Source organism: Helicovermis profundi, from assembly GCF_033097505.1.
GTDB lineage: Bacteria > Bacillota > Clostridia > Peptostreptococcales > Acidaminobacteraceae > Helicovermis > Helicovermis profundi.
Genome location: NZ_AP028654.1, coordinates 1,326,442 through 1,441,784 on the forward strand (window position 1 = coordinate 1,326,442; position 115,343 = coordinate 1,441,784).

At 27.6% G+C, this 115,343-nt stretch carries 109 protein-coding genes and 1 riboswitch (2 of these 110 only partly in view); of the genes, 96 read left to right on the forward strand and 13 right to left on the reverse strand.

The features are described from left to right. The 37 genes from AACH12_RS05810 to AACH12_RS05990 all read left to right on the forward strand — a co-directional run. On the forward strand, positions 1–17 hold the final stretch of the coding sequence (locus AACH12_RS05810) for a phage tail sheath C-terminal domain-containing protein (protein WP_338537119.1). It extends 1,036 nt beyond the left edge of the window; the window shows 17 of its 1,053 coding nt (coding positions 1,037–1,053); its start codon lies beyond the left edge, outside the window; it ends in the stop codon at positions 15–17. Between the two features lie 10 nt (positions 18–27). After that, positions 28–447, forward strand: coding sequence for a phage tail tube protein (locus AACH12_RS05815; protein ID WP_338537120.1), 420 nt, complete (start codon positions 28–30; stop codon positions 445–447). 46 nt (positions 448–493) lie between these two features. Further along, positions 494–895, forward strand: coding sequence for a hypothetical protein (locus AACH12_RS05820; protein ID WP_338537121.1), 402 nt, complete (start codon positions 494–496; stop codon positions 893–895). A 163-nt stretch (positions 896–1,058) separates the two neighbouring features. Next, positions 1,059–3,263, forward strand: a complete 2,205-nt coding sequence (locus tag AACH12_RS05825) for a phage tail tape measure protein (RefSeq protein ID WP_338537122.1) — start codon at positions 1,059–1,061, stop codon at positions 3,261–3,263. Between the two features lie 42 nt (positions 3,264–3,305). Continuing rightward, on the forward strand, positions 3,306–3,722 hold the full coding sequence (locus AACH12_RS05830; protein ID WP_338537123.1) for a hypothetical protein: 417 nt from the start codon (positions 3,306–3,308) through the stop codon (positions 3,720–3,722). After that, on the forward strand, positions 3,719–4,696 hold the full coding sequence (locus AACH12_RS05835; RefSeq protein WP_338537124.1) for an XkdQ/YqbQ family protein: 978 nt from the start codon (positions 3,719–3,721) through the stop codon (positions 4,694–4,696). The genes AACH12_RS05830 and AACH12_RS05835 overlap by 4 nt, the downstream gene beginning before the upstream one ends. 1 nt (position 4,697) lies before the next feature. Further along, a complete protein-coding gene (locus AACH12_RS05840) occupies positions 4,698–5,051 on the forward strand; it encodes a DUF2577 family protein (protein ID WP_338537125.1) in 354 nt (117 codons plus the stop codon). Between the two features lie 5 nt (positions 5,052–5,056). Further along, positions 5,057–5,491 carry a DUF2634 domain-containing protein gene (locus AACH12_RS05845; RefSeq protein WP_338537126.1) on the forward strand — a complete coding sequence of 145 codons (435 nt, stop codon included), beginning with the start codon at positions 5,057–5,059 and terminating at the stop codon, positions 5,489–5,491. Next, positions 5,484–6,560: a baseplate J/gp47 family protein gene (locus AACH12_RS05850; protein ID WP_338537127.1), complete on the forward strand. Its 1,077-nt coding sequence runs from the start codon at positions 5,484–5,486 to the stop codon at positions 6,558–6,560. Before AACH12_RS05845 ends, AACH12_RS05850 begins: the two co-directional genes overlap by 8 nt. Then, entirely contained in the window at positions 6,553–7,173 is a 621-nt protein-coding gene (locus tag AACH12_RS05855; RefSeq protein ID WP_338537128.1) for a putative phage tail protein, read from the forward strand. The genes AACH12_RS05850 and AACH12_RS05855 overlap by 8 nt, the downstream gene beginning before the upstream one ends. 32 nt (positions 7,174–7,205) lie before the next feature. Further along, positions 7,206–9,284 (forward strand): phage tail-collar fiber domain-containing protein, encoded by a 2,079-nt coding sequence (locus AACH12_RS05860; protein WP_338537129.1) that lies wholly within the window; start codon positions 7,206–7,208, stop codon positions 9,282–9,284. Position 9,285: 1 nt separating this feature from the next. Further along, a complete protein-coding gene (locus AACH12_RS05865) occupies positions 9,286–9,699 on the forward strand; it encodes a hypothetical protein (protein ID WP_338537130.1) in 414 nt (137 codons plus the stop codon). Between the two features lie 2 nt (positions 9,700–9,701). Further along, entirely contained in the window at positions 9,702–9,818 is a 117-nt protein-coding gene (locus tag AACH12_RS05870) for an XkdX family protein (protein WP_338537131.1), read from the forward strand. Positions 9,819–9,897: 79 nt separating this feature from the next. Continuing rightward, entirely contained in the window at positions 9,898–10,284 is a 387-nt protein-coding gene (locus AACH12_RS05875) for a hypothetical protein (protein ID WP_338537132.1), read from the forward strand. Then, positions 10,284–11,003 carry a peptidoglycan recognition protein family protein gene (locus AACH12_RS05880; protein WP_338537133.1) on the forward strand — a complete coding sequence of 240 codons (720 nt, stop codon included), beginning with the start codon at positions 10,284–10,286 and terminating at the stop codon, positions 11,001–11,003. The genes AACH12_RS05875 and AACH12_RS05880 overlap by 1 nt, the downstream gene beginning before the upstream one ends. A gap of 2 nt (positions 11,004–11,005) precedes the next feature. Further along, complete coding sequence (locus AACH12_RS05885) at positions 11,006–11,350, forward strand: hypothetical protein (protein WP_338537134.1); 345 nt, start codon at positions 11,006–11,008, stop codon at positions 11,348–11,350. Positions 11,351–11,562: 212 nt separating this feature from the next. Next, on the forward strand, positions 11,563–12,165 hold the full coding sequence (locus tag AACH12_RS05890; RefSeq protein WP_338537135.1) for a DarT ssDNA thymidine ADP-ribosyltransferase family protein: 603 nt from the start codon (positions 11,563–11,565) through the stop codon (positions 12,163–12,165). Positions 12,166–12,180: 15 nt separating this feature from the next. Beyond that, positions 12,181–13,209 (forward strand): type II toxin-antitoxin system antitoxin DNA ADP-ribosyl glycohydrolase DarG, encoded by a 1,029-nt coding sequence (gene darG / locus AACH12_RS05895; RefSeq protein ID WP_338537136.1) that lies wholly within the window; start codon positions 12,181–12,183, stop codon positions 13,207–13,209. Between the two features lie 375 nt (positions 13,210–13,584). Then, positions 13,585–14,526, forward strand: a complete 942-nt coding sequence (locus AACH12_RS05900) for a TIM barrel protein (protein WP_338537137.1) — start codon at positions 13,585–13,587, stop codon at positions 14,524–14,526. A gap of 27 nt (positions 14,527–14,553) precedes the next feature. Further along, positions 14,554–15,339, forward strand: coding sequence for a sirohydrochlorin cobaltochelatase (locus AACH12_RS05905; protein ID WP_338537138.1), 786 nt, complete (start codon positions 14,554–14,556; stop codon positions 15,337–15,339). 66 nt (positions 15,340–15,405) lie between these two features. Continuing rightward, positions 15,406–15,861, forward strand: a complete 456-nt coding sequence (locus AACH12_RS05910) for an MOSC domain-containing protein (RefSeq protein WP_338537139.1) — start codon at positions 15,406–15,408, stop codon at positions 15,859–15,861. A 125-nt stretch (positions 15,862–15,986) separates the two neighbouring features. After that, a complete protein-coding gene (locus AACH12_RS05915) occupies positions 15,987–17,027 on the forward strand; it encodes a transcriptional regulator (RefSeq protein ID WP_338537140.1) in 1,041 nt (346 codons plus the stop codon). 10 nt (positions 17,028–17,037) lie between these two features. Beyond that, positions 17,038–18,180: an MFS transporter gene (locus tag AACH12_RS05920; RefSeq protein WP_338537141.1), complete on the forward strand. Its 1,143-nt coding sequence runs from the start codon at positions 17,038–17,040 to the stop codon at positions 18,178–18,180. 163 nt (positions 18,181–18,343) lie between these two features. Continuing rightward, positions 18,344–19,174, forward strand: a complete 831-nt coding sequence (locus AACH12_RS05925) for an FAD binding domain-containing protein (protein WP_338537142.1) — start codon at positions 18,344–18,346, stop codon at positions 19,172–19,174. 12 nt (positions 19,175–19,186) lie between these two features. Further along, a complete protein-coding gene (locus AACH12_RS05930) occupies positions 19,187–19,660 on the forward strand; it encodes a (2Fe-2S)-binding protein (RefSeq protein ID WP_338537143.1) in 474 nt (157 codons plus the stop codon). Between the two features lie 11 nt (positions 19,661–19,671). After that, on the forward strand, positions 19,672–21,993 hold the full coding sequence (locus tag AACH12_RS05935; protein WP_338537144.1) for a xanthine dehydrogenase family protein molybdopterin-binding subunit: 2,322 nt from the start codon (positions 19,672–19,674) through the stop codon (positions 21,991–21,993). Positions 21,994–22,182: 189 nt separating this feature from the next. Then, entirely contained in the window at positions 22,183–23,421 is a 1,239-nt protein-coding gene (locus AACH12_RS05940; protein WP_338537145.1) for a uracil-xanthine permease family protein, read from the forward strand. A 254-nt stretch (positions 23,422–23,675) separates the two neighbouring features. Next, a complete protein-coding gene (locus AACH12_RS05945) occupies positions 23,676–25,340 on the forward strand; it encodes a PucR family transcriptional regulator (RefSeq protein WP_338537146.1) in 1,665 nt (554 codons plus the stop codon). A 165-nt stretch (positions 25,341–25,505) separates the two neighbouring features. Continuing rightward, on the forward strand, positions 25,506–26,459 hold the full coding sequence (locus AACH12_RS05950; protein WP_338537147.1) for an oxamate carbamoyltransferase subunit AllH family protein: 954 nt from the start codon (positions 25,506–25,508) through the stop codon (positions 26,457–26,459). Further along, complete coding sequence (fdrA, locus tag AACH12_RS05955; protein WP_338537148.1) at positions 26,452–28,002, forward strand: acyl-CoA synthetase FdrA; 1,551 nt, start codon at positions 26,452–26,454, stop codon at positions 28,000–28,002. The genes AACH12_RS05950 and fdrA overlap by 8 nt, the downstream gene beginning before the upstream one ends. 13 nt (positions 28,003–28,015) lie before the next feature. Further along, positions 28,016–28,195 carry a fdrA domain protein gene (locus AACH12_RS05960; protein WP_338537149.1) on the forward strand — a complete coding sequence of 60 codons (180 nt, stop codon included), beginning with the start codon at positions 28,016–28,018 and terminating at the stop codon, positions 28,193–28,195. A 57-nt stretch (positions 28,196–28,252) separates the two neighbouring features. Continuing rightward, positions 28,253–29,515, forward strand: coding sequence for a YlbE family protein (locus AACH12_RS05965; protein WP_463671003.1), 1,263 nt, complete (start codon positions 28,253–28,255; stop codon positions 29,513–29,515). Between the two features lie 74 nt (positions 29,516–29,589). After that, positions 29,590–30,390 (forward strand): cyclase family protein, encoded by an 801-nt coding sequence (locus AACH12_RS05970; protein ID WP_338537151.1) that lies wholly within the window; start codon positions 29,590–29,592, stop codon positions 30,388–30,390. Positions 30,391–30,490: 100 nt separating this feature from the next. Continuing rightward, positions 30,491–31,663: a CaiB/BaiF CoA transferase family protein gene (locus tag AACH12_RS05975; protein WP_338537152.1), complete on the forward strand. Its 1,173-nt coding sequence runs from the start codon at positions 30,491–30,493 to the stop codon at positions 31,661–31,663. 130 nt (positions 31,664–31,793) lie between these two features. Then, complete coding sequence (locus tag AACH12_RS05980; protein ID WP_338537153.1) at positions 31,794–32,219, forward strand: MarR family winged helix-turn-helix transcriptional regulator; 426 nt, start codon at positions 31,794–31,796, stop codon at positions 32,217–32,219. A gap of 1 nt (position 32,220) precedes the next feature. Then, a complete protein-coding gene (locus tag AACH12_RS05985) occupies positions 32,221–32,790 on the forward strand; it encodes a carboxymuconolactone decarboxylase family protein (RefSeq protein WP_338537154.1) in 570 nt (189 codons plus the stop codon). A 57-nt stretch (positions 32,791–32,847) separates the two neighbouring features. After that, positions 32,848–33,840: a PocR ligand-binding domain-containing protein gene (locus AACH12_RS05990; protein ID WP_338537155.1), complete on the forward strand. Its 993-nt coding sequence runs from the start codon at positions 32,848–32,850 to the stop codon at positions 33,838–33,840. A gap of 389 nt (positions 33,841–34,229) precedes the next feature. On the opposite strand, the gene AACH12_RS05995 is transcribed toward AACH12_RS05990, so the two are convergent. After that, positions 34,230–35,408 carry an IS110 family RNA-guided transposase gene (locus tag AACH12_RS05995; protein ID WP_338536595.1) on the reverse strand — a complete coding sequence of 393 codons (1,179 nt, stop codon included), beginning with the start codon at positions 35,406–35,408 and terminating at the stop codon, positions 34,230–34,232. A gap of 266 nt (positions 35,409–35,674) precedes the next feature. On the opposite strand from AACH12_RS05995, the gene AACH12_RS06000 reads away from it, so the two are divergent. The 15 genes from AACH12_RS06000 to trpA all read left to right on the forward strand — a co-directional run bounded on the left by AACH12_RS06000 (position 35,675) and on the right by trpA (position 50,733). Continuing rightward, the gene (locus tag AACH12_RS06000; RefSeq protein WP_338537156.1) at positions 35,675–36,778 is read left to right on the forward strand and encodes a glycerol dehydrogenase; all 1,104 of its coding nucleotides are present in this window, start codon (positions 35,675–35,677) and stop codon (positions 36,776–36,778) included. After that, positions 36,759–37,757 (forward strand): dihydroxyacetone kinase subunit DhaK, encoded by a 999-nt coding sequence (dhaK, locus tag AACH12_RS14260; protein ID WP_422388906.1) that lies wholly within the window; start codon positions 36,759–36,761, stop codon positions 37,755–37,757. Before AACH12_RS06000 ends, dhaK begins: the two co-directional genes overlap by 20 nt. 117 nt (positions 37,758–37,874) lie before the next feature. Continuing rightward, on the forward strand, positions 37,875–38,504 hold the full coding sequence (gene dhaL, locus AACH12_RS14265) for a dihydroxyacetone kinase subunit DhaL (protein ID WP_422388907.1): 630 nt from the start codon (positions 37,875–37,877) through the stop codon (positions 38,502–38,504). Between the two features lie 26 nt (positions 38,505–38,530). Then, positions 38,531–39,589 carry an endonuclease/exonuclease/phosphatase family protein gene (locus AACH12_RS06010; protein WP_338537157.1) on the forward strand — a complete coding sequence of 353 codons (1,059 nt, stop codon included), beginning with the start codon at positions 38,531–38,533 and terminating at the stop codon, positions 39,587–39,589. Between the two features lie 11 nt (positions 39,590–39,600). After that, complete coding sequence (locus AACH12_RS06015) at positions 39,601–40,536, forward strand: alpha/beta fold hydrolase (RefSeq protein WP_338537158.1); 936 nt, start codon at positions 39,601–39,603, stop codon at positions 40,534–40,536. Positions 40,537–40,774: 238 nt separating this feature from the next. Next, complete coding sequence (locus AACH12_RS06020) at positions 40,775–41,965, forward strand: class I SAM-dependent rRNA methyltransferase (protein ID WP_338537159.1); 1,191 nt, start codon at positions 40,775–40,777, stop codon at positions 41,963–41,965. A gap of 88 nt (positions 41,966–42,053) precedes the next feature. Then, positions 42,054–43,220, forward strand: a complete 1,167-nt coding sequence (locus AACH12_RS06025) for an alanyl-tRNA editing protein (RefSeq protein WP_338537160.1) — start codon at positions 42,054–42,056, stop codon at positions 43,218–43,220. A 106-nt stretch (positions 43,221–43,326) separates the two neighbouring features. Next, entirely contained in the window at positions 43,327–43,857 is a 531-nt protein-coding gene (locus AACH12_RS06030) for a hypothetical protein (RefSeq protein ID WP_338537161.1), read from the forward strand. A 433-nt stretch (positions 43,858–44,290) separates the two neighbouring features. Then, positions 44,291–45,760 carry an anthranilate synthase component I family protein gene (locus AACH12_RS06035; protein WP_338537162.1) on the forward strand — a complete coding sequence of 490 codons (1,470 nt, stop codon included), beginning with the start codon at positions 44,291–44,293 and terminating at the stop codon, positions 45,758–45,760. 12 nt (positions 45,761–45,772) lie between these two features. After that, positions 45,773–46,351, forward strand: a complete 579-nt coding sequence (locus AACH12_RS06040; protein ID WP_338537163.1) for an anthranilate synthase component II — start codon at positions 45,773–45,775, stop codon at positions 46,349–46,351. After that, a complete protein-coding gene (gene trpD, locus AACH12_RS06045; protein ID WP_338537164.1) occupies positions 46,348–47,361 on the forward strand; it encodes an anthranilate phosphoribosyltransferase in 1,014 nt (337 codons plus the stop codon). Before AACH12_RS06040 ends, trpD begins: the two co-directional genes overlap by 4 nt. Before the next feature lie 9 nt (positions 47,362–47,370). Next, a complete protein-coding gene (trpC, locus tag AACH12_RS06050) occupies positions 47,371–48,132 on the forward strand; it encodes an indole-3-glycerol phosphate synthase TrpC (protein ID WP_338537165.1) in 762 nt (253 codons plus the stop codon). A 37-nt stretch (positions 48,133–48,169) separates the two neighbouring features. Then, positions 48,170–48,760, forward strand: a complete 591-nt coding sequence (locus AACH12_RS06055) for a phosphoribosylanthranilate isomerase (protein WP_463671012.1) — start codon at positions 48,170–48,172, stop codon at positions 48,758–48,760. Continuing rightward, the gene (trpB, locus tag AACH12_RS06060) at positions 48,753–49,952 is read left to right on the forward strand and encodes a tryptophan synthase subunit beta (RefSeq protein WP_338537166.1); all 1,200 of its coding nucleotides are present in this window, start codon (positions 48,753–48,755) and stop codon (positions 49,950–49,952) included. The genes AACH12_RS06055 and trpB overlap by 8 nt, the downstream gene beginning before the upstream one ends. Further along, a complete protein-coding gene (gene trpA / locus AACH12_RS06065; protein WP_338537167.1) occupies positions 49,942–50,733 on the forward strand; it encodes a tryptophan synthase subunit alpha in 792 nt (263 codons plus the stop codon). Before trpB ends, trpA begins: the two co-directional genes overlap by 11 nt. A 69-nt stretch (positions 50,734–50,802) precedes the next feature. Here trpA and AACH12_RS06070 read toward each other — a convergent pair whose 3' ends face one another. Further along, positions 50,803–51,942, reverse strand: coding sequence for a PucR family transcriptional regulator (locus AACH12_RS06070; RefSeq protein ID WP_338537168.1), 1,140 nt, complete (start codon positions 51,940–51,942; stop codon positions 50,803–50,805). 135 nt (positions 51,943–52,077) lie between these two features. Here AACH12_RS06070 and AACH12_RS06075 point away from each other — a divergent pair, with 135 nt between their 5' ends. The 15 genes from AACH12_RS06075 to AACH12_RS06145 all read left to right on the forward strand — a co-directional run bounded on the left by AACH12_RS06075 (position 52,078) and on the right by AACH12_RS06145 (position 67,499). Next, a complete protein-coding gene (locus AACH12_RS06075; RefSeq protein WP_338537169.1) occupies positions 52,078–53,091 on the forward strand; it encodes an ornithine cyclodeaminase family protein in 1,014 nt (337 codons plus the stop codon). Positions 53,092–53,100: 9 nt separating this feature from the next. Then, entirely contained in the window at positions 53,101–54,219 is a 1,119-nt protein-coding gene (locus AACH12_RS06080) for an aminotransferase (protein WP_338537170.1), read from the forward strand. Between the two features lie 493 nt (positions 54,220–54,712). After that, positions 54,713–56,650, forward strand: a complete 1,938-nt coding sequence (locus tag AACH12_RS06085) for a phospholipase D-like domain-containing protein (protein ID WP_338537171.1) — start codon at positions 54,713–54,715, stop codon at positions 56,648–56,650. Between the two features lie 205 nt (positions 56,651–56,855). Further along, positions 56,856–57,170 (forward strand): cupin domain-containing protein, encoded by a 315-nt coding sequence (locus AACH12_RS06090; RefSeq protein WP_338537172.1) that lies wholly within the window; start codon positions 56,856–56,858, stop codon positions 57,168–57,170. A 101-nt stretch (positions 57,171–57,271) separates the two neighbouring features. After that, positions 57,272–59,050, forward strand: a complete 1,779-nt coding sequence (locus AACH12_RS06095) for a glycerophosphodiester phosphodiesterase (RefSeq protein ID WP_338537173.1) — start codon at positions 57,272–57,274, stop codon at positions 59,048–59,050. Positions 59,051–59,065: 15 nt separating this feature from the next. Continuing rightward, positions 59,066–60,673, forward strand: coding sequence for an amidohydrolase (locus tag AACH12_RS06100; RefSeq protein ID WP_338537174.1), 1,608 nt, complete (start codon positions 59,066–59,068; stop codon positions 60,671–60,673). 309 nt (positions 60,674–60,982) lie between these two features. Then, positions 60,983–61,972, forward strand: a complete 990-nt coding sequence (locus AACH12_RS06105; RefSeq protein ID WP_338537175.1) for a 2-hydroxyacyl-CoA dehydratase family protein — start codon at positions 60,983–60,985, stop codon at positions 61,970–61,972. 56 nt (positions 61,973–62,028) lie between these two features. Continuing rightward, positions 62,029–62,796, forward strand: coding sequence for an acyl-CoA dehydratase activase (locus tag AACH12_RS06110; protein WP_338537176.1), 768 nt, complete (start codon positions 62,029–62,031; stop codon positions 62,794–62,796). Beyond that, positions 62,797–63,216 carry a 6-carboxytetrahydropterin synthase QueD gene (gene queD, locus AACH12_RS06115; RefSeq protein ID WP_338537177.1) on the forward strand — a complete coding sequence of 140 codons (420 nt, stop codon included), beginning with the start codon at positions 62,797–62,799 and terminating at the stop codon, positions 63,214–63,216. A gap of 9 nt (positions 63,217–63,225) precedes the next feature. Beyond that, positions 63,226–63,897, forward strand: coding sequence for a putative 7-carboxy-7-deazaguanine synthase QueE (gene queE / locus AACH12_RS06120; protein WP_463671004.1), 672 nt, complete (start codon positions 63,226–63,228; stop codon positions 63,895–63,897). A 78-nt stretch (positions 63,898–63,975) separates the two neighbouring features. Beyond that, the gene (gene queC / locus AACH12_RS06125) at positions 63,976–64,632 is read left to right on the forward strand and encodes a 7-cyano-7-deazaguanine synthase QueC (protein WP_338537179.1); all 657 of its coding nucleotides are present in this window, start codon (positions 63,976–63,978) and stop codon (positions 64,630–64,632) included. A gap of 98 nt (positions 64,633–64,730) precedes the next feature. Next, positions 64,731–64,952 (forward strand): hypothetical protein, encoded by a 222-nt coding sequence (locus AACH12_RS06130; protein WP_338537180.1) that lies wholly within the window; start codon positions 64,731–64,733, stop codon positions 64,950–64,952. 110 nt (positions 64,953–65,062) lie between these two features. Continuing rightward, positions 65,063–65,725 (forward strand): DUF975 family protein, encoded by a 663-nt coding sequence (locus tag AACH12_RS06135; protein ID WP_338537181.1) that lies wholly within the window; start codon positions 65,063–65,065, stop codon positions 65,723–65,725. A gap of 130 nt (positions 65,726–65,855) precedes the next feature. After that, complete coding sequence (locus AACH12_RS06140) at positions 65,856–65,984, forward strand: hypothetical protein (RefSeq protein WP_338537182.1); 129 nt, start codon at positions 65,856–65,858, stop codon at positions 65,982–65,984. Between the two features lie 252 nt (positions 65,985–66,236). Further along, positions 66,237–67,499: an MFS transporter gene (locus AACH12_RS06145; RefSeq protein WP_338537183.1), complete on the forward strand. Its 1,263-nt coding sequence runs from the start codon at positions 66,237–66,239 to the stop codon at positions 67,497–67,499. 33 nt (positions 67,500–67,532) lie between these two features. Here AACH12_RS06145 and AACH12_RS06150 read toward each other — a convergent pair whose 3' ends face one another. Beyond that, positions 67,533–68,732: an MFS transporter gene (locus AACH12_RS06150; protein WP_338537184.1), complete on the reverse strand. Its 1,200-nt coding sequence runs from the start codon at positions 68,730–68,732 to the stop codon at positions 67,533–67,535. A 197-nt stretch (positions 68,733–68,929) separates the two neighbouring features. On the opposite strand from AACH12_RS06150, the gene AACH12_RS06155 reads away from it, so the two are divergent. The 6 genes from AACH12_RS06155 (at position 68,930) to AACH12_RS06180 (ending at position 75,438) form a co-directional block, all read left to right on the forward strand. Beyond that, a complete protein-coding gene (locus AACH12_RS06155; protein ID WP_338537346.1) occupies positions 68,930–69,493 on the forward strand; it encodes a nucleoside-triphosphatase in 564 nt (187 codons plus the stop codon). A 1-nt stretch (position 69,494) separates the two neighbouring features. Continuing rightward, positions 69,495–70,553 carry an ABC transporter substrate-binding protein gene (locus AACH12_RS06160; RefSeq protein ID WP_338537185.1) on the forward strand — a complete coding sequence of 353 codons (1,059 nt, stop codon included), beginning with the start codon at positions 69,495–69,497 and terminating at the stop codon, positions 70,551–70,553. Further along, positions 70,554–71,600: a FecCD family ABC transporter permease gene (locus AACH12_RS06165; RefSeq protein ID WP_338537186.1), complete on the forward strand. Its 1,047-nt coding sequence runs from the start codon at positions 70,554–70,556 to the stop codon at positions 71,598–71,600. Between the two features lie 28 nt (positions 71,601–71,628). Next, on the forward strand, positions 71,629–72,393 hold the full coding sequence (locus tag AACH12_RS06170; RefSeq protein ID WP_338537187.1) for an ABC transporter ATP-binding protein: 765 nt from the start codon (positions 71,629–71,631) through the stop codon (positions 72,391–72,393). Between the two features lie 16 nt (positions 72,394–72,409). Beyond that, positions 72,410–73,213 (forward strand): XdhC family protein, encoded by an 804-nt coding sequence (locus AACH12_RS06175; RefSeq protein WP_338537188.1) that lies wholly within the window; start codon positions 72,410–72,412, stop codon positions 73,211–73,213. A gap of 75 nt (positions 73,214–73,288) precedes the next feature. Continuing rightward, a riboswitch (cobalamin riboswitch) is annotated at positions 73,289–73,469 on the forward strand. Between the two features lie 928 nt (positions 73,470–74,397). Beyond that, a complete protein-coding gene (locus AACH12_RS06180; RefSeq protein ID WP_338537189.1) occupies positions 74,398–75,438 on the forward strand; it encodes an NADase-type glycan-binding domain-containing protein in 1,041 nt (346 codons plus the stop codon). Positions 75,439–75,513: 75 nt separating this feature from the next. Here the strand turns inward: AACH12_RS06180 and AACH12_RS06185 are convergent, their stop codons facing one another. Both AACH12_RS06185 and AACH12_RS06190 read right to left on the reverse strand, forming a co-directional pair. Beyond that, positions 75,514–76,599 (reverse strand): toxic anion resistance protein, encoded by a 1,086-nt coding sequence (locus AACH12_RS06185; protein WP_338537190.1) that lies wholly within the window; start codon positions 76,597–76,599, stop codon positions 75,514–75,516. A 67-nt stretch (positions 76,600–76,666) separates the two neighbouring features. Further along, positions 76,667–79,195: a YceG family protein gene (locus AACH12_RS06190; protein ID WP_338537191.1), complete on the reverse strand. Its 2,529-nt coding sequence runs from the start codon at positions 79,193–79,195 to the stop codon at positions 76,667–76,669. A 255-nt stretch (positions 79,196–79,450) separates the two neighbouring features. Here AACH12_RS06190 and AACH12_RS06195 point away from each other — a divergent pair, with 255 nt between their 5' ends. The 10 genes from AACH12_RS06195 (at position 79,451) to AACH12_RS06240 (ending at position 88,378) form a co-directional block, all read left to right on the forward strand. Next, on the forward strand, positions 79,451–80,110 hold the full coding sequence (locus AACH12_RS06195; RefSeq protein WP_338537192.1) for an AIM24 family protein: 660 nt from the start codon (positions 79,451–79,453) through the stop codon (positions 80,108–80,110). Positions 80,111–80,122: 12 nt separating this feature from the next. Next, positions 80,123–80,938: a TerD family protein gene (locus tag AACH12_RS06200; protein ID WP_338537193.1), complete on the forward strand. Its 816-nt coding sequence runs from the start codon at positions 80,123–80,125 to the stop codon at positions 80,936–80,938. A 14-nt stretch (positions 80,939–80,952) separates the two neighbouring features. After that, positions 80,953–81,966, forward strand: a complete 1,014-nt coding sequence (locus AACH12_RS06205; RefSeq protein WP_338537194.1) for a sodium:calcium antiporter — start codon at positions 80,953–80,955, stop codon at positions 81,964–81,966. A gap of 74 nt (positions 81,967–82,040) precedes the next feature. After that, positions 82,041–82,619 carry a TerD family protein gene (locus tag AACH12_RS06210; protein WP_338537347.1) on the forward strand — a complete coding sequence of 193 codons (579 nt, stop codon included), beginning with the start codon at positions 82,041–82,043 and terminating at the stop codon, positions 82,617–82,619. Between the two features lie 13 nt (positions 82,620–82,632). Further along, the gene (locus AACH12_RS06215) at positions 82,633–83,208 is read left to right on the forward strand and encodes a TerD family protein (RefSeq protein WP_338537195.1); all 576 of its coding nucleotides are present in this window, start codon (positions 82,633–82,635) and stop codon (positions 83,206–83,208) included. A 26-nt stretch (positions 83,209–83,234) separates the two neighbouring features. After that, positions 83,235–83,846 carry a TerD family protein gene (locus tag AACH12_RS06220; protein ID WP_338537196.1) on the forward strand — a complete coding sequence of 204 codons (612 nt, stop codon included), beginning with the start codon at positions 83,235–83,237 and terminating at the stop codon, positions 83,844–83,846. 86 nt (positions 83,847–83,932) lie between these two features. Then, positions 83,933–85,117 (forward strand): HpcH/HpaI aldolase/citrate lyase family protein, encoded by a 1,185-nt coding sequence (locus tag AACH12_RS06225; protein WP_338537197.1) that lies wholly within the window; start codon positions 83,933–83,935, stop codon positions 85,115–85,117. Further along, on the forward strand, positions 85,114–86,487 hold the full coding sequence (locus AACH12_RS06230) for a phosphoribosyltransferase family protein (RefSeq protein WP_338537198.1): 1,374 nt from the start codon (positions 85,114–85,116) through the stop codon (positions 86,485–86,487). Before AACH12_RS06225 ends, AACH12_RS06230 begins: the two co-directional genes overlap by 4 nt. Then, entirely contained in the window at positions 86,471–87,592 is a 1,122-nt protein-coding gene (locus AACH12_RS06235) for a cysteine protease StiP family protein (protein ID WP_338537199.1), read from the forward strand. The genes AACH12_RS06230 and AACH12_RS06235 overlap by 17 nt, the downstream gene beginning before the upstream one ends. Continuing rightward, positions 87,593–88,378, forward strand: coding sequence for an HAD family hydrolase (locus AACH12_RS06240; RefSeq protein ID WP_338537200.1), 786 nt, complete (start codon positions 87,593–87,595; stop codon positions 88,376–88,378). It begins immediately after the preceding gene. Between the two features lie 39 nt (positions 88,379–88,417). On the opposite strand, the gene AACH12_RS06245 is transcribed toward AACH12_RS06240, so the two are convergent. The 5 genes from AACH12_RS06245 to AACH12_RS06265 all read right to left on the reverse strand — a co-directional run bounded on the left by AACH12_RS06245 (position 88,418) and on the right by AACH12_RS06265 (position 95,417). Further along, complete coding sequence (locus tag AACH12_RS06245) at positions 88,418–88,972, reverse strand: AmiS/UreI family transporter (protein ID WP_338537201.1); 555 nt, start codon at positions 88,970–88,972, stop codon at positions 88,418–88,420. A gap of 156 nt (positions 88,973–89,128) precedes the next feature. Beyond that, positions 89,129–90,142, reverse strand: coding sequence for an asparaginase (locus AACH12_RS06250; protein ID WP_338537202.1), 1,014 nt, complete (start codon positions 90,140–90,142; stop codon positions 89,129–89,131). 102 nt (positions 90,143–90,244) lie between these two features. After that, positions 90,245–91,717: an alanine/glycine:cation symporter family protein gene (locus AACH12_RS06255; RefSeq protein WP_338537203.1), complete on the reverse strand. Its 1,473-nt coding sequence runs from the start codon at positions 91,715–91,717 to the stop codon at positions 90,245–90,247. 341 nt (positions 91,718–92,058) lie between these two features. Further along, entirely contained in the window at positions 92,059–93,417 is a 1,359-nt protein-coding gene (locus AACH12_RS06260) for a sigma-54-dependent transcriptional regulator (RefSeq protein WP_338537204.1), read from the reverse strand. After that, positions 93,417–95,417, reverse strand: coding sequence for a transporter substrate-binding domain-containing protein (locus tag AACH12_RS06265; RefSeq protein WP_338537205.1), 2,001 nt, complete (start codon positions 95,415–95,417; stop codon positions 93,417–93,419). Before AACH12_RS06265 ends, AACH12_RS06260 begins: the two co-directional genes overlap by 1 nt. A 142-nt stretch (positions 95,418–95,559) precedes the next feature. Here AACH12_RS06265 and AACH12_RS06270 point away from each other — a divergent pair, with 142 nt between their 5' ends. From AACH12_RS06270 to AACH12_RS06315, 10 genes are all read left to right on the forward strand, one after another. Further along, the gene (locus AACH12_RS06270; RefSeq protein ID WP_338537206.1) at positions 95,560–97,275 is read left to right on the forward strand and encodes a methyl-accepting chemotaxis protein; all 1,716 of its coding nucleotides are present in this window, start codon (positions 95,560–95,562) and stop codon (positions 97,273–97,275) included. Between the two features lie 233 nt (positions 97,276–97,508). Then, positions 97,509–98,768 (forward strand): ArsB/NhaD family transporter, encoded by a 1,260-nt coding sequence (locus AACH12_RS06275; RefSeq protein ID WP_338537348.1) that lies wholly within the window; start codon positions 97,509–97,511, stop codon positions 98,766–98,768. A gap of 48 nt (positions 98,769–98,816) precedes the next feature. Next, the gene (locus AACH12_RS06280) at positions 98,817–99,299 is read left to right on the forward strand and encodes a hypothetical protein (protein WP_338537207.1); all 483 of its coding nucleotides are present in this window, start codon (positions 98,817–98,819) and stop codon (positions 99,297–99,299) included. A gap of 126 nt (positions 99,300–99,425) precedes the next feature. After that, on the forward strand, positions 99,426–100,469 hold the full coding sequence (locus AACH12_RS06285) for a sugar ABC transporter substrate-binding protein (RefSeq protein ID WP_338537208.1): 1,044 nt from the start codon (positions 99,426–99,428) through the stop codon (positions 100,467–100,469). A 156-nt stretch (positions 100,470–100,625) separates the two neighbouring features. Then, complete coding sequence (locus AACH12_RS06290) at positions 100,626–102,146, forward strand: xylose ABC transporter ATP-binding protein (RefSeq protein WP_338537209.1); 1,521 nt, start codon at positions 100,626–100,628, stop codon at positions 102,144–102,146. A 1-nt stretch (position 102,147) separates the two neighbouring features. Next, entirely contained in the window at positions 102,148–103,284 is a 1,137-nt protein-coding gene (locus AACH12_RS06295) for a sugar ABC transporter permease (RefSeq protein ID WP_338537210.1), read from the forward strand. Positions 103,285–103,427: 143 nt separating this feature from the next. Then, positions 103,428–104,402 (forward strand): sugar ABC transporter substrate-binding protein, encoded by a 975-nt coding sequence (locus tag AACH12_RS06300; RefSeq protein ID WP_338537211.1) that lies wholly within the window; start codon positions 103,428–103,430, stop codon positions 104,400–104,402. Then, on the forward strand, positions 104,392–105,864 hold the full coding sequence (locus tag AACH12_RS06305; protein ID WP_338537212.1) for a sensor histidine kinase: 1,473 nt from the start codon (positions 104,392–104,394) through the stop codon (positions 105,862–105,864). The genes AACH12_RS06300 and AACH12_RS06305 overlap by 11 nt, the downstream gene beginning before the upstream one ends. Positions 105,865–105,887: 23 nt before the next feature. After that, positions 105,888–107,495, forward strand: coding sequence for a response regulator transcription factor (locus AACH12_RS06310; protein ID WP_338537213.1), 1,608 nt, complete (start codon positions 105,888–105,890; stop codon positions 107,493–107,495). Between the two features lie 267 nt (positions 107,496–107,762). Continuing rightward, complete coding sequence (locus AACH12_RS06315) at positions 107,763–108,809, forward strand: M42 family metallopeptidase (protein WP_338537214.1); 1,047 nt, start codon at positions 107,763–107,765, stop codon at positions 108,807–108,809. Between the two features lie 36 nt (positions 108,810–108,845). On the opposite strand, the gene AACH12_RS06320 is transcribed toward AACH12_RS06315, so the two are convergent. The 3 genes from AACH12_RS06320 to AACH12_RS06330 all read right to left on the reverse strand — a co-directional run bounded on the left by AACH12_RS06320 (position 108,846) and on the right by AACH12_RS06330 (position 113,051). After that, on the reverse strand, positions 108,846–110,612 hold the full coding sequence (locus tag AACH12_RS06320) for a sensor domain-containing diguanylate cyclase (protein ID WP_338537215.1): 1,767 nt from the start codon (positions 110,610–110,612) through the stop codon (positions 108,846–108,848). Positions 110,613–110,698: 86 nt separating this feature from the next. Next, the gene (locus AACH12_RS06325) at positions 110,699–110,947 is read right to left on the reverse strand and encodes a DUF5320 domain-containing protein (RefSeq protein ID WP_338537216.1); all 249 of its coding nucleotides are present in this window, start codon (positions 110,945–110,947) and stop codon (positions 110,699–110,701) included. Between the two features lie 133 nt (positions 110,948–111,080). Then, positions 111,081–113,051: a transporter substrate-binding domain-containing protein gene (locus tag AACH12_RS06330; RefSeq protein WP_338537217.1), complete on the reverse strand. Its 1,971-nt coding sequence runs from the start codon at positions 113,049–113,051 to the stop codon at positions 111,081–111,083. A gap of 147 nt (positions 113,052–113,198) precedes the next feature. Between AACH12_RS06330 and AACH12_RS06335 the strand changes: the two genes are divergently transcribed. The 3 genes from AACH12_RS06335 to AACH12_RS06345 form a co-directional block, all read left to right on the forward strand. Next, positions 113,199–113,681 carry a DUF4342 domain-containing protein gene (locus tag AACH12_RS06335; protein ID WP_338537218.1) on the forward strand — a complete coding sequence of 161 codons (483 nt, stop codon included), beginning with the start codon at positions 113,199–113,201 and terminating at the stop codon, positions 113,679–113,681. A gap of 130 nt (positions 113,682–113,811) precedes the next feature. After that, entirely contained in the window at positions 113,812–114,507 is a 696-nt protein-coding gene (locus AACH12_RS06340; protein WP_422388908.1) for a response regulator transcription factor, read from the forward strand. A 34-nt stretch (positions 114,508–114,541) separates the two neighbouring features. Continuing rightward, a protein-coding gene (locus AACH12_RS06345) for a sensor histidine kinase (RefSeq protein WP_338537219.1) crosses the window boundary here: on the forward strand, positions 114,542–115,343 show its 5' portion. Its footprint extends 707 nt past the window's final position; 802 of the gene's 1,509 nt are visible here — the first part of the coding sequence; the start codon lies at positions 114,542–114,544; its stop codon lies beyond the right edge, outside the window.

Sequence of the window (115,343 nt, forward strand, 5' to 3'; positions counted from 1 at the left end):
ATTTGTATTTAGTGTAGAGGTGAGATAATGAATCCAAATAAAATTATAAATGGTACATTTGGTACGATATGGGTTAATAATGAAAAATGGATAGAAACAAAATCTTTTGAGGCAAAAGTAACTGGTCAATATGAAGATGTTGATATTGCAGGAAAACTTGGTAAATCAAGAAAGTATATAGGTTATGAGGGCAGTGGATCTATTAATACTAATAAAGTTTATTCAAGAGGAGCTAAGCTTTTAGCAGAGGCTTTTAAAACAGGTAATATGCCAGAGATTAAAATAATTAGTAAATTATCTGATCCATCATCATATGGAGCAGAAAGAGTAATTATAAAAGATGTTACTTTTGATGAATTTACTCTTGCTAAGTTTGAACTTAAATCACCACTTGAAGAGGAACTTCCTTTTCAATTTGGTGATTATGAATTAATAGATACAATATAAATTTTAAGGCTTACTTCGGTAAGCCCTTTTTATGAAAGGAAAATAAATGGCGAATAAAAAATCAAATTTGAAATTAACTTTAAATAGATTAATAGCAAAAAAGAAACAAAAAGAAAATAGTAAAATTGAATTTAGAAATTATTTTGTAAAATCTTTAGAAGGTGAAATCGTAATTAAGAAACCAGATAGAGAGTTAATACTTGAAGCTATGGACGCTATTAATGAAGATGAATCTGTTACTAAAATTTATGAAATAAATAAAAATCTTATTTATTCATGTGTAAAAATATTACATGAAGATGAACTTCAAACTACTTATGAATGTAAATCACCAGATGATATTGTAGATGAACTTTTTGAAGTAGAAGAAGTTCTTGAAATTGGTTCATTTATTATGGATTGGAATGGATCTTTTGAGACAGTGGATAAAGAAATAAAAAACTCATAGCCTCCGATATAGAAGTAGGAATGATTAGCTTTTTTCTTCTTAGGGGGCATGACTTGAAAAACTTACTTAATCTTAAATATACAGAGAAGTTGTTTTATATAGAAACAATGAATATGTATATTAAAGAAAATAAAATAAATGATTAAAATGAGAGGATGAGTAAATGGCTAAAAAAACTATTCATACTATTCTCCAATTAAAGGATAAATTTTCACAACCAATTTCAAATTCTACAAAAAATACTAAAAAGTTTAAAAGAGAAGTAAAGAAAACTAAAAATAGCATAAAAAGATTTAAGAATGGTGCAGTTAGTGATTTTAAATCTGTGGCAAAAGGTGCAATTGGGCTTGCTGGTGCTTATTTGGGTTTTAAAGCTTTAAAAGATGGAATGACTGATTGCGTAGAGAAAGCAAAAGAACAAATTGAAGTTGAAACAAAACTAGCTGCAGTTTTTAAAGCTACTGGTAAAGCAAGTAAAAAACAAATTAAGCAGCTTATAAATCAAGCTGATACTTTAGAAGGTGTTGGAGTTGTAGGAGCTGATGTATCAATTGCTTTTCAGCAGCAGTTAGCAACATATAATCTTACAGCTGATAGTGTATCATCATTATCTGCTGGCGCAGGTGATCTTATAGCCCAAATGAAAGGATTGAATTCTGCTCAAGGCGATGGTGTAAATGTAGGTAATATGTTTGGTAAGGTTTTGAATGGCCAACTAGGGGCTTTATCAAGAGCTGGTATTACATTTAGTGAAGCTCAAGGTAAAATGCTTAAATATGGAACTGAACAAGAAAAGGTTGCAACACTAGTAAAAGTACTTGAGCAAAATGTTGGTGGTGTTAATAAAGAACTTGCTAATACTGATGATGGCAAGATACTTGCAATGAAAAATAATTGGGATGGATATAAAGAAACTTTGGGACGTATTATATTACCTATGCAAGCAAAATTTGCTCAGTGGTTTAATGTACAAATTCCTTATATAGAAGCTCATATGGTGAATTTAGTAAACAGTATTAAGTCTAATATAAGGAAGTTAGTTCCAATATTACAAAACGTTTTTAAGTGGATTAAGAATGCTTTTAAATCAAAACAGATGGAACTTTTTAAAATATTTATTAAAATTGTTTTAAAAGAGATGAAAAAACTATTAAAAAAAATAATTGAAATAGTAAAATTTATCTATAAGAATTGGAGTAAATTCGAACCGTTGGTTTATGGAATTGTAGGAGCTATTGCAGCATATAATGCAGTAATGTTAGTTACGAAAGCAAGAACATTGGCTCTTAAAGGTGCACAATTAGCGTTAAATTTTGCTATGAATGCTAATCCTTGGGGATTAATATATGTAGCTATTGCAGCTATTATTGCAATTGGAGTAGTTCTTTATAAAAATTGGGATAAAATAAAACTTAAAACCTATGAACTATGGAAAAGTTTTAAAATATTTATTGATAAAGTTAGAAAAAGATTTCCTTTACTTGGTGTTGTTATTGAAATTGTTGTAAAAAAAATGAAAAGCGTTTTTGATGGCTTAAAGATTATTTTACGAGGAATAACAGAATTTATATCTGGTGTATTTGCAGGTGATTGGAAGAGAGCATGGGAAGGTTTAAAGACAATATTTAGTGGTGTATTTAATATATTTAAAGTAATTATAAAAACTCTAAATGATGGTGTGATTAGATTAATGAATCTAATGATAAGAAAAATTAATGGAGTTAAGTTTAAAATATTTGAACTATGGGAAAGCTTTAAAATATTTATTGAAAAAATTAAAAAAAGATTTCCTTTACTTGGCATTATTATTGAAACTAATATTGAAAAGTGGAAAGGTATTTTTGATGGCGCTAGAATTATTTTTAGTGGAATAACAGAATTTATATCTGGAGTGTTTACTGGTGATTGGAAGAGAGCATGGGAAGGTGTAAAAACAATATTTAGCGGTGTGTTTAACACACTTGAATCTATTGCGAAAGCTCCAATTAATGGTGTTATTGGATTAATGAATATAATGATAGAAAAAGTTAATGGAGTTAAGTTTAAATTGCCTGAGTGGTTAGGTGATAAACTAGGTGGAAAATCAATTGGTTTTACAGTTCCTAAAATTCCTAAGCTAGCAACTGGATCATCATATACAACAAAAGGAAAATATGAAATAAATGATGGCGCTTATGGCGGTGAAATTGTAGATTTACCTAATGGATCTAAAGTAATACCTGCGGATAAAACAGATAAAATGTTATCAAATCAAAGTATAAATGTGTACGTAAATATTGAAGGTAATGTTATTGGAAATGATGAATATGCTGATGAAATGGGAAATAGAATTGTAAAAAAAGTAAAATTAGCACTTGTAAATATGTAAAAGAGACTTTTAAAAAAGTCTCTTTTTTAAGGGATGTGAGAAATGATAATATTCTCTGTAAATAATAATGAAGAAGTAATTACTTTTCCAATAGAACCAAATGATATACCTATTGAAAAACAATATGCACATACTAAATTTTCAACATTTCAAGATGGTGATTTAACTTTAATTAATAAAAATAGTGGACTTAAAGTTGTAACGATAAATAGTTTTTTTCCAGAGTATCCTAATAAATATTCTTTTCAAGAAAGAAACTCTTTAGAGCCAAAAGAATATATAGATTTTTTTAATAAATGGAGTGAAGTACCACTGCGAATCTATATTACTGATAAGTTTGGTAAAGAAAAATTGAATATGCCATGTGTTATAACATCGTTTACTTATAGTGAAGATAAAGCAAAAGATACTATTTATAATCTTAGCGTTCAAGAATTTAAATTTGTAGGTGAATTATGAATTTTAAATTAGAGTACTTAAGAAATAAAATAAGAACTGATATAACTAAGCAAAGTGGAAATGTAGGTTGGACCTCAGATGAAAATTTATTAAGCATTTCATTTGAATTTGAATTTGCAAAAATTAATGATAATAAAATAGTTTGTGGAGATATTATTTATTTTGATGATTTAACTTTAAATACTAATGTGTTTACTGGAATAGTTACTTCAATTAGTAAAGGTGAATATAAAGATACTGTAAGGTGTAACGACTTTGCTTTCTATCTTAACTCTTCAAAAACTATAATTCAATTTAATGAAGTACCAGGAACTAAAGCTTTAAAATCGTTATTTTTAAAATCTAAAATTGAATTTAATAATATAGCTGAAATGAATACTATTATTTCTATGATTTACAAAGATAAATATATAAGCGAAATAATAAGCGATATTTTAAATCAAGTTTATTTAGAAACTGGTAAAAAGTATTTGATAGAAATGGAAGGTAATAAAATTAATATAATTGAACAAAGTTTAATCTATATTGATGAAGTATGTAGATTAGCTTCAAATCTACCAGTATTTAAAATACAAAATGCAATTGAAAAAACTGCTACTGTTAATGTATCAATAGAAAATCTTAGAAACTCGGTTATAGTAACTAGTAAAGATTCTAATGATATGGAGATAATTGAATCTATAAAAGATGAGATCTCTATTAAAAACTATGGATTACTTCAAGAAATAATTGAAGTTGATAGTAAAGATGAATCACAAGCTAGAAATATTGCTAAAACTGTTTTAAATGATTTGAATAAAATATCTGAAATATCAAGTTTAACATTTATAGGAAATAGTAATGTGAAGGCTGGTAGATTAATAAAGTTAAATATTGAAAATATAAATCTTGTAGGTGATTTTATAGTTAAGTCAGTTAATCATAAGATTGCAAGCGGTGCATATACTATGATGTTAAATGTAGAAGGTGTTTAATATGGATTATGATGTAGAACTAGCAAGATTATTAAAAGAACGTAATAACGCAAAACATGAAAGTGCGTTGATAGGAAGTGTAGTAAGTGATTTTCCTGAAATAAAAATTGTTATTTATAATGGCGAAGTACTGCTTACTAAAAAGAATTTATATTTTACTAATACGGTTTTATCACATATTAGAGAAGTAGAATTAACAGGTAGTATTAAAATAAAAGAAATAACAGAAAATTTTACTAGTACTTCTGAATTAACTATTACAGATACTATTAAAAAAGGTGATCAAGTAATGTTAATTCCAACTAGCAATTTACAAGAATTCTTTGTTATTGATATTGTGAAAAAACTGGGGTGATAAATTTGTTTCCAGAAATAATAGAAACGGATAAATTAACTAAAGAAATAGTTCTAAATGATGGAATTGTTTATAAATATAATTTTGATAATCAAAGCTATGAAACGTTAGATGGAAATTTAATTGAGATTGTAAATAAAAGTGAAAAAATAAAGCAATGGTTAGAATTTTTAATTAGAACAGAATTTGAAAGTATAGATATTTATAAATCGACAGAATTTGGTTTATCATTAAAAAAATATATTGGTAAAAAAAACATTCCACTTGGATTAATTTCTTCTGAAATAAAAGAGCAACTTAATAAAAAAATATTTTTAAATAGCGATATAAAAGAAATATCAAAAGTTATAGTTAGCAAATCATCAAGTAAAGAATTAGTAATTAATATTTTTGTTATGTCAGCGGTCGAAGGTGAATTAGAGGTGAGTATTAATGTCTAAATCAAAAGAAGAGATACTAGAAGAATTATTATCATATATTGATAATAAATATGATAAGCGTGTAGGAACTTTGTTTTATGATTTTTTAGCTGCAGTTAGTATTGAAAAAGAGGCTCTATATAAAAAAATAGAAATACTTGAATCAAAATTAGATATTACTAATTTGTCTGGTGAAGAAGTTGATAGATATATTGAGCAAAATTCTGATCAATTAAGACGTGCCGCATCTTTTGCAACTTGTGAGCTTTTTGTAAATGGGAATGGAGTAATTAATATTGGTGATCTATTTGAAACTAAGGCAGGTATTCAATTTGAAGCAATTAAATTAAAAAATATTGTTGAATCAGGATTGATTGAAGTTCAATCAGTTTTACAAGGAGAAGTAGGCAATATTATTGCGAATACCATTACTCAAATACCAGTAACTATACCAGGTATTATTTCAGTTACAAATATAGTTGGAGCAAGTGGAGGATACGAAGCTGAAACAGATGGAGAATTTATTGATAGATTTTTAGATATGCAACAAGACGAAGTAACTCAAGGAAATATTGCTGCATATAAAAAATGGTGCTTAGAAGTAGTAGGCGTAGGTGGATGCAAAGTATTTCCATTAGAAAATTTAAATGGAGAGATAGCTGAAAATAGTTTGCTTATTATAATTGTGGATACTAATAAATTGCCTGCAGATGCAACTCTTGTTTCAGCTACTCAATTATTTATAAATCCATTGGATAAAAATGGACATGGTGAAGGAGTTGCTCCAATTGGTGCATATGTATATGTTAAGTCAGCTACACCTTTAAATTTAAATATAAATTTTACTGCAAATTATAAGGTAGGATATACAAAAAAAATAGTAGAACCACTACTTAGAACTAATTTGGAGACTTATCTGAAATCAATCGCATTTATTGAAAATAATATTTCGTATGCAAAAATTGGGAATGTTGTTTTAAATACTGAAGGTATTGAAGACTATACAAATTTATTTATAAATGATCAGGCAAACAATGTACCTATTTTAGAAAAAGAAGTTACTGTCTTAGGAGTGATTACAATTGACTAATTACAAAGAAAAATTAATCAATCATCTTTCTAAAATTTTAAGAGAAGATGAAATCGCAAATTCATTATTTGACTCAATTAGTAAAGAACTCATGAATATAGATAAAAAAATAAATCTATCATTTTGTGAGTTCTTTGTTGATACAGCAATAGGAAGTGGCTTAACATCATTTGAGAAAAGACTTGGAATAGAAACCAATATATTAAGTTCGGTAGATCAAAGAAGAAATTTAATTAAAGCAAGATTAAGAGGAAGAAAAAAAATAAGTTTATCAATAATTAATAGTATTTGTGAAGTTTGGATTAATGGAGAAGCGAGTAGTGATATTTCTGAAAATATAATTAGCATTAATCTTCGATCTTTTGGTGGTGTTTCTGATGATTTTGAGAACCTAGAGAAAACAATTTTAAAATTAATTCCATGTAGTTTAGCTGTAAAAATTTTAAACGAAATAACTGTTAATAGCGATAAAGAAAAAACATTTCTTGGAAGTATAGTAACACAAGGATATCACTATACATTAACTCCAAATATTAACATAACTTATTCTAGCAATGAAACTATAATTAATGGATCAGTTTCTATTATAGGTTCAAAAATTGAAATATCTTAAATTAAAACATTAAAAAGGAAGGTGATTCAAAAGTGGCAAGTTTTAATTCTACAGTCATTACAAGTGCAGGCCATTCATTGATGGCTAAGATTATGGCAGGAATAGCCACACCTACGTTTACGCAGGTGAAAGTTTCAGATACAGATTATTCGGAACATACTTCAGAAGAACTTGAAGCGTTAACAAGTATTAGTGATATCAAGCAATCTATATTAGTTTCAAATGTTTCAAAAGTAAATGATGCTTCAGTAAAAGTTAGTGCAGTACTTGACAATATAAATCTTTTAGTTGGATATCATCTAAAAACTATTGGACTTTATGCAACGGATCTTGATGTGGGTGAAATTCTATATTCAGTTACAACAGCAGTAATACCAGATTGGATTCCGCCGAATACTGGGATTAATAGTACCAATATAATGATTGATTTAATTACGGTAGTTTCAAATGCCTCAAATATATCTATTGAAGTAGATCCTAATGCTATGGCTACGGTGGCACAAATAAATACGTTAAAAGAAGAATTTAGCAGGGTAATCAACAATAACTGGTATGCAGATAGACCTGCTTATTATGGGAATACGAAATTGGTTCAAAGTACAAAAAATATTTCAGCATGGACTTCGGGGATTGGAACATTGTCTGTCGACAAAGCTAATTTTAAGATTGAAGACAGATGTATCAAATTAGACCAACCAAATAATACATCTGATGATTTGTATACTACATCACATAGTGCTATTGCAAAAGACTTTACAAAATTAAACAATGGAAATGTATCAAGTGATGATGATTTTATTAACTTTATATTCTTTTTAAGTAATAAAAATATGTTCACTAGAGTAAGAATTGTTCTTGGACCAAATTTAGGAACAGATTTTTTTGATTATAGTATAACATCTGGACTAAAAGATGGCTGGAATTATTTTCATATAAAAAAATCCGATTTTACATTTACAGGAAGTCCAAGCTGGGAGAATATAACTGATACTTTATATTCTGCTTTAACAACAATTAATGCAAGTGGACATTCGGTTAGCTTTGAAGATGCTATATTAGTCAAAGCCGACCCAAGTGGATTATATCCTAACCCATTTCAAAAAAATGGTGCTGCTGAAATAAATCCCTTAAATTCTGAATTGTTTATAGGCAAAGAATTTGGCAATATTATATTAAGGAATTTAGATGATGATACTAGTAATTTTTTCAGTTACAGAAGTATTAAATCATATTCATTTAACGGTAAAAAACATATATTTTCGGGAAGAAGAAAATTAATTAGTGTTAATCATGATTATATGCATCTAATAACTCTAAGAGATATTTCTAATGGTGAAAATATAACATTTAGTATTGAAAGTACACGTTTAACAGCTTGGTATGCAACTTTCACAAAAAAAGATGATCTAATTGATTCTATCAATTTGGTTAATGGTGATTATATTGATTATTCATTAGAATTCGATGGAAATGTAGCTGAAATAATAATCAATAAAAATGGAGATTTTGGAAACCCTTATATTTTAAAAGTTAACTATAGCTCATTAGTTAATATAAATGAAGCATATATTTACTTTGGTAATATAATGGGACGAACTAATAATTTAGAAAGTATAAGTGCAGCAGAAATAGCACATGCACATCATTCAGATATCGCAGAAGTTGCTAAGGGGTTAGATATTCAACCGTATTTTAATTGTAATTTATTGAATACACAATTAATACCGGATTCAAGCCCAACTAAAATATTATTCTACGGAAATAATAATGGTGAAGAAAGTAATGGTATAATTCTTAACGAAGATTCATATTTTGTGATTGGTGAAAGTGGTAGATATAATATATATATGCAAAGTATATGGGCGCAAAATTCTACTGGTGTTAGAGATAATAAAATAGTAATTAACGATTCAACATATGAATATGATTCAAAAACAACAGAAAATATTTCGCATTTTAAAAATCCTACTTTATTAAATAATGTGCATCTTAAAAAAGGTGATAACATATCATTTGAAGTATATCAGACTTCTACCACATCAATTAGTATAACAGGGGCAGCTGCTGCTAATCCTGCAACTAAAATATCAATATATAAGGTAGGTGCGTAATATGATTAAATTATATGAAAATGTAAATCCAAATAAACTTGTTGATGAAATTCAAAAAGAAGGTTTATTGAAACAAGAAGAAATGTCATTCTTTCCAAAAGAAGATAGCTTAGAAATTAAATTTAGCAACATCAAAGAAATTTCAACTGATGTTTTAGATGATAATGAACAAGTTATTAATATGATAGTTACCTATCAAAAACTAGAAAAACAAAAATTGATTGAAGTTGTTGACGGAGTTGAACTACCTAAAACTATTGAAGTTTGGAATGGTTTTGATCCTACACAACTATTTGCAAATATTCAAAATGTAATAGATAATCATGATCCAACACCAATACCGCAAGGTAAATCACAATTAGAAATTCTTCAAGATGTTGTTGATAAATTATTGATTGATAGTTTGGGGGTGTAAGTATGTATGAGATGCTGAAAAATTTATATAGTAAAGGAAAAGTTAATGAAGAACACCTTAATAATGCTGTTTTAAAAGGATGGATTACTGAAGCAGAGAAAAAAGAAATTATGGTGTAGAAACTAAGTGTTGAATTTTTGATACTTGGTTTTATTTTTTCTACTACATGTTAAAAATAAATAAAAGAGGTGATTAATAGTGGATGATGGTAACCGAATTTACGAGATGGCATTAAAAAGTTTTGAACAATTTCAAGAAAATCAAATGGAAATAGTAAAGAGCATATCGGAAATAAAAGAAAGGATAATAATTACAGAAGAATCTACTAAATCAGCTCATCGTAAGCTTAATAGTCAAGAAGAGCAAACGAAAACAATTATAAAAATGTCTACCAGTATTGAATATATAGCGAAGCAAATTGAAGATGCGCTAGGTGCTATAAAAGTACACGACGGAAAATTTGTTACTCTTGAAAAGGCGCCAGGTGATAATATCCTTGGATATTGGAAGTTGTTTATTGGGGGGCTGATTGCTGGAGGGACAGGCTTACTAATTGGGTTAATTATGAAAGGTGGAATGCAATAATGAAGATAAAAAAAATAAATATTGTGGATGGAATAATTCAAGATAAATTTGTCGGCGATGTTCCTATTATGATTAAAATAATAAAGCCTAAAGGTAAGACAAACGTAAGAACGCTGATCAAAATAAATGAATGTATAGGTATTACTAATCATAATACAGGAAACATAACTCCAACTGCTAGTGATGAAATGCATGCAAAGTGGCTCCAAAGTGTAGAAAATGTTGATAAAGAATATGTATCAGTACATTTTTTTGTAGATGAAGATTCTATAATTCAAACAGTTCCAATAGATGAGGTAACAAATAATGCTGGTGATGGAAGAGGACCAGGTAATTTTAAAACAATTTCAATAGAAATATGCGAAAATGGAAATGAGCAAAAAGCAGAAGAAAATGCAAAAAAACTTAATGCAGCACTAATACTAACTTATCCAAAATTAAAAATATTTAAACATCAAGATTGGAACGGAAAATATTGTCCAAGAAGAATTTTGAATAGAGAAAATGGATGGAAGAGATTTGTTGGTGATATAAATCAACTTGTAAAAAAATCAAAAGTTGATGAAATAAAAGATAACAGTGTTTCAAATTGGGCTAAAGAAGCTCAAAGTTTTGTTAAAGAAAATAAAATATCAGATGGATCTAGGCCAAAAGATAATGTTACTAGAGAAGAAGTGTGGGTTATGCTTAATAGAATGCAAAACTTAGGAGGTAAATAATAATGTTAAATTTAATATTGAATTTAGTAAAGAACAATTTGCTTAGCATAGTAGTTGTTCTTATTTTTATTCTTGTACTTATTTATTTGTGGAAAAAAGGAAAGAAAAAGAGTATAAAAGATACAATTTTTTATTTTGTTTGCAAAGCAGAGCAAGAATTTGGGAGTAAAACTGGTGAAATTAAATATGTTGCAGTTTCAACATGGGTATATGTAAATATGCCTAAAATATTTAGATTGATTTTTACTAAAGAAGAAATAGGTGGTTATATTGAAGAGGCGGTTGAAAAATTGAAAGAAATATTAGTGTCTGATGAAGAGGTTGATTTGTTACCTTATATTAAATAAATATTAATAAATGCTCATATCAAGCAATTGGTGTGAGCATTTATTATATTTTGTGTTTCACGAATTAATTTTAGAATTGAAACATAAAATATTAGTATTGTTGTATAGATAGTTCATAGAATTATATTTTTGGAATAATTGCGCATTTTTTAAAATATATATAATTTTATATTTAGATATGATAAAATACAAAATAAAGGGTTGGTGTTTTTATGGCTATGAGAGATATAAAAAATGGTAAATTGCTTTATCATTTAACAAAGCTAGAAAATTTAGAATCAATCATTAAAGATGGTTTACTGCCAAGAAATGAATTGTTGAGAAGAAAATCATTATTTAAAGATGTTGCAGATTCTGAAATAATTGATAAACGTAATATTTTAGGTTTAGATAAGTTTACACCATTTCATTTTCATCCATATTCTTCTTTTGATGTTGCGGTTAAATCTAAGTATGAAAATGATGAATTTGTATATATTTGCATAACTCGTAAAGATGCAAAACATAATGATTTCAAAATTATTCCGATACATCCACTTTCAATTGATAAATTAATTTTGTATGATTATGATGAAGGTATGAGAGCGATTGATTGGGAAATAATGCATAGTTACGGAACTGAAAATGAAAATATAAAGCATGTAAAAATGGCTGAATGTTTAACAGATAAGGTAATACCAGCTAAATATTTTCTTAGTATAAATGTTAGGAACGAAAATATTAAGAATTATGTACAAAAGTTATTAAAAAAGTATAATATTGTTCATAAACCACCGCATGTTAATATACAGTGTTGGCTTGATAAAAAAATGTAAGTAGGAGGTGATACCTTGATTTATTATACAACAGGCAATTTGTTAAAGTCGGATGCGTACGCTTTAGTCAATACTGTTAATTGCGAAGGCTATATGGGGAAAGGTATTGCATACCAATTTAAATTAGAATATCCTCAAAATAATATTGCGTATATAAAGGCATGCAAATCAAGAAATTTAAGTGTTGGTAAATTACATCATTTCAAAGAAAAAGAAAAATTTATTATTAATTTCCCAACTAAAGATAAATGGCGTGAAAAATCAAAAATGATATATATAAAAGAAGGTCTTGAAGAATTAGCTAAGTTGATTATAGAAGAGAAAATTAAATCTATTGCTATTCCACCGTTAGGAAGTGGAAATGGTGGTTTAATATGGAGTGAAGTTAGAATTTTAATTGAAGAAAAGTTATCTGCCGTTGCTGATAGTGTAAAAATTATAATTTATGAGCCGTCACAAAATTATACTTCAAAGGTATCTAGAGAACCCAATTTGAGTTTGTCTTCTTTAGTATTAATGCAAATAAAACTTAATTTAGAAAAATTTGATAAAATAAGACTCCAAAAAACAGTATATTTTATGAATTTATTTTCTGGTGAAAATTATTTCAAATTTTCTAAATATAAATATGGTCCATATGATAATTCGATAGCTATTATTAGTAAAAAAATCAAAGAGTTTCAATCATATCATAATGTAAAAGACACTAGCGAAGCATACAGTATACTATACAAGAAATTAATAAGTAATAAAGTTGAAACAAAACTTGAAGTATTAGAACCAGCTATTAATCAGGCAACTATGTATGTTAATTCAATAGATAATGATCATGAACTTGAATGTTTATCTACAGTGGCTTATTTATTAGAAACGAATATTGAATTAACAGAATCTGAAATAGTTGAACAATTTAATAATTGGTCTAAAACTAAATCTGAAAATTTTTCGAATAATGAAATCAAATCATGCTTAATTAAACTTTATAATGATAATATTGTAGACAAAACATTGACAGGTTATCAACTTCATAAATACAATACTTAAAATAAACTTTTGATTGTTAGAATAAGAATAGATTTCAAGCTTAACTTGTCGCCATTTTGTCGCCACAAGTTAAGTTTATATAAATAATATTTAATTAATGTATGTTAATAAAATATATGTGATACAATTATAAACGTTGAAATTAATGTGTTTAGATTATAGTGTATTAATTGAAATAATTATGTGATAAACAATATTTCTAATACAGAACCCGGCTTATAGACCTACTCACATATTGAAAACATTATTTATAAAGAAGTCCTAGTATAGGGACTTCTTTTTTATTTACTATAAAACAAGCTGAAAAATTGATATACTAATATTATTAAGAACAACGCTAATTAAGAATTAAAAATAAAGTAGAAAGAGGCAAAAATGTATTTAATGAATTTATCTAATAGTAATTATAGTTTAAATAAATTTGACTGCAATTGGAAAAATGTTGAAGAATTTTTAAAGAAACATAGATTGGATGGTATTGAAATAATACTTCATGAGGAAGAAAATCTAAATAATATGCCTAGAAATATAGTAAAAGGAATGCATCTTAAATATTTTCCAACTTGGCTTGATAGATATTACTATGAAGAAAAAAACGAAAAAAAAATTGAAGATGATAAATCAAATAATACTCTAGTAAGTATTTTTAAAAATGAATTTAATAATGCTAAAAAACTTGGTGCAAAGTATATGGTCTACCATGTAAGCCATGTAACGGAAGAACACGCTTTTACTTTTGAGTTTGATTATAGTGATGATGAAGTTCTTAGTGCTACTACAAATCTTGTAAATAAAGTTTTTGATGATGACAGTGAAATGCTTCTTTTATTTGAAAATTTATGGTGGCCTGGCTTAACATTACTAGATTCAAAAAAGGCAAAAAGATTTATGGATAGTATAAAATATAAGAACAAAGGAATAATGCTTGATTTGTCACATATGATGATTACGAGTCCAAGTATTAAAACACCTAGAGAAGCATCAGATTATATTGTAAATAAAATTCAAGATCTCGGAGAAATTAAAGACTATATTAAAGGAATACATGTGAATTTATCTCTTCCAAGCACATATATGTCACAAAACCATAAAGAAAAGTATAAATTAATTTCTGAAATTATTGATGTTAAACAAAAATATATAAAAACAATTGAACATATAAAAAAAATTGATTGGCACATCCCTTTTGATGACGAGAGCATAAGAAATATTATTCAATTAATAAAACCAGAGTACGTTGTTTATGAAGTACTTGCGGATGAGTATAAGCAACTTGATGAATATATGAGGATTCAAAATATTGCAATTGGTAGATAAAAATAATAACTTTTAATAGGAGTAACTATGAGAAAAGGTATTTTAATTGTAAGTTATGGAACTACAAATAAAGTAGCAAGAGAAAAATCTATTAATTTAATAGAAAATAAGATTGAGAAATTATACCCTAATTATACTTTAAGAAGTGCTTTTACTTCAGAATATATCATAAAAAAAATAAAGAAAAATGAAAATATTAAAATTGACACTGTTATTAGTGCTCTAAAAAAGATGATTGAATATGATTGTAAAGAAATATTCGTTTTACCCTTATTTATAACACCAGGAAATGAATATGAGAAAATTGAAAAAGCCACTACATTAATTAAAAATAAATTTAAAGTAAAAATAATTCTAGGCTTACCACTATTACATGAAAAATGCGATTATAAAAAATTAATTAGTGCAGCTCTTAATAAAATTCCGATTAGAAAAAAAAATCAGTCAATTCTATTTATGGGGCATGGTACAAGTCATAATTCTAATAAGTACTATAGCGTGCTTCAAGAAAATATGTCTAGCGTTAGAAAAAATGTTTTCATAGCAAATATTGATGGTGAACCTTATTTAGAAGATATTTTAAAAAAAATTGTGACTGAATACAAATCAATAATTATCGTGCCTTTTTTATTAGTTGCTGGAAATCACGTTTTAAAGGATATGATAGGCAAAGAAAATTCTTTTAAATCCATTCTAGAAAAAAATGGTCTCGAAGTTGAGGTCCTTTTAGAAGGCTTAGGGGAAAATAACTTGGTACAAGATATTTTTATAGAATTGCTAGAGAAAATGTTAAATACAGAACATTATATATAATTACTATTGCTAATATTTATATTATAAAATAAAATAATATAAAACTTTATTAAAAAGGAGTAGCTGATGATAATTAATGGAAAGGTTCTTTCGATAAATATAAGTGAAACCAAAGGAGTAATTAAAAATCCAATGAATGCAGGAGAATTTATTGAAAATTTTGGATTAAAAGATGATGCTCATTCAGGCAAATGGCATAGACAAGTTAGTCTACTTGGGGTAGAAAGCATTAATAAAATGATTGAAATGGGTGTAAAAAATTTATCTTTTGGAAAATTTGCTGAAAATATTACTACAGAGGGAATAAGGCTTTATGAAATTCCTGTAGGAACAAAAATTAAAATAGGAGAAACTATTCATGAAATAACTCAAATTGGTAAAGAATGCCATACGGGTTGTGCTATTAAAAATCAAGTTGGAAAATGTGTAATGCCAAAAGAAGGTGTGTTTTCAAGAGTGCTTAAAGGTGGAATTATTAAAATTGGAGATATTATAGAAGAATACTGTGATAAAGCGGTATAAATCTATTACAAAATAGTTAAATAATTATTTATTTTATAATAAATAATTATTTCTATAGTATACTAAATTAGTATAAAATTTAAATTATAAATAGAAGACTAATTGATATTATAGAGGAGTTTGAAATGAAATATACTAAATATGTTGCAATAATTTTATCTGTTACACTTATATTAACAGCTTGCGGTTCTAATACAATTGCTAGTAATAAAGAAATTGATAAAACTGAAACTACGGTTGATAAGGTGAATTCTAGTGATTCAGAAACTGCTAATAATGAATTGAAAATTAAAGATAGCCAAACTATAAAAAAGGAATTTGATGAACTACTAAATAAAAATGGTAATATAAAAGAAATCAATTTGTATATAAGAGAAAATATAGAATTTGCAGATAAGGTATTAGCTGATTATTTAGTTGAAAATATGATTAAAAAACTTGAGGAAAATCAATCTAATGAAATTGACAACTTTTTTAGTGATGATACAGTAGAAATTCAAAACATACTAAGTAAAATTATCGATAGTAATTTCAAAGATTTAGAAAAAAAATATATACTTTCTGGGAACAAAAAATCGGAAATATTAAAATATATTGATAAAGCTAATTTGAATACATTAGTTAAAAATACTTTCCAAAAAGGATATGCACTGTATAGTAGTGAAGGATCATATTATCCAGTGGTAGATTATCAAATTTTAAATGAAGACTATTCAAAATACACTAGTAAAACTATGAAAGAATATTTAAACATAATGAGTGATTTAATGCTTAATACTACAACGGTTGAAGAGTATTTGGCAATAGATATTAATACGCTTGCAAGACGAGCTTTATCTTATGAAAATTTTATCATCAAAAATCCAAATTTTGTATTTATAGATGTAATGAAATCTAATTATATGGTTTGTTTATGGAAGCTTGTTAGTCCAAATATTTTTGATGGAACTTTAGATAATGATTTTAAAATGACTGATGCGACAAGAAAAGCATATGAAGAGATTTTAAGTGGAAATGATAGTATTACAAAAGAATCGGTTCAAAAAATTTTAGAATTTGAAAAAGCAAATAACGGAGTTTTTGGATCATATAAAGATATGGATAAATTTATGAATTTTAGTAATTCGGTAGAAGAAGATGCAAAGCTTAAGTTAAATGTAAAATAGAAAGGAAAATATGAAAAAATCAGCTAAGCAAATGATAGCCATGAGGACCATATATTCTATTTTTAAAACGTTTGTGCTAATTTTTGTAAATATATATTTATGGAAATCAGGCAAGGACATTAAATCAGTAGCAATTTTTAATATATTTAATTATATTGGTGCTACTATTTCTTTTTATGCAGCAAATAGAGTAGCCGTAAAAAACAATAAATATAATTATATATTTTCATCTATGTCCTTTATTGGATTATTTTTACTTGCCGTTATTTTAGGAACTGATTTATCAAAATATGCAATTATAATTGGATTTTTAGGTGGATTTGGAGATGGTTTTTTCTTTTTCAACCTAAATACATTTCAGGCTTTAGAACTCGATAAAGATGAAATTGATCAATTTATGAGTATGATGGGTGTTTTTTCAAAATTCACAAATATTGCTGCTCCAATCATAACTGGTGTTATAATTGAATTATATGGTTTTAAATTTATGGTTATTATTCTAATAATTTTAGTAATGATTCAGTTTGTACTATCTCTTATGATGCCAAGTAATAGGATTAAAACTGTTGGTAAAATAAATTTTAATAAACTAAAAACAAGAAAAAACTTTAGAAAAATATTATTGACTCATTCAATCAGAGCGCCATATAGTCAATTTACAATTCTGGCAAATAGTGTATTTATTTTCACCTTTGTTGGTAGCGAGTCAATTATGGGGATGTTAAACTCTATTTTTTCAGTGGCTTCAATAATATTATTTGTTACATATAGATATATGCAACGTTTTTATTCAAAACGGAAACTTATGTTTATAGGTGCTATAGGACATTCTCTAGCCATGCTTGTATTATTTAAAGCAAGCTTTATTACTTTTGTTATTTATAGTGTTGCCATTTCATTTGGAACTGCTTTTTTTAGCACACCACTTACAGGTATTCAAGTCCATACAGCAAAAAAATATTCTGAAACACAAGAAGAAATGCTTGGAAATTTAATGTCTAGAGTTATTATGTTAACTTTGGGAAGAAGTAGTTTTTATTTACTAATATTACTATTTTACAAAGACTTAAATTCTAATATTTTTATTGTATTTGTTCTGTACAATATGATTTCACCATTAATTTCATATTTTTTAGTAAAAGACGAAATATAACAAAAGCTCATTTTAATAATGAGCTTTTGTTATATAGTAACTAAGCTTTATTAAAAGTTTACTGAAAATTTGGAGTTTTTAGACAAAGGCTATAATTTAAATGAATTGAATATATATTAAGTAAGAGTAATATATATGTATATGATTAGTGGAGGTGTAATTTTTGAAAGATTTTGAATATTTTAAAGTTGAAAGTTTAAAAGAAGCAAGTGAACTATTATTAAAGTATGACGGTGAGGGGCATATTATAAACGGTGGAACTGACTTATTAATAAGATTAAGGGAAGGAATTACAAAACCAAATGCGGTTATCGATATTAAAGGAATTGAAGAATTAAACAAAATTCTTATAAATGAAGATAGCTTATTTATAGGAGCTTGTGTGAATTTAAATGAAATTGCAAGAAATAGAAAAATTAAAGAATTGTATCCCTTCTTTGCAGATTCTGCTATTTCAGTTGCTTCTAATCAAGTTAGAAATAGAGCGACTTGCATTGGGAATGTTTGTAATGCGTCTCCATTAGCTGATACGGCAACACCGTTAATGGCACTTGATGCAGAAGTTATTATTTATGGTCCAGAAGGCGAAAAAATAGTTCCAATTACAGAGTTTTTTGTATTTGTTAGAAAAACTGTTTTAAAAACTGGAGAAATTGTAAAAGGTATTAGAATTAATCATAGAGAAAATGTTAAAGGTAGTTTTTCAAAACTTGCTAGAAGAAAAGAAGTAGATTTATCTTTAGTATGTTCTAGCGTTGTTAAAGTTGGGTCTGAATTCAAAGTTAGTTTTGGAGCAGTTGCTCCAACTCCTGTTAGATTAAGTAAAACAGAAGAGTTTTTAAATAATAAAGAACTTACAGATGAAGTAATTAATGAAGCGTGTAATATAGCAACAAGTGAAGTTGCACCTATAAGTGATATAAGGGCATCAAAAGAATATAGAACTGAAATGGTTGAAGTACTTCTTAGAAGAGGTCTTAATAAAATAAAGTAAGGAGGCATTAAATTGAAATATAAAGTAAAATTTACTTTGAATAATGAAGAAGTTGAACACTATGTGGATACAAATATGACATTACTTAAAATGTTAAGGGAAGATTTTGATATGACAGGAGCAAAAGAAGGTTGTGGTGCTGGTGAATGTGGCGCATGTACAGTTATTATGGACGGAGAAGCTATTAATTCTTGTTTGGTACTTGCACCAGAAGTAGATGGAAGAGAAATTCTTACAATTGAGGGGCTAGGCAAAGATGATAAATTAGATCCTATGCAAGAAACATTTATTGAACATGCTGCACTTCAATGTGGTTATTGTACACCAGGTATGATACTTAGTGCAAAAGACTTACTTAAAAACAATCCTAATCCAACTAGAGATGAGATTAAAGAAGGCATGAGCGGAAACTTATGTAGATGCACGGGCTATAAAAAAATTGTTGATGCAATTGAAGATGTTGCGTCAAAAAATACAGAGAAGTAGGAGGGATAAAATTGAAATATGTAGGAAAGAGTGTTGAAAGAGTTGATGGACTAAAAAAAGTTACAGGATCGCTTAAATATGTTGATGATATGAAATTTTCAAAAACACTTTATGCAGCAGTGAAAAGAAGTCCTCATGCTCATGCAAAAATAGTAAATATAGATTATAGCAAAGCTTTAGAATTAAGAGGCGTTAAAGATATTATTACAGGAGAACATTATGCTAAACGTGGTGGACTCTATTTAGAAGATAAAAACTTTTTAGCAGTTGGTAAAGCAAGGTATAGAGGTGAAGCTGTTGTTGCGGTTGCAGCAATTAGTGAAAATATCGCAAAAGAAGCTGTTGAACTAATTGAAGTTGAATATGAAATTCTTCCAGCTGTTACAAATCCAATTGATGGTATGAAAGAAAATTCTCCTTTAGTTCATCCAGATTTAGGAGATTATAAATGGGCACCTGTGTTTTTCCCAAAACCAGGAACTAATATTAGTAACCACTATAAATTAAGAAAAGGTGATATTGATAAAGCTTTTGAAGTAGCAGATTTAGTTGTAGAAAACGAATTTCATATCCCTCATATACAACATGTTCCGATTGAAAACCATAGTGCAGTAGCAAAAATGGATATGGGTGGATTTCTAACAGTATGGGCAAGCTGTCAATCACCTTATGCAGTAAGGGAAGCTCTTGGAACAGCATTTGATGTACCGCTTAATAAAATAAGAATAATTTCTCCAGCGGTCGGAGGTGGATTTGGTTCAAAAGCGGGAACAACTCTTGAAGGAATTATAATACCACTTGCAATGAGAAATAAAGAGTGGGCAATAAAATTAACTTATTCAAGAGAAGATGAATTTCAAAATGCTTATGTAAGGCAAGGTCTTTATGAAACTATTAAAACCGCGGTTAGAAAAGATGGTAAAATTTTAGGCGTTAAGAATGAATTTGTTTGGGACGCTGGTGCCTATAATGAATATGGTGTGAATGTCACAAAAGCAACAGGATATGCATCTCCTGGACCTTATGATATAGAAAATATCTGGACTGATTCTTACTGTGTATATACAAACCATCCTGTAGGAGGACCTTATAGAGGGTTTGGTATGAGTGAAATTCATTATGGTATTGAGCAAAACCTTGATATAATAGCACATAAATTAGGTATTTCTCCAATTGAAATAAGAAGAATTAATGGTATGAAACCAGGTGGAACTACTGGTACAGGAGAAGTGGTTGATGTTTCAGGTCTTATGGAATGTATTGATCAGACTGAAAAGGATATAGAACTCGGAATTAAAACATATTCGAGTGAAGCTCATAAAGTTAGAGGAAAAGGTATTGCGTGTGGTTGGAAAGCACCATCAATGCCAAATAATGCAGCATCTTCAGCAGTGATAAAATTAAATGAAGATGGATCAGCGCATTTACTTGTAAGTGCACAAGATATTGGACAGGGTTCAGATACTGTAATGACACAATTTGCATCTGAAATATTATCTATTCCACCAGAAAAAATAACTATAAAAACTGGTGATACAGATCATACGCCATATGAGTGGCAAACAGTAGCTAGTAGAATAACGTATTCGGCTGGAAATGCTGTTTTAAAAGCAGCTAAAGATGTTAAAGAACAACTTATTGAACTTGCACAAATTAAGCTCGGAATATATAAAAGAGATTTAGAACTTAAAGACGGTTATGTTGTTTCTAAAATATATCCAGATAGAAAAGTACCATTTTCTGATCTTGCAACAGGACTCACTATGCCAGATGGTTCAGGAATTCATGGGCCAATTATTGGTAGAGGAGCTTTTATACCACCAAATATTAGAGATGCAGATAAAAAAACTGGTCTTGGGGATCATCCAGTTGTCTTTTGGACTTATGGAGCTCAGGGTGCTGAAATAGAAGTAGATACAGAAACTGGACATATTAAAGTCCTTAAAGTGTCATCTTGCTTTGACGTTGGAAAAGTAGTTAATCCAAAATTAATTGAAGGACAAATAGAAGGTGCAATTATGCAAGGCTTAGGTTCAGTTCTATTTGAAGAATTAATATTAAAAGATGGAAAATTATTAAATCCATCATTTGTTGATTACAAAATTCCAACATTTGATGATATGCCTGAGATGATAGTGAAATTTGTTGAAAATCCTGAAGAAACAGGTCCTTTTGGTGCTAGGGCAATTGCAGAACCAGCTATGGTTCCTTCAGCTCCAGTTATTGCTAATGCACTTTATGATGCGCTTGGTATTCGTATAAAAAGTATGCCTTTAACTTCAGAAAAAGTATTAAATGCATTAAAAGAAAAAAGAAAAAACGAAAAATTATAATATTAAATAATAAACAACAGTAAAACTATATTTGTAGAATTAATTTTATTGGTTCTACAAATATAGCAATTATGCTATAATTTTAAAGGTTTATATTTTGCAAATTTGTTTAATGAATTTATTTTTTTTATTATTTGCAAAAATAATATAACGAGAGATGGGGGTAAATAATTTTAAAAGGGGTGTAATATGGGTATTGAAAAAGAAAAAGAATTACATGTAAATCATGATGCGATTCGTGACGTAAGACAATTAGGTGTACCAAAAATGATTACTCTCGGTATGCAACATGCGTTTACTATGTTTGGAGCAACTGTACTTGTACCAATCATTACTGGTCTTGATGTTTCTGTTTCATTATTTATGGCTGGTATTGGAACATTACTTTTTCATCTTATTACTAAAGGAAAAGTTCCGGTATTTTTAGGTTCATCGTTTGCTTTTATTGCTCCAATGCTTGCGGTTGCAGATACTTTTGGACTTGACTATGCTAGGGGTGGTATAGTTGTTGCTGGTTTTATTTATCTAATACTTGCGGGTCTTATTACGGTATTTGGAACAGAAAAAGTAATTAGGTTTTTCCCACCAGTAGTTACAGGACCAATAATTCTTGTGATTGGTCTTAAGCTTGCACCAGTTGCTATTAATATGGCATCCAGCGATTGGCTTATTGCAGTAATTGCATTTTCAATTGTAACCATTGTTAGTGTTTTTGGAAAAGGATTTGCAAAAATTATTCCAGTAATAATAGCACTATTAGGTACATATATTATTGCTCTTATTTTTGGAAAAGTAGATTTATCACCGATTACTCAAGCAAGTTGGTTTGGAATTCCTCATTTTACAATTGCAAAATTTAACTTAAGTGCAATTATTACTGTAGCTCCGCTAGCTCTTGCTACTATGGTTGAACATGTTGGAGATATTTTAGCAATAGGTGCGACAGTTGAAAAAGACTTTATAGAAGATCCAGGTCTTAATTATACATTAACAGGAGATGGAATTGCGACTGCACTTTCTGCTTTTGTTGGTGGACCAGCTAATACAACTTATTCTGAAAATACTGGAGTTCTTGCTTTAACAAGAGCATGGGATCCTGTTATTATGAGAATTGCTGCTTTATTTGCAATATGTTTAGGATTAATTCCAAAACTTAGTTCTTTTATTAGCACAATTCCATCATCAGTAATTGGTGGTATTTCAATTATATTATTTGGAATGATTGCGTCGATTGGGGCGAGAACTTTAGTTGAACATCAAGTTGATTTTACAAAATCAAGAAACTTAATTGTTGCTGCAGTAATACTAGTTCTTGGACTAGGCGGAGCGTCTTTACCAATTACTATTGGTGCAGTTTCAATTTCGATAGAAGGAATGGCGTTAGCTGCTATAGTTGGTATAATTTTAAATATAGTTTTACCAGAATAATTTTATTAAATCCTCTCGTTAGAAAAGACCCCTTTTGGGGTCTTTTTTTTAATAAAAAATGCATTAATAATAAACAAAATTTAAGAATATTTATTATAAATTTTAATAAATTGTTAATAGTTAACAAAGCGAAATATATATTATTTTCGAAAAGGTTGAATTTTCAGAAAAAATTATATATTATTAATATATACATAATATAGTTTAGTATATATAACTAAACTAAGAAATATATTATAATTTGGAGTGAAATTATGAATAAAGAGCTAGGTATATCTGTAGAGGAACTTTTAAAATTACCTGTATTAAAAAATGCAAAAATCATTTCTGGTGTAAATGGTAGAAATCGTACAATAACAAAAATTAACGTGATGGAAGTACCTGATATAATTAATTGGGTCAAAAAGGGTGAATTTCTTTTAACGACAGCTTTTTCGATAAAAGATGATTTGAATATTTTAAAAGAATTAATTGTCAAAATGAATAGGATAGGCCTTTCTGGTATTGGTATTAAAACAAAAAGATATATTGAAAAAATACCAAAAAACATTTTAGATATTGCAAATGAACTTGATTTTCCAATTATAGAAATACCTTATGATGTGTCATTTGGAGATATTATTACGCCTGCTCTTTCTAAAATTGTAAATAAACAGGCGACCGTTTTAAAGCAAATTGATCTACTTAATCAAAGTCTTACTTCTATTATGTTAAAGGGAGGGGGATTAAAAGAAATTTCGGATTCGATAAGTAATAATCTTAAACTTCCAGTAGCGATTATTGATGATGTATTTAAAGAAAGTGTTATTAGCTTTGAAGATGGAAATTATGAAGGCTACAAAGAAATAATAAACTTAATTTCTAAGAATTCAAATTTAGATATTTTAATAAAAGAAAAAGATTTGATTGATGGTAAAAAAACTGAAAGAATTCAAATTCCAATTCTTTCGGAGGAAAAGTGTTTTGGATCAGTTGTTCTTTGGCAAACTAAAAGAATTTTAACGAGCATGGAGCAGTCAGTTATTGAATCCTCGGTTTCGTTGATTGCACTAAATATTATGAAAAGATTATCAATTTTTGAAAATGAAAATAGACACAAAATTGAGTTTATTGATGATTTGCTTTCAGATAATTTGGAGGTACAAAGTTCAATTCTAGAAAAAGCTGATTATTTTAATTTTAATATCAATTACTCTTATACAGTTATTGAACTTGCAATAAATAAACTAAGTGAAAAAGTAAAATTAACTCCAAATAATGCAGATTATTTGGAAACTGTAAAAAATACTTTAATGAATATTGTAGACAGAGTTTCAAGAATATCTTATAAAAATGTTATTTATGCAAAGAAAAGCAATAGAGTATATATTCTATTTGGATCAAAAAAAGATATGCCGATAAATAAGGTCAAAAGTAAAATTTTAGAATATTCGAATTATATATTAAAATATGCTGAGGAAGCAGGAATTAAAGAAAATTTATCAATTGGTATTGGCAGGAATTATTCTGATTTAAAAAAATTATACAATAGTAAGCGTGAAGCCAAAAGGTCTGTAGAAAACTTAATTCTTAAAAATTCATCAGAATCATTAATTCATTACGATGAGCTTGGCATATATAAGTTGCTATCTTATGAAGAATTAAAACCTGAATTATATCAATTTTATTTAGATACTTTAGAGCCTCTTGTGAAATATGATAGAGAAAAAGAAACAGAACTCGTAGATACACTCGCTATGTATTATAAATGTGGGGGTAATTTAAAAAGAGTATCAGAAAAATTATATACTCACTATAATACAATTATTTATAGAATTCAAAGAATAAAAGAAATAATAAATATTGATTTAGATAATTCAGACGATAGTTTGAATTTGCAAATTGCATTAAAAATTGTTGATATTATTGACCCTAATTAAAAAAAGATTCTTAATCAAAGCGAATATTCACCTTTGGTTAAGAATCTTTTTTAGCTTTAGTATAATGTACCAAACAAAACTCAGAATTTTGGAATATTAATCTAAAGGAATTGAACATGAATTTGGAGTAATATTATATTAGAGATAAATGTAAAGGATGGTTGTATGAATGCGATTTTAGTAGCTAGCGATTTGAATATGTTATTAACTAATAAATTAAAGTTAGAGGGTAATATTCATTCAGTTTTTGAACATGCTGTTAATATCCTAACAAACGATAATTTTTTTATAACTATTTTAACAATTGAAAGAGATATTTCTCCAATGTCCATTATTATAAAAGAAAATAATTTTTTAGCAATTGATTTCAAAGTTGGTCAAGAAGTGTTAATTACTAAGAAAAAAATCCAAATAATTAATAGTGAATTCGAAATAATATTAACAAATTCAAAAGAATGGAATTTTAATATTTTTTCAAAATCTAAATATATTTCTTTAAAAAATTATAAAAAAAATATTCAATTGTTTGAAAAAACTTTAATTAAATACGGCAATTCAAATGGTATTTTACCAATTGTTTTTGAAGTTGATGCAATTAATATCAAAAGTAAATTAAATAAACCTTTTATAGCTTCAAATCATTACTCCGTTTTTATTAAAGAAAGAGTAAATGAATTCTTGAAACAATTTATTAATTTTGATGAAAATATTTTTCCTTTATTAATAAAAAAAATAATAGGATTTGGTCCAGGATTAACGCCATCTATTGACGATTTTTTATCGGGACTTATGATTATGAGTATTCATTTGGCGCGTTATTTTGAACTCGACACCACTAAAATAAAAAGAATAAATAGGTTGATTTATACTTCTTCACTAGAAAAAACAACTAAAGTCAGTGAAGAAATGCTTAAAAATTCGATGAATGAAAAAAGTTCATTAGGATTTTTAAATGTTATTAAATCAATTTTATATGAGAGTAATTTAGATACAGAAAAAACAATTTTAGAAGCAATTAAATATGGAGATACCTCAGGAAGCGATTTTTTACTGGGAGTTCTAACCGCAATTAATTTATTTGAAAATGAAAATATAAGGAGGAATTTTATTAATGATTAAGTATGAAATAAGAAAGAATACGTATTATGATTCAGTAACTCTTATGCTAATTTCTAAGGAAATAAAAGGCATGGAAGGTGTTAATGAAGTTTTAGTTGGTATGGCGACTGAATTAAATAAAGAACTTATAGGAAATTTAAATCTTTCAAGTGATAAAATAACTGAATTGTCAGCCAATGATTTTTTTATTGCAACAGATGTTGAAAAAGGTGAAATAATTAATGATGTTATAAAAAAGGTGGATGAACTTCTAACGGAAAAAAAATCAAAATCCAGTAAAGATTACAAACCTGCATCTATGGATTCAGCTTTAAAATATCAAGCGAATTCTAATATGGTTATTATTTCAGTTCCAGGTAAATATGCAGCTGGTGAAGTTGAAAAAGCATTAAACTTAGATTTAAATGTAATGCTTTTTAGTGATAATGTTTCAATTGAAGATGAAAAAAGATTGAAAGAATTAGCTTGTAAAAAAGAACTTTTAATGATGGGCCCGGACTGCGGAACAGCGATTATTAATAATATACCATTAGCATTTGCAAATGTAGTTAAAAAAGGTGATATTGGAATTGTTGGTGCATCTGGCACTGGTACTCAAGAAGTATCTTCATTAATTGATAAATTTGGTAAAGGAGTATCTCAAGTTATTGGAACTGGTGGACGTGATTTAAAAGCTGAAATTGGTGGACTTATGATGAAACAAGGAATTAAAGCTTTAATTGAGGATGATGATACTAAAGTAATAGTTCTTATTTCTAAGCCACCAAATCCTAAAGTGGCAAAAGAGGTATTAGATTTAGTAAAAGAAACAGATAAGCCATTTGTTGTTGATTTTATAGGTGGTGATTTAGAAACAATTAAAAGTTCAGGTGCATATGGTGCTATAACTCTTGAAGATTGTGCACTAAAAGCAGTAGCACTTTCTAGTGGAAATGAAGTAGTAGATTTTACAGGCTTTACTATGTCAAATGAAGATGTTGAAAAAATAGTAAAATCTGAGTCAAGCAAATTTGATAATGAACAAATGTATTTTAGAGCTTTATATACAGGTGGAACTTTAGCTGATGAAGCAATGAAGATTATGGGTAAGGATATAAAAAACATTTACTCAAATATACCTTTGAGTGAAGAATATGCATTAAAAGATATTAATCATAGTATAGAAAATACTTGTATTGATTTAGGGGAAGATATATTTACTGTTGGAAGACCTCATCCAATGATTGATCCTAGTACAAGAAGTGATAGATTAGTAAAAGAAATTAATGATGATGTTGCTCTTTTATTAATGGATATTGTTTTAGGATATGGCTCACACATTGACCCAGCAGGCGAAATGGTAAAACCTATTCTTGAAGCAAAAGAAAAAATGGCTAAAAAAGGAAAATATTTATCTGTTGTTTGCTCAATATGTGGAACAGATGGTGATCCGCAGAGTCTTAAAAAATCAAAAGAAGTTTTAGAAGAAGCTGGAGTTATTGTAATGCCATCAAATTCTCAGGCAGTTAGATTATCATTAAAAATATTAAACAATATCAAATAATGAGAGGTGTAAGATGAATAAAATTAATAAGCTGTTTAAGTCAGAACTAGAAGTTATAAATATTGGACTTGAATCTTTTTATAATGATCTTAAGGTTCAGGATGTAAAAGTGATTCATGTTGATTGGAAACCATCAGCTGGTGGAAATAAAAAAATGGCATCAATGTTATCAAGATTAAAAGCTAAAAAGTAGTAAATCTTGATGATTATATAAAATAAATATAAGCTAAATTTTAAGGAGATGAGATTTTTGCAAGAAAAAATTCAAAAAGCAAATAAGGAAGCGCTTAGACGTCTTCAAAGTGCAAAACCGACATTAATTGGTATTGGTGTAGCTAAAGATGAAATTCCTGGTATGGATATAAAGACAATTCTACACGCAGGACCACCAATTAAGTGGGAAAATATGAGTGGACCATTAAAAGGGGCAATTATTGGTGGTTTAATTTATGAAGGACTAGCTTCTGACGAGGAATCTGCAATTAAATTAGCTGAGTCAGGCGAAATTAAATTTGATTCTTGTCATCATCATAATGCAGTTGGACCAATGGCTGGAGTAATAACTGCGAGCATGCCAGTATGGATTCTAATTAATAAAGAGTTTGGTAATAATTCATATTGTACTTTAAATGAAGGTCTTGGTAAGGTTTTAAGATACGGTGCATTTAGTGAAGAAGTAATTGATAGACTTAAGTGGATGGAAAAAGTGTTAGCTCCAGTATTAAAAGATGCGCTTAAGTTAAGAGGGGAAATTGATTTAAAAACAATGATTGCACAAGTTGTTCAAATGGGCGATGAAGGCCATAATAGAAATAAAGCTGGAACTTCATTACTAATAAGAGAACTTGCTCCTTATATTGTTCAAACTGAATATTCAAATGATGATAAATCGGATGTACTTAAATTTATGCATAGTAATGATCATTTCTTCTTAAACTTAACAATGCCAGCTTGTAAGTGTTCTTTAGATCCACTTGAAGGAATTGAGTATAGCACGATTGTTTACACAATGGCTAGAAATGGTACTGAGTTTGGAATTAGAGTTTCAGGAATAGGAAATAGATGGTTTAATGCTCCTGCAAATATAGTAAAAGGTTTATTATTCCCAGGATTTACTGAAGAAGATTGTAATCCAGATATTGGAGATAGTGTTATAACTGAAACTACAGGAATTGGTGGTTTTGCAATGGCAACGGCACCTGCTATTGTTCAATTCGTCGGTGGTACTCCTGAGGATGCTCTTAATTATACAACTAAAATGTATGAAATTACTGAAGAAGAAAATTCAACTTATAAGATTCCAAATATGGATTTTAGAGGAACTCCAACTGGTATAGATATTCAAAAGGTTATTGAAACTCAAATATTACCTATAATAAACACTGGAATTGCTCATAAAGATGCTGGAATTGGTCAGGTAGGTGCAGGAATAGTTCATCCACCAATGAAATGTTTTGAGGATGCACTTGAAGCATATATTACAGATTTAGAAGAAAAAGGACTTTTAGAATAATAAGCTTTATAGTTATAATGGAGAAATTTAATAAAATATAAATATTATGATATATAAATTTAGGAGGATATATAATGGAATTTTTAAAACTTTGGGAAAATGTAAAAATGTATGATTTAACACAAAATCTTAGTCACTTAACTCCACCATGGCCAACATATGAGCCACTTCAAATTAAATTTTTTAAGCGTCTTTCACCAAATGGAGCTAATGGACAGCTTATAACTACTTCAAATCACGTTGGAACACATTTAGATGGACCTATGCATTTCGATACTGCTGGACGTGATATTGCATCTTTAGAATTAGAGAAATTGATTGGTCCTGGTTGTGTTGTTGATTTATCTGATATGTCAGAAGACTTTGGTATATATTCACCAAAAGATATTACTGATAGAGTAGAAGTTAAAGAAGGAGATATTTTAATTATCAATACAGGATATCACAAGTATGGTTGGGATCAACCGGAAGCTGATGAAAGAAGATATATGCTTCGTCACCCTGGACCTTCTCATGATTTTGTAGAATGGGCAATTAAAATGAAATTAAAATGGATTGGAGTAGACTGTGGTTCGGCAGATCACCCTATGAATACAAAAATTAGAGACTGGGAACCTAGAGAAGCAGAAGCTGCTGATAAATATTTACAAGAAAAATACGGTAAAACTCTTCAAGAGATGTACCCTTGGCCTCAAGAGTATCAAGCAATGCATGTTCAATTATTTATAAAGCCATTTGAAGTAATTCATGCTGAAAATCTAGGTGGAGATATTGATAAATTATCAAATAGAAGATTAGTGATTGGTTGTTATCCTTGGAAATTTGAAGGTGGAGAATCAAGTATTAGTAGAATTGTTGCATATGATGATAAGTAAATTTTAAAGTATTATAGTTTTACTTTTATTTTAGCTAATATAAGCCTGTCTTTGACAGGCTTATATACTAATGATTATTAACAAATTAAGGGGTATGTTTATGGGACCATTAAAAAACTTAAAAGTATTGGATTTAACTAGAGTACTAGCTGGACCTTATTGTACAATGGTTTTAGGTGATCTAGGTGCAGATATTATTAAAGTAGAAATGCCTATAAAAGGCGATGACTCTAGACATTTTGGACCATATCAAAATGGTGAAAGTGCATATTTTATGAGTCTAAATAGAAATAAAAGAAGTATTGTACTAAATTTAAAAGATGAAAAGCAAAAAGATGTATTAAAAGAGTTGGTAAAAAACGTGGATGTAATAGTTGAGAATTATAGACCTGGCACTATGGAAAAATTAGGACTGGGTTATGATATTTTAAAAGAAATAAATCCAAAAATTATTTATGCAGCAGCATCAGGATTTGGGCATAGTGGACCCTATAGTACAAGACCTGCATATGATGGTGTTGTTCAAGCTATGGGTGGAATTATGAGTATTACTGGAAGTGAAGGAGGAAAACCAACAAGGGTTGGGCCTTCAGTTGGAGATATAACAGCAGGACTTTTTACTGCCATTGGTATACTTGCAGCACTAACAAACTTAAGAGAAACTGGTCAGGGTCAAAAAGTTGATGTTGCAATGTTAGATTGCCAAGTTGCAATTCTTGAAAATGCAATTGCTAGATATGTAGTGTCTGGTGAATCTCCAAAGCCTGCAGGAAATAAACATTCATCAATTGTACCATTTGAACCATTCAATACAAAAGATGGAGAAATAATGATTGCAGTCGGTAATGATGCAATTTGGTCAAGGTTTTGTAAAGTTACTGAGCTTGAAAAATTAATTGAAGACGAAAGATTTAAAATTAATCCTAATAGGAATAAAAATTATAAGGTACTTAAACCACTTATAGACGAACAAATTATTAAAAAGACTACAAAAGAATGGATAGAGATATTTAATGAAGTAGGAGTGCCTAATGGACCAATTAATAATATAGAAATGGTTCTAAATGATGATCAAGTTAAAGCGAGAAATATGATAATTGATGTTGATCATCCTAAAGCTGGAAGTCTTAAAATGCCAGGTGTTCCAATTAAAATGAGTGAAACTCAGGGTGATATAAGAAGACCTGCTCCCCTTCTTGGTGAACATACTGAGGATATACTTAGAGAAGTTCTTAATTACACTGATGAAGATATAAAAAAATTTAATAATTAAAATAATATTTATACTTAATTATCTTAGAGAAGATCTTTTGATAATTAAGTTTTTTTTTTGACATATTTATAAGGGTGTGATAAACTTGCTATAGCAACCAATGCTATAGCAAGTTTGTTTGGAGGTTAGTGTGAATATAGGAAATTTAATTGATGTTATTCCTTTTTATATGAATAGGATATGCATGACATATGCTCCTCATAGAAATAAGGGGAATTTAAATCAAACTCAAATTAAAGTTTTAATTGCTGTTGGGAAAAATGAAGGTGTATCAATTATAAGGCTGAGTGAAATGCTAATGATAGACTCAGGGGCATTAAGTAGAATTATAAAAAAACTTTGTGAAAAAAAAATGATTAAAAGAGTTATAAGTGAGAAAGACCGAAGAGTTTCATATCTTTTTATTGAAAATGAAGGGAAAGCTGTATTTGAAGAAAATATAAATAAAATTCATAAACATATAGAAAAATTATTTTCTGTTTTTAATGATGAAGAAAAAAAAGAAATTTATGGTGCGCTTGAGATTTTAAATAAATACTCAGAAAGGATAAGATAAAATGAGCAATTTTTATAAAAAAAATTATAGTTTAAAAGAGTTTTATCATATAATAGATAAAGCGGTTTTTTCAAAGAAAGATTTTGATAAAGCAATGAAAACAAAACTTATTGACGAAGAATTTAAAACTAGAATAATGCTAGCAGTAACAGAGATTAATGGCTGTGAGATATGCAACAATTACCACACTAAAGAAGCGAGGGAACTTGCAATAAAAAAAGAAAACACACAAATATTTAATAGTGAAGTTTTTACTATGTCATCATCAAAAAAAGAATTAGCAATTGAATTTGCAGAAAATTATGCACTTGAAAATGGCAATTATAGTGAAGAAAAATGGAATGAACTAATAGACTATTATGGAGAGGAAAAGAGTAATGCAATTCTTGGTGCAATTAGACTTATTATGATGGGAAACGCACATGGTATTGCAGCTGGTGCTCTAATCAGAAGAATGAAATTTAAGCCAGTAAAAAATAGTACTTTTCTAAATGAATTAGCCTTAACCCTTAGTGTGATTGTATTTGTTCCAACAGCAATTATTAAAAGGAAAGTTCTTGGAATAATATAGTTTGATATATGTAAATTATGATATAATTACTTAATAAAGAAATCGGAGGAAAATCTTTTGAATAGTAATTTATTAAAACTCGATTACATCATAAATATTGAGAAATTTCAAAAAATTCAAGATGATATTGCCAAAGCAGTGGATATGGCAATTTTGACAGTTGACTATAAAGGTAAGCCCTTTACCCGCCATAGTAGTTGTAGTGAATTTTGCAGAAGAATTAGAGAACATGAAAATTATAGTAAATTATGTGAAAAATGTGATTCTAGAGGCGGACTTGAAGCGGTTAGAAAGCAGAAACCTTATATTTATTTGTGTCATGTTGGATTAGTAGATTTGGCAATACCTATTATAGTTGATGGGCAGTATTTGGGAGCAATAATGGCGGGACAAGTAAGACTTGAGTCTTCAAATGCTAAGCTTGAAAAAATAGTTAATGATCAGTATTATAATATAAATTTAGATGAAGAAACAGAGTTAGAAAAATTATATGAAAATCTTCCTATTATGAAGTTTGAAAAAATAAATGAAGTCGCGAATATGCTATTTCATATTACGAATTATATGGTAGAAGATGCTGTTTTAAAAATAGCATTAAGTGAATATGACGAAGAAAAAATAAATTCAAAAGTTAATAATAAACTTGTAAAAACGCTTCAAAATGTAGATAAAGATGATAAATCTATTCATCTTACTACTGTAAAGACTAAATTCCCAAAATATCTAATTATTATTAATCCTGCACTTGAATATATTAGTGATAATTATAATGAAAAATTATATATAGATGATATGGCTAAACTTTGTAATATAAGTACAAGTTATTTTAGTAAATTATTTAAAAAAAGTATTGGTCAGTCATTTTCCACTTATGTAAATATTGTGAAAATGAATAAAGCAAAAGAAGTATTAAAAGCAAAAGATATACCGATAATAAATTTAGCACTTGAACTTGGATATGAGGACTGCGGATATTTTATAAAAGTATTTAAAAAAATTGTTGGAACAACACCTGCTGCTTATAAAAAAGAAATCAGCAAAAAAAATTAGCTAAAAGCTATTTTTTTTGCTGATTTTTACTATTTAAATAATGTTTTTTTACAAATTGCTCTTTTAAATAGACTTATATTGGCAATTTATGTTTTTAGTATTACAATTCAAAATATAATGAAAAAATTAATTTTCCTTAAAGTATAGAATATTCCTATCGAAAAATACTAAAAGATGATAGTTTGGTCTAATGTAATTAAACGAATTCTCTGATAATATTTAACTACAAAGCAGATTATTACAGAGTATGCAATTAACGATTAAGGAGCTAGCTATACAAAAGTCAAGAAATAAATGATGCTTTTTTTAAATGATAAAATAGAATTTTGAGCATACTTAATAAGAAGACAAGGTCTTCTAAAAGAAAATATAAATTGTATTAGATGAAACTACAATAAATTATTAAATGCAATACCAGTTTTCATAATCGCGTAAATAGTATTTGACATATTTTTTGCAGCATGGCAAATTGCCGAGTTATGATGTTTACCTTCTTTGATCTTTAGTAAATATTTATCTCTAAATTTGTTATCTTTAATTTTAGAATTTATTATAGCTACTTTAGTAGCGGTAAATATTGCAGTACGTAAATATCTTGATCCACGTTTAGATATATGAGAATTTTTAGCTATAAAGTTACCTGACTGATATATTGTAGGATCAAGTCCTGCAAAAGCAAGTAGGCTTTTAGGATGATCAAATCGATGTATATCACCGATTTCACCGACAATTAGGCCGGCAGTAATATGTCCAACACCAGGTATACTAAGTAAGAAAGAAAAATGAGCATCAATAATCTTGTTTATTTCTATCTCAAATCTATCCATTTGTCGTTTGTAATGAAAAATGTCCTCAAGAGTAGAATTAATCAGTATTTCATTTGTAATATTAACATTACCGATTGTGTTTTTAGATAATGTTTTAATTGTTTTAGCTATTTCGAATCTATTACCACGGCATTTTATAATAGATTCAAGAGTTGAAATATGCATATTAGAAATTTTTATAGTTGTAGGATAATCAGAAAAAAGTTTGTAAACCCAGTTTGAATGTTGATTAAATTGATGTCTAAATTCTGGGAAAGTAATATCTAGTAGTCGTGTCCACTCAGTTTTTGCTTTATTGAGTTTTTTTTGAACTTCAATTCTTGCTCTAGATAGTGACTTTAATTCATTTGAAATGTATAATGTAGGTGTATAGGAATTGTGACGTTTATGATTAAATTCTACGTACTTGCATATAGCATAAGCATCAACTTGATCTGTTTTAGTCAGTCTTGGTGAAAGAGCTTTACGACTATTACTTGTTAATACTGGATTAATCATTAAGACATAAAAGCCTTGTAACGCAAGAAAATTAGAAATATTTTGAGAGTATATTCCGGTTTCTTCAATTCCTATACGAATGTCATCAATAGACTCCGTATGGGATAGAATTAGCATACGGAGTTTTTTAAACCCCTCAAAATCATTTTGAATAGTAAAACATTTGGTGAGCACCTCACCATTACTTGAAGTAATTGTGATGTCATGCTTAGAAGAAGCTACATCAATACCGACAAAGATCATAAAAAAACCTCCTTATATATTTTATAAACAAGTGGTAAAACACACAATCTGAAACTTCAAATAATCTTGTAAATAAAACGTCATGCGTTCACTAGCTAATTAATTGTACAAGTAACAGATGTGGTTATAATCTCCTTAAAATAGTCAAGCTATAGAAAAAATGGAATAATCCACAATGTTTATTACTAAAATTATATAAGAAAAAATTAAATTATAAAACGAAAGGAGAGTTATACTAAAATTTATATTTTTAGTATACAAGAATTATGAGAAAAATATTAATATCACCATCAAAGTATTTACAAGGTAAAGGAGAGCTTTCTAATTTAGGAACATATGTTAATGATTACGGTAAAAAAGCACTATTAATTGCATCAAAAGATGATAGAAATAGAGTTATAAAATATATTGAAAGTGCTTTAGAGAAAGAAGCATTTGAAATAATATATGGTGATTTTGGAGGAGAATGTACTAAAAATGAAATAGAAAAACAAAGAAAAATATTTAATGATAATAAATGTGAAGTAGTAATAGGTCTTGGTGGTGGAAAAGCACTTGACACTGCAAAAGCGGTTTCTCACTACGAAAATAAAGATGTAATCATTGTTCCAACAATTGCATCAACAGATGCTCCATGTAGTAGTTTAGCTGTAATATATACAGAAAAAGGTGAATTTGAAGAATATATTTTCTTTAAGAAAAATCCAAATTTGGTTTTAGTGGATACAGAAATAATTGCAAATGCACCTACAAGATTTTTAGTTTCAGGTATTGGTGATGCTTTATCAACATACTTTGAAGCTAGAGCATGTGAAAAATCATTTGCTGATAATATTCCTGGTGGTAAAAGTACCAAAGCTGCTATTGCAATTGCAAAATTATGCTATGAAACTTTACTTGAAGATTCTCTGAAAGCTAAATATGCTAGTGATAACAATGTAGTTACTATGGCACTTGAGAATATTGTTGAGGCAAATATATTACTTAGTGGAATTGGATTTGAAAGTAGTGGACTTGCAGCAGCACATGCAATTCATAATGGTTTAACTGTTATGGAAGAAACTCATAAGTATTTTCATGGAGAAAAAGTGGCTTTTGGTGTGATTGTTCAACTAGTACTTGAAAATGCAAATAAAGATGAATTAAATAAAATTATTAAATTTAATAAATCACTTGGATTACCAATTTGTTTAAAAGATTTAGGTGTAAAAAAAATTGATTCTAAGAAAATTATGGAAGTATCTTCTCTTTCATGTGCAGATGGTGAAACAATTTATAATATGCCATTTGAAGTTACAAAAGAAGATGTATTTGCAGCTATTATTACAGCAAATAAATTAGGAGAAGATTATGAAAAAAATAATAAATAATACTGAAGATATAGTAATCGAAATGTGTCAAGGAATGGTAAAAGCACATCCGGATAAGCTTACATTTAATCAAAAAATAAAGACTATTAATAGAAAAGTCCTAAATAAAAATAAAGTCACATTAATAAGTGGTGGAGGAATTGGACACGAACCTGCTCATGCTGGTTTTGTTGGAGAGGGTATGCTTGATAGCGCAGTATGTGGAGATGTATTTGCTTCACCTTCTATTAATCAAGTATATAAAGCTATACTTGAGACAGAGTCTGAAAAAGGAACTTTATTGATTGTAAAAAATTATTCAGGTGATTGCATGAATTTTGATGCTGCAGCTGAAATGGCGGAAGATGATGATATAAAGGTTGAGAAAGTATATGTAAATGATGATGTAGCAGTTGAGGATAGTGACTACACAATTGGTAGAAGAGGTGTTGCAGGAACAGTATTTGTTCACAAAATTGCAGGTGCATCGGCTGAAAGAGGCGATGATTTACTAAAAGTAAAGGAAGTAGCAAATAAAGTTATAGATAACGTTAGAACAATTGGATTTGCTCTTACATCCTGTACAGTTCCAGCTATGGGCACTCCGACTTTTAAACTTGATGATGAAGAGATAGAATTTGGTGTTGGAATTCATGGAGAAAAAGGAATTGCAAGAGAAAAACTAGTTTCTGCTGATGAATTAGCAAAAAAAATGATTGAAAAAATAACATCTGATATTAGTTTTGAAGAAAATTCTGAAGTGGCTCTTTTAGTTAATTGTTTAGGTGCGTCGCCACTTCAAGAGCTATATTTACTAAATAATTCTACTGAAAAAGCTCTAAGTGATAAAAAAATAAAGATTTATAAAACTTTTGTTGGAAATTATATGACTTCGCTTGATATGAGTGGTGCGTCAATAAGTTTATTGAGATTAGATGAAGAATTAAAAGAACTTTTGGATGGACCATCGGATACAATTGCATTAAAAATAAACAAATAAATTGTTTGATTAATATTAAAAAAGAGTATTTTAATTATTATAAGAAAGTTTAAAATGTTAAAAATAACATTCACTTAGAGAGGAGGATAAGACTGAAAATATTTCAGTTTAAAAACTATGGATAAAATAAAAATTGAAGATATGAAAAAAATAATTAAGAATATGATTAAAGTAATAATAGATAATGAAGTATATTTTTGTGAACTTGATTCCGTAGCAGGCGATGGTGATTTTGGAATGTCAATTTCAAAAGGGTTTAAAGAACTTGAAAAAAATTGGGATGAAATTTGCTTTGATAATATAGGAAGTTTCTTAAAAGATATTAGTTTAATAATAAGCGAATACTGTGGTGGAGCTTCAGGTCCAATATGGGGATCAGCATTCAGAGGTGCAGGAAAGTATGCTAAGGGAAAAGAAGAGTTAAATTTATTTGAATTTTCTGAATTGATGCAGAGTTCAGTTGATGCAATTCAGAAAATTGGAAAAGCAAAACAAGGTGATAAAACTTTGTTAGATGCACTTATTCCAGCAACAGAGTCTTTGAAATTAAGCGCTGAAAAAGGAATTGAAATAACTAAGGCAATGAATATTAGTGCGAAAGAAGCAAGAGAGGGTGCTGAAAAAACTAAAGATATGGTGGCACTTAGGGGAAGAGCAAGCTATCTTGGGGAACGTAGCTTGACTCATCCTGATGCAGGAGCTATGGCAATTGGAATAATTTTTACTGATATAGCAAATAAATTTTAATAAACATTCATACTGGGGGAGAGAATTTGATTAAAATATTAAAAATTATTGGTATTTTTATTGCAACTATAGTAGCTTTAGTAATATTATTATTTGCATTTTTAACAATTACAGATTATTCGCCTAAAGAAATTGAAACTTTAGATGTTAATAATAATACGAATTTAGAATTAGATAGTAGTAAAGATTTATCAGTAATAACATGGAATATAGGATATGCAGCGCTAGGAGAAAAGGAAACATTTTTTTTAGATGATGGGGAAAAGTCTAAACCTGATAATAAAAATGACGTTGAAAAATATCTTGATGGAATAATAGACTCTCTTAAAAAATATAATAAAGATTTTTTGATTTTACAAGAAGTAGATGTTGATTCTAATAGAAGTTATGGAGTAAAAGAATTAAAAAAAATAGTAAATGAATATCCAAATTTTGATTATTCATTTGCACTTAATTATGATGTTAAGTTTATACCAGTTCCATTTCCACCACTTGGAAAGGTAGAAGCAGGACAATTAAGTTTAAGTAAATATAAAGTTAGTGAAGCTAAAAGATATGCATTTCCAGGTAATTATAGTTGGCCTAAAAAAACTATTATGCTAGACCGTTGTTTTAATATATCAAGAATTCCTGTTAAAGATAAAAAAGGTGATTTGCTACTAATAAATGTACATTTTTCAGCTTATGATGATGGAAGTCTTAGGAAAAATCAACTTAAATATATTAAGGAATTTATTATTAAGGAATATGAAAAAGGTAATTATATTGTTTTAGGTGGAGATTGGAATCAAACATTTGATACAATAAATATAAAAAAGTATCCTTTATATAAAAATGGAGAGTTTTATACACCTTATGTTATAAGTAGTGATTGGTTAGAAGATGGATGGAGATTTGCTATAAATGATAATGTTCCAACTTATAGATTATTAAATAAACCGTATGAAAAAGGTGTTACTCAAGTTGGCGTAATAGATGGATTTCTTGTTTCTCCAAATGTGACTATTAACGAAGTAAAAGTGCTTGATTTAGAATTTAAAAATTCAGATCATAACCCAGTGTTAATGAAGTTTTTGCTAAATTAAGGAGGATGGGTATGCTAGAGGAAAAGAAAATAACCAAAGTCTATTTAAAAGGAAAAGAAGGAAGCAATATTTTTGTTTCTTCCTATCAGTCTAAAAGTGAATCTAAAGCTGTTATTCATATATTGCATGGCATGGCGGAATATGGTGATAGATACGAAGATTTTGCAAATTTCTTAACTAATAATAATTATGCAGTTTATGTTCACGATCACAGAAAACACGGAAAGAGTATTACTTTAAATCAAAAGGTTGGTATTTTTGATGAAAAAGATACTTGGGATAATATTCTTGAAGATGTTGAGATAGTAAATAAATATATTCGTTCAAAGGAAGAAAACAAAAAAATAATAATATTTGGACATAGTATGGGATCTTTTATAACAAGATCTTATATACAGAAATATAATAATAGCGTTGATGGAGCGGTGCTTAGTGGAACGGGTTACGCGAATCCTCTTACATGCAGATCAGCAATAGTATTAGGTGAGATAATTAAAATTATAAAGAAAAATAGTAGAAGTAAATTTTTAGATGATTTAACTTTAGGATCATTAAATAAAACAATTGAAAATCCAAGAACGAACTGTGATTGGCTTTCAAGAGATGAAAGAGAGGTTGATAAATATATTAAAGACGAATTATGTGGATATAGGTATTCAAGTAAATTCTATATTGAATTTTATAAAGGAATTGCTTCTTCAATAAAAGATAAAAACATATGTAAAACAAAGCATATGCCAATACTATTTATTTCTGGTGAAAAAGATCCAGTTGGTCAATTAACTTCTGGCGTTAAAAAAGTATTTAACAAATATATTTCTAATGGATATAAAGATGATTTAAGCTTAAAATTTATTGAAGGAGCAAGACATGAAATAATTAACGAAATAAATAATCAAGAAGTATATGAAACATTACTTAATTGGATTAATACAATTGATATTTAATATTTATTTGATGCCTTAAGTTTTATAGAAAAACACATTAAAAAGCCTTTGAACTCACTATTAATAGTTAGTTTCAAAGGCTTCTTTTTTTACATATTTTGTAGTGAAAAAAATATAGAAATACAATTTATAAATAAACTATATAAAAGCCTTGTAATCTCTAGAATAGATACTTATATATGATATAATACAAATGTACTAATTTTAGAGTGCAAATAATATAAAAAAGGAAATATTTATGAAAGTCAAAAATGTTAAAATAAATAAAAAATTTGTTGATAAATATAAAAAAGGATATCCTTTAATTCTAAAAAAAGCTTTGCTTGAAGAAGTCGTATTAGAAGAAGGCAACGTTATTAAACTATTAGATGAACGTAATAAATTTATAGCGCTTGCTTACTATGGTATTCAAAACAAAGGTATTGGATGGATACTTAGCTTAAATGAAAAAGAAATTATTGATTTTAAGTTTTTTGAAAAAAAGATACTTAGTGCAATTAAATTTAGAGAAAATTATTATAATTCTTCCATAACAAATGCCTTTAGAGTATTTAACGGTGAAGGCGATGGAATTGGCGGATTTACAATAGACTATTTTGATGGATATTATCTTATAAATTGGTATAGTAAAGGTGCATATAAGTATAGAGATTATGTTATAAATACACTTAAAAAATTAACTAATATGAAGGGAATTTATCAAAAAAAGAGGTTTGATAACTCTGGAAAATTTATAGATGAAGATGGTTTTGTACTTGGTGAAAAATCTGACTTTCCTCTTATAATAAAAGAAAATAATGTTAATTTCGCTATATACTTAAATGAAGGTGCTATGGTTGGAGTATTTTTAGATCAAAAAGATGTAAGAAATAGAATTAAAAGATCATATTCAAGAGGTAAAACTGTCCTTAATACATTTTCATATACAGGTGCTTTTTCTGTTTATGCATCAATTGGTGGAGCGAGTAAAACGACAAGTGTTGATCTTGCAAATAGAAGTTATGCCAAAACAATTGAACAATTTAGTATAAATGAAATTGATTATGAAAATGAAGATATTGTAGTAATGGATGTATTTGATTATTTTAATTATGCTATAAGAAATAATTTTAAATTTGATACAGTTATACTTGATCCACCAAGCTATGCAAAATCTAAAAAAAGAAAATTTTCTGCAGCAAAAGACTATAAAGATTTGATTAAAGATGTAATTAAAATAACGAAAAAAGGTGGTGTAATAGTTGCATCAACAAATTGTGCTGCCTTTGATATGAAAAAATTTAAAACATTTGTAGATGATGCATTTAAAGAGAGCAAATCAAATTATAAAATATTAGAGGAATACAAACTACCACGAGATTTTAAAACATTAAAATCATTTCCTGAAGGAAATTATTTAAAGGTTTTATTTATTGAAAAAAATTCGTAAAAAATATAATAAAGTTCTATAAGACTTATTAAAAGTAAGTCTTATAGAACTTTTAGTAAATATAATAGATATAGAGAGGATGAAAATAATGACTATAAAACTTTATGAAAATGATATGTATTTAAAAGAAGTAGATGCAAAAATTACTGAAATTATTGAAGAGAAAAATGCTATATTTTTAGTTCTTGATAAATCTATATTCTTTCCACTTGGTGGTGGACAACCATCTGATATAGGATATATTGAAAATTCAAAAGTATTAGAGGTAATAGAAAAAAACGGCAAACTTTATCATAGAGTTGAAAAAAAACCAATTAAAGATAATGTGCACTTAGTACTTGATTGGAATAGGCGTTTAGATAATATGCAGCAACACTGTGGTGAACATATACTTTCAGGTATAATATTAAAAGAAATTAATGGACATAATAAAGGATTTCATATGGGTAAAGATATAGTCACTATAGATATTGACCTTCCATCTATTGGTGGAACTTTGTTAAAAGAAATTGAAAAAAAAGCTAATGAGGCAATTTATAAAAATGCATTAGTTAATATTTATAACGTTAATTCCAAGGATGAAGCAAGTAAATATGGTGTTAGAAAAGAAGTTACAGTTGAAAAAGATATTAGAATTGTTAGTATTGATGGAATCGACACAGTGGCGTGCTGCGGAAGTCACCCAAGAAGAACAGGGGAAGTCGGCCTAATAAAAATTCTAAAAGTTGAAAAAAATAAAAATATGACTAGAATCCACTTTGTGTGCGGAAATAGAGCATTAAAAGACTATAAACTTAAAAGTGATATCATTAGCGAGCTAAGTAAAAAGTATTCAAGTTCAGCTGAAAATCTTCTTAGCAAAATGGCTAAAAAAGAAGAAAAAAATGAGCTTATAAAACAAAAGTATACAGAATTAAAAAATAGATTTAATTCTCTAGAAGTTGAAACACTTTTTAATGAAAATAAAAATAAATATATAAAAATATATAATGATATGGATTTTAATGATATTGAATATATATCAAAAAAAGTACATGAGAAAATAAAATGCCTCACAGTTTTTGCAAGCGCAAATGAAAAACGAATTCTTATGATTGACGGACTGGATTCAAATAATTGTGGTAAATTTTTCAAAGAAAATATTAGAGATTTTAATGGAAAAGGCGGAGGTAGCATTAATATAGCACAAGGCAAATTTGAAAGTGAAGAAGATCTAAGAAGGTTTTGTGAAAAAGCAGACGAAATATTGAACTAATTTTAAAATAATTACAAGTAAATATTGCCATAATTGTTGAAAAAAATAAATTGTTTTGATAGAATGTAGTAGTATTGCATTAAAGCTTATATTTTGGAGGAATAAAATGGGAAATGTTGTTATTATAGCCTTAGCACTTTCTTTGCTTTGTATACTTATTTTTTTTGAAGCAAAAAAAATTTTAAATATAAATAAAGCAAAAATAAAATTTGGAAATTTGATTTATATTGAGAAAAATAAAAATATAATTAATTTATTTGCGATGGTTCTTCTTACGTTTCTATTTTATAGGGATGCTGAAATGGATCATTGGTTAGTAATTGTTATATTTTTGCCTGCATTAGGTATAAATATATATAGATATTTTGTAAGTGCTAATATTATCTATGATAAAGGAATTGTTTCAGATAAAAAATGCATGCTTTGGGATGAAGTAAAAGACTATAAGATTGATAAAATTACTAAAAATAAAGGAAAAAAATTATATTTATTTTTTGATAAAAAAGCTCTTAGTGGCGCTTATGTAGATAATGTTGAAGTAAAATTAAAAGAAGAATATGTAGAAGAAATAAGAAACATTCTAGTAGCTAATAATGTTAGTGAATATATCGAGGATTCTGATAAAAGGATTTATTGATAGTTTTGGAAATAAATATTTTTAAAAATATACTTGCATAAAAATTAAATTAATGTTATCATACATATAATTTAAAAATATTCAAACAATAAATTCATTGATTGGAAAAAGTAGCATTGAAAAGATTCTATAGAGAGCTAAGTGTGGTGGAAACTTGGCGTTGAAATTCTTTGTGAATGGTTCCATAAGAAGCGGCGTGAAAGTTTAGTAGCGTTAGTCGGGTTCTCCCGTTATAGAGACAAAGTATAAATTCTATGATGAGTACTTTTGAAGACATTAATATAAATAGGTGGCATAACGACACTTTATCCTATGGGATAAAGTGTTTTTTTTGTATCTTTTTATAATAAATAGGTGGCATAACGACACTTTATCCTATTGGATAAGGTGTTTTTTTTGTATAAAAATACAATGTTAATTCTAGGAGGGTCAAATGGAGGTAAAAACAAATTATAAAATAATAAATGGAAAAAATTACTCTTTAGTAGAGATTTATGAGAATCTACATGACAATTTATCCTTTATTTTTGAAGGAAACAAGGGAAAGTTTTCTTATTTTGGAAGAAATCCTATTGGAAGAATAGTTTCTGAAAATGATGAACTTAATTACTATAAATACAGTGATAAGTCTCCATTTGAAAGTGAAATAAAGGAAGGAAATGTATTTGAAAATTTAAGAAAGTATTTAGAATTTAATTTCTACGAAGAGAAATTAGATCACGTTGAGTTTAAAGGTGGTTATATTGGTTTTGTTTCATATGACAGTATAAAAAATATAGAAGAAATTAAAATTAATAATAAAAAAGATATTGATATTCCTGAAATTGACTTAATGCTCTATGATGAAGTTATTTGCTATGATAATTTTAAGAACGACATATATATCATTGTAAACTCTTATGTTGAAAATAGTGTTCAATATATTGATGAGAGAATAGATAAAATTGAAGATGAAATTAGAAAAATAAAATGTAAAACTAATTTCAAAATTAAAATTAAGCTAGAAAGTGAAAATAAAGAAAATACTCATATTAGTCTTAATGGAAAAGAGAATGAAAAAATAAATAATATTGATATTTCAAATATTAAATTTTTAACTTCTAAGTCGAAATTTATTGATAATGTGAAACTTGCAAAAGAATATATAAAAAATGGTGATATTTTTCAAGTTGTTCTTTCTAGAAAAGCAGTAATTAAATGTGAGGAAAAAGGCTTTAACATTTATAAGAAGCTTAGAAAAGTAAATTTTTCAGATTATATGTTTTATATAAATTTTGGGACATATGAAGTACTTGGATCATCACCAGAAATATTAGCGAAAAAAATAAAAAACAAAATATATTCTTGTCCAATAGCAGGAACTAGGAAAAGAGGGATAAGTGATTTAGAAGACAAGAATAATGAAAGTGAACTTTTAAATGATTCAAAAGAAAAATCTGAACATAATATGCTTGTAGATTTATCGCGTAATGATATTGGAAGAGTATCAAAGTTTGGAAAAGTATCTCTTAAAAAATATATGAATGTTGAAAAATTTTCTTATGTAATGCATCTTGTTTCCTTGGTGGAAGGAGAACTTAAAGATGGACTGGATTCAATTGATGTATTAACTTCATGTATGCCTGCTGGAACAGTGTCAGGGGCACCTAAAATTAGAGCCATGGAAATAATAGAAGAACTCGAAGAAAATAGAAGAGGTTTTTATGCAGGTGGAGTAGGATTTTTTAGTTTTGATGGAAATATGGATTTGTGTATTGCAATAAGAAGCGCACTTATAAAAGGCGGAGAAATATTCGTGCAAGCAGGAGCTGGAATAGTTGCTGAGTCTACACCAGAAAAAGAATTTATAGAAACTGAGGATAAACTTAAGAGTATTATTACTGCACTAAAAATGGTTAATTAAGGAGGCAAAAACATGGTATTAGTTATTGATAATTATGATTCATTTACATTTAATCTAGTTCAACTTATAAGTAAATTTACAAAAAATATTGAAGTTCGGCGTAATGATAAAATTTCTCTTAAAGAAATAAAAAACAAAAATTATAGTCATATTATTATTTCTCCTGGTCCTAAATATCCAAAAGACGCAGGTATTACTATGGAAGTTATTAAAAATATGAGTGGTAAAATTCCTATCCTTGGAGTATGCCTTGGCCATCAAGCTATAGTAGAAGTATTTGGTGGAAATATAATGAGACTTATTGAACCGTTTCATGGGAAAACGAGTGAAATAAAATATAAGAAAATAGGAATATTTAAAAATGTTAATGGAATATTAATAGGCGCTAGGTATCATTCATTAGTTGCTGATATGAAGTCAATTCCAAACTGTTTAGAAGTTATAGGAAAAAGTGAAGACAATCTTGTTATGGCAATAAGTCATAAAAGCTTTAATACTATTGGTCTTCAGTTTCATCCAGAATCATTTTTAAGTAATAATGCAGAAAATATAATTGGAACATTTTTAAATATAAAAGGAGGATTAAAATGAGAGATAACTTAAATAAACTACTAAAATTAGAGGATTTAACAATGGATCAAATGTATAAGTCAATGAATGATATCTTAAAAAAAAATATATCAGATATTGAAATTTCATCTTTTTTAACAGCTCTTGAAATAAAGGGAGTAAAAAAAGATGAGTTAATTGGAGCTGTAAAGTGTTTAAAAGAAAATGCTAAAAAAGTTGAAATAAAAAGCGATGATGTAATAATTGACACATGTGGTACAGGAGGAGACGGAAAAAACACAATAAATATTTCGACCGGTGCCACGATTATTGCAGCAGGTGCGGGAGTGAAAATATTAAAACATGGCAATAGAGCGGTATCGAGTAAAAGTGGTAGTACGGATGTACTAGAAGAGTTAAAAATTAGAATTCCAACAAATAAAGATGATGTAAAAGAAGAGTTTATAAAACATGGAGTAAGTTTTTTATATGCTCCCTTGTATCATAAAACTTTAAAAAATGTAGCGAATGTTAGAAAAAAGCTAGGGTTTAATACTATTTTTAATATGCTTGGTCCACTTGTTAATCCATCAAATGTAAAATATCAAGTTGTTGGGGTTTCTAATCCATCTTATACTGAGCTTTATTGTGAAGTATTAAAATACTTTGGAGCAAAACGTGCTTTGGTTGTTCATGGTTTAGATGGAATTGATGAAATTACTATAACAGATAAAAGCAAAATAAGTGAATTAAAAGATAATAAAATAAAAACCTACTATATTGATCCAAAAGATTTTGGAATAAATAAAGTAGAATCAAAAGAAATATTAGGACTCAGTGCAAAAGATAATGCAATGAGAATTAAAAAAGTATTTATGGGAGAAGAGGGCGCAGTTAAGGATATTTTAGCACTTAATGCTGGTGCATATATATATATTTATGGAAGTGCTACTAGCATAAAGGAAGGATATAATATGGCTCTTAAGTCACTAGAAAATGGTGATGTCTTCAAAAAATACGTTGAATTAACGAAATTCTATTCTAAATATTAAGGAGGATTTATGAATATACTAAATGAAATTGTAAATAAAAAAAAACAAAGATTATTAAAAGATAAGGCAGAATATTCAATTGAGTATTATAAGAAAATGATAAAACCAAGAAACACATCTATTTCATTTAAAGATGCTCTAAAAAAAGAAAAAATAAGTATAATAGCAGAAATAAAAAGAGCCTCTCCATCACTTGGTATAATTGATAAAAATTTTAATCATATTAAGAAAGCTAAAGAATATCATAATTCAGGAGTTAGTGCAATTTCAGTTTTAACTGAAGAAGACTTTTTTTTAGGGAAAATTGAGTATATTTCTGATATAAGAAAAATTACTAATAAACCTATTTTAAGGAAAGATTTTATAACTTCAAAACAAGAAATATATCAGTCAAGAGTTTATGGAGCTGATGCAATATTACTTATTGCATCTATATTAACTAAAGAAAAATTAAATGAATTTATAGATTTATGCAAAACTTTAAAAATGGATTCTTTAGTTGAAGTTCATACAAAGGAAGAACTGTTATTAGTACTTGAAACAAAGGCAGATATAATTGGAATTAATAATAGAAATCTAAAGACCTTTGAAACTGACATTAATAATACTTTAAATTTAAAGAAATATATTAATTCAAATATTCTTCTTGTTAGCGAGAGTGGAGTTAAAACTTTAGAAGATATTATAAAATTAGAAAAAAATTCAGTAGACGGAGTTTTAATTGGTGAAAGTTTTATGAATGGAAGCATTGATTTAGACCAATATTTTTAATATAAAGGAGCTGAATAAAATTAAAACAAAAATTAAGATTTGCGGTATAAGAAGAGAAGAAGATATTAAGATTGTAAATAAGTATAAACCTGATTATATAGGTTTTATATTTGCTAAAAGTAAAAGGCAAGTTTCAATGAATAAAGCATATAGTTTAGTTAAATTATTAGATAAAAATATAAAAAGAGTTGGGGTATTTGTAAATTCTTCAGCTGATGAAATAAATAAGATATCAAAGACTTGTGAATTAGATATTGTCCAGCTTCATGGAGATGAGGATAATGAATTTATAGAAAAAATTAATTTACCTGTTTGGAAGGCTATAAGAGTTAGTTCAAAAGAAGATTTAGTAAAAGCAAATGACTATAACTGTGAAAGAATTCTTTTTGATTCATTTAGCTTAGAGGAATATGGTGGAACTGGGGAAAGTTTTGATTGGTCTTATTTAAGAGGGAAAAGTAGTGACTATATTATTGCAGGAGGAATTAATGAAGATAATGTTGGCTTACTAATAACTAAATATAGTCCGTATTTAGTTGATGTAAGTAGTTCAATTGAAACAGATGGTTATAAGGATGAAAATAAAATTAGAAAATTAATTGAAAAAGTGAGGGAATGCAATGAATAAAAAAAGTTATTTTGGAAGTTTTGGTGGACAATTTGTACCTGAAACGCTTATGAAAGCACTAATAGACTTGGAAAATGAGTATAATAAAGTAAAAAATAGCGAAGAATTTATAAAGGAACTAGATTATAATTTAAAATATTACTGCGGAAGAGAGACTCCACTATACTATGCTGAAAATCTTACAAAAGAACTAAAAATAGGTAAAATATATTTAAAAAGAGAAGATTTAAATCACACTGGTGCTCATAAAATTAATAATGCGATTGGTCAGGTATTGCTTGCAAAAAGAATGGGTAAAGAAAAAATAATTGCAGAAACAGGAGCAGGACAGCATGGAGTTGCAACAGCAACAGCGTGTGCTAAATTCAATATGAAGTGTCAAGTATTTATGGGAGAAGAAGATATAAAAAGGCAGTATCTTAATGTTAAGAGAATGGAGCTACTTGGTGCTAAGGTTATAGCAGTTAAAAGTGGATCTAAAACATTAAAAGATGCAACTAATGAAGCTATTAGAAATTGGGTTAAGAATGTTGATGATACCTTTTACGTGATAGGTTCAGTTGTTGGACCGCATCCATATCCAACTATCGTTAGAGATTTTCAAAGAATAATTGGTGATGAAGTAAAAAATCAAATTTTAAAAGTTGAAGGAAAACTTCCAAATGTGTTAATTGCATGTGTTGGTGGTGGATCTAATTCAATGGGACTTTTTTATCCCTTTATTGATGATAATGGAGTAGACCTAATAGGGGTTGAAGCTGGAGGACATGGTATTAATACAGAAAAACATGCTGCTACAATAAGTAAAGGTTCAATTGGTATAATTCATGGTATGAAGACCTATATGCTTAAAGATAGTGATGGTCATATTAAAGAAGTCCATTCAATATCAGCAGGATTAGATTATCCTGGTATTGGACCAGAGCATGCATATTTAAATGAAATTAAAAGAGCAAAATACAAGTCAATAACAGATAAAGAAGCGATAGATGGATTTTTAATGCTTTGTAAATCTGAGGGAATAATACCAGCTCTTGAAAGTTCACATGCTTTAGCATACTTAAATAAGATGAAAAAAATTGATAAAATAGAAGACAAAATTATAGTTTTAAATTTATCTGGAAGAGGAGATAAGGATGTATATACAGTACTTGATGTAATTGATAAGGAGGAAGAATCTAATGCAAATTAATAAAATTATTGAGACTATAAATAATAAAAACAGAGCAGCTTTTATGCCCTTTATTACTGCAGGATTTCCAAGTATTGAAAAAAATATTGAGTATATTAAATTAATTATAGAATCGGGAGCGGATATTTTAGAACTAGGAGTTCCTTATTCTGATCCACTTGCTGATGGTGAGGTGATTCAAAATTCATCAAAAATTGCACTCGATAATGGTTTTAAAATCGAAAATTTATTTGAAGTAATTGAAAAAATAAAAGAATTTTCTGATATTCCAATTGTTATAATGACATATTTAAATTCTGTACTTAGCTACGGGGAAGTTAAATTTTCTTTCAAATTAAATTCTCTTGGGGTAAATAACGTAATAATACCCGATCTTCCAATGGAAGAAAAGTCTATATTAGAAGGTAGTTTTTCTAAAAATAAAATAAATTTAATTTCTATATTAGCACCGACTTCAAAGGAGAGGACAAAAAAAATTATAGATAATTCATCAGGTTTTTTATATGTTGTCTCTGCAAATGGAACTACAGGTGAAACAGAGATGAATGTAAATATAGTTAAAGAAACATTAAGTGATATTTGGTTAGAAGCGGATATACCACTAGCACTTGGTTTTGGAATATCGAGTGCAAAACATATTGAAGAATTTAGAAATCATAGTAATGGACTAATAGTTGGAAGTGCTATAATTAAAAAAATAAATGAATGTGAAAGGCTAAAAAGTCAACTACCACTTAGGAAATTTATTAACGAATTATCCTTAGCTTGTTTTAGGAATTAATATAATCATAAATGCAAATAAAAACAGATTATCTATAAAGATAATCTGTTTTTATAAACTATTTATATTTTATATTAATTTTTCACATTTAATTGCAATAGAAAGTTGTTCATAAAATTCATTTTCCGAATCTATACTAAGTAGTTCTTTCATCTTATTAATTCTATATCTAATAGTATTTTTGTGTTGGTACATTTCTAGCGCAGTTAAATTTATATCACCATTGTTTTTAATAAATATTCTTGCTGTATTAATAAATTTTCCATCGTCGTAGCGCTTAATGAGGTCTAGTAAGGAATTTGTAAATGATTGTAGCCATTTATCATTGGCATAAGGAAGTAGCAATTTATATATACCTATATCTTCATAATTTTTAGGGTTTTCATTTAAAAGTTCGCAGGATCTTGATGCAAATATACTTTCCTTTATGCTTTCATCAAGATACATTAATTCAAATGCGTATGTGCTTTTTCCTATATAAAAAGTTTTTTCAGTTATATTTAGGGATTTAAAAATATTTGAAGTGTCTATAGCAATATCTTTATTAGTTATTTTTTTATATGTTAAGATGATTACTAGACCTTCTTTATATTTAATTATACTATGATGAATGCTTTTTGCTCTACTTCTACTATAACGTTCAGTTGTGTTTATTAAACTCTCGTCATTTAAGTATCTTTTTTCTTTGCAAAAAATAACAATATGCTCATTATAAAAATTTCTATTAATTTCATAGGCTAGATCCCGAACTATATTTTTTTTAAGATCATTATTAAAAAGAATATCAATTTTAGAAGCCATTAATTCCATATGGCTTCTTGAAAGCATTCCACTCATTAAATCTTCGATTACATCTTCAAAATAAATGTTTTCTTCAAAAAAAAGAATAGGCAGTTTATGTCTGTTAGCAAAGTCTATAATATTCTTTGATAATTCTTTTACATATATATTTTTAATTGCTAATGCTGAAATTTCACATATTGCAAGATCCTTAATACACTTTTCAATTTTACTTTTATCATCTCTGATAGCTGTAAAAGTAGTTATTACAAAATCACCTTTTGTAAAATTTCCAATAATACCTTCAATCATTTCATGATCTAGTATACCTATTTTTTCTATTATTTTATTAAGACCGTTTTCTCCAGAAACTAATTTAAGATTTTTTAATTGTGGGAGCAAAAGTGCATTGTAAACAGATATTGACATATATCCTCCTTTTGAACTTTATACAACAATACTACTATATTTTAGTGTTTAATACAATGAAATTAAACTTTAAATTATATAGAATAGTATTAAGGAAGCAATTAAAAGAATAATCAGAATATTTGAGGAGGAATTATGTTTAAATTAAAAGTTTTGAATAATGACGTTTTAAAGGAAATACTAAAGATGGAAGATGTTTTAAAAATGATAGAAAAAGTATATGTTTTAAAAGCAGAGGGAAAAACAGAGCTTTTTCCAATGGTATTTCATGAATTCAATCCAGGTGTAGCTGATATGGATATAAAATCAGGTGTTTTAAATGATGTAGATATTTTCGGTTTAAAATTAGTATCATGGTTTGGAGAAAATAAAAATAAAGACTTGCCTTTACTTGTTGGAACAACATTATTATTTGATAGTAATACAGGTGCACCGCTTGCAATTCTTAATGCTGAACATATAACTGGCATGAGAACTGGAGCAGCTGGAGCGATTGGTGCTAAATATTTAGCGAGAAAAAATTCGAGTTCTTTACTTATGGTTGGTACGGGACATATCGCACAGTTTGAAATTGCCGCAACTTTAATTGCTATGGAAAGTATAGACACAGTAAGAATATATGACCCAATGCATAATGAAAAATCGGTAGAATATGTTAAAAGTATTGAGGCAGTTTTAAGAGAAAATTTTGCCATAACTAGAAAAATCACATTTTTACCAGTTACATCTCTTGAAAATGCAGTTTCAAAAAGTGATATTATTATAACTGCTACTCCTTCAAAAGAAGCAATGATCAAAAAAGAATGGGTAAAAAAAGGAACGCATTTTAGCTGTGTTGGTTCAGATATGGAAGGAAAACAAGAAATTGACGAAAATATTTTTAAAGATGCTATTCTTGTTGTAGACGATATAAGTCAAGCTATAAATGTTGGTGAAACGGAAATGCCTATAAAAAAAGGCATTATTAAAAAAGAAGATGTAATGGTGGAAATTGGAGATATTATACTAGGAAGTAAAAAAGGTAGAACTTCTGAAAATGATATTACTATATTTGATACAACAGGAATTGCAATTCAAGATTTAATTACTTCAAAACTTGCACTAGATATTGCAAAGGAAAGAAATCTTGGAATTACAATTGATTTATAGGAGGAATTTATGAAGATAAAGGATTTTGGAGTAGAGATTTGGATGAATTTATACGAAAATAATTGTAAATATAATTTAGCAGAAACTTGTGTAGACTCGCTTAGAGTTGAAGAATTATTAGATATGATAGGAAATAAGTCTGAAATAGTGGAAAATATTTTAAAAATGCAAATGAGTTATGGTGATATTGAAGGTTCTGAAAAATTGATTAAAGGAATTAAATCACTTTATAAAAATAATAATGGAAAACATGTAACAGTAACTCATGGAGCAATAGGAGCGAATTCACTTGCAATGTTTGCATTAGTTGAACCAGGAGATAGGGTGATTTCTGTTTTACCAACATATCAGCAACATTATTCTATTCCTGAAATATACGGTGCAGATGTTAAAATTCTTAAACTGAAAATGGAAAATGACTTTTTACCAGATTTAGAAGAATTAAAATCATATATTAATGATAAGACAAAGCTTATATGTATAAATAATCCTAATAACCCTACTGGGTCATTAATGGATGAAAATTTTTTAAAAGAAATAGTTAAAATTGCTAAAACATGCAATGCGTATGTTCTTTGCGATGAAGTATATAGAGGACTTGACCACAGTGGAAGTGGATTTACTAGTTCAATTGCTGATTTATACGATAAAGGAATAAGTTCTGGAAGTATTTCAAAAACATTTTCTCTAGCGGGCTTAAGAATTGGATGGTTAGTCGGACCTGAGGGATTTATTGAAAAAGTAAACAGAAGGCGTGACTATACAACTATAAGTTGCGGTAGAATTGATGATTATCTTGCGGGCCTTGCACTAGAAAATAAAGAAAAAATTATTAGTAGAAGTCATAAAATAGTAAAAGCAAATATAAAAATACTTGATAATTGGGTTAATAATGAACCCAAAATAACTTATGTGAAACCAAAATCTGGTACTACAGCATTCTTAAAGTATGATTTTGATATTAAATCAGAAGAATTTTGCATACGACTTCTTGAAAAAAAAGGTGTAATGTTAGTTCCAGGTAAAGCACTTGATATGGAAGGATTTTTAAGAATTGGATATGCCTTTAGTCCAGACGAACTTAAAATTGGACTTGAAAAGATATCAGAATTTATTAGTGAATTGTAAGTAAATATATTCATAACTCCAAAAAAATCGAAAGCCTAATAGACTTTTGATTTTTTTGTGATTAACTAACATTTTTTTCTTATTTATCGGCTGTAAAAAATAATAAATTTGTATAAATTATCTAATATGTTACAAAAAAATTATATGGGTAAATACATAGTTAAAAAAATATCAATAATAGTAAAGTATCAATAATAAAAACTTTGTATGACACCTAAAAACTTCTAATTATTTATTAATAATCTATAGATGACTAAAATTGTATTTAATATCCAAATACAAAGTAAATATTTAATTTAGGTATTTTTATATATTAGGAAACATCTATATATGTAAGTCAAATACATAGATTGATAATTTTGGAATTATAATTTTATTTAAAATTTATTCGTAATAATTATTTTATATAGTATCTACATTGTAAAATATGTTTAGAATTGTTAATTTTAATTGTCGGAATATTCTAAAAACATACAGATGATGGGGGAGAAAGATGAAAAAGATTAGATTTTCGAGAGTTATTTTTTTAGCAATTGTTATTGCACTATTTGTTCCAATGGGAAGTTTTGCAATTCAGCCAATGGATGTTGTTATTAATGAAGTTGCATGGATGGGGACAACAGCTTCCTATAGCGATGAATGGATGGAACTTTATAATGGATCTACTAGTGATATTGATTTGAGTGGCTGGACTCTTTCAGCGGTTGATGGCACACCGTCTATTACTCTTAGCGGAATTATACCATCAAAAGATTATTTTTTACTAGAAAAAACCGATGATAATTCAGTGCCAGGAATAACAGCAGATATAATTTATTCTGGATCGCTTGGAAATTCAGGTGAGGAGTTATACTTAAAAGATAATAATAATAATGTTATTGATTCAGTTTCAAATTGGTATTGTGGTGATAATTCAACAAAAGCAACTATGGAGAGAACTGATGCTACACTAGTTGATAGTTCTACTAATTGGAATAATTCAACTACATCTTATGTAGGAGGATTTGGGACACCAAAAGCGCTTAATTCACTTTCGAATTCGTATGTTGATCCTTTAAAAGAGCAGATTAATAATGTTTCTAATGCACCTGGAGCAATAAATGTTTACTTTAATAAAACTGCAGATACAACATATGCTTCGTTTGGAAATAAAGCTAATTATAATGTTAATCTTGAAAATAGACTTGTTTCAAGAATTAATAATGCGACTTCAACAATTGACATCGCGACTTATGAAATAAATTTACCTGGCGTTGTAGATGCTTTAGTTAATAAAGCAAGCGAAGGCGTGAGTGTAAGAATGCTTGCAGATGCAAAAGATGCAAGTGATCCTAGTTATATTGAGAGATATCAACTTATGAGATTAAATTTAGAAAAACTCGCAAGAGGAAAAGATTTAATTCATGGTACTTCGGATGATGTTCTTATCTTTAGCGATTCTCCAATTTTTGCAGTAGAAGATGCTACTTTAAGAAGTGATTTTGGCTTACCAAGTAGTTTAAGTGATTTTAATCAAGTGAATGTTACTGTTGGTTCAACTTCTACTAGTGGATATTTGATTGCAGATGCTGAGGAAAAATCTGTTGGTAAATATTATTCTCCTGGAGAACAAATGCACAATAAATTTTTAGTAATAGATGGAACATGGGTATGGACTGGTAGTTGGAACTTTACTGTAACAGGTTTATACGGGTCTGATGAAAATAGAGCAAATAATATTTTAGGTGGTAATACACAAAACTCAGTTGAAATTAATTCATCTAGTCTTGCGGATATTTATAAAACTGAATTTGAAGAAATGTGGGGAAGTTCAACTATGACTCCAGACAAGGTAACTTCAAATTTTCATGGAAGAAAGACAGACAATACTGTTCATAGCTTGTATATTGGTGGGAAGTTAGTAGAAGTATACTTTTCTCCTGGTGATAACGCTATAGGAAAATTAAAAGATCTTATAGTAAATGAAGCAAATGATAGTGCTTATTTCTCAATTTTCGCATGGTCAGATCAAAGCATACTTGATGAATTAAAAAATAAATATGAGGGATCGTATGTGGATAATCAAGGTTCTCTTACAGGATTTAAAGTAAAAGGTGTATTTGATGCAAGTTACTGGAACCAGTGGTGGTCAGCATCGGTTGATATGACTGGAAGAGTAGCTTCTAAGACTTCAACATTAAATCCTAACACAAGATGGAATAATCCAGCTCCAGTATATAAAGACGTTGAAGTTAGAAAACTTCATAGCAAAACAATGATAATTGATGGAGAATCAACAAGTGATCCAACTGTAGTAATTGGTTCAACGAATTGGAGTAATAATGGTAATGATGTAAATGATGAAAATTTACTAATAATTCATGATACTGTTACTGCAAATCAATTTGTTCAAGAATTCTATGCTCGTTATATTCCGGCATCACTTAATTAGTAAACTGGTATTATCAACTTAAAAAAGAACATGCATATATTTTATATATATAAGCATGTTCTTTTTTCATCATATTTTATGATAGTAAGTATAGAAAAATACGATAAACGTTAAAAAATTAGCAAAACAGTAACTTATGTTACGGCTTAGTGGAAGAAGACATGTTATATTTATATCAAGCAATAGCTTTAGAGGAGGAAATAATATGATTGAAAAAGTTTTTAAACTAACTAAGACAGAAAATAAAATAATTGAAAAAGTAATTCAGGACGAAAATATTCACTATGTTCATATGATACTAAATAAAGATGAAGGCTTACCTGAACATTTTGCAAATTCAACTGTTTATATGACAATAGTAAGTGGTAGTGTTTCAATAAAACTTAATGATGGAGAAGTTAATCTTTATAAGAATGGTACGGTTTTAAAAATACCATTTGAAACTAAAATGAATGTCTTCAATAGGCAAGATGAGATACTTGAATTAATAGTTGTAAAAGCGCCAGCTCCAAAAAAATAATATTAGTATTATATACAAAAAAGACTTTTCTTTCTGGAAAGTCTTTTTTAAAAATTTATAGTATAATACAAGTAAAACATTAATGGAGATATGAAAAAAATATGAAAGAAATTTTGAAAGAGTATCTTAAATGTATAAATATATTAAGAAATAATTACATAAGATTTATAAAATATCAATTAACTACTAAAATACTAATATCAATTATTTTACTTCCAGTTTTTTATTGGATTGTTAATTTTCTGATGCAAAGTAAAGGCTATGGTTATTTAACAAATGGATTAATTAAGAATTTTTTGTTTTCATACCAAGGTATATTTATAATACTATTTGCCGTCGCATTTGGACTAGTTATTATTTTAATTGAATATGGTGGATTAATTTTAATTAGCTATCAGTCAATAAGTGAAAAAAAAGAAACAAGTTATTTAAATGTTTTAAAATACAGTATTTCAAAGATAAAATACTTAATTGGTATAGATGGTTTTTTACTTACCTTCTATTTATTATTGATGGTGCCTTTATTAAATCAATTTTTCGATATCAGTATTTTTAATTCTATTAAAATACCTGGATTTATTATGGATGATATTAATTCTAAATTAATCAATCAAATTTATTTAGGCCTTGTACTAATAATATTTTTAATACTTTCTATTCGCTGGATATTTGTAATGCATATTATTGTTCTTGAAAATGAAAGTATCAAACATCCATTAAAAAAGAGTGGAAAGCTACTTAAAAATAACTTTAAAGAATTTATAAAATTTTTATTTTTTATAACAATTTTTAATATAGTTATATCTTTAATTATTGTTTTACTTGTATTTTTTATTTCTTTTATTATTTTGCAATTAATACCAACAGAATACATGGACATGGCTTCAGCTATTGTTACAAGTGTTATCTCTATGTTTTTTACAATTATTGCTTTTATATATTCACCCTTAAATGTAATTTTACTGACTAAATTTTATTTAAATATAAATAATAATTCTATAAATATTAATTTAACTAATAAATGTAAAATTTCAATTATTGATAAAATATTTAAAAGAAAAAAACTTCTTATTCTTATATTTACAATTGTTATAGTAGCATTTTCCTTTATAAGTTATGAAATGATAGATAATGTAAAATATAATGTTAAAATAACAGCTCATAGAGGAAGCACATTTGAAGCGCCTGAAAATACTATTTCAGCTATTAAAAAGGCAATTGAAAATGGTGCTGACTTTGTTGAATTTGATGTTAGGGAAACAAAAGATCATAAGGTAATTCTTCTTCATGATGGTACTTTTAAAAGAACAACAGGACTAGATAAAGCCCCATATGAATTAACTTTAAAAGAAATACAAAAATTAGATGCAGGTTCTTTTTTTTCTAGGGAATATGCAGGTGAAAAAATTCCAACTCTTGAAGAAGTAATTGACTATGCAAAGGGTAAAATTAAGTTAAATATTGAAATAAAAACAGACCCTAATAGTGTGAATCTTGTAAAAGAGGTTGCTAAAATAATTGAAGACAAAAAAATGATAAATTCATGTGTTGTTACATCTCTTGACTATGATGCTCTTTTAGAAATTAAAGAGATTAATCCTAAAATTAAAACAGGCTATATTATCTTTGTAGCTATAGGAGATTTAAGTAAACTTAATGTTGATTTTTATAGTATTGAAGAAAGCTATGTTACAGATACTATTGTTGAAAATGCTCATAAAAGTGGAAGAGGAGTTTACATTTGGACTATTAATTCTGAGGAAAGCATGAATAATGCTATAAAACTTGGAGTAGATAATATAATTACTGATAATGTAAAAGAACTAAAATCAATATTAAAATTAAATAAAAGTTTAATAAAGTCAAGTAGTGGCAAGTGATAAGGAGAATAGTATATGAGTAATTACGATATTGCATTAATTAATGGACGAATATATGGTAAAAGGGGTATGGAAAATAGTTTCATTGGAATAAAAAATGGACTTATCAAAAAAATATGTGACAATAATATGATATGTGATTATAATGCTGACTCACTTATAGATTTAAAAGGTAAAACAATTTACCCCGGCTTTATAGATTCACATATGCATTTGCTTTCATATAGTCAAAAAAAATTAAATGAAATCTCACTTAATGGCCTTACTTCAGATGATCAATTAATAAGTAAAGTTAAAGTATTTATTAAAGAGAAAAACTTAAAAAAAGGTGAGTGGATAATTGGAGCTGGCTGGAATCAGGATGATTTTAAAAATAGGAAAATGATAGATAAAACTGTCCTTGATAAGATTTCTAAAGATAATCCTATTATACTAACAAGAACTTGCTACCATATTTGTGCAGTTAACACTTATGTTTTAAATTTAGCGAATATTGATAAAAACACAAAAGATATTGACGGTGGTAAAATAGATAGAGATAAATTTGGAAATCCTACAGGAATTTTAAGAGAAAATGCGATAGGTTTAGTTAGTGAATTTTTACCAGTGTTATCTGATAAAAACATAATGAAAAGCCTAATTATTGAAGGTTTAAAGGATCTAAAAAAAGTGGGTATTACTACAGTTTATACAGATGATTTTTCATATGTTTCTAATAAAAAAAAGTTATGGGATGTTTATAGAGAACTTTCTTTAGAAAATAAACTTCCAATAAACGTCGTATTACAACTTAGAGCAGAGGATGAGAGGGATGTAAAAGAGTATAAAAGCTTAGGCTTATATAGCGGAAAAGAAGTAAAAAATTTGATCATAGGTAAAATTAAACTTATAGTGGATGGTTCATTAGGTTCAAGAACGGCCGCTCTAAATAAACCGTATGAAGATGATAAAGAGAATAAAGGAATATTATTAATAGAAAAAAATAATATCGAAAAAATCGTGAGTTCGTGTTTTGCTAATGATTTTGATGTGACTATTCATGCGATTGGTGATAGAGCGATAGAGAATGTTTTAGATATCTATGCAAAACATTATGATATTTACACGAAAAAAAAATATAATCCTGAAATAATACATGCACAAATAACAAGCAAAGAAATTTTAAAAAAATTTAAAAAATATAATGTTTCTGCTAATTTACAACCAATATTTTTAAATACTGATTGGAAAATTGCTGGAAATAGAGTAGGAGAAGCTAGATTAAAATATAGTTATTGTACAAAGCAATTCTTAGATATGGGGATCACTTGTTTTGCAAGTTCAGATAGTCCAATTGAAAATTTCAATCCACTTTATGGAATTTACTCAGCTGTTACTAGAAAAGACTTAGATGGTCATCCAATAAATGGATGGATACCTAGTGAGAAAATAAGTATAAAAGAAGCAATAAATTTATTTACTATAAATTTAGCAAAAAATAATAAATTAAAAAATAATGGCGATTTAATTAAGGTGGGATTAAGTGCAAACTTAGTTGTATTAGCAGAAGATTTAGAAAAAATAGAAGATGACAAAATAAAAGATGTTTTAGTGAATTTAGTAATAGTAAACGGAAAACTATAAATGAATTTCTTGGATTCAGAGGGAGTTTTTACTTCCGCTAAATCTTAGAAAACATAATCCAGGGCCTTTTTAGAGTTCTTTATCCCCCACTTTTTTAAGAAGTGGGGGTATTAGAACTTTAAGGCATCGGATAAAATTTTCGTTTACTTTTTAATCAATTTATGATAAAGTGTTTTAGTGAATTTAATAAGACAGTTCGTAACCATCCTGTCTCAAAATAAAACTAGGATTAGTATTAAAGGGCCAACCTTTAGTTTATTTTGAGATGTTTATTTTTAAGCATCTCTTTATTTTTTTTGGGAGTAAAATATGAAAAAAATTGGTGTAACAACTACAGTACCTTCTGAAATATTAATAGCAGCAGGCTACAAAATAGTTGATTTAAATAATTTATTTATTACAAGTAAAGATTATAAAAAATATATTGATATTGCTGAAAAAGATGGATTTCCTAAAAGTCTATGTGCATGGATAAAGGGAATTTATGGAGCGTGTATATCAAATAATATAAAAGAAATTATAGGAGTAATTGAAGGCGATTGTTCTAATACAAAAGTGTTAACAACAATATTAGAGAAAAAAGGTATTAAAGTATATCCCTTTAAGTATCCTCATGGTAGAAAATTAATAGATATTAAAAAATCACTTGATAACTTAATGTGTCTTTTTGATGTTTCTTATGAGCAAGTAGAAAAAATAAGAAAAGAATTGAATGAAATTAGAGGATTTGCGAGAAACTTAGATTTATTAACCTATAAAGAAATGAAAACTTCAGGTTTTGAAAACCATTTATATCAAGTTTCTTTAAGTGATTTTAATATGGATCATATACAGTTTAAAGAAAATTTAAGGGAAAAAATTAATGAAATTAATTTAAGAGAAAGTAGAAAGTATAAAATTAGATTAGGATATATTGGCGTTCCTCCAATGACAGGAGATATATATGAATTTGTAAATAAATACGATGCTGAAATTATATATAACGAAGTTCAAAGAGAATTTGCATTTCCAAGAGCGAATCTAAATGAAGATATTTATCATCAATATTTGGATTACACTTATCCATATGATTTTGATTTTAGAATTGAAGAAATAAAAAAACAAGTTAAAGAAAGAAAGCTTGATGCAATTATTCATTATACTCAGGCCTTCTGTTATAGGGCACTTGAAGATGGATTATTAAAAGATGAACTTGATATACCAATTTTAAGTATTGAAGGCGACAAAGAAAATACTTTAGATGCTAGAACAAAGCTAAGAATTGAAGCATTTTTAGATATGTTGGTTGATAAGATTTAGTGAAATTTATATATACTTAAGTAATTAAAAGTTTTTTATTTAAGATAGGGGAAGTTATGAATATTTTAGGTATTGATATGGGTTCTAGAGAAGTAAAAATTGTTATATATAAAGAAGATAAAATTATTTATAAAAATAAGATTAGTACTATGAGTTTCTACAGAGATTATTGTGAATATGATGAAAAACTAAAAGTAAATATAAAAAAAATTACAAATTTAAAGATTGATAGAGCGGTTTCAACAGGTTATGGAAAAAATAATACAGATTTAAGTGATTTTGTTCAAATAAATGAGATAAAAGCACATGCTTACGGGGCAATGCATCAATTAAAAGAAGATGATTTTATTTTGCTTGATGTAGGTGGACAAGATGTAAAAGCAATTAAAATTGAAAAGGGAATTGTTACTGATTTGGATTTAAATGATAAATGCGCTGCCTCGTGTGGTAGATATTTAGAAAATATGGCAAATGTTCTGGAAGTAACGCTTGAAACTATGTCATCGCATACAGAAAATCCAATTAATTTAAATTCAACTTGTGCTGTTTTTTCAGAGTCAGAATTAATTGGTAAAATTGCAGAAGGCGTTTCAGTTGAAAGACTATGCGCTGGAGTGAATTATTCCATGTACAAAAGATTAAGGCCGCTTCTTAGTAAGTTTTTAGGAAAAAAATTAGTTGTAAGTGGTGGTGTAGCAAAAAATAATGCTATTAGAGATTTTTTAAAGCAAGATTACAATGAAGTAATAACTTTAGATATGCCAGAATTTAATGGCGCTATTGGTTGTTGCATATATGCGAATAATAGATTTGGAGGAAAATAAATGTACTTATTAAAATCAGAATCAAGTTTTGATAGTGCTCATTTTTTACATGGGTACAAAGGCAAATGCAGTAATATACATGGACATAGATGGAGAGTTGAAGCAAATGTTTATGCAGATGAACTTCAGGAAAAAGGAGAACTTAAAGGGATGGTGATAGACTTTGGAGATATAAAATCAGCTCTTAAAGATATTGCTGATTTTTTTGACCATAGTTTAATATATGAAAAGGGAACATTAAACTTAGAATTAATAAAACTTTTAAATAATGAAAATTTTAGATTGATTGAAGTTAAATTTAGACCAACTGCAGAAAATTTTGCAAAGCATATTTTTGATCTTTTAGAAGAAAAAGAGTTTAACGTTGTAAGTGTAACAGTATATGAAACACCAAGTAATTCTGCTACATATGTTAAGTAGAGGAGTAAAGTGATGTATAAAATTGTAGAAAAATTTGTAAGTATTAATGGTGAAGGCAAAAAAGGTGGAGAGCTTGCAGTTTTTATAAGATTTAAAGGATGCAACCTTAATTGCAGTTATTGTGATACAAAATGGGCAAATAAAGATGATGCAGTATTTGAAAGTATGACAAAAGAAGAAATCTATGATTATATAAAAAAAACTAATGTTAAAAATGTTACTTTGACCGGAGGAGAACCCTTAATTCAAGAAAACATATTAAAACTAATAGATTTTCTTTTAAAAGATGAGCTAATAGAGTTAGAAATTGAAACAAATGGAAGTGTAGATATTAGTTTATTTAGAGAAAATATTAGTTCTAAAAGACTATCATTTACTATAGATTACAAATCAATTAGTTCTGGAATGAATAAATATATGTTTTTAGATAATTTAAAATATGTAAGAAACAATGATACAGTAAAATTTGTATGCGGAAGTGATGAAGATTTATTAGATATGTATTTTGTAATAAAAAAATATAAATTAGATTTAACTACAAGCGTATATATAAGCTCGGTTTTTGGAGAAATAAAGCCAAAAAGAATTGTTGAATTTATGATAGATAAAAACTTAAATAATGTAAGGTTTCAAATTCAAATGCATAAAATTATTTGGCAACCAGATATGATTGGAGTTTAAGTAAATTAGTTTATTATAGTTGGATTTTGCTAGAGAATTAAAAAAAATGAATGAATTGAAATACAAAGGAGAATATAAATGAGTAAATCAAAAGCAGTAGTAGTTTTTTCTGGTGGACAAGATAGTACAACCTGTCTATTTTGGGCAAAAAAGAGATATGATGAAGTTATAGCAGTTTCATTTGATTATGGTCAAAAACATATTAAAGAACTAGATTGTGCAAAAAAAATATGTAAAGATCATTTTATTGAACATCATATTTTAGATATGAGTCTACTTAACCAATTGGCACCTAATTCATTAACTAGAGCGGATATGGAAGTAGAAAAAGAAGCGAAAGATGGCGAGCTTCCAAATTCCTTTGTAGAGGGAAGAAATATGCTTTTCTTTACTTTTGTAGCTATTTTTGCTAAAGGAAGAGGCATTAAAGATATAATTACAGGAGTATCACAAAGTGATTTTTCTGGTTATCCTGATTGTAGAGATATTTTTGTTAAATCTCTTAATGTTTCATTAAATCTTGCAATGGATTATGAATTTATTATAAGTACTCCTCTTATGTGGATAGATAAAGAAGCAACATGGAAAATGGCATATGAACTTGGAGTATTAGATCTTGTTAAGAATGAAACATTAACATGTTATAATGGTATAGTTGGTGATGGCTGCGGAGAATGTCCTTCATGTAAACTTAGACAAAAGGGATACGATAATTTTATTAGAAATAATAAGTAAAAATTAACTATACTTTGAGTTTATATATAATAATTTTAAAAAAATATTATTGAAAATTGAAATTAGGGGTATATATATATAATAGAGTAGGTGATGTTATGAATGTTATTTCTGTAAATAGTATTAATAACTATCAAAGCTCAAAATATAATCGTAAGAGCCCTAAACAGATAAATAATAAGGTAAGCAGAAAAAAAGCTTTGAAAGTGAGTGTAGATTTAAAAGCAAAACCAAAGTCACATAAAATTCAAACTTATGCTGATCTAAAAAAAAAGGCATATGAAGAAAGAAATAGAACTAGATTTGATCTATTAATATAGCTACCGTTTGGTGGCTATTTTTATTTTGATAAACAATTGACAAACACATAATAAAGATATATACTTTACAAATGTGGTAAATACAATAATAGTAAAAAATGGGGGTAAGTATGAGCATAGATACAAATAGTTTAGCACTAAATAAAGATCTTAGAGCTAAATCAAGAGAAGATTTAAAGGGAAATTGGGGAAAAGCAGTTTTAACTTATTTAGTTTATATGGTAATTTTGGTACCAATTGCATTAATTCCACTAGTAGGTAATTTTGTAATGCTATTTCTTGAACCACCTTTAATCCTTGGTATGATTATTTTTTATTTGAATATTGTTAGAAAAAATGATCCAGAAATAAAGAATGTATTTTTAGGCTTTTCTTACTATGGTAAATCACTTGGTGTTTTTCTTTTAGTTATTTTATATACTTTTCTTTGGTCTATTTTATTAATTATACCAGGCATAATTAAAGCGTATAGTTATTCGATGACATTTTATATTGTAGCAGATAATCCTGAAGTTGGCTTTAATGAAGCTATAAGATTAAGTAGTAAAATGATGAATGGTTCAAAATTTAAGTTATTTACTCTACAACTAAGTTTTATTGGATGGGGATTATTATCATTACTGACACTCGGAATCGGCTCAATATGGGTAAGTGTTTATCAAATGACTGCAATGGCTAATTTCTATGAAGATTTAAAGAGAAATTATATAGACGAAGATATTTTTGAAAATAATAATAATCAAGAAGAAATCAAAATAAATTTAGAAAAATAAATATTGTATTAAAAGAAAAATACTTATATTACTATAGTATTACAGTTTGGGAGAAACCTTGATATAAAAAAACTTATATGATATTCTCTTATACAGATAACGTTGTTAATAAAAAAAGGAGGTCAAAACTATGAGCAGTAAATTAAATGTATGTAAAGTTGCATCAGCGAAATTTAATTCTAAATTAAATATAGAAAACTCTATTAAAGCTTGTAGTTGTATAAAATTGACCATTTCTAGGAAAAATGCGTTATTTTAATACAATATTTATATTAAACATATAAAATCACAAAGCTTAGCTTTGTGATTTATTTTTTTTTGAAAAGAAAACCGGTGCGAAATTTTGTATAAGTATACTCATCAAGCAAAGCTTGTAAAGAGGATACTTATATAAAATTTCATAGTGAGTTTACTCACGTAAGTCATGAAAAAAGCAAGCGTAGCTTGCGTTTCATGACTTGAACCGTAATCCAAGGAATTTATTTATAAAGAAACAAAGGGGGAAATTATTTTGAATTTACTAAATAAAGTGTTAAAACCATATAAATCACTTCCAAAAGAAGTTTATATTATATTTTTTGCAAGGATGATTAATGCAGCAGGGATGTTTGTATTTCCACTACTTACACTATTGCTTACAAAAAAAATAGGACTCAAAACAGACTATGTTGGTTATATTATTGCACTAATGGGGATTGTGTTTTCTGTGACGTCATTAATTGGAGGTAAATTAGTAGATAGTTTTGGAAGAAAAAAAGTCATTATTATTTTTGACTCACTTGCAATTATAAGTTTTATTATGTGTTCATTTCTTAAGCCGAGTATGCTGATGGTTGGTCTTATAATACTTGCAGGGTCCTTTATGGGTATGAGTGATCCAGGGCATAATGCTCTTCTTGCAGATGTTACATCACCAGAAAATCGTGATGGATCATATTCTTTAAGTTATTTAGGATTTAATATAGGATTTATTTTAGGACCTATGATTGGCGGGATGTTATTTGATAAACATCTAAAATTATTTTTTATAATTGATGCAGTGACAGCATTCATAAGTTTAATGCTAATAGTATTTTTTATTGGTGAAACAATTGGTATGACAGAGGATATTGATGAAAGTAGAAATATGGAACAAAAAGTTGAAGGTTCAATATTAAAAGTTATATTAAAAAGACCAATATTATTAGTATTTTCTTTAATATTATTAGGTTATAATTTTACCTATTCTCAGTGGGGATTTTTAATGCCTTATCATGCAAGTCAAAATTTTACTGATGGTGTAGCATTTTATGGTAAAATTGCAAGTTTAAACGGATTTGTAGTGATGGTATTTACACCAATATTAACTTATTTGTTTATTAAAAAGACAAATATAAATAAAGTGGCTTTTGGTGGTATATTGTACACCTTAGGTTTTGGAATGCTTGGTTTTTATGATACTAAGTTAGGATTTATTATTTCAGCTTTTACATTTACACTAGGTGAAATACTTATAACTACTGGTTTTATGCCATTTATTGCAAATCATACACCATCTTCACACAGAGGTAGGATGAGTTCGGTTTTACCAATGATAATGGGGTTAGGATATGTACTTGGACCAGTTATAGTTGGGAAAATGATATTATTTGAATCTATTTCTTATGCTTGGAAAATTATTGGTCTTGTAATGTTTGTATCAACCTTATTTATGTATATGCTACTTATTTGGGAAGGGAAAAAATCTAAAATAGCTAAAAATTACCAAAAACAAGTTCAAGAAGATTTTATGTAATATCTTAAAAATAAAAAAACAAAATGCAATCAATTAATTGATTGCATTTTGTTTTTTAGCAGTTAAATACGAAAATATTGAAGTGAGTAAGGCAGTTATTGACACAATTAGCCAAAGAATTCTAATAGAGAACAAATGTATTAGGATTCCAGACATTACAATTCCAAGAGTTGTACCAAGTGAAAAAGCAATAGAACTTATAGCGTAAAAACGTCCTCTATAATTTATAGGTGAATTATTTGCAATATATACTCCTGAATTTGTAACAATAAGTACTTCTCCAATTGTCCAAATAAAAGTAGAAACTATAAACATAAAAAAATTGTTAATAAAAAAAATCATTCCAAAACCAAGTGCGTAAGTAATACCTGCAATTGACATATTAATAAGAGGTTTAAAATCTTTTGTTAATTTTAAGAGAATAGCAGAAACTACTAGTACTGTAATGGCATTAACACTCATAATAAAACCAAAATAAGTTGGACCTTTTGATAAAAACAATGTATTTAACATTAAAGGTAGAGCAAATCTGTGTTGTGAATAAATAAAACTAAGTAAAGTTGATATTAAAAGAAAAAATAAAAAGTTTGGTTTTTTTCTTAATATATTAATAATGTTTTCTTCACTATGTTCTTCTTCTTTGCTTGCAACTATATTATTTTGATTAGTTTTCTTAATAAAAATGAATACAAGTATAACTGCAATAAAAGAAGAAAAAGCATCACCTAAAAAAAGAAGAGTTAGAAAATTGTTAAATAGAAATCCAGCAATAATTGGACCGATGGCTACACCAATATTGATTCCTAAATATATAAGTGAATATCCTGCTTGTCTGTTTTTAGGATTAACACTATCAGCAACTATAGCGCTAATTGACGGACGAACTGCACCATTAAAAAACATAGCACCGCTTAGAAAAATTGTAATAAATAAAATATTATTTAAAAATGGAATTGGTAGTAAAAAAACTCCTGCCAAGGTTTGCATAATTAAATATGTGATTTTTCTGCCTATTTTATCTGATAGATAACCACCAACTTGTGATCCTGGTAATGTCATAATTGCAACAATTGAAACTATTGTTCCAGATTCAACAACGGATACTCCCATTTTTTGTACAAGGAAAAAAGTTAAAAAGGGCATTACAAATCCACCCATTCTATTAATCACTTGTGCTAAAAAAAGTATATAAACACTTCTTGATAGATTTCTATAAATACTAAATAATTTCAAAACATCACCTTCTTAGAGAATTATATAAAAATAACTATATAATTGATACAATAAAATGATGAAATTTTGGTAATACTTCATAAAAATATATTAGTTTTTACTAAAAGATTGAAAATTCACTTAAAATACAATATTATATAATTAGCGTTATAGTTTTAAAAACACAACGGCGAGGGAGTGATAATATATATAAGAATATATTTTTAACGGGAGATATAAATGTTGGTAAATCAACAATTATCAATAATTATTTAAGCTTGATTAAATATGATAATGTCTCAGGATTCAAAACACTACCTTTCTATGAGAATTCAGACCTTAAAGGTTATTACATGGAAGATTTATTAGAAGAGAATTTAGTGCATAATAAAAAAATGGGATTTTTAGAGAAGAATGTAACAAATATTGATAAAAAAAGTATTGTAGGTATAAACGAATACCATGGATTGGGAAAAAAATGCTATGGGTTTCCTATAAATTATGATGAATATGGTGTTAAAATTTTAAAAAAATCTTTTTTTTCTTCAGCAAATATTATTATAATGGATGAATTAGGTTTTTTTGAAAGAAAATCTAAAAAGTTTACTAAAGAAGTATTTAAAATACTAAAAAGTGATAAAAGGGTACTTGGTGTTATTAAGAAAAGACGTAATGAATTCCTTGATGGAGTTGTAAATTTAGAAAATGTTAAAGTAATTGAAGTTACACTTAGTAATAGAGATAAAATTTTAGATGAAATTATTTTAGAGTGGGGGATTTAAAATGAAAAAAAATATAAGATCAATTATTTTAGTAGTTTTGATATTAATTATTAGTTTATCACTTGTTGCTTGCAATAAAAGTTCTAGTGTAAATAATAATATAAATTCTAAAGATAATCAAAGCATTAAAATTGATGAAAAAAATACGGATGATAGTTCTTCAGTGAAAGAACTAAGAATCGTAACTACATATAAGCCTGCAACAAATATAGTGTTAGCGCTTGGAGGCGTAAAAAATTTAGTTGGAGCTAACGATAGTGCTCTTAAAGATAAGCTAATTAATTCATTAGATTCTACTGCAAAAGACAGAATTCTAGAGATTGGTAGTAAAAAACATGGTATAAATATAGAAGAGGTAGTTTCTTTAAAACCGGATTTGGTAATTATGTTTCCAACAAAAGATACAGATGAAACTGTAAAGAAATTAGAAAATCAAGGAATAAAAGTTGTAAGCATTTATCCTGAAAATATCGAGTTACTTCAAAATGAAATTTTAAATATTGCAAATGCCATGGGAAAAAAAGAAACAGGTGAAAAATTAGTCAAATATTTTAATGATAAGTTAGAATTTATTGATTCTAAAATAAAAAATATAAGCGAAGAAGATAGAAAAACAATTTATTTAGCTGGTGCAAGAGGGATTCTTTCAACATCTGCGGGTACTTTTTATCAACATGAATTAATGGAACGTGCGGGTGGCATTGATGTAGCAGGCAAGTTAAAAGGCGGATGGAATGAGGTGTCGATTGAGCAGTTACTTAAATGGAATCCAGATGTTATTACTTCAATAATGTACACTCCAAAAGGGACGCCGAAAGAGATACTTTCGAATGGAAAACTTTCTAAAATTTCAGCAATAATCAATAAAGAGGTTTACCAAATGCCATCAAATATTGAGCCGTGGGATATGCCCGAACCATCAAGTATTCTTGGAATGCTATGGTTAAGCAAGACTTTATATCCTAATGAATTTACTGACTATGATTTTTCACAAGATGTTGATTCTTTCTATAAAGAATTTTATGGTAAAAGTTTTAAAGAATTAGGAGGAAAATTATAAATGAAAAATAATCGAAATATTATTAATGTCAAAAATAGTAGAATTACTTATGAAAGAAAACTTATATTTAAATTTTCGCTGCTATTATTTGTTGTTTTAATTATTTCGATGTTTATTGGAAGATATAAAATTGGTTTTTATGACCTTGTTGAAGTTTTAGGAAACTTTCAAAATTATTTATTTCATAAGGAGCTAATATCAACTAATGATATGATTATTTATAATATACGCCTACCTAGAATAATATTAGCAATTTTAGTTGGAGCTGGTTTATCTGTTTCAGGACTTGTGTTTCAAAATATATTTAAAAATCCAATTGCTTCTCCTGATATTTTGGGTGTTACATCAGGAGCTAGTTTTGGGGCTGCACTTGGGATAATTTTACCTATGGAATTTCCTTTAAAAATTGAACTTCTTTCTTTTATATTCGGTTTAGTTGCAGTAAGTATCACTTATATAATTAAAAAAATGTCTAAAAATACGAGTCTACTATATTTGATACTTTCGGGAATAATTGTATCTGCATTTTTCACTTCATTGTTATCATTTATTAAATACATTGCTGATCCATATAATGAACTTCCATCGATTGTTTTTTGGACTATGGGAGGTTTGTTTAATGCAACTTGGGGAAATGTTTTATCAACATCAATTATTGTTATTCCAAGTATAATTATAATTAATGCATTAAAATTTAAAATTAAGATTCTTTCTTTAAAGGATGATGAGGCAAAAAGTTTAGGAGTAAATGTTTATAAACTTAGAAAATTCATTCTTATAATCGTTTCCCTTGTTGTTTCATATGTTGTAAGTGTTGCTGGAACAATTGGTTGGATAGCATTAATTGTTCCACATATAGTAAAAATCATTTCTAAAAAAAATCGTGATATATACTTATCAACTGCAATATTTGGTGGAACTATTTTATTAGTATTTGATGATTTAGCTAGAAGTATTAGCCCAAGTGAAATACCAGTTGGAATACTTACTGCTTTAATAGGAGCTCCAATACTTGCTTATTTGTTGCTATCTAAAAAAGCAATTTAGATAATAAAAGAATTGAAAGGGTGATTTGATGGAAATCAAGGTAGAAAATTTGAACTTTAAATATAATGATAATGATGTTCTAAGTAAAATTAATTTGAAATTTAACTCTGGAAAAATCTACGGCATACTTGGAAGAAACGGTTCTGGTAAAACTACACTGATTAAATTGATACTTGGTTTGCTTAAACAAAATAGCGGTAATATCTATATTGGAAAAGAGAATTCTACTACGATAAATTTTAAAAAATTATCTAAACTTATAGCTTTCGTTCCACAGGATTATGAAAGTCAAACCGATATAAGTGTAATTGATATTGTTTTAATGGGAAGAAATCCATATCTTAATACCTTTCAAAACCCTTCAAAAGAAGATTATAAAATTTGTTATAGAGTTATGGAAAATTTAAATTTAACTCATTTATCAAATTATAGTTTTTCCAAATTAAGCGGTGGCCAAAGACAAATGGTTTTAGTTGCTAGAGCCATTGCCCAAGAAACTGAATTTATTGTTTTTGATGAACCTATTTCAAATTTAGATATTAAAAATCAGCATGATGTATTAGCTTTTATAAAAAATATGGCAAATAGATATGGTAAAGGTATAATTGTTTCAATTCATGATCCAAATTTGGCAAATCGATATTGTGATAATATTGTAATGCTAAAGGATGGTCAAGTATTTAAAAATGGCTTGTCGAAAGATGTTTTTTCTGAAAACACTCTTAAAGAATTATATGATATTGATTTTAATTTTATTGAAAATGATATAATAAGTCATTATAAAATAAATTAATGAAAGGGCTGATAATTTGGAAATTTTATTGCTTGATGAAATTAAAAAAGAATTAAAAAAAGGAAATAAAGTTGCGTACGTGATTATTATAGATAAAGAAGGTTCCACTCCAAGAGGTGAAGGTACTTCTATGGTTGTCAGAATTGATGGTACTACACTTGGAACTGTTGGCGGAGGAATAAGTGAATTTAAAGCAACTAATGAGGCTAAGAAATGTATAAAAAGAGGTATAAGTAAAACATTAGATTTAAGCTTAAATATTGAGCCAAAAAATATTGAATCTGTATGTGGGGGTAATGTAAAAGTGTTTATAAAAACTTATATACCGCAAAATAAACTTATTCTTGCAGGTGGTGGACATGTTGCATATGGTCTGTATAAATTTGCATTAGAACTTGGTTTTTTAGTTACAGTCTTTGATGACAGAGAAGAATTTGCAAGTAAAGATAGATTTCCTAAAGCTGACAACTTATACTATGGGGATATAATTAAAAATTTAAATGAAATTGAAATTGATGATACAACATATATTGTAGTTGCAAGTAAAAGTCATAAATCAGATGAAAATATACTAAGCAATTTAGTAAAAACAAATGCAAAATATATTGGTATGCTAGGAAGTCGAAAAAAAGTGGATTCTATTTTTAATAGTCTTATAAAAAATGGAGTAAAAAAAGAAGATTTAGATAAAATATATGCTCCAATAGGAATTGGAATCGGCGGAGAAACACCAGAAGAAATTGCACTAAGTATTATTTCAGAAATAATTAAAATAAAAAATGACGGAAAAGAAAGACATATGAAAGAAATAAAAATATAGTAGAAATTGACGTTTTAAATAACTGAAAAGTTTCTTGCGAAAACACAAGAATTATGTTAATATAATGAAGTAAAATAACTTAATAAAAGTATAAGGTTTAATTATTAATTAAAAGGGAAAGAGGTATATTCCTCTACAGCCCCCGCTACTGTATTTGTGGACGAACGTTTTCATAACCACTGTGTGTAAACATGGGAAGGGAAGACAAGTAGGTTGAAGCATAAGTCAGGAGACCTGCCTTTACTTTGGAAAAAGAATTTCTTCGGTGGGAAGAAAAGTATTTTATTTTTTAAACTACTAGCTCACTATGGCTAGTTTTTTTTGTTTTTGTTGACTACTCAAATCGAGTTTTCATATATCAAACATCGTCTTAGGTAGCCGAAAGGTTTCCTACCTTAACCCTTTAAAAAGGGTTTTTTTTATACAAATAAAGCGGTGCAAAAAATCAACAAAAGATAAATTTAGGCTTGCCTAAAAATTTATCTTTTGTTGATTTTTTATAGGGAATTCATTCCCTAACTGAGCGAACGTAAGCAAACAAAGTTTGCGGTTCGCCAGTTGCACCGCTAAACCTTTATAAAGTGAATTAAATTTAGGCTTGCCTAAAAATTTATCTTTTGTTGATTTTTTATAGGGAATTCATTCCCTAACTGAGCGAACGTAAGCAAACAAAGTTTGCGGTTCGTCAGTTGCACCGCTAAACTTTTAGAAAGTGAATTAAATTTAGGCTTGCCTAAAAATTTATATTTTGTTGATTTTTTATAGGGAATTCATTCCCTAACTGAGCGAACATAAGCAAACAAAGTTTGCGGTTCGTTAAGCGCACCGCTAAATCTTTAGAAAGTGAATTAAATTTAGGCAAGCCTAAAAATTTATATTTTGTAATGTCTTTTACAGGTATCATTTCATCTACATAAAATAATAATAATGCGTAATTATTCGTTAACTTGCTTCATAAATTATTTCTTTAAATTAGCGAAGAATTTAATTCTTACTTTACATATTATCACAAATAAGTGTGAATATTAATCTTATGCTTAAGAGTTTTTTATATCTAACTTCTTAAAGTTGGGTATAAAGAACTCTAAAAGATTTTAGATTAATCAATTCATTTTAGGGTATAAATTAACCAATAATAATAGATTTTTTAATATATATCTATAATGTTGAGGAGGAAACAAGTAATGAAAAAGTATATGTTTATTATTTTAATCGTATTAGGCATGTTTTTACTACTTGCTTGTAATAATAAAGTAACAATAGAAACACATGAAGACGAATTAGTTCAGGTAGAAGTAACAGCTACTAATTTCAAAATTGAAACTATATTAGATCAAGAAGAATCAAAAATTGATGTTATTTTAAAGGCCAAAAATGATAATTCAGATATTATTTGGGAAAAAAAGTGGGAGGGAAATCAGTTAACAGAACTTCCTTCAAATTCAGATTATGTAATTTTCGGTGATAGAATTTACATTGAAGTAGCTGCTAATTTATATGCAATGGATATTAATACTGGTGAAGAAATTTTCGAACCAATAATAGTTGGTGTAATTGAAATTCCAATCCTTGATAAGGATGGAAATATATATTGCAGTGGTTATTATGGACCGTTTCTTACAAAGATTTCTCTATTTGGTGAAATTAAGTGGCAAGTTGAAAGTATAGAAGAAGCTTTGTGGCCTGGAAAACCATATATTGAAGGTGAATATATTTATGTTCCATATCAGCCTATAAATGAAGGTTCTTTTAATGTTTGTCAATTTGAATTGGAAAATGGTGTAGAAGGCAATTATTATTGGATTGAAGAAAACCAATTACTGTGGGAAAAAGTTGAAGCATCATCGAGTTTAGATAAGTATAATATTTCTAATATATTGGATAATAACAAAAATACAGCTTGGGTAGAGGGTAAGGATGACAGCGGAATAGATGAATGGATCTATTTTGAAAGTCCAATCGAAAAGACGGTATCAAAGATGATTATAAGTAATGGATATCATAAATCTAATGAATTATATATAAATAATAATAGAGTTGATCTACTTGAGATTGAAACGTCAGATGGTAGTTCTATAGAAATTGGGATTGTAGATCATATGTTACCAATAGAAATTGAGTTTGAAGAACCTTTAAAAACTAATTCAATAAAATTAATAATCAAGTCTGTATTTTCAGGAGAAAAATACGATGATACTGTAATTTCTGGCATTAAGTTTTATTAGAACTCTAAGGCATCGGATAAAAATAAAAGTGGCGCGCATTTCAATGCGTAAGCCACTTTTGTTTAATTATATATTTTATTGTCCATTTTTACTTTGAAATTCTTTTTGGATTTCATGTAATCTTCTAGTTCCATCTATTCTTGCTTTAACAGCTTCTTCTTGAATAACTTTTGTTTCATTTATTCCATCTTTAATTATTCTCCAACTTTCTTCTAAAGTTTCAATCTTAATAGAAGAACTGGAAGCTAACTTAGCAGTAAGTTTAGATTGCATTGCAGTATTTTGAGCATTTCTAAGTAGTAATTCATTAGTTTTTTCATCAAGAGCAGACATTGCTTTTGCTTGAACTGCTTGTCTTTTTAATGTAATAGCCTGATTAAGAAGCTGCTTAAATATTGGTAGTGTAATAATAAATGCCGAATTAATTTTTCTTACTAAATTATAGTTACCCTTTTGAATTAATTTAATTTGTGGCATAGTTTGTAGAGAAATATTTTTAGCGAGTTCAAGATCGTATACTCTTTGATCTAACATTTCAACAACTTGATTTGCATTGTTTAAATTTATCATATCTAGTTGTTGTCCACTTTCTTCTGCTTTTTTCTGAAGTGCTGGAATCATTTCAACTCTAAATTTATCTAGCACCATATTTCCAGCAAAAATGTACTTTTCAAGTATTTCAAAGTATTCCATATTTTTATTAAACATTTCATCAAGTACAGCATTAGAATTTGTAATTTCATCTTCATACTGTTTTAACTGAACGTATACTTTATCAACTTCTCCGCCCATAGTATGATATTTACTAAATAGTGAATCAATCATATTCTTAGATTTATTAAATAATTTATTAATCAAATTTGGTTTTTTCTCTTCAAAATCCTTAATATCAAATTTATCCATTATCTTATTAAGCATCAAAAGCATATTTCCTGAATCTTCTACTTTTGTATTTTCCATTGTGTGTAAAATTTGATCAGAAAACTTTGAAATCTCTGATGCAGTTTCATTACCATACTTAAGGATTGAATTTAAATCACGAGTATCAATTTGCTTTGCAATTGCAGCTACTTCATCTGAGTTTTTAAGTTTAAGTTCCATATCACTCTCTGTTTTTACTAGGTCTAGTTCATATGTTACATCTTCGTTTATATTCTCCATAAATACCCTCCTATTAAAATTAATTGCTAAATTTATTATTATTATTATAAAACAAATCTTGTATTACTTATCCAAATAAAGATGACCAAAACTTCTTTGATTTTTTAGATGAATACTTATTTAAATCTGGTAAAGTTAGATTGAACTTTTTAGTTTCTAATTTAAAGATATCATAAAATTTACTATCTATAAACATTTCGAAATTATTATATCCAGTTGGAGTTAATATGCATATATCAAATCCATTTAAATAAAGAAAAGAAATAACTATAGAGTCTTCTCGGCTAAAAGTTGTTTCTTTAGAATCATATACGATAACTTTTGGTACTCTCATAGGGTAGTCAAAATTTTGTATAAGTTCTAAAATGTCCTTATCAAGACTTAGTACAGTAGAGAGTACCTTTAGTCTTAAATTTATATCAACTTTTTCAGTTAATACACTTGAATCTAATAATTCATTAGTTTTAATGATTATTTTATTTTGAGTATTTTCACTAAGGTAAGAATATTTGTATAATGGATGTTTCTTTAATTCTTCACTATTAATTAAATTATCCTTTGAAAATACATTTGTCAATCTATATATTTCTTGCTTATTCATCACATTATTTATTATTGGAAGCTCATTATATAGTTTTACCAGTGGTACTGATGTAAGAGATGAAATATATTTATAGTAATCGCTTTCGTTTTCATTTGTACCGCTAATTTTTGTAAAAAGATTTGGTATATAAACTGTATTGTTTTGAACTTTAAAGCTATCACGAAATCTCGACTCTTCTTTCCATAGTATACCAAATTCGTCGAATGTTGTCATTAAAGTTATTGGTTTAATATTGTATGATTCAAATTGCCAAGGCTTGTAAACTCCATCTTCTTCGTTATGAATTATTTTTCCGATTTCCTCTGAAGCTTTATATGCAGTAGTTTCTCGTCTTACAAGCACCTCTTCTTTTGGAAATGCAAAATAATCAGAAAGTGTTTCGTTTACATAAAGTGAAGAAAAATTTAAATTAGGATCTAAATTTTCGAAAATTTCATCTTTCATTGTGTTGATATATATAATATCGACTCCAATATAATACATAAAAGTAAGGAATAAGCCTTCATGCATTTTAATATCTCCATAATACAGTATTTTAGATATAGACGTGGATTTATAATCAAAATTCACAAATAATTTATTGTATACATCTTTTAACCAAGCGAGTTGTTTTATAATGATATTTTTAATTTTTGAAGATTGAATACTCTCGGTATTTTCAAAAAGCATAATTAATGTTATTTCAAGAGCTTTATATATTTGATTTTTATGATCTTTACCTGGAATGTAGCTTAAAGTATCCACCGCATTAAGTTTACAAATAAGTAAATGAATATCTTCTTTTTTATAGTCAGTTCTACTCCAAATTTGTTTAGTTTTAGTTAATAATTCGGTAGGATTTCCAATTTTAATACTATCTTCTATTTTAATATAGTTATAATTTTCAAGTTTTTTATTTAAGTTATAGAGTGAGTTTTTAAATTGATCCAAATTATTAGAAACACCAATATATCGAATGAAAAAAGTTGGAATTACAGCGTTTGGGAGACCAATGTATCCAATTCTCTCATTTAACTTTGTATATATATCTTTAAGATCCCCTTTAAATTCTTTTTTCTTAATTGTTATATTACTGGAAAATTCTTTTGGTTTTATTGTATTAATAGTTGAAGAAGCACTCCTAGAATTAATATTTGTGGTTGAATGGATTCTATTTTTAGTTCTTTGTGTATTAGAATTACTTTGATTATAATTATTTATTGGATTTTGTTTTTTAGTTATAGGTGATTGTTTACTAATTTTTAAGTTGTACTTAAAATTCTCACTACATTTTGTTAGTGTTATTAAATTTGTGAAGTTTCTTAAATAGGAATTCTTTTCAATAAGGTTGTCATTAACAGAATTAATGTACAATATATCCACGCCAATCCTTGATAAAGCAAAAATCAAAAATGTTTCGTGTTTAGATATTTCACCAATATAGATTAGTTTTGAATTAATAAAGTTAATATTCTTAAAATTTGTATTAAAATTAATGATTGTGTGAAATTTGACATTAATCCAATAAAATAATTTTATATAAAGGTTCAAAATTTTACTTTTATTACAATTGTTTTCAGATGACTTAAATAAAACTATTGACTGGTTAAGAGCTTCTGTGATTGTACTATTTATTAGAGAATCTTTAAAAATATTTTTATCAATTAGTTTTGTAGTTGTTTTAATTATAATTTCATTTAAATTTGACAGATTTTCATTAAGATCGTTAAAAGAGTTCTTAATATCGCCAATAAAAGGGTAAGTTGCATCAAAATTAAGTTTTTTATCAATTACATTAAATAAAATATTTTTTTTCTCTAATGAAATTAAGTAATTATTTAAAATTTGATTTTCATTTAATGTACAACCAATTCTTCTTGTAAAAAACGTTGATAAAGTTATCGTTTTCGAATTTGATGAACCTTCTCTAGAAAGAATTGGTAATAAAGATTCTGAAAAAAAACTTTTGTTTTGAATTGTATTTATTTTTATATATTTTGTTGTATTTATCAAATTAATCATCCTTCTATAAATATTTTATATCTAATAGTGTATAAATTACTTATTTTTTTATAATTATATCATATTTTTAACATAAGTAAGCTAAGATTAATCTAACGTTAATAATCTGTTAATCTTTTATTGGTATAGTAGCTACATGAGTTGATTTAATAATAATAGTAAGCAATTTTGTTAGGAATAAACTTGTTTATATAGTTTTATTTAGGTTATAATAGAATTGTAAATACATATAAGAAGGAGGAAGAAATGTTTAATTTTAAAATTCATAAAGAACTTACTTGTATAGCAGAAGGTGATGGTTACTTTTATGCTAGAGTTGGGGCAATGGTAGCATCTAAGGGACAATTTAAAGCTGAAAAAGTACTTTTAGGAACTAATAAAAATAAAGGAATGCTTGGATCTTTAGCAGGACTTGCAGCTAGAAAACTTACTGGTGAAAATATTTCTTTAATGAAAGTTGAAGGTAGTGGAGAGTATTACATGGCGCATCAAGCACACCATGTTAGCGTAATTACATTAAAAAAAGGTCAATCTCTTGGCGTAGAGGGAGAAAACTTGCTAGCATATACTGAAACATGCGAATATACTGTAAAAATGATGGCGTCGGGTATGGCATCTCAAAAGGGGCTATTTACTTCGAATTTAAAAGCTAATAGTGAAGGTGCTCAAGTAGTAGTAACAACTAATGGAAACCCAATTATACTTGAAACACCATGTGTTGTTGATCCTGATGCTGTAATATGTTGGACTGGACCTCAACCATCATTTAAAGCTGATGTGAGTTGGAAAACATTTTTAGGACAGTCATCAGGAGAGTCATATTTTATGGAATTTAATACTCCAGGAGAAGTTGTTATTGTTCAGCCTTATGAAAGAATGGGTGGAGTGAGTTTATCTATAGATTAGGAGGATTTTAATATGGTTTTGTATGTTGATACAGGAAAAAAAGAACCTATGAGGTTTTCTAATGGTAAAATCACTGTTGAAGGATCATCTGGAATTACTCATTTAGGCACAATTGATCTTAGAAATGGAATTGATAGTGCATTAAAAAATGAAAGTGAGCCTACAAGAAATAGTGCAGTAGTTTCTTCAAGTGTTAGTAGTCAAATAAATAAAGATAATGAATCTGTTAGGAAACAAATTAATAAAGAAGAAAATAAATTAATTGATAAATCAAACTCAAAAAAATTAAAAAGTGGACAAAAACTAGGATTAAACGATTTAATTAGCACGAGCAAATTAGTAATTGGATTAAAATATGGATTTAAAAGTTCTTCCTTTGATGTTGATACTTCATTATTTTTGATGGATTCAAATGGAAAAACTTTTGAGGAAAATTTTATTTATTATAATAACTTAAAGTCAAATGATGGAAGCGTTAAATTAAATGAAGATTTTGGAAAGAATTTTACTAAATACTATAATGAATTAATATCTATAGATTTAAGTAAAGTGGATAGTAACATTGATAAAATTGCTATCACTTCAACTATTGATGAAGAAGGTAAAAATTTTTCTATGCTAATGGATTCAACAATATATGCAATTGATCCTAGTAGTGATAAAGAAATTGTAAATTTTAATTATGACGAGAATTTATCAAATGAAACAGCAATTGTAATAATAGAAATTTACAAGCATAATGGAAATTGGAAACTTCAATCGATTGGAAAAGGGTTTAATGGTGGTTTAGAAGCACTATGTAATAATTATGGTGTTGATACTAAGTAAAAAGGTGAGGTAAAATGTTTAATTTTATAAATAATATATATATAGCAATAGTAGTGATAATAATTATGTCTTGGATAGTGAGTGTAGCATCGGATAAATTGGGTGATGTTCTCCATGTATTAGGTATAAAACTTAATATACCAACAACTGTAAGGGGGGCAACATTTGATGCGATTGCATCTTCTTTTCCTGAATTTGCAACAGCAATGATTGCTGTTCTTATTTACAAGGAATTTACTGATGTTGGAGTTCCAACAATAGCAGGTTCAGGTATTTTTAATGTGTTACTTATACCGATGTTTAGTATTATAGCATTTAAAGGTGCTTTAGCACTTAAAGTTGATAAAAAAAATATATATAGAGATATGTTTTTTTATATTTTAGCATTAACAGTATTAGGTTCATTTATGTTTCTAGGACAATTTACTTATATAACAGGATTAGTTTTGTTACTAGTTTATGTGGGATATATAGTTTTTCTACATAGGCAAACTTTGGAACATAGAGCAAATGGTAATTCAGTTGAAGAAGAAGAAGATGATGACGATGACGATATGAGTTACTTTGCAATACTAGGTTGGATTATCGTAACCATGGCATTTGTTTGGATAAGTGTTGACGCAATTATTGCTTCAGCAGGTGTGGTTGCTCTTACTTTTGGCATACCTAAATTTATTACATCTGTTATTATCATTGCAGCAGCAACTTCAATACCAGATACCCTTTTATCAGTAAAATCAGCTAAAAAAGGTGATGCAGATGGTGCTATATCGAATGCTGTTGGATCAAATATTTTTGATATTTGTATATGCTTAGGTTTTCCTATGTTAATTGCTGGTAGAGCTATTCCAGTTGAATTTGCAAGGAATATTGGAATGTTAATATTTCTAGTGGTTTCTATGTTAGTTACTGGTGGGATATTACTTAAAAAATCGGGTGTGAAAAAACATGATGTTTATATTATGGGAACTTCATATTTTGCATTTTTAGTCTATATTGTTGGTATTGCGTTAGGAAAATGGGGTTAATGTAACTTCATTTTAATATAATATAATAAATGAAAGGTGGTGAGTCTCATAGAGAGAATCTCTATGAGGATATTATGGCTGTAAGTTTAAAAAAAGGACAAAAGGTTGATTTAACAAAAGGAAATCCAGGTTTATCTAAAATTGTTGTAGGGCTTGGCTGGGATACTAATAAATATGATGGCGGAAAAGATTTTGATTTAGATGCTGCGGCATTTTTAACAAATGAAAGTGGCAAAGTGAATGCTGATGGTGATTTTGTATTTTTTAATAATTTGAAGCATGCATCTGATTCAGTTATACATCTTGGTGATAATTTAACTGGAGAAGGTGAAGGTGATGATGAGCAAATTAAGGTAGAACTTTCAAAAGTACCTTCTGGTGTTGATAAAATATCATTTACTGTTACAATTTTTGAGGGAGCTGAGAGAGGACAAAATTTTGGTCAAATTTCAAATGCATTTATAAGAATAGTAAATGAAACAACAAATGAAGAACTTATTAGATATGATTTAAGTGAAGACTATAGTATTGAAACAGCAGTAGTCGTTGGTGAACTTTATAGACACGGATCAGAGTGGAAATTTGCTGCTACTGGTGCTGGTTTCGAAGGTGGATTAGCTGCACTTTGTGGAAATTTTGGAATAAATATTTAGTAAGGAGGATTTTATGTCAATTTCACTTGTAAAAGGACAAAAGATAGATTTAACTAAAGGTAATGACTTAAAAAGAGGAGTTATTGGACTTGGCTGGGATATTAATAATTATGATGGTGGCGATGAATTTGATTTAGATGCTTCTGCATTTTTAGTAAGTACTAGTGGAAAAGCTGAAAACGATTTAGACTTTATTTTTTATAATAATTTAAAACATCCTAGCGGATCTGTTATTCATACTGGTGACAATAGAACTGGAGAAGGTGAAGGAGATGATGAGCAAATTATCATTGAATTCGCAAAAATTCCTACTCAAATAGATAGAATAGCAATAACTGTTACTATTCATGATGCGGTTAATAGAAAACAAAATTTTGGTCAAGTTTCAAATGCTTTTGTTAGAGTGTTTAATGAAGAATCAAATGAAGAATTATTAAGATATGATTTAACAGAAGATTATAGTGTTGAAACTGCTATGGTTGTATGTGAATTGTATAGACACGGAGATGAATGGAAATTTAATGCAATCGGTAGTGGATTCCAAGGCGGACTTGGAGCTTTATGTAGAAATTACGGTTTAGATGCTTAAAAGGTTTAAACTTAGGAGGTATATTAATGAGTATTAGTTTAGTAAAAGGGCAGAAAATTGATTTAACAAAAGGAAGTAATGGTCTTTCAGAATTATTGGTTGGACTTGGATGGGATCCTGTTGAAAACAAATCATCTGGCGGTTTATTTGGATCACTTTTTTCAAGCAAACAAGCTGAAATTGATTGCGATGCATCGGTTCTTATGCTTAATTCAAATGAAAAACTAGAAAACAAATTTGATTTAGTTTATTATGGAAATCTTAGAAGCAAAGATGATAGTGTTATTCATAAAGGTGATAATTTGACTGGTGGCGGTGAAGGTGATGATGAACAAGTCATGGTAGACCTTAAAAGAGTACCAGACAGAATAAAAAAACTAGTGTTTGTTGTTAATATTTACGATTGTCAAAAAAGAAACCAAGATTTTGGAATGATAAAAAATGCATTTATTAGAGTAGTTGATTTAAAAGGCAATAAAGAACTTTTAAAATTTAATTTAACAGAGGATTATAATGGAAAAACTTCTTTGCTTGTTGGAGAAATGTACAGAGACGCTTCTAATGAGTGGAAATTTAATGCTATTGGACAAGGTACAAATGATAAATCGCTAACGGAAATCGTAAATATATATAAGTAATAAATATATTAGCAATTAGTTTTATTAAAACCAGCTAAGAATTATTCTTAGCTGGTTTTAAATAATAATGATAGGAGGTGATAATTTTGAAACATTTTAATTACATAGAAAACGAAGGTATTAAAGAACTATTTTACAAATCGCCTACAAATATAACGATGAATTCAATTAAAACTACTCTTGAATATGCACTTGGTGCAACTTTGTATATGCCGGCAACAAGGAAAAATATTGATGATATGCTAGTAGAAAATAAATATCCAGAACTTTCTAGTCTTGTAATATGTTTAGAAGATGCCATTGGTGACAATGAAATAGAAATAGCAGAAAAAAATTTGATAAGAGTATTAGAGAATATTTTCATAGCTATTGAAAGTAATAAATATGATAGGGGAAAGTTACCATTACTATTTATTAGAGTAAGAAATAGTGAACATCTAATAAGCCTTTCAAAAAAAATTGAGTTATATAGTGAAATTATAGTGGGTTTTGTGTTTCCAAAGTTCGATAATATTTCTGGCGTTTCTTATTTGAAAGCTTTAAATATTGTAAATAAAAAACTTATAAAAAAGTACTATTTTATGCCTGTTTTAGAAACAGAAAATATTATTTATATAGAAAAAAGATTAGAAAATTTAGATGAAATATCTAAACTATTAATAAAAAATAGTGAATTTTTACTAAATGTTCGAATTGGAGCAACTGATTTTTCTTCGCTATTTGGATTAAGAAGAAGTAAGGATTTTACTATTTACGATATTAGTATTATTAGAGATTGTATTTCTGATATTCTAAATTTCTTTACTAGAAAAGATACAGAATACGTTGTTTCAGGGGCTGTTTGGGAGTACTTTAATAATAACGAAAGAATTCTTAAGCCACTACTTAGAAATACACTTTTTAATGAACATTTAGGAGAAGAAGGTAAACTAATAAGAACAAATTTAATTAAGAACAATTTAGATGCACTTATTAGAGAAATTCTTTTGGATAGAGAGAATGGTATTATTGGTAAAACAGTAATACACCCGAGTCATATTTCTCTTGTTAATTCCTTGTATGTTGTTACTAAAGAAGAGTATTTAGATGCAAAATGTATAATTAATGAATCAAGTAATGGTGTTATAAAAAGTAAATACAATAATAAAATGAATGAAATTAAACCGCATGAAAGATGGGCTAGAAGAATAATAAAAAGATCAGAAATATATGGAGTATTTAATGAAGGATATGATTTTGTATCACTTTTATCGTATAGGAGGAAAATTTGAAAAAGAAAGTAGAAAACCATTACCTTATGAATTTGAATATTGATTCAAATGTACTTGGTATTGATGAGGGAGAAATTTTTTCTTTTGCAACAAGAAATAACGAAAAACGGAGATTTCTTTTTGTTTCAAAGTTACTAGGTAAACATTTATCAGTTAAACCGACTATAGCAATTTTATCAGGAAAATTATTAGCTTTATTATACGCAAAAGTAAGTTGCAATTGTAACTTTGAAGTTAAAAATGACATAGATGATAAAATTACGACTTACAAGGAAACTATTAAAAAAATAGTTTCCGACGCTAGAAATGTCGATGAATTAGAAATAAAAAGTTTAGTTGATTATAAAGTCAAAATTGATAAAAAAACTTTAGTTATAGCTTTTGCTGAAACTGCAACTTCTCTTGGGCATTTAGTATTTGACACATTTGATACTAGTGGTACATATTATCATACGACTAGAGAAAATATTGAATATGATGGAAATGTTATAGAATTTCTTGAAGAGCATTCACACGCAACAAATCATAAAGTTTATGAAAATAATGAATTAAAAATAAGTTCAAGTAGTAAAATAGTTTTAGTTGATGATGAAATTTCTACAGGAAAAACACTATTAAATATTATTGAATCACTTATAAGTAAATATAGTATTAAAGAATTCTCGGTACTAACTATTATGGATTTAAGATCAATTGAAAATGTTAAAAGATTTGAAAATTTTGAAAAAAAGCATAGCATTAATATTGATGTTATTTCGCTAATAAAAGGAAATATTAATTCAGTACAAAATTTAGACTTAACTCTTGACAATATTAAAAAACACAGCATTTTTAGTAAAACAGCTAGTAATAGTTATAAAACTAATACCCGTCCCAATATGCATGAGATTTATGATTTTTCTGTAAATAAAGAAAAAAAAGAATATTATATTGATTCTACTGGTAGATTTGGAATTGATCTAGATACAAATAGTAAATTAAAAATCAAAATAAAAGAAACAGCGATTGATATACAAAAATATGTTATAGGTAAAACTCTTGTACTTGGTACGGAAGAATTTATGTATATTCCACTTATGATTGCAAGTGAACTAAATGGAAATATAAATTTTAAATCGACAACAAGGAGCCCTATATATCCAAGTGATGCAGATAACTATCCTATAAAATCAGGTATTAGATTTAAAAGTATTTACAATAGTGATGTTAATAATTACATTTATAATCTTGAAAATGAAAACTTTGATACTATTTTAGTTTTTTTAGAGAAGACGAAATCTAATATATTATTAGAAGAATTAAATAGTAAATTACGAAGATTATCAACTAATGTTGAATTTTTTATATTATCAAATGAAAAGAAAGGGTGATAAAGAATTGTCTAATAACTTAGGAAGTTACATGGAAGATGATGTTATATTTTTACTTAAAGATATATCAGAAAAAGTAGTTGAAAAGAGCAATATAGAAAGAGAAAGAGCGATACAATCAGGAACTCATTATTCGGAGATGCTTCCGATTGAATACAGTCCAAGTGAAAAATACTTAGAAATTTTTCATTCATCATTAAAGCAGTTTTCTACAAAACTTGCAATAGCAGTGGCTTTAACTGCAGAAAAAATTCTAAAAATAAAAGGGGAAAATACTGTTATTGTTTCCCTAGCAAGAGCTGGAACTCCGGCTGGCGTATTAATTAAAAGATATGTGAAATATAAATATTCATTGAACTTAAATCATTATAGTATCTCGATTATTAGGGGTAAAGGAATTGATGAAAATGCAGTGAAATATATTTTAAAAAAACATCCTAATAGTTGTATTCAGTTTGTAGATGGATGGACAGGTAAGGGTGCAATTACAAAGGAATTGACTGAGGCTGTTTGTGAATTCAAGACTAAATACGGAGAGTATGCTAATCTACATTCTGATTTAGCAGTACTTGCTGATCCAGGTCATACTGTTAAAATATATGGAACTCGAGAAGATTTTTTAATACCTAATGCTTGTTTAAATTCTACTATTTCTGGTCTTCTAAGTAGAACAGTTCATAGAATGGATATAATAAATAAAAATGATTTTCATGGAGTAAAATATTATAAAGAGTTAGAAAAAGAAGATCTTTCAAATTACTATATAGATATAATAGAAAAAGAATTTAGTAACTTCGATATTGAAAGAAATGTTATTGAAAAATTTGATTTTGATAAAGAAGTAGTTGACTGGGAAGGCATGAAGGATATAAAAAATATTGAAAGAGATTTTGATATTGAAAGTATTCATTTTATTAAACCAGGAATAGGAGAAACGACACGAGTATTACTTCGAAGAATTCCCTGGAAAATACTAGTAGCGAAAAACGCAAAAAATATCGATCATGTTCTTCAACTTGCAAAAGAAAAGGGAATACCTGTTGAGGAATATCCCTTAAATGCATATTATTGTTGCGGTATTGTAAAATCATTAAAGGGAGAATAGATGAATATATTTGCTAGTGACTTAGATCAAACACTAATTTATTCACACAGGTGGATAAAAGATACTAAGAAAGAATTTATTGCTATTGAAAAAAAAGAAGATAAAGTTATTTCCTATATTTTAAGTGATACTCTAAAGGAAATAAAATCAATTATTACAAATAATTATTTTATTCCTATTACTACTAGAACATTAAGTCAATATAGACGCATAAATTTAGATGACTTGTTTACTCCGTATGCTGTAGTAGCAAATGGTGGGATTATACTTATTAATGACGAAATTGATTTAGAATGGGAAAAAGTTGTAAAAAACAATTTAGCTAAGTGTACGAGTTATGAAACTATGCTTAAAAAAGCAAGCTTTTTAGAAAATGAGAAAGGTTTTATTAAATTTGGATCAGCTGATAATTTGTTTTTTTATATGATAGCTGAAGAAGATATTTTTAATAAGAATGTATTAAATTTGATTAAAGGTGACTTTAAAAAAAATAATTGGAGAATTTTTGATCAAGGAAGGAAAGTGTATTTTATACCAAATGCTATTACAAAAGGAAGGGCGCTAAAATACTTAAAAGAAAAATTAAATTCAACATTTGTAGTAAGTTCTGGAGATTCACTTCTCGATATTAGTTTAAGTGAGCATTCAGATTTATTTATGATTCCAAACCATTCAGCTTTAGATTATAAAAATAAAATGAATTCAGTAGGAATTGATAATGGTTTTGATTTAGCAAAAAATGCTAAGATATTTTTAGAAGAAAAACATAAAAAAAGCAATAGATGATTATCATCTATTGCTTTTTTATAAAATATACTAAAAATATTAAAGCACTAGGCCTTTTGTCACAGCAGCCCAAAATAAGAATAGTCCACCAATACCAATTAAGATATTAAATACACCAGCAGCTTTAATAAATTTAGGATTAATTCCAGTTAATGCAATTACAAGAGAAAACATTAATAAAATGATTAAGAATAATACAACACCAAGTGGCCAGATTAATCCTAATTTAAAAGCAATAATTGTTAAAAATATTGTTATAATACCAACAACTCCACAGAAATTACCAAGCATATTTTTGTCTCCACCGTATCTAAAGTGATTGGCAGCTACTAACCAGAAAAATCCGTAAAGTGCAAAAATTGTTGCAACAAAAGTTGAAGCCGGTCCAGCAAAACCAAAAAGCGTCATATAAATTGCAGTGATAACTTGTGTTACGCCACCAAACCAAAATGCTACATAAGAAACTCCTTTAGAAACATTAAGATGATTTTCTTCTTTAACACCAATTCCAAGTTGTTCTAAGCCGAATACTAAAACAGTTACAACAAGTCCCATAACTCCGATTGCTTCAAAGTTAAATACATTTAATCCCATAAAACCCTCCATAATAGTTAATAACATTAAAAAACGACATTAAATAATGTCGCCCTTTGTTAGTAACTTATCAATATAATAAATACTATATTATTATACAATTAAGTTTAAAATTTATCAAGATAATAATCTAAAATTTCATAAAAAATTCTTACATTAATGTTCGCTAGAATATATATCAAAAAATATTGGTTTTTCAATATAATTTTTTATATCAGATATATTTGTGAAATTTCCAAGAGCACAAATCATCTTAGCAACGAGGGCTTCAGTGTTCATATCATTTGCATATATAACATTGTCTTTGGGAATTTTTTTTCCCACTTCATAAAGGCCAAATTCAACACCTTCTTCTAGGCACTGTGTAGTTACAGCTACCGCGACGTTTTGTAGTGCTAATTCTTTAATTTTTTCAGAAATATTGTAAACTCCAAAGGGTATTCCGCCTATTCCAAAACTCTCAATTATAATTCCTTTATAATTTTTTGCCAAATAATCAAATATATCAACATTCATTCCAGGAAAAAGCTTTATAACTTGAATCTTATTTGATATTTTAGTGTTGATACTTAGTTCATTTTCATTTTCATTTTTTAAAAATTTAGTTTCAATATATTTATTGTAAGTTATTCTGCTATGTTTTATTTCTGCAACGTAGGGAAAATTTACACTTTCAAAAGCATCATAACTTTTAGTTTTGATTTTCATTGCACGAGTTCCAACAATTAATTTGCCATCAAAGACGATGAAAACACCTTTAATATCTTGGCCAGCGAAAATAATAGCATCGCTTAAATTTTGTTGAGCATCTGTACAATTTTCAGTTATAGAATACTGTGAACCAGTTAGTATTACAGGTTTGTTCAAATTAGATATCATGAATGAAAGTGCGGAAGATGTATATGCCATTGTATCTGTACCATGTGTTATAACAAATCCATCGTAATTAGAATATTCTTCTTTAACTTTAATTGCGATTTTTTGCCAATCTTCAGGACTCATATTTGTGCTATCAACATTCATTATTGATTCGCTTGCGATATTAAATTTGTCTTTTATACTTGGAATAAACGATAGAAGGTCATCAACATTAAGATGAGGGGCAAGACCTTGCCCCTCATCTGTTGATGCTATCGTTCCACCAGTAGCAATTATTAATATATTTTTCATAAAATCACCTACATTTATTATTTTTGTTCTCATTTATGATGATACGCAATATTTTTAATAATGTAAAGCGAAACCATATTAAGTATTTTTAATTTATTTGTATTATGATGCTTTTTCTTCATTTTTACTATATTTTTTTCCAATGCTTGTCCAAAGATCGGCATTTTTGATTCCTAATTTAGCAGGATTAAATACAGGATCAAGTCCCTTAGCTTTTTGTTCTTCGTAGTCTTTAAGTGTAATAACGCCAACTTTTGTTAAAAGAATAATTGCAACAATATTTAACCAAGCCATTAGTCCAACACCTAAATCTCCAAATGCCCATGCAAGTTTAGCAGTTCTTACTGCTCCAAAATATACCATACCAAGAAGAGCAACTCTAGTTAAATTAATTAATAGTTTTGCATTTTTTGAATTTTTAAAAAGATAAGCAACATTTGTTTCAGCATAATAGTAATAAGCCATTAGAGTAGTGAAAGCAAAGAAAAATAATGCGATTGCAATAAATCCTGCTCCAAATCCTGGAATAAGTGTGTCTACTGCAAGTTGTGTATATGCTGGTCCGTATTCAACACCAGGAATATTTTCAACAGAAAATCCACCTAGAGGGTTAACAACGTTATAGTTCTTAGTTATTATTATCATAAAAGCAGTTGCAGAACAAACAAATAATGTGTCAACATAAACAGAGAATGCTTGAACTAAACCTTGTTTAGCAGGATGTGAAACTTCAGCAGCAGCTGCAGCCATTGGTCCAGTTCCTTGCCCAGCTTCATTTGAATAGATTCCTCTTTTAACACCCATTTGTATAGTTGTTCCAAGAAGTGCTCCAAAACCAGCTTTTAAATCAAATGCTGATGTAACTATTAATTTTAAAACAGGAATAATTTGATTGGCATTAATAACAAGAATAATAAGTGCTACGATAATATATGCGATTGCCATAAATGGAACAATAACTTCAGCAGCTTTTCCGATTCTTTTTACTCCACCAAATACAACGAACGCTAAAAAGAATACAATTATTCCGCCAGTTACATATGGGCTAAGGCCGAATGCATTTTCTACTGCACTAGCAATACTATTAGCTTGAACACCCGGTAAAAAAAGACCACATGCAACTATAGCTGATATAGCAAAGAAAACAGCATACCATTTCATTCCAAGACCTTTTTCAATATAATATGAAGGTCCACCTCTGTACTGTCCATTATCGTCTTCTTTCCATACTTGAGCAAGTGCTGCTTCAATATAAGCAGAACCAGCGCCTAAAAATGCAATTATCCACATCCAAAATACGGCTCCAGGTCCTCCTAGACCGATTGCAGTGGCAACACCTGCAATGTTACCAGTACCTACTCTACCGCCGAGCGCCATTGCAAATCCTTGGAAAGATGATACGCCAGTTTCAGAACTTTTTCCACCGATAAGTTGTCCTACCATGTCTTTAATAAGACGTATTTGCGGAAATTTTAGTAAGATACTAAAGAAAATACCACTACCTAAACATAATATTACTAGCCAGTTGCTCCAAATAATACTATTTAAAAAATCTACTACTCCTTGAATATTCATTTTTTACCCCCTTAGTTTTTTTAAACATTCAAAATATAATTAAGCAATAATAATGCCAATTGATTCTTAATTGATTAAAAAGCAGAAAAATCACCATATTCATTAGATTTTAAGATATTTATCCGATGCCTTAGAGTTCTAATACCCCTACTTCTAAAAAAGTGGGGGATAAAGAACTCTAAAAAGGCCCTGGATTATGTTTTCTAAGATTCAGTGGGAGTAAGAAAACAATTTTTAATAGTAGAAATTATTAAATGCAAGCAAAATATTACAAAAACGAAATAAAAGTGTGAAAAAAAATTCCATGTCGGGAAATTTTTTTCACACTTTTATTTTTACTATTATTTTTTGATTTTATATTCGTTGATTTTATTAAACAATTGTCGTCTACTTATATTTAATTTTTCTGCGGTTTTAGTCATATTAAAATTGTTAATATTTAAAATATATTCTATATATTTTTTTTCCTCATAAACTCTAAATTCTTTAAGTGTTAGGTTAGCTTTAAAATTAGAAGTAGAAGGTAAACTTGGATTTAGATCTGGTAAATCGGAATATCTAATTATTCCGTTTTCAGATAAAACAACTAATCTTTCAATTATATTTTTTAATTCCCTAATATTACCTGGAAAATTATAATCTTGAAGAAATGCGATTACTTCATTTTCTATTTTTACAATTTCTTTTTTAGTATCATTGGAAATTTCTTTAATAAAATAATTAATAAAATCCGAAATGTCTTCTTTTCTTCTTCTAAGAGGTGGAATTTCGATAACAATTGTACTAATTCTAAAGTAAAAATCTTCTCTAAAAGAACTATTTTTAATCATTTCAAGTAAATCTTTATTTGTTGCACAAATTAATCTAAAATCTATTTTTTTAGAAATATTACTGCCAATTTTCTCGATTTTTTTATCTTCTAATGTTCTAAGAAGCTTTGCTTGTAAATTTAGTGAAGTGTCACCAATTTCATCAAGAAATAGTGTTCCCTTGTGTGCTGATTCAAATCGACCAATACGCGTTTCAATCGCTCCAGAAAAAGACCCTTTTTCATGTCCAAAAAGTTCGGATTCCAAGAGTGTTTCTGATAATGCGTGGCAATTAACTGGAATGAAAACTTCTTCTTTTCTTTGGCTTAAACTGTGTATATATGAAGCAAAAACTTCTTTTCCTACTCCTGATTCACCCAGAAGTAAAATATTAGCATTACTTTTTGCAGCTTTTTTTACGGTATTTAATACTTTATTAAATTCATAATTTTTCGAGCTTAAATTAAATATTCTATTATTTGATTTAGATAATAGAAATCTATTTTTATTTTCTAACTTTTTTATTTTTACAAGCTTTTTTATTTCAAATATAAGCTCCTCTGGATCATGACTTTTAATGAAATAAGAAAATGCTCCTTTTTTTATTGCCTCTACGGCATTATTGATAGAGCCATAACCAGTTGATATAATTACTTCAGTATGTGGATTAGCATCTTTTACTTTTTCAAGTATTTCTAGTCCGCTTATATTTGGCATAACTAAATCTGTAATTATTAAGTCAAATTTTGCATCTAAGGATTTTACTAAAGCTTTCTTTGGATTAGATTCGAGCTCAATGTAATAATTTTCTTTCGAAAGTATCAAATTTAGTACATCTAAATATTCTTTTTCATCATCAATTATTAAAATATTTAATAAACTTTTCTTCACTATTTACTCCTTTCAGGCAATATCAAATCTATAGTAGTTCCAATATTTTTATTACTCTTAACTTTAATGTCTCCGTTCATTTTTTTAATTTCATTATAGGTAATATAAAGTCCGAGTCCAGTTCCCTTACCAGGTGCTTTTGTAGTATAAAATGGATCAAAAAGATTTTTTAAATTCTCTTTATCAATTCCGCTGCCATTATCTATAAGTTTAATAAGGAGGTTATCCTTAATGAGTTTACATACAATTGTAATTTTTCCGTTATATTCAATAGCATCGATTGAATTATTAATAATATTTAGAAAAATATGTTCTAAAGATATTGGATCAATAAAATGATTTAATGACTTAGAACAGATTAAATTGATTTGAATATTTTTCTTTTTGAAAGAAGAAGAACTTAGAGTTAGAATATTTTCAATAAAATTATTTAAGTTGATTAATTCAAATTCTTTAGATGATATTCTAGAAAAATTTAAAAGATTATCAATTATATTACTTGCTTTATCAATTGCTTTGTCAATATTATTAAAAATTGTATTATTATTACTAATTGAATTTGATTGTTTTAATAAATAATTGTAATTTCTAATTAGTCCAAGCGGATTTCTGATTTCATGAGCAATTCCTGCTGAAAGATGTCCTATAGCAGTCATTTTGTTGTTTTGAATTAATTTTTCGCTATTAATTTTTGACTTTGTAACATCTTTTATCATTATAAGGAGTCTCTTGCTTTTTTTTAAATCACTTGATAGTGGATAAAAATTTACTTCATAGTAAAAATTATTAAAATGAGTTTCCATTTTTTTTGAATCATCTTTTGATAGTATATTTAATAAAGAATTATTTTTAATATCTATAGCAAATTTTTTTAAAAACTGAGTACAAATTTTACCTTCTATATTATTAAAGTTAGATTTAAAATATTCACAGAATGATTTATTACAATTTTTAATTATATATTTTTCGTCAATTACCACCATTAAAGAGGTTAATCCATCGAAAGTGGTTTGAAGATCATTTCTACTTATAGATAGTTCAAGTGTTCTTTTTTCAACTTCTTTTTTTAATGAAATATTAGAGGAAATAAAAATAAGTAAAATAAAAGCAACGTTAGTTAAAAAAAATAAAATTAATAGATTTAACTTTTGACTATAATTATTTTCAGAAATAGGGGTAGAGATTCCAAACCAATTTTGCTGAATTTTTATTATAGTATTTTTACGTTTTAGTTTAGCTATGCCTTTATTCATTATACTTTGGAGCGTTTTCTCAGATTTTGGAATTCCGAAAACACTTTCTTTTTTGTATAGAGGAGTATCAGCGACTCTAAGTGAAGATTTGAGTTTTAATTTTTCAATAAAATAGGTTAGTACAGGTTCATCTCCAATAATAACATCAACTTTATTTTCCTTAAGCAAATTAATTGACTCTTCATAATCAGTAGTAAATACAAAATCAATATTTTTATATTTGTTGTTTAAATATTCAATTGCATAATCACCATTTTGGACACCAATTTTTAAATTAAGTATATCTTTTTCATTTTTTATAGAAGAATTCTTACTATTTGTAACAATTATTGCTCGCTCATAGTAAATAGGATCAGTGAAAAGGTAATTTTTAGCTCTGTCTTTTGAAGTAAACATATCACAAAGGTCTGTTTCACCATTTTTTAGGGAAATTAATGCATCGTTCCAAATCATGGGTTTAGTATCTATTTTATAGTTTATTTCTTTTGATAATTCATTTAAGTAATCAATAACGATACCTTTGTAGACATCGTTTTCATAATATCTTAGTGGTGGTGAATTGTTATCAGCTGCGTAAAGAATAGTTCCATGTTTTTTTAACCAATTTTTTTCATCTAAGGTTAATTCATTTGATTTAGTAAAAAAATCAAAAAAACTTATGTGATATTCGATTTTCCAATATGAATTTGTAATATAAATTAGAATTGTAATAAAAACAATAAAAATGATAAAAAATTTTTTTTTCAAATTTCTTCTCCTCAAATTTTATAAATGTATTTAAATAAAAAAAACTAGTATTTATATAATAACATAAAATCAAGTGATTAAAACTCATATTATAGGTTATAAATATTATATATTAAGTAAAAATTAAATAAGGAGTGATCTTATGAGATTAAAGGATATAAAACTTAAAAACAAAATTCTAGCGTTAGCACTTGGTATTATTATTACATTTGTTTTACTAATAGCTTTTTATATTATTCCTACTATTAATACAATAATTGAAAAAAGAACAGTTGGTAAATTAGATAATTTAGTTGATATTGCGTATGGCACAATAGAAAAACGCTATAATGAATTTAAAGACGGTAAAATAAGCGAAGATGAAGCTAAAAGACTTGCTAAAGAAGATGTAAGTGGGATGAGGTATGCTGGTAAGGAGTATTTTTGGATTAATGATATGAATGGTATTATGCTAATGCATCCTGTTGCTACAAAATTAAATAACACTAGTGTTTTGGAATTAAAAGATCCAAATGGTGTGTATATTTTTAAAGAATTTATAAAAGTTGCAAATGACAAGGGCCAAGGTACCGTTTCTTATATGTGGCCAAAAGCAGGAGAAGATAAACCACAACCTAAAATTTCTAAAATAAAACTATTTAAAGAGTGGAACTGGGTTGTTGGTACAGGTGTTTATGTTGATGATATAAAAGCGATTCAAAAGAGTATTTATTCTAAAGTATCTATAATTTCGATAGTTATTGTGTTATTCTCATTTGTTTTAGTTTCTATGATAACTATTCCTCTAAATAAAACTTTAAGAAGAATTCTTGAGCATACTGAAAAATATGGTTCATTAGACTTTAGAGAAAAAATCGAAATAAATCAAAATGATGAACTTGGTGAAATATCTACTGCCTTTAATTTAGTACAAGAAGGATTAAATAATTTGATAACAAATATGAGTGAAACTTCTAGCGAAATTACATCAGGAACTAAGTTAATTGAAGAAGATATGAAAAAACTTGGTATAAGTACTGATAAAACGCTTGCTAGTACTTCTGACGTATCAGCAGTTATTGAGGAAACAACTGCTTCAGTTGAAATAGTGAGTGAGACAATAAGTGAAATAGCTGATGCAATTCTTTCAGTTTCTAAAAAAGCAGAAGACGGTGCTGCTAAGGCAAGTGATGTAAATAAAAAAGCTGGAGAATTAAAATCAATGTCTGAAAAATCAAATAGTGAAACTACAGCTATTTATAATGGCGTTAAAGAGAGGCTTCAAGATGCAATTGAAAAATCAAAAGGAGTTAAAAAAATTAGCGAACTTTTAGAATCTATACTTGGATTATCTTCTCAAACTAATCTACTTGCACTTAATGCTTCGATTGAGGCAGCAAGAGCAGGAGAAGCTGGAAGAGGATTTGCTGTAGTTGCTAATGAAGTAAGTAGTTTAGCAGATATGACAGCTGAACTTGTTGAAAGTATTCAAGGTACTGTAAATGATGTTACATCTTCAGTTAATAATTTGGTTGAAGATTCAACTGAGATATTAGATTTAATAGAGAATAAGGTATTAAAAGATTATAAAGGTTTTGTTGAAATAGGCGATGATTATAATAAAGATGCAAATGAACTTAACTCTATAATGATTGAACTTAGTGCTATTTCAGAAGAAGTTACGAGTGCTGTGGACGCAATAGCTAAAAATCTTACAGATGTTTCACTAGCGTCAAAAGATGGAGCGGACGGTATTGAAGGAATTCTTCATATGACAGAAGATGTTTCTAGAAATAGTTCTAAAGTAAGTGAAATATTAGATTCTAATATTGATATGATTAAAGAACTAGAGAAACAAATTGGTAAGTTTAAAATTTAATAATTGAGTTATGCTAATAAGTTCATAAATTGCATTTCAAAATCAAAGAGAAATTTAAAGTTCTCTTTGATTTTTTAGAGTATTTCTTAAATTTAACTTATTAAAAATTGCTAAATGCCAATATTTATTTACAATAAAACTTATTAGCATAAGCTGTTGACATCAAAAATTAAAAGGAGTATTATAACAAAGTTAAATAAAAAAAGGGAGTGAGTAAATTGGTGTTAAATTATATGATGGTAGCTGTTGCAATTTTTTTAATTACTTATATTGCTATTGTACTAGATAAGATAAATTCAACTACGGTTGCTTTATTTGGTGCAGGAGTAATGTTAGTAATTGGTGTAATTAATCAAAAGCAGGCAATTGCAAATATAGACTTTAATACAATTGGTCTATTAGTAGGAATGATGATTATAGTAAATATTCTTAAAAGGACAGGGGTTTTTGAATTCCTTGCAATTAAAGCTGCAAAATTAGCTAAAGGAGATCCTTGGAAAATAGTGGTATTGTTTTCGCTTCTTACAGCTCTTGCTTCGGCACTACTTGATAATGTGACTACTGTATTATTAATAGTTCCTGTAACGCTTGTTATTACAGATACTTTAGAAGTAAATCCTATTCCATTTTTGGTTCCAGAAATTCTTATAGCTAATATTGGTGGTACTGCAACCTTAATTGGTGATCCACCCAATATTATGATTGGTTCAGCTGCAAATTTAGGATTTATGGATTTTATTATTAATTTAGCTCCTGTAATAGTTGTTATTACAGCAGTTACGCTTTTTATTTTTAAATTTATTTATAGAAATGGTTATCATGCTTCAGATGATAGGAAAAAAATAGTTCTTAGTATGAATGAAGAAATAGCTATAAAGAATCATAAATTACTTAAAAAAAGTCTTTTTGTGTTAATTTTAACTATGCTTGGCTTTATAATTCATGATAAAATAGGATTAGAGTCAGCTACAGTTGCATTATCAGGTGCGGCCTTATTATTATTATTAAGTGGAATTGATCCAGAAGATATATTGATAGAAGTAGAATGGTCAACAATATTTTTCTTTATGGCCTTATTTATTTTAGTAGGAGCTTTGGTAGAAGTTGGTGCAATAGATATTTTAGCAAAAGGAATGTTGAGTGTAACTAAAGGAAATCCTTTTGTTACAGCTATGGTTATTCTTTGGGTATCAGCTATAGCGTCATCTTTCCTTAATAATATACCATTTGTTGCTACAATGATTCCTTTAATTCAATCAATGGAGGCAGTTGGTCATATGAATGTTACTCCTCTTTGGTGGGCACTAGCACTTGGTGCATGTTTAGGTGGAAATGGTACATTGATTGGGGCTTCGGCAAATGTAATTGTAGGTGGAATGCTAGATAAACATGGAAACAAATTAACTTTCGGAAGCTATTTTAAAGTTGGTTTTCCTTTAATGCTTGTATCAATTGTTATTTCTAGTGCTTATTTATGGATATTTTATTTATAATAACATTGGCAAAAGTTCTTATGCCAATATGTAGTTTGGAGGCAGAGTATGAGAAAATATATAAATGCAGAGGCGATGCAACATGCCATGAAATTAGCACAGATGGGTGCTACAGTGCAGCAAATTAATAGCAAAATGTGTTATGTGACTTTTGATTTAAAAGAAGATATAAAACTTGAATACGTTTATAATATTAATAGTAAAGAAAAGTATTTTTTAGAGAGAATTAAGCCTTATCCACTTCCAATAAAAGTTTTTGATTCAGAGGAAGATTTAATAGATATAATACAAATAGATTTAGAACAATTTAAAAGTGCAATTAATAGTCATAATTTATCTGATTTTATAAAAATAAATAAACGTTTAAATAAAACAATTAAAAAATTTGAAGATTTATTTTTATATTATAATGTACCGACTATTGAGATGGATATTATTATGGAAGAAATATCTAAAATTGAAGAGGAAATTGACAAAACAAAAGAAATATCTAAAAGAATATATTTTAAAAAGGATCCTGAAAATTTATAATGACAAAAAAGTGAAGATTAGCTTCACTTTTTTTATTTTTTGTAAATTATAGCTAAAAAGTGAAGCTACTAAACAAATATTTCTTTTAATATGGTGTTAAGATGTATTTAAAGAGGGGGATATGAAATGAAATTAAAAAAAGTTTTATCAACAGTAATGATTGCAGGTTTACTATTAACAAGTCTTACAGGATGTGCAAGTAAGCCGGTAGCAGAAGAAAAAACAGCACCAGAAGTTAAGAAACAAATAGTGATAGGTTTTTCAATGGACACATTAAAAGAAGAAAGATGGCAAAAGGATAGAGATATTTTTGTTGCCGAAGCTGAAAAATTAGGAGCTAAAGTTCTTGTTCAAGCAGCGAATGGTGACGATAGTAAACAAGTTGAACAGGCAGAAAATTTACTTGCTCAGGGAGTTGATGTTTTAGTAGTCGTTCCACATAATGGAAAAATAGCAGCATCAATTGTAGAATCTGCTCATGCCGAAAATGTTCCAGTTTTAGCATATGATAGATTAGTTGATGGTGATGTTGATTATTACATTTCATTTGATAACGAAAAAGTTGGCGAGCTTCAAGCTGATTATGTAACTAAAAAACTTGGTATTACAAAAGGTAATTTTGTATATATTGGTGGTGCTCCAACTGACAATAATGCACTTTTATTTAGGGCGGGCGCAGTGAAAGTATTAAAATCTTTCCCAGATATAAAAATTGTTTACGATCAATATTCAAAAGACTGGCAACCATCAGAAGCACAAAAACATATGGAAAATGCATTAACAGCAACAAATAATGATGTTGTAGCTGTAATTGCTGCAAATGACGGAACTGCTGGTGGAGCAAGTGCTGCATTAGCTGAGCAAAAATTAAATATTCCTCTTACAGGTCAAGATGCTGAAATAGCTGCATGTCAAAGAATTGTAGAAGGAACTCAATCTATGACAGTATTTAAACCAATTCAAATTATTGCTGAAAATGCAGCAAAAATAGCTGTTGATATGGCAAATGGAAGTGAAATCAAAACAACTAGTACTGTTAAAAACTCAGTTAAGGAAGTTCCATCAATTCTACTAAGTCCAGTTGTAGTTGATAAAGATAATATGAAAGAAGTTATTGTAGACACAGGTTTTCATAGTGAAGAAGATGTATATAGAAATGTTCAAAAATAGTTACAAAAATCTTAAAAGTAATTCTTAATACTTATCGGCTGGTGTTTTCATCAGCCGATAAATTATAGATGGGTCTATTGAGTGTATAATTATTATCTAATTACACTTTAAATATTTAGATAATAATTATGCAAATCAAAAAGTGGGAGGAACGCTATGAGTGATTATATATTGGAAATGAAGGATATAGTTAAAGAGTTTCCAGGCGTAAAAGCTTTAGATAAAGTGAGTTTTAATGTAAAAAAAGGTGAAATACATGCTTTAGTTGGAGAAAATGGAGCGGGAAAATCAACTTTAATGAAGGTTTTAAGTGGCGTTTACTCGCATGAAGAATTTACAGGCGATATTATTTTAAATGGTAAAAAAGTTCTTTTTAATAGTATTAAAGATTCAGAAAATGCGAATATTGCTATAATTTATCAAGAACTTGCCCTTGTACCGCAAATGACTGTTGGAGAGAATATTTATCTTAATCATGAACCTTTATTTATGAAAGGTGTAATTGATCATGAAAAACTTTATTTTGAGTCTCAAAAGCTTTTAGAAAAAATAAAATTAGATATAAATCCAAGAATGAAAGTAAATATGTTTGGTGTTGGTATACAACAATTAATAGAAATTGCAAAAGCACTTTCAAAAGATGCGGATGTTCTTATCTTAGATGAACCTACAGCTGCACTTACTGAAGGTGAAGTAGAAATATTATTTAGAATCTTAAAAGATTTAAAAGAAAAAGGTGTAACTTGTATTATTATTACACATAAATTAAATGAAGTATTTGCTTTAGCAGATAATGTTACCGTTCTTAGAGATGGTAAAACAATTTCGACAAACTCAATTTGTGATCTTGATGAAAATAAAATAATATCAATGATGGTTGGTAGAGAACTAAGCGATTTATTTCCTAAAGAAGAACATACTGCCGGTCAGGTAGTAATGAAAGTTCAAAATTTTTCAGTATATGATACCGAAATTCAAGGTAGAAAACTTGTTGATAATATATCTTTTGAAATAAAAAAAGGAGAAATACTTGGGATTTCTGGATTGATGGGTGCAGGTAGAACAGAACTTGTAATGGGACTATTTGGAGCAGCCGATGGAAAAATAGATGGGAAAGTTTTCATAGAGGGCAAAGAAGTAAAAATAAAATCTCCGCATGATGCAATTAAAAATAAGTTAGCTTTAGTTACTGAAGACAGAAAAGGAAATGGACTAGTACTTGAAAAGTCAATTATGGTAAATACAACACTTGCAAGTTTAGATAGAATATCAAAAGGACAAATATTAAATGTAAATGAGGAAATTAAATTTACAGAGAAATATGTCAGAGAACTAAAAACTAAAACACCGTCAATTGAGCAACTAGTCAAGAATCTTTCAGGTGGTAATCAACAAAAGGTTGTAATAGCAAAATGGTTAATGACTGAACCTAAAATACTGTTTTTAGATGAACCAACTCGTGGTATAGATGTTGGAGCAAAATTTGAAATATATATGATAATGAATGAACTTGTTAAAAAAGGAGTATCTGTAGTTATGATATCATCAGAACTTCCAGAAATTTTAGGTATGAGCGATAGAATTTTAGTTATGCGTGAAGGTAAATTTGTTAGTGAAAAAATGTACGAAGAAGCAAGTCAAGAAAATATAATGTTTGCAGCTACTGGAGGTAAGTAATATGATGGAATTTATTAAAAACAAAAAAATTGATGTAAGAAAATATACTATGATTATATCTTTGATAGGAATTTGGATTTTATTCTCTTTTTTAGATAAAAGCGGAACGTTTCTATCGTCAAGGAATTTATCAAACCTTTTTAGACAGATGGCAACAACAGCTATTTTAGCGGTAGGAATGCTTATGATTTTAGTAGATAAACATATTGATTTATCTATGGGTTCATTAGTAGGCTTAACTGGTGGTATTTCAGCCATGCTTATGTACAATTTTGGTATGCCGTGGTGGGCTTCAATTATAATTACATTATTTGTAGGTGCTATGCTTGGTGCTTGGACTGGAAACTGGGTTAATAAGGGAGTACCTGCATTTATTGCGTCCCTTGGTGGATTATTAGCTTATAGAGGAATTATACTTGGTATTTCAGGTGGTATTACAGTTCCAGTTTCAGATCCGATATTTAGAATGATAGGAACTGCATATTTACCTAAACTTCTTGGATTGATTCTTGGAATATTTTCTGCAAGTTATATTGTTTACACTTCTCTAAAGAAAAGAAATGATAGAATTACTTATGGATTTAAAGTGAAAGCTATGTACAAAGAGATATTAATATTAATAGTTTATGTTGCAATTATTCTTGCATTCGTTTTAACTATGAATTCTTACAGAGGTATTCCGATTCCAATTGTATTAGTTTTATCCTTAGGAGTTATTTTTAAATTTATAACTGAAAAAACACAATTTGGACGTCAAGTGTATGCAATTGGTGGAAACTATGAAGCAGCAAAACTTAGTGGAATTAATGTTAAGAATAGAACGTTATGGATTTTTATTATAAGTGGTTTGCTTTCTGCAATGGCGGGTATTTTATTTACTGCAAGACTTGGTTCAGCAACACCTGATGCAGGTAATAGTTTTGAACTTGATGCAGTAGCGTCATGTGTAATTGGTGGAACCTCTCTTTTAGGTGGTGAAGGTTTTGTATTTGGTGCAATTCTTGGTGCACTTGTAATGGCTAGTATTGATAATGGTATGAGTATAATGAATACTGAGTCGTTTTGGCAATACATTGTAAAAGGATTAATACTTGTAGTTGCAGTTTATATAGATATTTCTTCTAAGAAGAAAAAGTAATTTTCTCCCCCAAGAGAATAAGACACGCAAGAAATAAGACTGAAAACTAAATTTTGTTTTTAGTCTTATTTCTGTGTTTTAATACATAGATGATAAAAAATTGGTATAATAATAGTATATATTGCATAATTTGAGGTGGAAATATGTCTAGATGGTTTAATATTGTTTTATTTAGTATTATTTTTGTAATTCTTGTTATAAGCGTAAGCACTTTTCATATAAATGAATTTGAGATTAATGATGATCTTAGTAGTTATAATCATCATTTCGTATTGATTAGCAAAAGTAGTGATTCTTTAATTTGGAAAGACATAATAAATGGAGCTAAGTATTCTTCTAAAAAAAATGATGTTGCTCTTGAAATATTGGTTAATAATACTCTTAACATTGAAAATGAACTTGAGTATTTTGATATGGCAGTAAAATCAAATGTTGATGGAATTATTATTAATGGATATGAAGATAAAAATATAATACCAATAACAAATGAAGCAGCAAAACGTGGTATTCCTGTAGTGTTTATAAACAATGAAAGTTATAAAGGACAAAGGCTAGCTTATGTAGGTGTAAATAACTATTCGGCGGGAGAAATAGCAATAAAAAAGCTAAGTATGTATAATAATGCTTATATGAAAATAGGTTTGCTTATGGAAGATAAGGAAACTGTTCAAAATGGTATTAGGTTACAAGGAATGATGAATTCAATTAAAAATAATCCAAATTTAGAAAAAATTGATATAGCTGTTGCAAAAAACTCTAAAGTAGAAATATACAATAAAGTAAAGGACATGATAAAAAAATATCCTGATATTAATGCAATTGTAGCAACTTCTAGTTTACAGGGGGAAGTGATTGGACAAGTTCTAGTAGATTTAAATATAGTGGGTGAGATAAAAGTTGTTGCCTTTGATGATTACCCAGAAACGCTTAGGTATATAAGAAAAGGGGTGATTCAGGCTACAATTGATGTCGATGGATTTAAGATTGGTCAGACATCTGTAGATGCAATTATAAAAAAAATAAATGGTAAATTTGTAGATGATGCATACTATATGCCACTTAAAGTTATAGATAAAAATAATATAGATTCTGAAAAGGAGAAAATAGATGCAAGATAAAAGAAATTTTTTTTCTATAAGAAGTAAACTTATATTTATTTTCTTTGCAGTGATATTAACAATTGTTACTAATAGTATTTCAATGTATATTAGTATATCAGATATAGAAAAAGCTCACAGTAAAGTCACAGATTCAATTTATAATTTAAATGATTTACTTACTCAGAAAAAAAATATTGATAAAATAGTAGAACTATTTGCTGAAACAAAAGATCGTGATTATATTGATAAATTATATGGTCAAATTCAAGATTTTGAAGAAGATTTAATAAATATATCTAAAATCAAATTCACGTTAAATACACAAATGTATTTGGAAAACGTGAAAAATCTGTATTCTGATTCTTATAAAAAAAATGTTGATGAATTAATTTACTCCATTAGAGTTGGTGACAGAAAAAGGGTAGTTCAAAATTATAAAGAAGTAATTAAAGTATCTTCATATGCAGAAATTTATATAGAAAAATCAATTAAAAATAGAATAGTAGAAAGTCAAAAAATTAATAAAGAAATAAGTGAAAAATCACAATTCATTTTAAGAAATAATATATTTACAATGGCAATTATGATTATATTTTTAGGTTTTATTATTTTTGTAAATGGTGTTCCTTTAATTAACAAAATATCTTCTTTAGTATATGCTGCTGAAAAGGTAAGTGATGGAGATTTTGAAATAGAATTGTTAAGCGAAAAAGGAAATGATGAAATTAAACTTTTAAATATTGCTTTTAACAAATTAATTAAAAATACATCTAGGTTAATTGAGCAAATAAAAACAAATGCAAATCTTGAAATTGAACTTCATAAAAAAGATGCTGAGGGTCATAAGGTTGAGGCTTTATTAAATGAAGCCGAATTACTTGGACTTCAAAGTCAGATAAATCCACATTTCTTATTTAATACATTAAATATAATTGCAAAAACTGCGATTATTGAAGATGCAGAAAAAACGTGTGAATTGATTGAGACAGTATCTGATATGTTTAGATATAATCTAAGAAAATTAGGTGAAAAATCAACACTAAGAGAAGAAATTAACAATATTCAAAATTATTTTACTATACAAAAAAATAGGTTTGGTAAAAGATTTCACTATAGTATTGAAATAAAAGAAGAACTAATGAGCTTTGAAATACCTTTTCTAACTCTTCAGCCAATAGTTGAAAATGCCTTTATTCATGGAATTGAACCATTAGAAATTGGCGGTGAAATTAGCATTAATGTTAAAAATGAAGACTTAAAAACATTAATAACAATTAAAGATAATGGTATAGGTATGAGTGAAAAAAGGATTAATGAACTTATGAATTCTTTTGAAGGTGATAATTTAGGTCATACTACAGGTATTGGTTTTTCTAATGTTAAAAGACGGCTCGAAATTTTTTATGGAGATAGATTAACATTAAATATTTCAAGTGTAGTTGGATATGGAACAGAATTTAATATTATTATTAAAGATTAGTGAAAGAATTTAAGGAGTGTTTTATGTATAGAATTTTAATTGCAGATGACGAAGAACTTGAAAGAGAAGGACTAAAAAAAATAATTAGCAAAAATTTTAAGAATATGTTTAGCTTTGAATTAGCCGAGAATGGTAGAGAAGCAATTGAAATAGCATATAAATTTAAACCGGATATTGTATTTATGGATATGAAAATGCCTGGAATTGAAGGTATTGAAGCTATTGAAGAAATTAAAAAAATATCAATTTCATCGAAATTTGTTATTATTTCAGCCTATGATTCTTTTTATTATGCACAAAAAGCGCTTAATATTGACGTTAAAGAATATTTGTTAAAACCAGTCAAACGTGAAAAAATAACAAAAGTTATTAACAATTTAATAGACAATAAGAAAAAAGAAGAATCTCGAATAAAAAAAGAAATTGAATTAAAGGAAAAGCTAAATGAGCTTCTTCCATTTATTGAAAATGAACTTGTACAGTCACTAATGCTAAATGATTCATATAAAACGGATATTATTAAAAATTTAAGATTACTTGATTTTAATGGAACAAAAGGTTATTCAGTTGTTTTTGAAATTTATTATGATGATTTAGAAAATATAAAAGATCAGTATCAAAGAAATATAGTTAAACATAGAGTTGAAGAAACAATTAGAAGGGTAATGAAAGAAAATTTTGATTGTTTGATAAGTAAAGTAATTATGAATAGAATTGTAGTTTTTATTGAGTTAGATGAAGATAGGAAAGACGATAATTATTTTATTAGAACTCAAATAGTAGAATATTCAAGAAGATTAAGATCTATTTTAAAGGAAAAAACAAATGTAAGAGTAAGTATAGGAATAGGGAGTATCTATGACGATGTTAATATGTTTTATCAATCTTATAAAGAAGCGTTAATTGCAGTAAAAGTAAAAACAATCTCTGCAAAAGCTGTTCATTTTGAAGATATTAATATTGCTAACACATATAAAGATAACTATCCAATTGAACTTGAAAGAGATTTAATAGAGAAGATACATTTAGGAAATATTAAAGAAATAAAGACGTTTTATAATGATATAATAAATTGGATATTAATTCAAAATATTAATAATGAAAGAAAAAAAATATACTTATATGAATTAAAAGCGATAATTGATAGAAAATTATCTGAAAAATTAGGAACAAAATATAAAATGTTTAATGATGTATTAGATGGAAGAGATGATTATAATTCGCTAAATGAATTGCGAAAAAAACTTTGGAATCATATTAGAGAGTCCGTATTGGAATTAAATAAAATTAGGGAAGATAATTTTGATAATGCAGTATTAGAGTCCAAAAAATATATTGAAAAAAACTATCATAAAGAAATAACTTTGGATGATGTTGCAGAGAGGATGGCGTTTTCATCTTATTATTTTTCTAAATTATTTAAACAACAAACAGGGGTGAATTTTATAGATTTTTTAACGAAAGTTAGGATTGATAAATCAAAGCAACTCTTAAAAGAAACAGATTTAAGCATGAAATATATTGCAAACAAAATAGGGTATAGAGATGCAAATTATTTTAGTAGAGTATTTAAAAAAAATATAGGAATGAATCCAAGCGAATACAGAAATATAAATACTAAGAGTATGTAAATCAATTAAATCTTATTAATTTTATTTTATCCGATGCCTTAGAGTTCTAATACCCCCACTTCTAAAAAAAGTGGGGGATAAAGAACTCTAAAAAGGCCCTGGATTATGTTTTCTAAGATTCGGCGGGAGTAAAAACTCCCTCTGAATCCAAGAAATTCATTTATATAAATTGTTGCTTTTGTGTTATAATATCAATATAAAAAAAAGCATACGTATAATTATTTGTTTTTGTCGAATGATTTGAATTTGCGTATAAAAGGAGAAAAAATGTTTAAAGATAAAAAATACTTACTTACTTTACTTAAAGAATTATTAAATATACCTAGTCCAACTGGTTATGCTGATGGTGCGATTAGATATGTTGAAGATGAATTTTTAAAACTTGACATTCCAATAAGAAAAACTAATAAGGGCGCTCTTATTGCAACAATTAATGGTAAAAATGATGAAAAGCATAAATTACTTTCAGCGCACGTAGATACCCTAGGTGCAATGGTAAAAGAAATTAAATCAAATGGACGACTAAAAATCTCTAAATTAGGTGGTTTTTCTATGACTAGTATTGAAGGGGAATACATTAATATATTTACTTCAAATGGGAAAAATTATAGTGGTACAGTTCTTTTTGATAAAGCTTCTACTCATGTTCATGGAAATATTGTAAATACCGAAGAAAGAAATGATGAAAATATTGAAATAAGGATTGATGAGCTTGTTAATAATAAAGAAGATGTAAAAAATCTTGGAATTGAGATAGGTGATTTTATAAGTTTTGATCCAAGAGTAATAATAAGTGAAAGTGGATTTATTAAATCGAGACATTTAGATGATAAATCAGCAGTAGCATCTTTACTTGCAATGGCAAAATATATTAGAAAAAATTCAATTGAACTACCATATACTACGCATTTTTTTATTAGTAATTACGAAGAAGTAGGGCATGGCAGTTCGGCTGGGATTCCTGAAAAAACTGTTGAGTTTTTAGCAGTAGATATGGCAGCTATTGGGAAGGGTCAATCTTCAAGTGAGCAAAAGGTAACTATATGTGCTAAAGATTCCTCAGGTCCATATGATTTTAAAATGAAAGAAAAACTTGTTTCTTTAGCAAAGGAAAACACTCTAGATTACGTCGTAGATATTTATCCGCATTATGGCTCAGATGCTTCTGCTGCCATAAGAGCAGGATGGGATGTTAGACACGGCTTAATTGGTCCAGGAGTTGATTCATCACATTCATTTGAAAGGACTCATATAGATGCTCTATTAGGAACTATAGACTTAGGAATTAAATATATGCTTGCAGAATTAGTGTAAAAAAAAGACTTCTAAAATTATTTTAGAAGTCTTTTTTTAATTATAAATATCTTTGTAATGGTCTTTAAAGCTATACATTCTATTGTCAGCGATTTTAAGAATTTCACTTTTATCATGTGAATCTAGTGGGTATTCAGAAATACCATAACTAAAGGAACAGCTAAATTTTGTATCTTCATACTGTATAAAATTAGAAGTAAAGTATACAAGCAAATTTTCCATTGCAACTTCCATTTCGATTTTTCTTAATGTAGAGGAAATCCAAACAAATTCATCTCCGCCAAGTCTAGCAAAAATATCGGTTTTTTTTGTCATTTTTTTTAATTTTCTAGCAAAAGTATTTATTAGCTTATCACCAGCGAGGTGACCATAAGTATCATTAATTTTTTTTAACCCGTTAATATCAATAATAGATGCACAAAACATTGCTTTATCAATTACTGCTTTATTAAAAAACTCTAGGTAAAGCGTTTCAAAATATGAACGGTTGTAGATATCGGTTAATCTATCATATTGTGATAAATAGTTAGTTTCTTTGTATAAATTAAACATTTTCAATGCATTTTCAATTTGAATGCTTATAAATTCCATTAATTCTACATCATAATGATCAAAAACATTTTTTTCGGTGGAATCAATAGAAATGATTCCATAGAATTTATTATTAAAGTAAATTGAAGTTGTTAGTGCAGATTTTATGGGAATATTTATAGTTGGAAGAAGCATAGTATTATCACCATATTTTTTTAAATCATTTAAAATAATAGATTTTTTTGTTTTTCCTTTTGTTTCTTTATAGTAAAACGTATTTTTATATTCAAGATTTAATTTTTCTATCTCATTAAGCTTATAACCCTTAGATGTAAAGCACTTTAATATATTGTTTTCATTTACAATAAATACTGACCCAATTTGAGTTTTTTTAATTGATGATAATGATTTTTCAAGTAATAAATCCATTAAGGTCTTAAGATCTGTTGTATTAAGAATTGCAAAACTTATTTCTATCATTGATTCGAGTAGTAAAACAATTCGTTTATTATTTTTAAATGCAATGTTTTTTTCAGTTATGTCAAGAACTGTTCCGATAATTCCTTTAAATGAATTAATTTCATCCTTTACAATATTTTTTGTAATTAGTAAATCGCGTTTATCATTATTAGGAAGGGTAACTGTCTTTTCATATCTTTGAAGATTGCTAGAATTTATAAGTTCTTCGTCTTTTTGTAAGTAAAACTCACTAAGTTCTTCTCCATATAGTTGTGTAGTTGATTTTCCCAAAATATCTTCTTTTGAGGATTTAAATAAATCAATAAAAGACTGATTAACTAGTTTATATACTGATGAAGAATTTTTATAGAAAACAGGGTATGGAAAAGCATCTATTATACTTTGTAAGAAGTTCATATGTTTAGCAATAATCATTTGCTGATTTTTCATGCTAGTTATTTCTTCTAAAAAAATATATATAATTTCTTCTTCTTTTTCTGTGTCTAAAATTGCACTGCATTTAACCCATTTATAATTAGACTTATCAATCATAACTCTAAATTCAAAGTCTTTTATTTTTTTAAATTTATTTAAAGTAGTGAAAAAACTATTAATTAGGGTTCTATCTTCAATAAATACTACTTTATTAAGCAATTCATCTAAGTTATTACTTTTGTTTTTGAATTCATTTGTAACATTGATAATCTTCTTTATTTCATCTGAAAGTACAATCTCATTCCTATGTGGATAAATAATTACAAGACCAATACTATTTAGTTTTAGTAATTCAATTATAAGATCATATTTTTTCATATTGCCCGCCTTGAAAGTTATTTATATTCTATTTTATCATAAAAATATAAAAAAAAAAGCACGATATCTAATATCGTGCTTAAGAATTACCAAAATCTTCTGCCTCTACCTTGAAGAGTCCTAGGTGAATTTCTTCTGCCTCTGCCTCTTCCAAAACCTCTTCCATTTCCATAAAAATCAGTTTCAACTTCATCATTAACATTAGTTCTATTTCTTAGTCTAAAATTTCTTCTAGGAAGGGTGTTGCTAGTAGTAGTTCTACTATTACAATCACCTAAGCCTCTTCCAGTCATTGGACCCTCTTCATTTGGACCTCTTCTATTAAAGTTAGCCATTTAAGTCATCTCCTCAATCTATATATGGCATATGCCTCTTTACAATCTAATTATAGCACGTTTATGGCATATGTCAACTATAATTGAAAATAATTATCAATTATAGTTTGAGTTGATTTTGTAAATTTTAGCTTTAAATATTTTTAGGAAATACAACTGTAAATTTTACTCCTTTTTCATCAGAAAATAATTCTATTTTTCCTTGTAATGATTTATTTACAATATTGTAAATAATATTTAGTCCAAGTCCCATGCCTCCATTGCCTCGTTTAGTTGTAAAAAAAGGTTCGAATACTTTTTTTTGATTTTCTTTAGATATACCTCTGCCGTTATCGGAATAAACTATTTTAACATAATTTTCTTTTTCTTTAGTAAGCTCTATATGAATATTTCCGCCATCTTTGTTATCGAATCCATGGTTTATTGAATTCATAGTTAAATTAGTAATGATTTGTGTAATAGCTGATGGAAAAGTATTAACCCGTACATTGTCATCATAAAGGTAGTCAATTTTCACATTATGTTTTTTAGTAATTGGTTTTAGATTTAAAACTATGTTATTAATATAATCGGTTAAATTAAATTCTCTTTTTTCCATAATACTATTATCAGCTGATATTTCTTTAAACCTGGTAATTATATTTACAGCAGACTTAAGATTATTTAAAATAATCATTGAGTTTTCTATATTGAGATCAACGAGTTCGCTAAATTTTGTTTTAGTAAGTTTCTTATCTTCATATAATTGCTTTATATTTTTTAGTTCTTTTGTAGAAAAAGTAATTGCAGTTATCGCTATGCCTATTGGGGTATTTATTTCGTGAGAAATGCCAGCAACTACTCTGCTTAATGAAGCTTGTTTTTCTGCTTCTATTAATCGATCTTGAGTTTCTTCTATAAGTAAAAGAGATTCATTTAATTTAGTGTTAGTATTTTCAAGTTCTATTTGTTTGTTTTGTAACTTAAACATAGATAGCTCTAATTCATGGTTTGTCATATTTAGGAGTTTAGTTCTTCTTTCAACTTTAGAATTCAATTTATCATTTAATTCTTCAAGTTCATATTTAGCGTTTTCTAGTAGTTCGTTGGTTTCTAAAATCACTTTGTTTTTTGATGTTAATTCTACTTCTATTTTTTTACGATTTTCCAGTTCCTGAGTAAGTTCTAAAGTTTTTGTTTGTACTTTCTTTTTTAATGTATTATTCCACTGAATGAAAAGAAGAATGATAATTAAGAGTATAAGAGACGCTATAACAATTCCTAAAATAAATTGTCGTGAATATGAAGTTTTATAAACACCAAAAGAAATCCATCTATTTTGTATTTGGTCTTTCTTTTTGTTATTCATTGATTTTATGCCTTTATTAAAAATCGATATAAGTTCTTTATAATCATCGCGAACTCCAATAGACAAATTAAAAGTATAATCAAGTGGATAAGCTATTTTTATATTTGTAATATTATATTTATTGATATAGTAAGATGTTTGGCCAGTATCGAGTACAATTGCATCTGCGTTTCCAGTGCTTAATGTAAGAAGTGCATCTTTTACATTATTAACATAAGAAAAAGATAGGTATGGGTAAGTTTTTAGCATATAATCATTAATAGCATATCCTTTAATAATTAGAATTTTTTTACCTTTAAGTGATTCAATTCCTTTTGAATTATCAAATGTTTTTCTAGTTAATATATTATTGCTATTTTCAATATATGGGTTTGTAAATAAAGTATATTTTGATCTTTCTTCTGTATCAACAGCAGCACCGATAATATCTATTTTCTTATTTTCAAGATTTTTAAGTATTTCATCCCAATTGTTTAGTTTTACAACTTTTATATTTAGATTATATTCATTAGAAATCCACCTTATATAATCAGCTGCAATTCCTTGATAATTACCATTTTCATCAATGTATTCTACAGGAGCAAACATAGGATCAGGAGCAATATATAGTACAGGATGATTTTTAATGAAGTTAATTTCATCGCTTGTTAATACGCTGTCATTAGCATTATAGACGTATATTGATATTAAAGCTAATATAGAAAATAAAATCAATATACTTATTTTTTTACCTATAAAAATTTTTTTAATATTCATACGCACCTCGCTATCATTTATCTATTACCCAATATAATTATAAAAATTCATACTATTTTAATCATATTTTAATGTTATAGTAAATGTATTTTAAATTTTAAGGAGTAGTCTATAAATATAATATAACTTAGAAGTCGAGGAGGAAATATGAATATAACATTAGAAAAAATTGATTTGTTAAAAGAAAGAGCTAATGTAAGTTATACTGAGGCAAAAGATGCTCTTGAACACACTGATGGCGATATTGTTGAAGCTCTTATATATTTAGAAAAAGATGATAAGATTAGGAATAGTAGATTTTCTAAAAAATCGAAAAATGATAATTATTACCACGAAAAAAAGGGAAAAGATTTTATAGAGTCTTTTAAGAAAAACATTAAATCTATTCACGAATGCAACTTTTTTATTAGAAAAAAATCTAGAACGTATTTAAATATCCCACTATCATTTGCTATTTTGTTTGGAATATTTTTAATTCCATATTCTTTAGTATTTCTTGCATTTACATTTGTATTCGGCTTTAAACTTGAAATAAGAAAGGGTGAAAAAAAGTATTCTTTTAGATCGAATGATAATAATAATGAAGATATAAATGAAAGTGAAAAAGTAGATATCAACAAAAAAAATTAAAATGAGTAAAACTTAAGATTATTAGAGTTTCTTTTTTCGGAGGATTTTCCTTTATAAGTAAAGATTCTCTTTTTTTTTAGAATATTAGTTTCAAATAATGTATAATGAAAATAAAACAAAGAGGTGCATTATGGCTAAAAAAATACTAATTGTAGAAGATGAAGTTAAAATAGCAAGGTTTCTTGAACTAGAATTAAATCATGAAGGATATATCGTTGAATTGTCGCATGATGGTAGAGAGGGGTTAAATAAGGGACTTGAAAATAGCTATGATTTAATCCTTTTGGATGTAATGCTTCCAAGTTTAAACGGTATGGAAGTTTGTAGACGAATAAGACAATCATTATCTGTACCAATAATGATGCTTACTGCTAAAGATGATACTATGGATAAAGTAATGGGTCTTGATATTGGCGCTGACGACTATATGACAAAACCTTTTGCAATTGAAGAGCTATTAGCACGCATTAGGAAAATTTTTAGAAATAAGAAAAATGTAGTTAAAGAAACACATTTATTAGAAAGTGGAAAGTTGGTTATAAATCAAGATCAACATTCTGTTATGTATAATAATGAAACTATTGTGTTAACAAAGAAAGAATATGATTTATTAGAATATTTAATTGAAAACACTGGCATTGCACTTAGTAGGGAGCAAATACTTGAAAATGTTTGGGGTTTTGATTACTTTGGTGATACAAACGTAGTAGATGTTTATGTAAGATATCTAAGGACAAAAATTGATATAAAATTTAATGTAAAATTGATTCATACTGTACGAGGCGTAGGATATTTATTTAAAAATGATAGCCTAACAGACGATTAATATATTGTTCTACTATGTTTTTTAAGAGGTGATTATGAAGAAAAATATAAAATTAAATAAAAAAAAAGATATTATTATTCAAAAAATTGATAAAAAAAGCAAATATGATACTAATAAAAAAAATGGAAAAAAAGAAAAAAAAAATCATTCAAATCCATTTATTAAATTATTTGCTGCTCAAAGTAAAATGTTTTCTCTTTTTAGATTTAATATTGGATTTAAATTAACTCTTGAAATAACTGTTCTTTTTATAAGCTTAATGATTATACTTAATCTAGTTCTTTTTTATGTTGGAAGTTCATTTTTTTATTTTCAAGCCAAAGATGACCTTAAAGTATTTACAAAATATGCGGAAGAAACATATACTTTAACTAAGAATGTAAACTCGATTAATACACTTCTTGAAGACAAGAATATTGATTTCTATATTTATGATTCAAAGTATAATCTTATATATTCTAATAATCAAGTAGGAGTAAAATATTCGGAAGAATCTACTAAGTTTAACGTGTTTAAGCTGAATTTTCCGAGTGTAATTAATTACAGAGACGCTTTTTATATTGATGAAAATAACTATTTAGTCTTATCTAAGATTCTTACTATGCCTTACAAAAAAAATATATATGGAATGCTAATTATTAGTTCGATATTAAGTTTTATATTATTAATCGTTGTAATATCTTCTTCAAATAAAATTACTAAAAGTCATTTATATCCTATAAAAGTTATGACTGATAAAGTAAAAAGTATTTCATCAAATAATCTAAGCACAAGATTAGATGTTAGTGGAACAAAAGATGAACTAAAAGACTTGGCAGAAGAATTTAATAAAATGA

Excerpts from the sequence above, each read along its gene's own strand:
- AACH12_RS05815 (WP_338537120.1), top strand. The coding sequence starts at position 28 with ATGAATCCAAATAAAATTATAAATGGTACATTTGGTACGATATGGGTT.
- AACH12_RS05820 (WP_338537121.1), top strand. The coding sequence starts at position 494 with ATGGCGAATAAAAAATCAAATTTGAAATTAACTTTAAATAGATTAATA.
- AACH12_RS05825 (WP_338537122.1), top strand. The coding sequence starts at position 1,059 with ATGGCTAAAAAAACTATTCATACTATTCTCCAATTAAAGGATAAATTT.
- AACH12_RS05830 (WP_338537123.1), top strand. The coding sequence starts at position 3,306 with ATGATAATATTCTCTGTAAATAATAATGAAGAAGTAATTACTTTTCCA.
- AACH12_RS05835 (WP_338537124.1), top strand. The coding sequence starts at position 3,719 with ATGAATTTTAAATTAGAGTACTTAAGAAATAAAATAAGAACTGATATA.
- AACH12_RS05840 (WP_338537125.1), top strand. The coding sequence starts at position 4,698 with ATGGATTATGATGTAGAACTAGCAAGATTATTAAAAGAACGTAATAAC.
- AACH12_RS05850 (WP_338537127.1), top strand. The coding sequence starts at position 5,484 with ATGTCTAAATCAAAAGAAGAGATACTAGAAGAATTATTATCATATATT.
- AACH12_RS05865 (WP_338537130.1), top strand. The coding sequence starts at position 9,286 with ATGATTAAATTATATGAAAATGTAAATCCAAATAAACTTGTTGATGAA.
- AACH12_RS05870 (WP_338537131.1), top strand. The coding sequence starts at position 9,702 with ATGTATGAGATGCTGAAAAATTTATATAGTAAAGGAAAAGTTAATGAA.
- AACH12_RS05880 (WP_338537133.1), top strand. The coding sequence starts at position 10,284 with ATGAAGATAAAAAAAATAAATATTGTGGATGGAATAATTCAAGATAAA.
- AACH12_RS05885 (WP_338537134.1), top strand. The coding sequence starts at position 11,006 with ATGTTAAATTTAATATTGAATTTAGTAAAGAACAATTTGCTTAGCATA.
- AACH12_RS05890 (WP_338537135.1), top strand. The coding sequence starts at position 11,563 with ATGGCTATGAGAGATATAAAAAATGGTAAATTGCTTTATCATTTAACA.
- AACH12_RS05900 (WP_338537137.1), top strand. The coding sequence starts at position 13,585 with ATGTATTTAATGAATTTATCTAATAGTAATTATAGTTTAAATAAATTT.
- AACH12_RS05905 (WP_338537138.1), top strand. The coding sequence starts at position 14,554 with ATGAGAAAAGGTATTTTAATTGTAAGTTATGGAACTACAAATAAAGTA.
- AACH12_RS05910 (WP_338537139.1), top strand. The coding sequence starts at position 15,406 with ATGATAATTAATGGAAAGGTTCTTTCGATAAATATAAGTGAAACCAAA.
- AACH12_RS05915 (WP_338537140.1), top strand. The coding sequence starts at position 15,987 with ATGAAATATACTAAATATGTTGCAATAATTTTATCTGTTACACTTATA.
- AACH12_RS05920 (WP_338537141.1), top strand. The coding sequence starts at position 17,038 with ATGAAAAAATCAGCTAAGCAAATGATAGCCATGAGGACCATATATTCT.
- AACH12_RS05940 (WP_338537145.1), top strand. The coding sequence starts at position 22,183 with ATGGGTATTGAAAAAGAAAAAGAATTACATGTAAATCATGATGCGATT.
- AACH12_RS05945 (WP_338537146.1), top strand. The coding sequence starts at position 23,676 with ATGAATAAAGAGCTAGGTATATCTGTAGAGGAACTTTTAAAATTACCT.
- AACH12_RS05950 (WP_338537147.1), top strand. The coding sequence starts at position 25,506 with ATGAATGCGATTTTAGTAGCTAGCGATTTGAATATGTTATTAACTAAT.
- fdrA (WP_338537148.1), top strand. The coding sequence starts at position 26,452 with ATGATTAAGTATGAAATAAGAAAGAATACGTATTATGATTCAGTAACT.
- AACH12_RS05960 (WP_338537149.1), top strand. The coding sequence starts at position 28,016 with ATGAATAAAATTAATAAGCTGTTTAAGTCAGAACTAGAAGTTATAAAT.
- AACH12_RS05970 (WP_338537151.1), top strand. The coding sequence starts at position 29,590 with ATGGAATTTTTAAAACTTTGGGAAAATGTAAAAATGTATGATTTAACA.
- AACH12_RS05975 (WP_338537152.1), top strand. The coding sequence starts at position 30,491 with ATGGGACCATTAAAAAACTTAAAAGTATTGGATTTAACTAGAGTACTA.
- AACH12_RS05985 (WP_338537154.1), top strand. The coding sequence starts at position 32,221 with ATGAGCAATTTTTATAAAAAAAATTATAGTTTAAAAGAGTTTTATCAT.
- AACH12_RS05995 (WP_338536595.1), bottom strand. The coding sequence starts at position 35,408 with ATGATCTTTGTCGGTATTGATGTAGCTTCTTCTAAGCATGACATCACA.
- AACH12_RS06000 (WP_338537156.1), top strand. The coding sequence starts at position 35,675 with ATGAGAAAAATATTAATATCACCATCAAAGTATTTACAAGGTAAAGGA.
- dhaK (WP_422388906.1), top strand. The coding sequence starts at position 36,759 with ATGAAAAAAATAATAAATAATACTGAAGATATAGTAATCGAAATGTGT.
- dhaL (WP_422388907.1), top strand. The coding sequence starts at position 37,875 with ATGGATAAAATAAAAATTGAAGATATGAAAAAAATAATTAAGAATATG.
- AACH12_RS06015 (WP_338537158.1), top strand. The coding sequence starts at position 39,601 with ATGCTAGAGGAAAAGAAAATAACCAAAGTCTATTTAAAAGGAAAAGAA.
- AACH12_RS06020 (WP_338537159.1), top strand. The coding sequence starts at position 40,775 with ATGAAAGTCAAAAATGTTAAAATAAATAAAAAATTTGTTGATAAATAT.
- AACH12_RS06025 (WP_338537160.1), top strand. The coding sequence starts at position 42,054 with ATGACTATAAAACTTTATGAAAATGATATGTATTTAAAAGAAGTAGAT.
- AACH12_RS06030 (WP_338537161.1), top strand. The coding sequence starts at position 43,327 with ATGGGAAATGTTGTTATTATAGCCTTAGCACTTTCTTTGCTTTGTATA.
- AACH12_RS06035 (WP_338537162.1), top strand. The coding sequence starts at position 44,291 with ATGGAGGTAAAAACAAATTATAAAATAATAAATGGAAAAAATTACTCT.
- AACH12_RS06040 (WP_338537163.1), top strand. The coding sequence starts at position 45,773 with ATGGTATTAGTTATTGATAATTATGATTCATTTACATTTAATCTAGTT.
- trpD (WP_338537164.1), top strand. The coding sequence starts at position 46,348 with ATGAGAGATAACTTAAATAAACTACTAAAATTAGAGGATTTAACAATG.
- trpC (WP_338537165.1), top strand. The coding sequence starts at position 47,371 with ATGAATATACTAAATGAAATTGTAAATAAAAAAAAACAAAGATTATTA.
- trpB (WP_338537166.1), top strand. The coding sequence starts at position 48,753 with ATGAATAAAAAAAGTTATTTTGGAAGTTTTGGTGGACAATTTGTACCT.
- trpA (WP_338537167.1), top strand. The coding sequence starts at position 49,942 with ATGCAAATTAATAAAATTATTGAGACTATAAATAATAAAAACAGAGCA.
- AACH12_RS06070 (WP_338537168.1), bottom strand. The coding sequence starts at position 51,942 with ATGTCAATATCTGTTTACAATGCACTTTTGCTCCCACAATTAAAAAAT.
- AACH12_RS06075 (WP_338537169.1), top strand. The coding sequence starts at position 52,078 with ATGTTTAAATTAAAAGTTTTGAATAATGACGTTTTAAAGGAAATACTA.
- AACH12_RS06080 (WP_338537170.1), top strand. The coding sequence starts at position 53,101 with ATGAAGATAAAGGATTTTGGAGTAGAGATTTGGATGAATTTATACGAA.
- AACH12_RS06085 (WP_338537171.1), top strand. The coding sequence starts at position 54,713 with ATGAAAAAGATTAGATTTTCGAGAGTTATTTTTTTAGCAATTGTTATT.
- AACH12_RS06090 (WP_338537172.1), top strand. The coding sequence starts at position 56,856 with ATGATTGAAAAAGTTTTTAAACTAACTAAGACAGAAAATAAAATAATT.
- AACH12_RS06095 (WP_338537173.1), top strand. The coding sequence starts at position 57,272 with ATGAAAGAAATTTTGAAAGAGTATCTTAAATGTATAAATATATTAAGA.
- AACH12_RS06100 (WP_338537174.1), top strand. The coding sequence starts at position 59,066 with ATGAGTAATTACGATATTGCATTAATTAATGGACGAATATATGGTAAA.
- AACH12_RS06105 (WP_338537175.1), top strand. The coding sequence starts at position 60,983 with ATGAAAAAAATTGGTGTAACAACTACAGTACCTTCTGAAATATTAATA.
- AACH12_RS06110 (WP_338537176.1), top strand. The coding sequence starts at position 62,029 with ATGAATATTTTAGGTATTGATATGGGTTCTAGAGAAGTAAAAATTGTT.
- queD (WP_338537177.1), top strand. The coding sequence starts at position 62,797 with ATGTACTTATTAAAATCAGAATCAAGTTTTGATAGTGCTCATTTTTTA.
- queC (WP_338537179.1), top strand. The coding sequence starts at position 63,976 with ATGAGTAAATCAAAAGCAGTAGTAGTTTTTTCTGGTGGACAAGATAGT.
- AACH12_RS06130 (WP_338537180.1), top strand. The coding sequence starts at position 64,731 with ATGAATGTTATTTCTGTAAATAGTATTAATAACTATCAAAGCTCAAAA.
- AACH12_RS06135 (WP_338537181.1), top strand. The coding sequence starts at position 65,063 with ATGAGCATAGATACAAATAGTTTAGCACTAAATAAAGATCTTAGAGCT.
- AACH12_RS06140 (WP_338537182.1), top strand. The coding sequence starts at position 65,856 with ATGAGCAGTAAATTAAATGTATGTAAAGTTGCATCAGCGAAATTTAAT.
- AACH12_RS06160 (WP_338537185.1), top strand. The coding sequence starts at position 69,495 with ATGAAAAAAAATATAAGATCAATTATTTTAGTAGTTTTGATATTAATT.
- AACH12_RS06165 (WP_338537186.1), top strand. The coding sequence starts at position 70,554 with ATGAAAAATAATCGAAATATTATTAATGTCAAAAATAGTAGAATTACT.
- AACH12_RS06170 (WP_338537187.1), top strand. The coding sequence starts at position 71,629 with ATGGAAATCAAGGTAGAAAATTTGAACTTTAAATATAATGATAATGAT.
- AACH12_RS06180 (WP_338537189.1), top strand. The coding sequence starts at position 74,398 with ATGAAAAAGTATATGTTTATTATTTTAATCGTATTAGGCATGTTTTTA.
- AACH12_RS06185 (WP_338537190.1), bottom strand. The coding sequence starts at position 76,599 with ATGGAGAATATAAACGAAGATGTAACATATGAACTAGACCTAGTAAAA.
- AACH12_RS06195 (WP_338537192.1), top strand. The coding sequence starts at position 79,451 with ATGTTTAATTTTAAAATTCATAAAGAACTTACTTGTATAGCAGAAGGT.
- AACH12_RS06200 (WP_338537193.1), top strand. The coding sequence starts at position 80,123 with ATGGTTTTGTATGTTGATACAGGAAAAAAAGAACCTATGAGGTTTTCT.
- AACH12_RS06205 (WP_338537194.1), top strand. The coding sequence starts at position 80,953 with ATGTTTAATTTTATAAATAATATATATATAGCAATAGTAGTGATAATA.
- AACH12_RS06210 (WP_338537347.1), top strand. The coding sequence starts at position 82,041 with ATGGCTGTAAGTTTAAAAAAAGGACAAAAGGTTGATTTAACAAAAGGA.
- AACH12_RS06215 (WP_338537195.1), top strand. The coding sequence starts at position 82,633 with ATGTCAATTTCACTTGTAAAAGGACAAAAGATAGATTTAACTAAAGGT.
- AACH12_RS06220 (WP_338537196.1), top strand. The coding sequence starts at position 83,235 with ATGAGTATTAGTTTAGTAAAAGGGCAGAAAATTGATTTAACAAAAGGA.
- AACH12_RS06235 (WP_338537199.1), top strand. The coding sequence starts at position 86,471 with ATGAAAAGAAAGGGTGATAAAGAATTGTCTAATAACTTAGGAAGTTAC.
- AACH12_RS06240 (WP_338537200.1), top strand. The coding sequence starts at position 87,593 with ATGAATATATTTGCTAGTGACTTAGATCAAACACTAATTTATTCACAC.
- AACH12_RS06245 (WP_338537201.1), bottom strand. The coding sequence starts at position 88,972 with ATGGGATTAAATGTATTTAACTTTGAAGCAATCGGAGTTATGGGACTT.
- AACH12_RS06250 (WP_338537202.1), bottom strand. The coding sequence starts at position 90,142 with ATGAAAAATATATTAATAATTGCTACTGGTGGAACGATAGCATCAACA.
- AACH12_RS06255 (WP_338537203.1), bottom strand. The coding sequence starts at position 91,717 with ATGAATATTCAAGGAGTAGTAGATTTTTTAAATAGTATTATTTGGAGC.
- AACH12_RS06270 (WP_338537206.1), top strand. The coding sequence starts at position 95,560 with ATGAGATTAAAGGATATAAAACTTAAAAACAAAATTCTAGCGTTAGCA.
- AACH12_RS06275 (WP_338537348.1), top strand. The coding sequence starts at position 97,509 with ATGATGGTAGCTGTTGCAATTTTTTTAATTACTTATATTGCTATTGTA.
- AACH12_RS06280 (WP_338537207.1), top strand. The coding sequence starts at position 98,817 with ATGAGAAAATATATAAATGCAGAGGCGATGCAACATGCCATGAAATTA.
- AACH12_RS06285 (WP_338537208.1), top strand. The coding sequence starts at position 99,426 with ATGAAATTAAAAAAAGTTTTATCAACAGTAATGATTGCAGGTTTACTA.
- AACH12_RS06290 (WP_338537209.1), top strand. The coding sequence starts at position 100,626 with ATGAGTGATTATATATTGGAAATGAAGGATATAGTTAAAGAGTTTCCA.
- AACH12_RS06295 (WP_338537210.1), top strand. The coding sequence starts at position 102,148 with ATGATGGAATTTATTAAAAACAAAAAAATTGATGTAAGAAAATATACT.
- AACH12_RS06300 (WP_338537211.1), top strand. The coding sequence starts at position 103,428 with ATGTCTAGATGGTTTAATATTGTTTTATTTAGTATTATTTTTGTAATT.
- AACH12_RS06305 (WP_338537212.1), top strand. The coding sequence starts at position 104,392 with ATGCAAGATAAAAGAAATTTTTTTTCTATAAGAAGTAAACTTATATTT.
- AACH12_RS06310 (WP_338537213.1), top strand. The coding sequence starts at position 105,888 with ATGTATAGAATTTTAATTGCAGATGACGAAGAACTTGAAAGAGAAGGA.
- AACH12_RS06315 (WP_338537214.1), top strand. The coding sequence starts at position 107,763 with ATGTTTAAAGATAAAAAATACTTACTTACTTTACTTAAAGAATTATTA.
- AACH12_RS06320 (WP_338537215.1), bottom strand. The coding sequence starts at position 110,612 with ATGAAAAAATATGATCTTATAATTGAATTACTAAAACTAAATAGTATT.
- AACH12_RS06325 (WP_338537216.1), bottom strand. The coding sequence starts at position 110,947 with ATGGCTAACTTTAATAGAAGAGGTCCAAATGAAGAGGGTCCAATGACT.
- AACH12_RS06330 (WP_338537217.1), bottom strand. The coding sequence starts at position 113,051 with ATGAATATTAAAAAAATTTTTATAGGTAAAAAAATAAGTATATTGATT.
- AACH12_RS06335 (WP_338537218.1), top strand. The coding sequence starts at position 113,199 with ATGAATATAACATTAGAAAAAATTGATTTGTTAAAAGAAAGAGCTAAT.
- AACH12_RS06340 (WP_422388908.1), top strand. The coding sequence starts at position 113,812 with ATGGCTAAAAAAATACTAATTGTAGAAGATGAAGTTAAAATAGCAAGG.